A 115343-nucleotide genomic window follows, 5' to 3' on the forward strand; every position below is an offset into this window, starting at 1 on the left:
CGCGCATTTCGCGCGCGGCCTTGTTGGTGAAAGTCACGGACAGAATCTGCGAGGGATAGGCGCGGCCAGTGGCCACCAGATGCGCCAGCCGCGCGGTCAACGCCGCCGTCTTGCCCGTGCCCGCACCCGCCAGCACGAGCACCGGTCCTTCGGTCGTCAGCACGGCTTCGCGTTGGGGCGGGTTCAAACCCCGCAAATAGGGCGGATCATTGGGCGTGGGCGCAGGAAGAGTCATGGAGGACAACTAGGGACAGGGGGCGGCAGGGGCAAGGCATGACCCTTGCGGCGAAGCGCCTTCTATGAGAACAAAAGGCGAATCATGCAAGGGAGGACGCGCGATGTTGTCAGGGGGATGCCATTGCGGTGCAATCCGCTACGAAGCCGAGGGCGAACCGGCGCATAGCGCGCTGTGCCACTGCAAGGATTGCCGCACCAGTGCGGGCGCGCCCATGGTCGGTTGGGCGCTATACCCGCAGGATGCGGTGACGATCAGCGGTAAGCCGGTCGAATATCGTTCGTCGGAACACGCCATCCGCCATTTCTGCGGAACATGTGGTTCGGGGCTGTTCTACACCAATGCTACGATTTTCCCCGGCAAGATCGACATCCAGACCGGGACGCTGGACGATATCAGCGCCCTGCCGCCGCAAGCCCATATCCAGATGGCCGAAGCCGCCGACTGGATGGCCAACGCCCATCTGTTGCCCAAATTCGATCGCTTCCCCGTGGAATAGCGCTATCCTTCCGTTTGGCGTTATTCACGTACGATTGCCGACGAGCTTGCTGTCATGCATCGTCGCAAGCGCCTTACTTAATAAACAGTTAGTGCGAGGGTCTGATGCCAAAGAACAAGAGCGCCAAGTTTCGCGAAGAGATCGAAAGACAGGTGGCCGCTGGCGAATTGAGTCTCACTGAGGCTGAAGAGGCGCTTGATCAGATGGTGCGGCGAGCATCTAGCTCTCAAGGCTGGTAAGATGACCGCTTTCGATGAAGTCCGCGAGCAGATTCACTGGGCAGAGACGTGCATTGAACACGCAAGGGCAAAAATCACCGCCTACATCCAAAACGATGCCTTCGCAGCCGAAATAAAGGTGGACGCTGAGACTGGAGAGTATGTCCACAAGATCAAGTTGATTAGGCCCGTGCCCATTTTCATCAAGGGCAATTTGCGCAATGCTATGGTCGATCTTAAGCACGCATTCGACATGGCTCTTCACGCAGCTGCCCGCACCCTCGGCGCCTCTAGTTTTGACAGTAACTACCCTTGGGCGGATACCCCGCACGGTTTGTGCGCCATCATTGAGAAGCGGCAAAGCAAACCGAATACGAGATTGCCGGAAATACTAGTTCATGAAATCAGGCGGCAAGAGCCATATGGTACTGGAAAAGGATATCCCGGAGGAAATGATCTCATCAGGCAGGTTGCAAAGATGGCTAACGACAAACATTCTATTGGCATCGTCGCAGCCGCCCAAGTCCAAAGCGTCTCCTTTAAGACGATAAGGATCAATAAAGGGGAGATTGACCTCGTTAAGGCTTGGAATCCTGTTAAAAAAGAAATCGAGATTGCCCGTTTCCACGGGGACATAATTTACGATAACCCGAAGATGACGGGTAACGTATTTTTCGAGCGCGTCGGTAGTTTGGGAATTAGACCTGCGATCGAAACGGCGACTAACTTTTGCAACGGCGCGAAGGCATGCCTTGAAGGGTTCGAGGCTGTGTGCGCGAACGATTGAAGTGCCGGCAGCGCCCATTGTCGTAGGTAAGTCGTTTACTATACCGCCTTCCTCTCGCGGCATTCCCGCCTCCTTTCGTCGCCAGTGGCGGAACGGAGGCGATAGGGTGCCGGTTCTCTGCCTCGCCCACGCAGCAGAACGGGGCAGAGACAAGAATAGGAAGGATCACCCCATGAAATCCATCATGCTTGCCGGAGCCGCCCTGATGGGCATCGCCTCGATCAGCAGCGCCGCCCTGGCGCAGCAAATGCCCGCCAGCCAAGCCCCCGGTAACGCCATGACGCCGCCGACCGACCCGTCCATGGCCCCGCCACCGCCGCCCGCCAATGATCCCAATGCCGGCATGCCAACCGGATCGGTGCCAAGCGACCCCGGCATGGTCCCGGCACCGCCCGGCGCGCCCAGCGATCCCGCAGCCCCTATGGGATCATCGTCCAATCCGGTAACGGTCGGCGGCAACATGACGCCACCGCCTGCCGAGGCAAAGGACTATACGGTCTGCTCGAAGACGGTGACGGACAGTTGCATCAATCCGGCTGACGCGCGGAAGATGCGCAAGCGCTGAACCTGTCGGCAGGAGCGGGCAGGGCGGCGATCAGCGCCGCCAGCCCGCTGCGGTCGTGCGCCGCGTCGGCCAGCGTGGCCTCATCCAGCACGGTCAGGAACGCGGCGGTCGCCTGCGACAGCAAAGCGGACAGGCCACAGGCACCGCGAATGACGCAGGCGGGACAGTCCGCCATCCGCATATCCGGTTCGCAATGGCGGACAACCGCGCCGATGCTGATCGCCTCCGCCGGTCTGGCGAGCAGGAACCCACCCCCGCGACCCCGCTGAGTTGCGATGAATCCCCCCTTCGCCAGATGGTGGACCACCTTCATCAGATGGTTGCGCGACAAGAGATGCGCGTCCGCTACTTCGCCGATCGTGGCGCGGCCCGTCGGCGACACCGCCAGATGGATCAAGACGCGCAGCGCGTAATCGGTGTGGCGGGTCAATTGCATGCCCGATGGCGGTAGCGGCGATGCGTGCGCACAGAAACATATATATTATTTACATCTTAAAAGATGCGGATTAGATACACCTTATTCCCTCCTGAAAAAGGCGTTACCTATGTCCGCTTCGCTGTCCGATTCGACGATCGCCATCGTGAAATCCACCGGCCCCGCCTTGCGCCAGCACGGCGTCGCCATCACTACCGCCATGTATGCGCGTCTGTTTCAGGATGCGGAGGTGAAGAGGATGTTCGACCAGGCCGCACAGGTCAGCGGCGAACAGCCAAAGCGGCTGGCCGCCGCGATCCTTGGCTACGCGGAAAATATCGACAAGCTGGGCGCGCTGGACGGGGCTGTCGCCCGCATGGTCGCGCGCCACGTCCAGACCGGCGTGAAGCCGGAACATTATCCCAAGGTCGCCGCCGCCCTGCTCCCCGCCATCCGCGAAGTGCTGGGCGAACAGGTCGCAACCGATGCGGTGCTGGATGCCTGGGCGGAGGCCTATCAGTTCCTGGCCGACATACTGATCGCCAAAGAAGAAATCGCCTATCAGGCGGCCGCCTGAACCTCCGCACGGAGCAGGGTGATCCGGGCCTTGCCCACATCCCGCACCGTGTCGATGGTAAAGCCCTTCACCGCCACATCCTCGCGCTTGTCGGTCTCGATGCTGATCCAGCTCGCCGGACTGGTCCACCCCAGCCGCGACAGCTTGTCGAGCGCGACCTGCCCCGCGCCGGTGCCATAGGGCGGGTCCATGAAGATGAGGTCGAGCGGCTTGGCGGCCTGCCCCAGCGTCAGCACGCTTGCCGCGCGAATGTCGGGACGGATGCCCAGCCGCTCGGCATTGGCGCGGATCGCGTCGAGCGCGGGCTTGTCCTGTTCCACGAACAGGCAGGAGGCCGCACCGCGCGACAGCGCCTCGAACCCCAGCGCACCGGACCCTGCGAAGAAATCCGCCACGGCCAGTCCCTCGAACGATCCGATCCGGCTGGTCAGCATCGAAAACAATGCCTCGCGCGTCCGGTCGCCGGTGGGACGGGTGGCATCGCCCTTAGGCGCGGTCAGCGGGCGGCCGCGCCATTGGCCCGAAATGATCCTCATTTCGCGTCCTTCAATGTCTTGCGGAATATCGCCAGATCCTGTTCGCTGACTTCGGCCACCATGCCGATCGGCAAGTCGGCCAGGACGAACGGACCATAGCTGGTGCGGATCAGGCGGTTGACCTGCAACCCCAGATGTTCCAGCACGCGCCGCACTTCGCGATTCTTGCCTTCGGTCAGGGTCATTTCGATCCACTGGTTGCGCCCGGTGCGCCGTTCCAGATTGGCTTCGATCGGGCCATAGCGAACGCCATCGACTTCCAGCCCGTCGAACAAATCTTCCAACTGCTGCTGGCTGATCTCGCCAAAGGCGCGCGCCCGATAGGTGCGCGGCACGCCGGTCGAGGGCAGTTCCATCTGCCGCTTGAACCCGCCATCGGTGGTGAGCAGCAACAGTCCCTCGGTATTCATGTCGAGCCGCCCGATCGGGATGACGCGGGGCAAGTCGTCGGGCAACCGATCATAGATGGTCGGCCGCCCGACCGGATCGCGCTCGGCCGTCAGGCAGCCGCTCGGCTTGTGGAACAGGAACAGCCGGGTTGGGGCAGGGGCCGCGACCGCCACGCCGTCCACCGCGACGCCCGCAAGCGATGCGAGCAAAGTGGCGGGCGTCTCGACCGTCGCGCCGTCCAGCGTGACGCGGCCTTCCTCGATCATCCGTTCGACTTCCCGGCGCGAGGCGATGCCAGCGCGGGCCAGCAGTTTGGCGATACGCTGCGGCTCACCTTTGCCATCGCTGGCGGCAGCATGGGCAGGGTGCGGATTGGCGGTGGTCTTGGGGCCAGTGCCCGACCGGCGTGGTGGCTTGTTCGCCCAGGGCTTGGCGGCAGCGCCAAAGGCTGCGCCGCGCGGCTTATCGCCGTCATTGCGCCGGGGCGGCCGCGCGGGTGCATCGGCCTTGGCAGTCACAGGCCGGGTGCGGTCGCGTCCAGTGCGGTCCCCACTGGGAGCGGCATCGGGCCGTGGGCCACGACCTGGCTGGACACGCTCGCCCGGCTTGGCAAAGCGCGGCTTGCCGCCCGTCGCTTCGTCGCGACCCGGCGCAAAGCCCGGCCGCTTGCCGGGGCCACCGGGGCGTTTAGGGCCGCCGGGGCCGGACCGGCGTGGCGGTCCTGATTTTTTCGGCGGTTCCACGGATAAGTTCCTTTGCGTAGGCTCTGGCTCTCCCCATATGGGCAATAAGCCAGCAACAGGCTGAAATGTGCCGTCCCGGCGCTTGAGCGAGGGGGTAAAAACCCACCGCTTCGGCAACCCGGCGCGGGGGCGCGGCGTTTGTTCGGTTGCATGGCGGAAACAGGGCGGACTTGGCAAATGTTTTTCGGGCTTTTGAATAGCGGGAGCGTGCGCCTCCCGCGCCGCAAGGCGATTCGCACCGTGTTGGTGGTGGAGGATGAGCCGCTGGTCGCGTTCGACAATGAACATGCGCTGGAACAGGCCGGATACAGCATCGCCGCGACGGTCGATGATTATGACCATGCCGTCGCGGTGATCGACGGCGGGGAATTGGATCTCGTCATTGCCGACGTCGCGCTTCATGGCCCCAAGAGCGGCATCGATGTCGCCCGCCATGCTCATGCCAAGGGATTGCCGGTGCTGTTCGTGACCGGCCATTGCCCGATCGACGCCCGCGAACTGGCGGTCGGATGCCTTGCCAAACCCTATGCCCCCCGCGACCTGGTCGCCGCGATCCGGGTGATCGACGCCCGGCTGCGCGGCGCACGTCCGCCACGCTTGCCGGTAGGCCTCAGCCTGTTCGAGCCGAACTGACCCCACGCAGCGCTTGCCAGCCCGGCGCGAGGCCATATGGTGGCGCGCAACAGGACGAGACCGGGGGAATGAAGTGACTGACGCCATTGCGGGCCGCAAAAGCTGGCTCGACGCCGTGAAACCCTATGTGGAAAAAGCGCCGCTGGCTGCCTTCTTCCTGGGGGTGTCGTCGGGCTTCCCCTTTGCCATGATCGGTGCGACGCTGACGACCCGGCTGGCGCAGGACGGCATAGACAAGAAGGCAGTCACCGCCTTCACGCTCGCTTTCCTCGTTTATAATCTCAAATGGCTTTGGGCCTGGCTGGTCGATGGCGTCCGCTTGCCGCTACTCGGCCGATTGGGCCAGCGCGTCTCCTGGCTGGTCTTTGCCGGACTGCTGGTCATGGCGGCGGTCGTCAATCTGGCGCTGGTTGATCCCTCCGCCAGCCTGATCCAAACCGCCTATGCCGCCATTCTGGTCGGGGTGGCAGGGGCCACGTTCGATATCGTGATCGACGCCTATCGCATCGAAACGTTGAAGCCCGAACAATTGGGCGTCGGGTCGGGCATGTCGCAATATGGCTGGCGCATCGGATCGGTCGCGGCGGGTGCCTTGGCACTGGTGCTGGCGGCGCGGATCGGCTGGCAGGGGGCCTATATGGCCTGCGCCATATTCGCGTTGCCCGCCATGCTGACCGGCCTGCTGCTCGGCGAACCGGAACGGCATCGCGATCCGCTGGCGCGTCGGGGCGCCAGCGAATTGTGGCAATCCATTTCAGGACCGCTGCTCGAATTTTTCCGCCGACGCGGGGCGATGCTCGTGCTGCTGTTCATCCTGCTCCACAAGATCGGCGACACGCTCGCCAATCTGACGTTCCGCCTGCTGTTCGACGATATGGGGTACAGCAATGACGAAATCGCCATCTATGACATCGGCATTGGATTCTGGGCCTATCTGATCGGCATCTTCATCGGCGGCATCCTCTATGCCCGGATCGGCATGAAGCGGTCGGTGCTGCTCAGTCTGATCCTGATGGGCGTGTCCAACCTCAGCTTCGCGGCACTGGCGGCGCTGGGCAAAAGCAATTGGGGTATGGCCGGCGCGATCGGGTTCGAGAATTTCGCGAGCGGGATCGGCGGCGTCACTGTCGTCGCTTATTTCTCGGCCTTGTGCGACCTGCGCTTCACGGCGGCGCAATATGCGCTGATCTCGGCGGCGGCCAGCATCGTCGGACGGTTCCTGACCGGCACGACAGCGGGCGGTCTGATCGAACAGTTCGGCTATGTCGATTTCTACCTGTTCACCACCCTGGCGGCGATGCCGGGGATCGCCCTGTTCTGGCTGATGATGCGCGCCGGGCTGATCGACGCTAGCGTCGGCACGGCCGCCACCGAGCGCACAGCTCAGCCGCCCGAATAGAGTTCGAGCGGCCTTCCCAGATCGGCATGCGCCTGCGCGACTGCTTGCATGCAGGTCAGTGCTCCAAGCGCATGGTCGTTGCCGAGCAGGTCGCTTAATTGCTCATAAGCGGCGTTGGGGTCACGCAGCGCTTCGCCTGTCGCCTGCATCAACATCCCCTCATCCGCGGTCATGCGGGCGCAGCAGCAGGGGGCGACCAATATCTTGCGGCTGGAGGCACGCGCGAGTTCCAGCATCATCGCCCGCATCAGCACCAGCGGGCGACGATAGCTGCGCCCGAACGCGCCGAGCATGGCGTTGGCGGCATGGGCATCATTAACGCCCGCGCTGGCCATGCGGCGCATGACGAACAGGAATAGCCGGTTGCCATAGCCCGTCGGCATGGGCCGGGGCAGATCGATGGGGGAGGTCTCTCCATGAGCCATGATGATACGCCTTCTGCGGTGATTGCTCTCCGCAGACTACGCTATTGCGAGTTAGTCGCAAGTGTAATCAGTCGGGCAATTGCGCGTTTAGTCGCAAAATTTCGCCCGCCAGATAGAGCGAGCCGCCGATCAGCAGCTTAGGCGCTGGGTCGCCCTGCGCGGCTATGGCCGAGATAGCGCCTTGCGCATCGGCATGCGCCGTGCAGCCAATGCCCCATTGTGCCGCGATCGCGGCGAAGCGTTCCGCCGGATGATGATCATGACCCGGTACGGGCAGCGCGTGGATATGGGCGATCCGTCCGGCAAAGGGCGCGAGGAAGGCATCGACATCCTTGTTGGCCAGCATGCCGATGACGAGTTGCAGCTTGTGGCCTTCCAGCCGGTCCGGCGTGAAGAAGGCGCTGATCGCCTCGCCTGCGCCCGCATTATGCCCTCCATCGAGCCAGGCGGTGGCACCGGCGGGCAATAGCGCCAGCAGCGGGCCATGGTCGAGCCGCTGGAGTCGCGCGGGCCAATGTGCCCAGAGCGGCGCGGCCTTGAGTGCGGCATCGGAGAGTGGGACAGCGTTTTGATGGCGCAGCATGGCAAAGGCCAAAGCGGCATTCTGGACCTGATGCGCGCCCGCCAAGCGGGGGAGCGGCGCGTCAATCCGACCCTGATCATCGCGATAATGGAGCCGGTCGCGATAGACCGCCGCGTCCCAGCCATCGCCTTGGGCGATCCAGGTGGTGCGCGCCTTGGCGACGGCGTCGATCATCACCGGGAGGAGCGATTCGGCATAGCGCTGCGTCACCAAAGGCGCGCCGGGCTTGGCGATCCCCGCCTTCTCCGCCGCGATCTGGGCCAGCGTGTCGCCCAAAAAGGCCTGATGATCGATACCAAGCTGGGCAATGCCGCAGACGACCGGATCGGTAATGATGTTGGTTGCGTCGAGACGTCCGCCAAGGCCCACTTCGATGATGCAGGCGTCGGCGGGATGTTCGGCGAAGGCGAGAAACGCGGCTGCTGTGGTGACTTCGAAGAAGCTGGCGCCGATCCCCTCGGCGATGTCCAACACGCGTGCGAGATAGCGGGCGAGCGCTTCGTCGCTGATCAACTGCCCCGACACGCGAATACGTTCGTTGAAGCGCACCAGATGCGGCGAGGTGAAGACATGGACGGTCTTGCCATCCGCTTCCATCGCGGCGCGCAGGAAGGCGCAGGTCGATCCCTTGCCGTTGGTGCCCGCCACATGGAAAACCGGGGGCAGGGCGCGGTGCGGATCGCCGAGCCGCGTCATCAACTGGGTGATGCGCTCCAGCCCCAATATGTCGGCACCGGGCGACAGCAACCAGAGCCGGTCAAGCTGCGCCTGAACCTGCGGGTCGTCCGAAACGGCATGATCGGCCATAAGCGCGTCCCCCCGGCGCGTTGGTTCAGGCGGCGATGCGCGGCGTAAGATAGCCGATCACGCGCGCCAGCGTATCGCGCAGTTCATGACGATGGACCACCATGTCGATCATGCCATGATCGAGCAGATATTCGGCGCGCTGGAACCCTTCGGGCAGCTTCTCGCGGATCGTGCTTTCAATGACGCGCTGGCCCGCAAAGCCGATCAAGGCATTGGGTTCGGCGATCTGCACGTCGCCCAGCATCGCATAGCTCGCCGTCACGCCGCCGGTGGTCGGATCGGTCAGCACGACGATATAGGGCAGGCCCGCCGCGTGCAGCTTCTGGATCGCCACGGTGGAGCGGGGCATCTGCATCAGCGACAAAATGCCCTCCTGCATCCGCGCGCCGCCGGCGGCCGTGAAGATGACATAGGGGCAATGATGGGCGATGGCGTCATTGACGCCCTGGATGAAGGCCGCGCCCACGCCCATGCCCATGGAGCCGCCCATGAAGGCGAAATTCTGCACGCCCAGAACCAGCGGCACATCATCGATCGCGCCGCGCGCGTTGATCAGCGCGTCCTGATCGCCGGTCGCGGCGCGTGCCGCGCGGATGCGATCGGGATAGCGTTTGGTGTCGCGGAATTTGAGCGGGTCTTCCTGTACCTGTGGCGTCGGCAGCAGGATGAAACCGGCGTCGAGGATCTGCTCGAACCGCTCAGCCGGGCCGATGCGGCCATGATGGTCGCAACGCGGACAGACGGAGAGATTATCCTCCCACTCCTTGATGAACAGCATTTCCGAACAGGATGGGCATTTATGCCATAATGTTTCGGCGGTCTGTTCCTTCCGGGCGATGAAGGGGATGGCCTTGCGGACGCGGTTGATCCAGCTCATGCGGCAGTCTCTTGGATTTTGGAGGTGAGCGCGCCGGACAGGGCAGCGACAAATTGCTGAACGAAGGGCGCAGCGGCATCGCCATGGCTGCCGACGATATCGACGATGGCCGAGCCGACCACCACGCCGTCGGCGATCCGGCCGATGGCGGCGGCCTGTTCGGGCGTGCGGACGCCGAAGCCGACCGCAACCGGCAGGTCGGTGGCGGCTTTCAGGCGGCTGACCGCCATGTCGATATTGGCCTGGGCCGCCTGCTGCTTGCCGGTGATCCCGGCGACGGAGACATAATAGAGGAAACCGCTTGCGCCTTGAAGCACCGCAGGCAGGCGCGCGGTATCGGTCGTCGGCGTGGCCAAGCGGATGAGGTGAACGCCCGCGTTACGCAGCGCCGGGCCGATCTCGGCATCTTCCTCCGGCGGCGCATCGACGCAGATGACGCCATCGACGCCAGCGGCCTTGCACTGGTCGGCGAACCAGTCGGACCCGCGCACCAGCATCGGATTGGCATAGCCCATCAGCACGAGCGGCGTGTCGGGGTGACGCGCACGGAAATCGGCGGCTAGCGCGAAGATATGCTTCGTCTTAGTGCCTGATCCCAAGCTCCGCAGATTGGCCAGTTCGATCGCGGGGCCATCGGCCATCGGATCGGTAAAGGGCATGCCCAGTTCGATGATGTCCGCGCCGCCCGCGACCAGCGCGTCGAGAATGGCGGGCGTCGCCGCGACATCGGGATCACCGGCTGTCACGAAAGTGATCAGCGCGGCGCGTCCTTGCGCCTTGCAGGTGGCGAAGCGGGTCGAGAGGCGGTCAGTCATGCTCACATTTCCACTCCCAACGCTTCGGCGACGGTGAAGATGTCCTTGTCGCCCCGGCCGGACAGGTTGATGACGATGATATTGTCCGCATCCATGGTCGGCGCGACCTGTTCGGCAGCGGCGATGGCATGGGCGGATTCGAGCGCCGGGATAATGCCCTCAAGCGCAGACAGCTTCTGGAAGCTCGCAAGCGCCTCATCGTCCGTGATGGGCATATACTTAACCCGGCCGATCTCATGCAACCAGCTATGCTCCGGGCCGATGCCGGGATAATCCAGCCCCGCCGAAATGCTGTGCGCTTCGGTAATCTGGCCGTCTTCGTCCTGCAGTAGATAGGTGCGGTTGCCGTGGAGAATGCCCGACGCGCCGCCCGCAAGCGAGGCTGCGTGCTTGCCCGTCAGGCCTTCGCCCGCCGCTTCCACGCCGATCATGGCAACGTCGGAATCGTCCAGGAAGGGGTGGAACATGCCGATGGCGTTGGAACCGCCGCCGACCGGGGCGATCAGCATGTCGGGCAGGCGACCTTCGGCTTCCATGATCTGGGCACGGGTTTCCTTGCCGATGATCGACTGAAAATCGCGCACCATTTCAGGATAGGGATGCGGACCTGCCGCCGTGCCGATGATGTAGAATGTGTCATGCACATTCGACACCCAATGGCGCAGCGCATCGTTCATCGAATCCTTGAGCGTCGCCGACCCGGAGGTGACCGGAATGACCTCGGCCCCCAGCAGCTTCATGCGGAAAACGTTGGGGCGCTGGCGCTCCACATCCTTGGCACCCATGAAGATCTTGCATTCCATGCCGAACAGCGCAGCGACGGTCGCGGTGGCGACGCCATGCTGACCAGCGCCGGTTTCCGCGATGACCTTCTTCTTGCCCATGCGGCGGGCGAGTAGCGCCTGGCCGATGCAATTGTTGATCTTGTGCGCGCCGGTGTGGTTCAACTCTTCGCGCTTCAGATAGATTTTCGCGCCCTTGCCCGTCGGCGCATTGGCACGCACCGCTTCGGTCAGGCGGCTGGCATAATAAAGCGGATTGGGGCGGCCGACATAATGTTTGAGGAGATGGTCATATTCCTCCTCGAACGCCGGATCTTCTTTCGCCGCCTTATAGACTTTTTCGAGGTCCAGGATCAGCGGCATCAGCGTTTCGGCGACATAGCGGCCACCAAAGGCGCCGAAATGGCCATTGGCATCGGGCTGCGATCGCAGGCTGTTGGGCAAGGTTATCGTGTCGGTCATGATTTCAATCTTTCAGGCATGAAGGGCGGTTCGCTTCGATCAGGGGAGAAGCGATCAGCGCCATCGTATCCCGATGCGCTCGACTGGAGCGGTGAGCGTCAACATGCGGATACCGCTTTGCAGAAGGCCATGATCTTGTCCACACTCTTGATGCCGGGCGCGCTTTCCACGCCCGAAGATACGTCGATCAGGGGGGCGTCGGTGATGCGGACGGCTTCGGCGGCATTGTCAGCCGACAAGCCACCCGACAGGCCCCAGGGCATTGGGATCGAAAGGCCACGCAGCAACGTCCAGTCGAAGCGCAACCCCATGCCACCGGGCAAGGCGGCACCATCGGGCGTCTTGGCGTCGAACAGCAAGAGATCGACCGCGCCGACATAGGCAGTGGCGGCATCGATATCGGCGCGGGTCTTGACCGAAATCGCCTTCCAGACGGGCAGCCCGAAGCGCTGGCGAATGGCGGCGGCGCGTTGCGGGCTTTCCTTGCCATGAAGTTGCAGCGCGGTGAGCGCGCCGCCGCTGGTCAGTTCGACCAGCAGATCGTCGGTAGGATCGACCACGACGCCGACCTTTTCCATATGCGCAGGCGCGATGGCGGCCAGCGCGGCGATCTGGGCCGCATCGACATGGCGCGGGCTTTTGGCGAAGTGGACGAAGCCGATATGGCTCGCCCCTGCACGCACGGCCGCGCCAACGGTGTCGGGCGTGGAAAGGCCGCAGATTTTGATCGCGAGTCGGGACATGCAGGGGCTTTAGCGGGCAAGTGCGCCCAAGTCACATGACCGGTGGGGCAGTGGGCGCATGGCCCGGCTGCGTCAGGTCCATATCGTGCAGCGCCAGCCATTCGTCGGCATGATCTATACAGGCCTGCCCCAGAAAGGCGTCGGCGGCGGCGACTATCTCTTCGTCGCTCATCGTCTGCGGGTCGAGGGGCGGATGCCAGTGCAGCCGGAAGTGGGGTCCGTTCGTCCGCGCGAGATAGAAGGGCAGGAAGCGGGCATTGACCTTGCGCCCCAGGCGCAACGCGACGGACAGATTGCCCGACGGTGGAAGGGTACGCCCCAATTTGGGAAACCAGACCTGAAAATCGCGTCGTTCGTCGAGCAGGATATAGAGGCTGGCGCGCGTATGGCTGGTCAGATGCTTCAATATCCGGCGCGCCGCGCCATCGCCGGTGATCGTTTCACCCATATAGCTTCGCCGCGCCTTTTGCAGTTGCGCGGCCGTCCGTTCGTCGCGCGGCGGCGCATAGACGCCGAGGCCGGGTCGGTCGGTCAGTGCCTTGCCATGCGCGCCCAGCAAATCCCAATTGCCCAGATGCAGCGACAAGGCGAGCAAGGGGCGTGGCCCGTCCAGCACGGCCTGATAGCCCGCGCGATCGACGACCTCGACATGCGCGCCGTTCACCAGCCGATCGACATTGGCGAGTTCAGCCAGCGTCCGCCCGATGTTGCGCCAGCGGCGGGTGAGCATCGCTTCCCGCGCGGCCTCGTCCAGATCAGGGCGGAGCAGCGCGAGATTGGCGCGGGCACGGGCGTCGCGCAGTTTCATGCGCGGGCGCGCTCCATGGACGGACAGCCATCCGCCAAGCCAGGAGGCCGACCGGGCGGGCAGCACGCGCATTAGGGAAAAAAGAAAGGGGTTGGAGAGCATATGCCGCCCGTCATACAGCAGGCGGCGAGACGGTAAAGAGGTGCGCGGCGGTCATGATCTGGGTCTGGATTGTCCTTCAGGGACTGACGCTGCTGGGGGTCATCAACTATTGGCGGCATATGCCGGTCGATCGCCGCGAGGAAAGGCCCGATGGAGTGGTCGTGATCGTGAGCGTGCGGGACGATTGGGATGGCGGTGCGGCGCTAATGGCGCGGCTGGCGGCGCAAAGCGCGCCCTTCCGACTGCTCATCGCGACTTCGGGGGCTTGCCCTGCTGCGGAGATGCTGGTCGGGGATAATGTGCAGGTCGTGCATGCCGGTGTGGCGACGGACGAGGGGCAGAAGGTCCACAAGCTCCGCGCGGCCCTGCGGGCACTACGGCCCGATGACCGGTGGCTGGTCTTCATCGATGCCGATATCGAACCGCCCGCGCGGTTGGTCGGTCGGCTGCTCTTTCCTCTGGTGCGCGACAAGGCGGATATTGTGACGGGCTATCGGCTGTTGCTGCCGGGGCGAGGATTTATGGCCGCAATGGTCGGCGCGGTCGAGATGCAATTGGCAACGCTGCCGCGTGCCGCGAGTGCGACCCTACCCTGGGGCGGCGCGATGGCCCTGTCCCGCACGGTGGCGGAGCGACTGGACCTGGATGCGGTGCTGGCCGGGCGACTGTCCGACGATATGGCGATCGGCCTCGCCGGCTGGCGCGCGAAACTGCGACTGCGGCCGGTGCGCGATCTGCTGGTCGCGAGTCCGCTTGACGGACGTGCGGGCGACCTGCTCGGTTTTGGGGTGCGGCAATATCGCCATATCGGCACCAACAATCTGGGCATGTGGGCGCTGGCGACGGCGGTGGTGGCGGTGCAGTCCTGCGCGTGGCTCTGGGCGTTGGGCTGGGGCGGCTGGGGGGCGATCGCGATCGGCTATGGCGCGGCCTGGGGCAGGGCAATGGTGCGGCGGCGGATCATCGGTGCGGTGCTGGACCCGGACCAGGCGAAACGCGCGACGCGCTCGCTCTGGTGGGATTGCATCGCGCCCTTTGCTGTAAGCTGGGCGCATCTTATCGTTCAGGTGGCGGCAGTGATGTCCAACCATATCCGCTGGGGCGGTTGGGACTATTGGATGCAGCGCGGGAAGGTGGCGCGGATGGCGCGGGTCGTGCGCTAAAAGCCTGCGGGAAAGGAATGCTTCCTATCGTCGCCGATGCGCAGCACGACCTTGCCCGCTACCGCACTGATCGGCAGGTCGGCATAGAGATGCGGGAAGAGCGCACCGCCGCGCGATTCCTCCCAGCGGATCGCCTCGCCAAAGGGAGCGAGGTCGACCATCACCATGACCAGTCGGTCCTGCCCCGCAAAATGTTTGGCGACCGTTTCGGCCGCCTGATCGCGGGTCGACAAGTGGATATAGCCATCGGCCAGGTCGACCGGCGCACCCTTGAAGACGCCATCGGCCTTGAACTGATCATATTGCTCGGCGGTCAATATCTTATAGGCGAAGAGGTCGCTCACGCCTCTTCGGCCTCCGGCGCGTCTTCATTTTCCTCGATCTTGGCGGCGCTGACGACATGCTCGTCCTTGGCGACGTCGAAAAGGCGCACGCCCGCCGAATTGCGGCCGATGACGCGCAGGCTGTCCAATCCCATGCGAATGAGTTTGGCCTGATCGGTGACCAGCATCAACTGGTCACCCTGGGTTGCGGCGAAGCTGGCGACCACGGGGCCGTTGCGGCCGATATTGTCGATATTGGTGATGCCCTGACCCCCGCGCCCGGTGCGGCGATAGTCATAGGCAGACGACAATTTGCCATAGCCATTGGCGCAGACGGTCAGGATGAACTGCTCCCGCTCACGCATCAGCGCAAACATCGCCTGATCGGCCATCTCGCCTTCCTTCTCCGGCTTCCAGGGAGCGAAGCGCAGATATTCTTCACGCTGTTCCTGATCGGCGCCGGAGCGGTGGAGGATGGAGAGGGAGATGACTTCGTCATCGCCCTTGAGTGTCATGCCGCGCACACCGGTCGAGGTGCGGCTCTGGAATTCGCGGACATCGGTCGAGGCGAAGCGGATCGCCTTGCCCTGCCGCGTGGCGAGCAGAACGTCGTCGTCTTCCGACAGAAGCGCCACGCCAATCAGCCGATCATCGCTGCCTTCATCGAAGCGCATGGCGAGTTTGCCGTTGCTCGGCACATTGGCGAAGGCATCCATGCTGTTGCGGCGCACGGTGCCGTTCGCCGTTGCGAACATGACGTGCAGATCCTTCCAGCTTTCCTCATCCTCCGGCAAAGGCAGGACGGTCTGGATGGTTTCCCCGGCGGCCAGTGGCAGCAAATTGACCATCGGCCGCCCGCGCGTCGCCGGACCACCTTCGGGCAGGCGCCAGACCTTCATGCGATAGACCTTGCCCGCGGTCGAGAAGAAGAGGACCGGGGTGTGGGTCGAGGTCACGAACAATTCGGTGATCGCATCCTCATCCTTGGTTGCCATCCCCGAACGGCCCTTGCCGCCGCGCGCCTGCGCCCGGAAACTCTCAAGCGGGGTGCGCTTGATATAGCCTTGCACGGTGACGGTGACGACCATCTCCTCGCGCTCGATCAGATCTTCGTCATCGATGCCGTCGGCAGCCGCCGTCATCTCGGACAGGCGCGGGGTCGCGAATTCGCGTTCGATCGCTTCCAGTTCTTCGCGCATCACGGCGTAGAGCTTCACCCGGTCGCCCAGGATGGCGAGATACTCGGCGATGGCTTCGGCCAGACCAGCCAGTTCCTTGCCGATTTCGTCGCGACCCAGCGCCGTCAGGCGATGCAGGCGCAGGTCGAGGATGGCGCGGACCTGCACTTCCGACAGTTTGTAGACTTCACCCGAAATCTCGGTGTCGATGGCTTCGACCAGGCGGATATAATGGGCGATCTCGCTGATCGGCCATTCGCGCGCCAGCAGCTTTTCGCGGGCCTCGGCGGGGCTGGACGAACCGCGGATGATCTTGACCATCTCATCGAGGTTGGTGACCGCAACGACCAGGCCGAGCAAGATATGCGCCCGTTCGCGCGCCTTGTTCAGCTCGAACTTGGTGCGGCGGGTGATGACCTCTTCGCGGAATTTGATGAAGGCATCGATGATCTCGCGCAGGCCCAGCAATTCGGGGCGGCCGCCGCGAATGGCGAGCATGTTGGCGGGAAAGCTCGACTGGGCAGGCGTGTTGCGCCACAATTGGTTCAACACGACTTCGGGCGTAGCGTCGCGCTTGAGGTCCATCACGATCCGCACGCCTTCGCGGCTGGATTCGTCGCGAATGTCGCTGATGCCTTCGATCCGCTTTTCCTTGGCGGCTTCGGCGATCTTCTCGACCAGGCCGTTCTTGCCGACCTGATAGGGGATTGCGGTGAGGACGATCGACTGGCGATCGCCGCGCCCTTCCTCGATCACATAGCGCGAGCGCATCATGATCGAGCCGCGGCCGGTATGATAGGCCGACTTCGCGCCCGACTGGCCCAGGATCAGCGGAGCGGTGGGAAAATCGGGACCGGGAACAATGGCGATCAGTTCATCGGTGGTGATGCCGGGATTGTCGATATAGGCGAGGCAGGCGCGCAGCACTTCGCCGAGATTATGGGGCGGAATGTTGGTCGCCATGCCAACGGCAATGCCGCCTGCGCCATTGACGAGCAGATTGGGGAAGCGCGCAGGCAGAACCTGCGGCTCATGTTCCGACGCATCATAGTTGGGCGTGAAATCGACCGTATCCTTGTCGAGATCCTCCAGCAAGGCGCCCGCCACCTTGGCCAATCGCGCTTCGGTATAGCGCATGGCGGCTGGCGGATCGGGGTCCATCGATCCGAAATTGCCCTGGCCGTCGATCAGCGGCACGCGCATCGACCAGTCCTGCGTCATCCGCGCCAAGGCGTCGTAGATCGAACTGTCGCCATGCGGGTGATATTTACCCATCACCTCGCCGACGAGGCGGGCGGACTTGCGATAGGGGCGGTTATAGAGAAAGCCCGATTCCTGGGCGGAAAAGAGAATGCGGCGATGGACCGGCTTCAACCCGTCGCGTACGTCCGGCAGGGCGCGCGAAACGATGACGGACATCGCATAGTCGAGATAGCTGGTCTTCATCTCCTCGACGATGGAGACGGGGCTGATGTCCGAAGGGTCGGCGAGGACAGTCTCGTCGGTCAATGCGATTCTCTTTTTTCGATGATGTTGGCTGTGTCCCGCGATCTCTAGCCGAGCGAAACAAATCTGTCACCCCTCGCGCGCAGACACGCGCTCGCGCGGGGGATCAACAAGCCGGGCTGCTATCGCATTGACCTTGCTGGAACGAAGCTGCGGGCATGACAGTTGCAAAATCAGCCGATATAGGCTTGTTCAATGCCCATTCACGCGCCGACCCCTAATCGGCGTTCAACCCCAAAACGCGCCTCTAGCCATCGGCCAGGCGTGCATAGGAGATGAGGATTATGCGTTTTGTTACCCCGTTCGCGCTCGTACTGGCTCTGGCCGTAACCGGTGGTGCCGTTTCGGCCCCTGCTTTCGCTGCCAAGAAGGACAAGAAAGAGGAAAAGGCAACTGGTCCCAAGCTGAACGTCACGCCTGACGTCATCAAGTCGCTGCAGACCGCGCAGAAGGCCGCCGAGGCGCAGGATTTTGCTGGTGCCAAGGCTGCGCTGGCGGAAGCCGACAGCAAGGCCGTGTCGAACGATGACAAATATCAGATCGGTGCTATCAAGCTGAACACGTCGATCGCGTCCAAGGATGCGGCGATGCAGAGCGAAGCGCTGACGCAGATGCTGGACAGTGGTTTGACGCCACCGGAACAGGCCGGGCAGTTCAACTCGATCGCGGCGAACCAGGCACTTGATGCCAAGAATTACGACCTCGCCATCCAGCGCGCTCAGGCGGCGCTGGCAGCTGGCGCGAAGTCGGAAAGCGTCAACCCGACCCTGGCGCAGGCTTATTTCGGTAAGGCAGGCACGACCAACGCCTCGGCAGAACCGGCCCGTGGCTTCAATGTGCAGGGTCTGAACGCGCTCAAGGCGGCCGCAGAGGCGATGAAGGCATCGGGACAGCAGGTGCCAGCACAATGGTATCAGATCGGTGTCAGCCGTGCCGAAGCCGCCAAGCTGCCGGATGTTACCGAATGGGCGAAGATGGCCTATCAGGCTGAACCCAGCGGCACCAATTTGCGGACGCTGGTACGCCTGTTCCAGCGCGCCAACCCGAACATTACCAACCGCGAAAATCTGGACGTATTGCGCCTCTTGGCCGCGTCGGATGGTTTGGTTGTCGCTGGTGACTATCTGGAATTTGCCGAAATGGCATCGAAGACGGGCATCTATGGCGAGGTCAAGTCCTCGATCGACCTTGGCCGTTCCAAGAATGTCTTGAACGCCACGCAGGGCGCTGACCTGTATCAGACCGCGACCGGCCGCATCGCGGGTGACAAGAGCACGCTGGGCGCGGCGGAAGCCGATGCTCGCAAGGCCGCCAATGGCAAGATCGCGGCGGCCACGGCCGACGCGTATCTTGGCTATGGCGACTATGCCAAGGCGGCATCGATGTTCGAACTCGCCAAGGAAAAGGGCGGCGTCGATGCCGACGAAGTCAACACCCGCATGGGCATCGCCAAGATGAAGGCGGGTGACAATGCCGCCGCCAAGGCCGCTTTCGAAGCCGTGCAGGGTGGCGCGCGCAAGCAGATCGCCGGTCTGTGGCTGGCCTATCTGGGCAGCAAGGGCGCCTGACCGACGGGCGCGCCATCTCTTGGGGTGGCGCGCCGATCCGGCTTGATGCATAGACGGGATTGAGGCCGGGGATCATCCCGGCAGTGCATGTGGGGAGGCCTGTAAGGCCATGCGGCGATTGACTATTTTGACCTCCGGCCTGTCGGTGGCCCTGACGGCTACCCTGTTGGCCGCAGCACCTGCCATGGCGAAAAAGAAGCTGGTTGTGGCAGGGCCGCCCATCACCATGTCCGACACGTTTCGCGCCGCGTTGCAATCGGCTGATGCCGCCGTCAAGGCGCGCGATGTGAGCACCGCCAGCGCGCGCATCGGTGCGCTGGTCCCGACCAATGATTTCGAGTCCTATGCGACGGCCAGCTTGCGCTATCAGTTGGCAGTGATGCGGGCGGATGTTCAGGCGCAACGCATCGCGTTGACCGATCTGTTCAAGACCAGCGCCTTGCCTGCAACGGCTGCCCCGCGTTTGCGCTTTGTCGCCGCCTATCTGTCCTATCAGGTCGGCAATTATGACGATGCCACCGCCCAACTCGATTACGCCAATACGCTCGGCTATGCCGGGGTCGATGCCACCATGTTGCGCGCCGACATAGCGCTGCGCCGGAACAAGCCCAAGGATGCGCGTCGTTTCGTGCAGGAGGCTATCGCCCAGCAGCGCGCGTCGGGGCAGCCCGTTCCGATCGCCTGGACGGACCGCGCCTTGTCGATGGCCTATCAAGCGCGCGATTGGGCCGAAGTGGGCCAACTCTATCGCGATCGTCTGGGGCAGGCGGGCGACAAGGAAGAATGGCGCTCGGCGCTGACCAATTATCTGGCGGCCGGTGACGTCGAGCCGCAATTGCAGTTGGACCTCTATCGTCTGCAAGCCGCAAATGGCGCTATGGCGAGCGAGCGGGATTATCAGTCCTATGCGCAATTGGCCGAAAAGGCGGGCTATTATGCCGAAGCCAAGGCAATCATCGAGGCGGGGCGCAAGGGCGGCAAGCTGACGCCGACACAGGCAACCACCAGCAAGTTGCTGACCAGCGTCACGCCCAAGGCGACCAAGGAAATCGCTGGCCTGCCCGTGCTGGCCAAGAAAGCCGCCAGCGCGTCTAGCGGCAAGGATGCAGCCTCACTCGCCGACAGCTATTTCGCGCTGGGCCAATATCCCCAGGCGGTCGAACATTATCGGATCGCGCTCACCAAAGGCGGCGTCGATGCCGGGCGCATCAACGCGCGGCTGGGCGTTGCGCTTGCCCGTTCGGGCGATCTGCCGGGCGCGGAGGCCGCGCTTGGACAGGCGACCGGGGATTGGGCGAGTGTCGCCGGATTCTGGCTGGTATGGGTGGAGCAGCAGAGCCGCAAAGCGGCGTGATCGCGCGCTGCCGGGTCAGACCGGCAGCGGCACCCCCGGCAGATTCTTCGACGTGCGAATGGTCAACGACGTCTTGACGCTCACGACATTGGGCGCGGGCGTCAGTTTCGATGTCAGAAATTGCTGGAAGCTCTGCAAATCCTTGGCAACGACCTTCAGGATGAAGTCGATCTCGCCATTCAGCATATGGCATTCGCGGACTTCGGGCAGCAAGGCGATATGGTCCTGAAACGCCATCAGGTCGGCCTCGGCCTGGCTCTTGAGGCTGACCATGGCGAACACGGTGATGGTGTAGCCCAGCATGCCGGGATCGACCACCGCATGATAGGAGGTGATGGCCCCGGCTTCCTCCAGCGCGCGGACGCGGCGCAGGCATGGCGGGGCAGTCAAGCCCACTTTGCGCGCCAGTTCCACATTGGTCATCCTGCCATCCTCCTGCAGCTCTCCAAGGATCTGCAAGTCGATGTCGTCGATATTCGGCCCGGCCATTATTGTGCTTATTTCCTGTCTTGTTCGATGCACCCATCATAATAATGTTTCAGAGCAATGCAATTGTCCCACTATGCGACGATCCTTTTTGATCACGCCACGCCCCCGTCCTTTCCCTTGCGGCCATGAACGCCTAACGATAGGTCGAATGGACCGCGCGGCGCGGCTGATGAGGATTTTCGGTGCGTTTTAACGATCTCATGCAAACAGTGCTGGCGGCGGATGACCGTGCGGGACTGGGTGCGGTGACATCCTGGCGCCAATGTGTCGACCTGATGGCGCAGCATGATCGTGCCGACCGTGTGCCCATGGCGGCATCGGATCGGGACATGTTGCTCGACCGCCTGGAAGGGCTGCGCCCTGCCATATCCGAAACGCAGCGGATCGCGACGGTCGTGGAACTTGGGCGACGGCTCCGGTCCGCCAGCCTGGTCGTATTCTTTGCCAAGGACCGTCCCGCGATTGCGGCAGCGGCGATGGCGCGGGCGCAATTGCCCGATGCGACCTGGGCGGAACTGCTACCCCGGCTGACACCGACCGCGCGTGGGGTCTTGCGCGGACGCCGGGATGTCGGCCCGCTGGCGCGCAAGGCGCTGGAAGCCTTCGGCTCGGTTGATCTGGTGCTGACCACCGAACGGCAGGATATGGTCGGCGAGGCCGATATGCTGCTGACACAAGAGATGGCGGCGGAACCGGTTGCGCCGCAGCCATCGGCGGTCGTCACGCCGCTGCGTCCACCCGCGCAGGATCAGGACCAGATCCGCAATCTGGTCGATCGGATCGCCCATTTCACCAGCACGCGCCGACCCATCGGCGTCGCCTCCGCACCCGAAGACGCCCATGCCATCGAAGCGCCGCGCCAATTCGCGTTTGAAACCGACGCATCGGGCATTCTGCTATGGGTCGACCAAGGTCCACGCGCCGCGCTGATCGGGCTGTCGCTGGGCGATGTGGCGCTGGATGGCGGAAGTGGGCCGGACGGTCATGTCGCGGGGGCCTTCGCCCGGCGTAGCGGTTTTCAAAATGGCCGCTTCACCATCGTTGGTGGACGGATGGACGGCGAATGGCGTTTGTCCGCTACCCCCTTTTTCGATCCGCGTTCCGGCCGTTTTCAGGGCTATCGCGGACAGGCGCGGCGGCCGTATCTGCATGAAGTCGCGGCCCAGCCCGAACAGGCCGCCATCAGCGGTCTGTCCTCCGATTCCCTGCGGCAGTTGGTCCACGAATTGCGCACGCCCCTGAACGCGATCCTGGGCTTTGCCGAGATTATCGAGCAGGAATTATTCGGCGCGGCCGGGGTCGAATATCGCGATATGGCGGGCAAGATCGCCGTCGATGCGCGGCATTTGCTGGCCGCATTCGACGATTTGGACCTTGCCGCCCGCGTGTCGCGTGGCGATGGTTCGAGCGCGCCTGAACTGATGGACCCCGATCAGCTGGTGACCCAGATCGCGGCCCGGTTCGATGATCAGGCGATAGCGGGTGGGTCGGCCATCGACATCGCTATTGCCCCCGCCTTGCCGCACGTGCGGATAGACCCGGTGCAGGGTGAACGCATGGTGCAGCATCTGTTACGCACGCTGATTTCCGTCGCGCCCGCGGGGGAAACGGTGACAGGTGCCTGCTGGTTTCAGCCGGATGGCGGCCCCGGGCGCGTGGTGCTGGCGATCGATCGCCCGTCGAGCCTGACCGGGCTGGATGAAGGGCAGTTGCTCGATCCCGGCTATGGGGCCGATGGCGATTGGGCCGACGGCCCGCTGCTGGGCCTGGGCTTTTCCCTGCGGTTGATCCGCAGTCTGGCCGCAAGTTGCAACGGCAGCCTGGACATCGAACCGGGTCGGCTGCTGCTGGCGATTCCGGCCGCGACGATGGCCGACGATGCGGCCGACCTCGGCTGAACAATCAGGGCAGGGGGAAACCCTATGGCAACCATTGGCTGGTAAAGCGAAGGGCATGAACGCTCATCCCTTCGACGGTAACCTGCTGGATTCACCGCAACCCCAGGACCGGATTGCACTGGCGCCGGATTTTGGCACGCGCTTCATGCTGTTTGTCGATACCGAAGAGGAATTCGACTGGAACGCGCCGTTCAGCCGGACGGGCCATGGCGTCACGGCATTGGCCGGCATGGCGCGGGGCCAAGGCTATTTTGCGGACGCTGGGGTGAAGCCCGTCTATGTCACCGACTATCCAGTGGTCGATTGCGATGCGGCGGCGGCGATGATGGGCCAATGGGCGAGCGACGGTGCGGCCGACATCGGCGCGCATCTTCATCCCTGGGTCAATCCGCCGCATGTCGAGGAGGTGACGGCCGCCAACAGCTATGCGGGCTCGCTCCCCGAAGCAGTGGAACTGGCCAAGCTGGAAGCGCTCTGCCGCCGAATCGAACAGCGATTCGGACAGCGACCGATCGTTTATCGGGCCGGGCGCTATGGCGTCGGCCCGAACAGTGCGCGCCTGTTGGAAGCGGCGGGGTTTCGGCTCGACAGTTCGGTACGCAGCCGGTTCGATTATAGCGGGCAGCATGGCCCGGACTTTCGTGGGATGCCTTTGACCCCCTATTGGGCGGGGCCGAACCGGACATTGGTGGAATTGCCGCTTTCCACCGCCTTTGTCGGGCTGCTGCGCGGGGCAGGGGAACGGCTGTATCGTGCGGCCCAGACGATGGGGCCATTGGCGGGCGCGATGGCGCGGGCGCGATTGCTGAGCCGCGTGCCGCTGACGCCGGAAGGGGTGTCCGCGCAGGAGGCGATCATGGCCATCGACGCCTTGATGGAAGAAGGCGTGCCATTGCTCAATTTCAGCTTTCACTCGCCCACGCTGGAGCCGGGGCACACCCCCTATGTGCGCGACGAGGCGGATCGGACTGCCTTTTACCGGTGGTGGGACGCCGTGTTGAACCATCTGGCGCATCGCGGGGTTCGCCCGGCGAGCCTGAATCAATTGCTGGCTGCTATTCCGATGCGCGCAGAGGCTTGCCAAGCCGCCTGATGCTGCCTAATCCCGCGTTCAGGTGGGGCCTGTAGCTCAACGGTTAGAGCTGGCCGCTCATAACGGCTAGGTTGCGGGTTCGATTCCTGCCGGGCCCACCAAATCTTCAAACAGATAGGATGCGCTGACAATTTCTTGTAAAGACAAGGGGTTGGCTTTTATTTTGGCTTGGACCGCGTGCGAGGCGCATCAGCGTTTTCGGACGTTAGCGGCAAGCATCATCATGGAATCTCTCCGTCTAGCGGCAGCGTAGCGTTGCCACCGACGCCAACAGCATCACACCGGCGGCGAATGCCATGGTCCAGATGGGTTCGGTCGGAAAGGCGTGGCGCATGATGGTGCCCATGACGGTGGCGACCAGAAGTTGCGGGATGACGACGAAGGCGTTGAACAGACCCATGTAGATGCCAAGCTTCGCCTGCGGCACGCTGGACGCGAGCATGGCATAGGGCATGGCGAGGGTCGATGCCCAGGCGATGCCGATCGCGACTTCCGAGAGCAGCAGCAGTTGCGCGTCGCGCAGGAACAGGAAGGACAAGAAGCCCAGTGCGCCCAGCATCAGCGCGATGGCATGGGTGTTCGCCTGACCGATGCGGCGGGCGAGCGGCTGGAGCAGGAAGGGGGCGGCGAGAGCGGCGACGCCATTATAGGTGGCGAACAATATGCCGACCCAGTTGGCCCCGGCATTATAGGCGGAGCTGGCGGGATCGGCCGATCCGAACATATATTGGGCGACGACCGGCGTGGTATAGATCCACATGATGAACAGCGCGGACCAGGTGAAGAATTGGACGAGCGCCAGTTTCTTCATCAGCGGCGGCATGGCCGCGAAATCGCCGACGACATGGCTGAGCAGATTGTCGTTGCGACCCTGGCCATGGAGCCAGCGGGCGACGAGGCGCGCGACGCCATAAGCGGCCAGCAACGCGCCGAGCAGATAGAGTTCCTTTTCCAGCGACCAGGTCCACACGATCGCCAATATGGCGACGCCTGTCGCGATCCAGCCTGCTCCACCGGCAGGCATGGCGCGGGTTGCCGGTGCGAGGCCTGAGGCGTCGTCATCGGCCCGCGCGAAGCGTGCCATCTGGTCAGGCGCATATTCGCGTGTCGTCAGCACGGTCCATAGCACCGCCAGGAACAGCGCCGCCCCGCCGATATAGAAGCTGATCCGTACCGTGTCGGGCACGCCCAGCCCGACGGCGACATTGGCGACACCCATCTGGTCAAGCATCCAGGGGGTGGCCGACCCGATCACGGCGCCCGCGCCGATGAAGGCGGTTTGCAGGGCATAGCCGGCCATATGCTGATCCTTGTCCAGCATGTCGCCGACAAAGGCACGGAACGGCTCCATCGAGATGTTCAACGAAGCGTCGAGTATCCAGAGCATCATCGCCGCCGCCAGCAGACCGGGGGCATTGGGCATCCCGATCAGCGCCGCCGCCGCGAACAGCGCGCCGACAAAGAAATAGGGGCGGCGACGACCAAACCGGCACCAGGTCCGGTCGCTATAATGGCCGATGATCGGCTGAACCAACAGGCCGGTCAGGGGCGCAGCGATCCACAGCAACGCCAGATCATCCAGGCTTTCGCCCAGCGACTGGAAGATGCGGCTCATATTGGCGTTCTGAAGGGCGAAGCCGATCTGGATGCCGAAGAAGCCGAAGCTGATATTCCACAGTCCCGCAAAACCCTGTCGGGGGCGGGTTACCTGTGTGCTGTCATTTTGCCCGTCCATCCCGCATCCGCCCCTTAACTTCGCATATTTCCCGGCAATTTCGATATTTTATTGCCCGTTTCTGATCCTATCGGAAAGTCGGACGTCGATGTAGGCCGCGGTTGGCAGCATAGAGCGCGCGCGGCCTGTAGGACAGGAAATAGGATGTCAGCGCCGGCGTGGTTTGCCGCCCGCCACGAAACGAATTGCCTGACCGCCACCGGGCGCCAGCGCGATCGTCAGCCGGTCGCCCTTCCTGACCGTCTTCTTCTCGATCACGATCGCGTGGCGCGCGTCGGTGCGATAATCCGCGCCTGGTCCGTCACGGTAGATTTCCGCGACATAGCTGCGCCCGGCATCCAGAAAATCGAGCGTCACCTGGCTCGCGCGGGCTTCTTCGTCGCCAACCGCACCCAGATACCAGTCATCGCCGCCCTTTTCCTTGCGTGCGATCGTGACATAGTCGCCGACTTCGCCGTTCAGGACGCGGGTGTCGGACCAGTCGGTCGGCACATCCTTGATGAATTGGAAGGGGCCGGGATATTTCGCGTAATTTTCCGGCGTATCGGCGGCCATCACGACCGGCGAATACAAGACCACATAGAGGGCGAGTTGCTTGGCGATCGTCGATTGGATCGTGCTGCCTTCCGACCCGGAGAGGCTGAGGACGCCGGGCGTGAAATCCATCGGGCCGCCGAGCATCTGGGTGAAGGCCAGATTGGCTTCATGTTCCGGCGGGTTCTTGCCACCGACCCAGGCATTATATTCCATGCCCCGTCCGCCTTCGCGCGACACCCAATTGGGGTAGGTGCGACGCAGGCCGGTGTCCTTGACCGGTTCGTGGCTGTCGATGCTGACCTTATATTTGGCGGCGGCCTGCACCACGCGCAGATAGTGGTTCACCATCCACTGGCCCTCATGCCATTCGCGATGTCGGGTGCCATCGGCATCGACGCGCTCGATCTGCCCGGCATCGGTGACATAGCCGGTCTTGACCACCTGTTCGCCATGGTCGGCCGCCCATTTGAAGGCGCTGTCGAGTTGCGCGTCATAATGGCTGGCCGATCCGCCGGTTTCATGATGGCCGATCAGCGTGACGCCCTTCGATCTGGCATAGGCCGCCAGCGCATCCGCGTCGAAATCCTCGGTCGGTTGGGAGAAATTCATGGCATTGCCATTGCCGAACCAGTTGCCGTCCCAGCCGACATTCCATCCCTCGACCAGCACGGCGGGGATGCCGCTGGCGGCGGCAAAGTCGATATAGCGGCGGACATTGGCCGTGGTCGCGCCATGTTTGGGACCGCGCGCCCAGCTCCATTCGCCCTTGATCATGTTCCACCACACGCCCACGAACTTGCCCGGCTTGATCCAGCCCGACACGTCGCCCAGCTTGTTGGGCTCGTTCAAGTTCAGGATCATGTGGTTCATGTAGAGGCCCGCCGCATCGTCGGCGATCGCGATGGTGCGCCAGGGCGTCGAGAAACCCGCATCACGCGAGACTTTGGCGGTGCCAGCGCCCGGCGTCAGGGCGGCGCGGAACATGTTGCCCTGCACCCGCGCCAGGTTCATTGCGCTATAGTCGACCAATGCCGCTTCATGCAGCGCGACATGGGTGCCGCTGGCGAGCTTTACCGTCATGACGGTCTGCGCCGTGCCGACCGCATCGAGCGGCGTCTTGTCGTAGAGATATTCTTCGCGGTTCCATTCAAAGGCGGGCTTCCACCAGGCGGTGCCGGGCTGAGCGAAGGCGAACTGGGTCAGTTCCTCGGCGATATTGGCATGGTGCAGATTGGGCTGGTCGGGAAGGGTATAGCGGAAGGCTACGCCATCGTCGAACAGGCGGAAGGTCACATCCATTTCGCGCTGAAGGTCGGTTTTCTCGCGGAAGGCGAGACGGATTTCGCTGTGATTGTCGCGGATGGTCGACCATTCGCCCCAGGGCTGCGTCCAGCTCGTGTCGCGCCGGTCGCGCTTCGTGTCGGCCAGCGTCAGGTTGCGCTCGATCTTGGGCGCGTCGGTGAGCATGAAGCCAAGGCGGCTGTCGGTGATCAGCGGCTGGCCGTCGCGCTGCACGGCGTAGCTGGGGCGGCCCTCGCCATCGAGGCTGACGGTCAGGGTGATGCGACCATCGGGCGAGGCGGCCTTGGCGACGACATCGGCGCGTGCGGCAATCGGGGCCAGCGACAGGGCGAAAAGCGGGATGGCCAAAATGCGGAGGGTGGGCGCAGTCAGTCGCGTCATGCTATATGTCCTTGATAGTGGGCGACGAGGGCAGAGGCGGCGGGGAAGTGCCACGCCATGGCGCCCCCGCATGTCAGCATCGGCTGCCAGCGTTCCGCATCGTGCGGGGTCCAACTGACCGGCTGATCGCCAAGGTTGAAGATGCAGAGCAGCTGTTCGCCGCCATGGCTGCGTTCGAAGGCGAGCAGGTCACCGGGCATCTCCCGAAAATCCACCGTGCCGGCGCGCAGGGCAGGATAGGCTTTGCGCAAGGCCAGCACCTGACGAGTCCAGTGCAGCAGGGAGGCGGCGTCCGCCTCCTGCCGGTCGACGGCGAGCGGGCGATGCGCTTCCCCGATCGGTAGCCAGGGTTTGGCGTCGGAGAAACCGAGATAGGGCGCATCGGCGATCCACGGCATCGGCGTGCGGGCGCCGTCGCGGGACAGGGTGAGTGGCCAATTGGCGATGGCTTCGGGGTCTTGCAGATCCTCGAACGCGATATTGACCTGCGACAGGCCCAATTCCTCGCCATAATAGAGGAAGATATTGCCGCGCAGGCAAGCGAGCAGCAGCATCTTCATCCGGCAATAGGCTTGCGGGTCATGATCCTTGGCCCAGCGCGATACGGCGCGGGGAGCATCGTGATTTTCAAAGGCCCAGCTCGGCCAGCCGATCCCCTGTTCCGCCGGCCATTTTTGCAGCGCGCTTTTCATCAATTCGCTCGTCAGGGCAGGGGCATAGAGGAAGTCGAAGCCATAGGCGGTGTTGAGGCGCTGGTCGCCCTGGGTAAAGGCCTTCATCTCCCGGTCGCTGTCCGCGCCGCCGACTTCGGCGACGGTAAAGCGATCAGGATATGCGTCGAACACGCTGCGCACTTTCTCCAGGAACAGCGGGATGTTCGGGTGGCTCTGATTATAGGTTTTGAGCTGGAAATCGAACGGGCGGGTGCGCAGGCAGCCATCGTCGGGGGCGGGCGGATTATCGCGCAGCTCTGGATCGTGCATCGAATGGTTGATCGCGTCGATGCGAAAGCCATCGACGCCCCGGTCGAGCCAGAAGCGGATGATGTCGAACACGGCTGCCTGCACGTCCGGGTGGTGCAGGTGCAATTGCGGCTGTTCGCGCAGGAAGCTGTGCATATAATATTGGCCGCGCCGCGCGTCCCAGGTCCAGGCGGGGCCGCCGAAGACGGACTGCCAATTATTGGGCGGCGATCCGTCCGGCTTGGCATCGGCCCAGACATACCAGTCGGCCTTGGCATTGTTGCGGCTGGCGCGGCTTTCGACGAACCAGCCATGCTGATCCGACGTATGCGCCCAGACCTGATCGACAATGACGCGCAGGCCCAGCGCATGGGCACGGGCGACCAGCGCATCGAAATCGGCGAGCGTGCCGAAAATCGGATCGACATCGCGATAGTCCGACACGTCATAGCCGAAGTCGCGCATCGGGCTTTTGAAGAAGGGCGACAGCCAGATCGCATCGACCCCCAGTGACGCGACATAAGGCAGGCGGGCGGTAATGCCGTTGAGGTCGCCAATACCGTCGCCATTGGAGTCGGCGAAGCTGCGCGGATAGATTTGGTAGATGGCGGCACCGCGCCACCATGGTTCAGGCATGTCGGTCATTCAGGGGACTTTGCAGATGGCGAAGACGGCGCGCGAACGGCGCACAGGCTGTAGCCGAGCGGGGGGAGGGTGACGGCCAGGCTGCCGGGGGCAGCAGCCCGGCCAGCGCAGGGCGCGCCCGCCAGCGTGGCGAAAGCGTCCGAGCGGACATCGACCTGGACATGGGTCTGGATCGGCGCGGTCGATGTGTTGAAGGCGATCAGATATTCAGCGCCGGTGTCGGGATCGAAGCGGGAGAGGGCGAACAGGCCGGGTTCTTCCGACCGGGCGCGTACCACTTGGCTGCCCCGGCGCAGGGCAGGGTGGGCGGTGCGCAAGCGGGCGAGCGCGGCGATGGTGCGATAGAGGCTGTGCGTGGGATCGAAGCGGGGCGTTGCGGTCGTCGCGTCCGTGCCGACGAGGCGGTTGTCGTTGTAGATGGCGACCTTGCTGCCGAACATATCCTCGCGCGCGTCCTGATCGCCGCCGTCACCGGACAATCCCTGTTCATCGCCATAATAGAGCGTCGGTGCGCCGCGCAGCGTCAGCATCATGGCGTGGCCGAGCGTGACGCGGTCCAGCACTTCCTGTTCGCTGGCGGCGGGAAAGGCGCGGCGGACGAAGGTGGCGAAGCGGCCATTGTCATGATTGCTGATGAAGGTCGGCAGTTGCCGCGCGGTGGCTTCACCCTGGACATAGAGGGCATCGCCCTGGAGCATCTTTTCCCACAGGGCGGTTGCGCCCTTGCCCGCGACGGTCTGGATCGCGACCTGATGGAAGGCGAAGTCGAGGACCGAGGGAAAGCCGCCCTCGCGCGTGTGCCAGGCAAGTGGGCCTGACAGGATATCGCTTTCCGACACTTCGCCGAAGATGTGGAAATTGGGGATGCCCTTGGCTTTTGCGCGGGCCTGCATGGCGGGCACGAAGGCCTGCCAGAAATGCGGGTCGACATGGCGGGCGGTATCGACGCGGAAACCATCGACGCCGAAACGGTCGATCCAGGCGCCGAATATCTCGATCATCCCCGCGATGACGCGCGGATTTTCGGTCATGAGGTCGTCCAGCCCGACAAAGTCGCCCATCGTCGCGCTTTCGCCGCGATAGGTGGTTTCGCCCCTGTTGTGATAGAGGGTGACGTCGTTCAGCCAGGCTGGCGTCTTGGCCTGTTCCTCGCCCTTGGGGATATAGGGCGTATAGGCGTAGGACGGATCGGTCAGCTGGGCGAAATTGTCCGCGCGATGGTCATCATCGCTGGTGAAGCCGGGATTGATCGGCTGGCCATTGACGCCGCCGCGCCGCTGATAGGGATAGTCCGCGCGCGAGCGGTAGGTGCAGGCGGAAACGGCGCATTCGCGATATTGGATGACGTCGGCGGTGTGGTTGGCGATGATGTCCATATAGACTTTCATGCCCCGCCCGTGTGCGGCCTCCACCAGGGCCGCGAAATCGGCGTCGGTGCCGAAATGCGGATCGACATGGGTGAAGTCGGTGATCCAATAGCCGTGATAGCCCGCGCTTTCCTGGCCCTTGGCGCCCTGCACCGGCTTGTTGCGGAAGATGGGGCCGACCCAGATGGCGGTCGCGCCCAGCCCCTGAATATAGTCTAGCCGTCGGGTGACGCCTTTGAGGTCGCCGCCATGGAAAAAGCCCTTGGCCGTGGGGTCATAGCCATGGGTCAGCCGGTCGCCGCCAAAGTCGCCCTTGTCATTGCGCGGATCGACATTGTCGAAGCGGTCGGGCAGGACGAAATAGATGATTTCATCCTCCGGCAGGCGGGCGCGAAAATCTGCGGGAGCGGGGGGCGCGGCGGGTGCTGACAGGGCGGGGGTGGCCAGCGCCATCAGCGCGGCAAACAGCATGGGATTGCGCTTTCGCATTCCTCTTCCTCCTCTGGTCCGCACTGGCCTGATCGCCACGGTCTTATGCCCCCTTCTTAGTCGGCCTTTGTCGGTGCGGCCAAGGATGCGACATACGTATTCAAAGCCCGGCTTTCCAAGCGTGCCGGAGCGGCGTAGGATCAGGCAATGGCCGTCAATGAGAAAATCACGTCGTTCGACATCGCGACATTGGCCGGTGTTTCCCAGCCGACCGTATCGCGCGCGCTGCGCGGCGACCCCACGGTCAGCGAGGGGACGCGCAAGCGGATCGAGGCGATCGCCCGCCAGCTCAACTATGCGGTGGACAAAAATGCATCATCGCTGCGCCGGGGAAAGAGCAATACGCTGGCGCTGCTGTTCTTCGAGGATCTGCTGCCCGACGAAAGCTGGATCAATCCCTTCTTCCTGTCGATGCTGGGGCCGATCCTGCAAACCTGCGCCAAGCGGGGCTATGACCTGCTGACATCCTTTCAGCAATTATCGACCGACTGGCATGTCGATTATGAAGATAGCCGCAAGGCCGACGGCATCATCCTGCTCGGCTATGGCAATTACGAGATTTATCGCGTTCGGCTGGAACAGCTGGTGGCACAGGGGACGCATTTCGTCCGCTGGGGTTCGGTCGATGACCATGCGTTGGGCATGACCATCGGTTGCGACAATCGGCAGGGTGGGCGCGATGCGGGTCGGCACCTGATCGAACGCGGACGCCGCTCGATTGCCTTTCTGGGCGATGCGTCCAACCGCTATCCCGAATTTCGCGATCGCTATGCGGGGCTGACCGAAGCGATGGTGGAGGCCGGCCTGCCGGTCGATCCGGGGCTGCATGTCGATGCCCTGTCGATCGAACATTCCGGCCATGAGGCGGCGCGCCGCCTGATCGCGCGCGGCATTCCGTTCGATGCTATTTTCGCCGGGTCGGACCTGATCGCGATCGGCGCGATGCGCGCGCTGGAGGAGGCGGGGATGACGGTGCCGAACGATGTGGCGATGATCGGTTTCGACGATATTCCCGCGGTCAGCCTGACGCGCCCGCCACTGACCACGGTTGCGCAGGATTATCTGCTTGCGGGCGAAGTGCTGGTCGATGCGCTGATCGCCCAGATCAAGGGCAAGCCGGTGACGCCGACGCTGTTGGCGCCACGGTTGGTCAGCCGGATGACCGCCTGATCGCGTTTCACACGGTCCCGCAGCCCGAACGGTGGAAATCGGCAATGTTTCAAAAAAAGGGACCGCCCTCTCCTGAAAGAAGCGGCGGTCCCGGCACTGCCTGCGTGCAGTCAGGCAGATCAGAGTGTTATCCTCGCCTGCCGGGGAGGATTTGAGAAGCGTTAGAGCATGATGACTTTAAGTCGCATCACTCCGTTCGCCCTGAGTAGGGGCTGAGCTTGTCGAAGGCCCGTATCGAAGGGTCGGCTGCGCTTATATCCTTCGATACGCCATTTCGACTTCGCTCAATGCCTGTCCTGAGCGCCTGCCTTGGCAGGCAGTCGAAGGGGCTACTCAGGACGAACGGTTCTGAGTAAAGTCATCACGCTCTAGAATTTGTAGGTGAGGCCCAGATAATAATCGCGGCCATAGCGTTGATAGTCGATGACCTGGCGCGGATCGTCATTCTGGTAGGTGACGAAGGGCTGGTCGGTCAGGTTCTTGCCCTGGAGCAGGATCGACAGGCCGGTGAGCGGACCCGACTGAAATTCATAGCCGATCTGTGCGTCCAATATGCCTTCCGCCTTGGCCGTGCGGAAGGTGGGGGCTGCCGACAGGCCAGCGACTTCGCCCAGGAAGGATGAGCGGTAGCGATAGCTGACTCGTGCCTGGAAGCCGCTGCGTTCAAAATAGGCGGTGCCGCTGGCGACCCATTTGGACAGGCCTGGCAGGGTCACGGTCGCGCCGGGATTGCTGCCATATTTGACTTCGCTGTGGGTGTAGGAGCCGCTGGCGAAGAGGCCGAAACCATCAAGGGTCTCGGTGAACAGCTTGAAGGGCAGCGATGCGGTGGCTTCCGCGCCGATGATCGTGCCTTTGCCGTTGTTGGCGGGTGCCTTCAACAAGCCGATGGCGCCGCCATTGGCGATGATTTCGTTGCGAATATCCGCAGGCAAGGCGGGCAGAAGCGACGAGAAGTCATAAGCGATATTGTTGTTGGGATCGACGAAATCCGTCAGATTCTTGAAATAGCCCGACAGCGAGACATAGCCGCCATTGCGGAAATAGCGTTCCACCGATAGGTCGATATTGGTCGATTGATAGGGACGCAAATTGGTGTTGCCGCCGTTTGAGCTGAACGGGCTGTTGAACGGGTCGGAACCCAGGCCGATTTTCGAGGGATCGAAGCTGAATTCCTGGTTCACCCGCTCCTGGTCGAGGCGCGGGCGGACCATGGCCTGCGCGGCGCCCAGTTTGATGAAGAAACCGGGTTCCAGCTCGACCGACATCTGCGCGCTCGGCAGGAAGTCGGTATAGCTGGTCTTGCCCGAAGCAGGCACCACCGTAACCACGCCATTGGCGAAGCTGGAAATAGTGCCGACCGAGCGCTGCCTGGAATGGATCACCTGCGCGCCGAACGCGCCCTTGAGCGGCTTGCCGCCCAGTTCGCCGTCCATCGTCATCTTGGCATAGCCCGTGAACACATCTTCCTTCACGAAGTTATCGCGCACGAGCGATTGCGGGCGGTTATCATATACCGCGTCGAGGACATTATTGTAGAGATAGAGCAGATCAAGCGTCAACATCGCCGGAACGCCCAGATAGCCGAGCGAGACGTTGGAGCCGAGCAGCGCTTCGCTGGGAACGGGGGCTGAACCGGGGGTGCCGCCCGCGATGGTGCAATCAGTGCCGCCCGTCGGACACAGGAAATAGCTGGTGAAGGCACTGGTTTTCTTGCGACGGCTGTAATTGCCGCCGACTTCCCAGTTGCTGAAGATGCTGCCTTCAATCTCGCCCGTCAGGTTCGTGCGGAACGAGCGTAGATCGTCGATGAATTTGGGCTGGTTCAGGAAGCCCGCCTGCACCACGGCGGTCGTGCCATTATAACCCCAGCCATTGGGATCGGTCAGGCTGATGATGCTGGTGTCGGTATAGTCGATGGTCGGCACGATCTGAAACAGGCCGTTGGACTGGCGATCGACGCGCACCGTGTCGGGCACGCCCGACCGCAGATAGCCGGTGCCCGAATAGGTTTCGAGCAGGAAGTCGGTGCGCTTGGCGCGCGACCAGCTGGCATCGACGTTCAAGTAAAGCCTGTCGTTCAGGCGAAACTGGTTGTTCCAGCCCAGCGAGATGGTGTCGGCGGTGCGCTTGTTATAATCATTGCGCTGCACGCCATAGACGTTGCTGAAGGTCGCGCCGGTGACGAAGCCATCTTCCACCGTCACATCGCTGACGCCGACATTGGTGCCCCAGACCAGCGGAAATTCGATGCCGCGCAGGCGCTGTTCTTCCTCAAAATGCGAATAGAGGACGTCGAAGGTCGAATGGAAATTGTCGCTCGGCTGCCATTCCAGCGTGGCGACGGCGCCATAGCGCTTCAACAGGTTGGATTGGACATAGGGTTTGGCGCCGCCGATGATCAGGTTGTTGTCGGCATCAGTCGGATAGCCCCAGGCGTTGAAGCGCTCATTTTGCGACGGGGTGTGCGAGGCGGAAAAGCCGATGGCAAGGCCCAGCGTATCGTCGGCATATTGATCGACATAAGTGGCCGACGCGCGATAGCCATAGCGTTCGCCATCCGGGTTCAGCTTGTCGAGGCCGTTCATCTGGCCACGCAGGGCAACGGCGATGATGCGGTCATTCTTGTCGAGCGGGCGGAGCATCCGCAGGTCGACCGTGCCGGAAATGCCGGCCGCGATCAGGGCTGCGTCGGAACTTTTGTAGACATTGACGTTCTGGAAGAATTCGGACGGATATTGATCATATTCCACGCCGCGATTGTCGCCGACGGTCACCTGTTCGCGCCCGTTGAGCAGGGTGGTGGAAAAGTCGGGGCCAAGGCCACGGATCGACAGGCGCTGGTCGCGCCCTTCGAGACGCTGGGCGGTGACACCCGGCAGGCGGGCGAGCGAGTCCGCGATCGACACGTCGGGCAGCTTGCCGACATCTTCGGCCGTGATGGAATCGACGATCAGCACCGAATCGCGCTTCATCTTGGCGGCGGAGGCCAGCGATGCGCGGATGCCGGTGACGACGATGGCATCGACGGGTTGGTCGGCGGCGGCGGCCGTATCGTTCGTTTGCGCGGATGCGATCGACGTTACGGAAAGCGAAACGCCCGCCATCAAAGCCGCGCGCAGAACAGAACCATATATAGTGTGCATTACAGAAACACCCTCCCCAAGACGCCTGTGACGGCGCTTCTTGCCGCTTTCGCGGGTCTGAAAGGATATTAGTCCTGCAATGCCCGACCTGCACAGCATCCCACATACGTATTCAGCGGATTGGGCGGTATTGGACCTGTAGCTTGGCAATTCCTCAGTTTGAATTGGGCGTTGGCTCGCAGGGAAACAGATAGCTCATGTGCTGGGGTGGGCGACTCTCAGCATCGATAGCCACATCCAAATCACCATGCACCGCATCAGAATGATCGCGGCTTGATGGCATTTACTCATACAAAAAGAGGAGATAGGGTCGGCCCAACGACTGGATCAGGAGAGTGATATGGATTGGACGCGCCGCGCTATGTTGGGGGCAGGGGTTGCGCTCGGCACGATGCCGTCCTTTGCCTGGGCGGCGCGTGGCGCATCATCCGGGGCGACGCCCTTTCCCTTGTCGCAAGTGCGCTTGAAGCCGTCGATTTTCCTGACGTCGGTACAGGCGAAGCAGCGCTATCTTCTGTCGCTCGATGCCGACCGGTTGCTGCATAATTTCCATGCCGGGGCAGGACTGCCGACCAAAGGCGATGTTTATGGCGGATGGGAGTCGCGCGGCATCGCCGGGCACTCGCTCGGCCATTATCTGAGCGCGCTGTCGTTGATCTATGCGCAGACGGGCGATGCGCCGTTTCGCGACCGCGCTGCCTATATCGTGCGCGAACTCAAGGCGATCCAGGCGAAGCAGGGCGACGGCTATGCGGGCGGCACTACGGTCGAGCGCGACGGCAAGACGGTCGATGGCAAGATCGTCTATGAGGAACTGCGCAAGAGCGACATCCGATCGACCGGGTTCAGCCTGAACGAAGGATGGGTGCCGCTTTACACCTATCATAAGGTCATCGCCGGTGCGCTGGATGCGCATCACCATGCGGGGATCAAGGATGGCCTGTCCGTGGCGATCGGCCTTGGCGATTATCTCGGTACGATCGTGGAAGGACTAAGCGATGCCCAGGTGCAGGATATTCTCCGCACCGAGCATGGCGGGCTGACCGAATCCTATGCCGAATTGTATAAGCGCACGGGCAATCGCCGCTGGCTGACCCTGTCCGAACGGATGCGGCATCATGCGATTGTCGACCCGCTCCTGGCCGGGCGCGACGAACTGGCGGGCAAGCATGCCAATACGCAGATCCCCAAGATCGTCGGCGAAGCGCGGCTGCATGAGCTGACCGGCAATGCCGACCAGGCGAAGGTTGCGCAGTTCTTCTGGGCCACCGTCACCAACGATCACAGCTATGTCATCGGCGGTAATTCGGATCATGAGCATTTTGGCCTGCCGCGGCAACTGGCCCAGCGGCTTGACCAGCAGACGTGCGAGGCGTGCAACAGCTATAATATGCTGCGCCTGACACGGCATTTGTACGGGTGGAACGGCGACGCGCGCTATTTCGATTTCTACGAGCGGTCGCACCTCAATCACATCATGAGCCAGCAAGACCCCAAGACGGGCATGTTCACCTATTTCACGGGCTTGGCATCGGGGATGGCGCGCGTCCATTCGAACCCGACCGAGGATTTCTGGTGCTGCGTCGGGTCGGGCATGGAAAGCCATTCCAAACATGGCGAGAGCATCTATTGGAAGCGCGACGACGCGATCGCGATCAACCTCTATTATGCTTCGACGTTGAATGCGCCCGACGCGCAACTCGACATGGATACCGCCTTTCCGCTGGACGACAAGGTGCGGATCGCGGTGACGAAAGCACCGAAAAAGCTGGCGCTGCGCGTGCCCGGCTGGTGCGCTACCCCTGTGTTGCAGGTGAATGGCAAGACGGCGGGGGTCCGCGAAGACGGCTATCTGATGCTGACGGGCTTGAAGGCGGGTGACCAGATTATATTGTCGCTGCCCATGTCCGTGCGGGTCGAAGCGATGCCCGACGATGCCAAGCTGATTGCTTTCCTGAGTGGCCCCTTGGTGCTGGCGGGCGACATGGGGCCGCGCGAACGGTCGTGGGAGGGCGTGGACCCTGCCCTCGTCACCGACCAGAGCGTGCCGGCCCTGGTGACGGCGGGCGGCCTGCACCAATATCGTTTGGGCGAACAGGGAAAGCCCGGTGACCTGACGTTACGGCCCTTCTTTGCGCAGCATGACAACCGCACGGCCGTCTATTTCCGCCGCTTCGATACTGCCGAATGGCAGACCGAACGGGTGGCGTGGGAGAGCACAGCCAAGGCGCGGGCGGACCTGGCCGCGCGCACGATCGACGTCATCCGCCTGGGCGAACAACAGCCGGAGGTCGATCACGGCTTTGCCGACAGTGGCGGATCGGAGGCGGTTTCGCACGTCGCCGACCGCAGCCGGATCGTGAACAAGGGCTTTTTCGAGTTCGACCTGGCGGTCGCACCTGGGCCGCTGGCGCTGCAAATCACCTATAGCGGTGGCCAGCGCGACAAGGATTTCCGCATCCTGGTGGATGGCAAGCAGTTGGCGCGCGAACGGCTGACAGGCGCGGTAACGTCCGCCCGCAATGTCCAGACTTATGCGCTGCCCGCCGACACGGCGCGGGGGCAGTCGAAGATCCGGGTCCGCTTTGAGGCCGATGCCTGGCAAGGGGTGGAAGTCTACTCCGCCAGCACGATACGCGCGCAGGTAACGTAAGGACGGACCTCCGGCTCTCGGAGCATTTGGTAATGGTCGACTTTGCGTCGGGATTAAAGCGATGCGCCGATCGACCGGAGCGCGCGGACCAGGGCATCGATGTCGTCGGCGCTGTTGAACAGGGCGGGGGTTATGCGCACGCAGGCACCGCGCGCTGGGCCGTTGCGCTGCACGGAGAAGATGCGATGCTCGTCGAGCAGGCGTTTGGCGATCGCGGCATTGGCGCTGGCGCTCGTGTGGCCGGTGTAGCGGAAAGAGGTTATTCCACCGTGCAGGCGCGGGTCGGCGGGCGTCAAAATTTCCAGCCCGGACGTACCCCGTAGGGTTTCGGCCCAGCGATCGCGCAAATACTGCAACCGGGCGGCGCGAGCGGGACCGCCAATTGCGTCCTGAAAATCGAGGGCGGCAGGCACGGTGAGTTGCGCCGCGAAATCCACGGTGCCGGTGTGGACGCGCGCATAGGCGTTGGCCGCGAAAGGGGGCGCATTGCCGATGTCGGGATCGATCAGGTCGATCTTGGCCTTGCGGATGTAGAGGACGCCAACGCCAAGCGGGGCGCCCCACCATTTATGGAGGTTGAAGCCGATGAAATCGGCATCAAGGTCAGGCAGTGAAAAGTCGATCTGGCCCCAGCTGTGTGCCGCGTCAACGATGGCATCGACGCCCCGCGCGCGGGCCATGGCGACGATCTCCCGCACCGGGATGACGAGGCCAGTGCGATGGCTGAGATGGGTCAGCAGGATGAGCCGAACGCGGGGATTGGCCTTGAGCGCCTGCTCATAGCTGTCGATCAACCCCTGATGCGTCGCCGGTTCGGGCAGGTCGATGCGGAGGACATCGACATTGCGGCTCTGTTTCAAGGATTCGAAACAGGCCTGCATGCTGTCATAATCCAGATCGGCATAAAGTACGGCATCGCCAGGCCGCAGCCGATTATAACCGCCGATCAGGCTTTTGAGCGCTTCGGTCGCATTGCGGGTGAAGGCGATTTCGGCAGGATCGACCTGCATCTTGGCCGCGACGCGATCGCGCACGGCGATCAGGTCGGGCGTCAGGCCGCGCCTGGCATAATAGCTGGTGGCGCGATTGACCTGCCGGACCTTGGCTTCATAGGCTTCCAGCACAGGGCGGGCCATCATGCCCCAATTGCCGTTTTCTAGCTGGATGATGTCAGGCACCACATCATAATGCACTGCGATCTTGGCCCAATGGCTTTCGTCATCGGGCCGGGCGGCCACCGCCGCTGGCAAGGCGGCGTCGATCCGTCCTGCCAGCGGGGCTGCCGCCGTTGCCATCATCATCTGCCTGCGACTGATATCCATCGGGGCATGCTATCCGATCAGAAGGTTACGCCCAAGCGAACATAATATTGGCCGCCATCGGTGTCGAAGGGGGCATTGCGCGAGTAGATGAGGCCGCGCACTGCCTGGTTGGTGGCTTCGTCCGGATAGGTGTCGAAGATATTTTCCGCACCCGCCCGGACGGTGATGTTGTCGGTCAGTTGCGCGCTGGCCGACAGGTCGAACAGCGTCATGGCACCGAAACGCTGGAAGATGTCGCCGGTCGCATTGCCGCTGACGTCGGTCCATTTCCCATAATAGCGGGCGCGCGCCTGCAACCCGAACCGGCCGATCGTATAGCCGAGCGACGCCGTGCCATTATGTTTGGGCAACCGTTCTTCGAAGATGATCCGCTGGGTTTCGTTGGCAATCGCGGCGGAGGTGCCACTCGTCACCTTGGTCTGGTTGTAATTATAGGCGAGGCTGAGGTCTGCCTTGCCCGGTCCCACTTGCTGGGCATAGGCCAGCACGACATCGATGCCGCGGGTGCGGGTGTCGAAGTCGTTGGTGAAATAGGTGACGGCGGTGAACCGCTGCGGATTGGGCAGGGTGGCGGGCACGGTGAAGGAGCGTGACTGGCCGAACCGGTCGCGCAGCTTGATCTGATAGAGATCGATGCTGCCGCTCAGGCCGAACGCGGACTGGAACGTCAGGCCAGCGGTGATGGTGCGCGACTTTTCCGGGGTGAGTGGCTGGGCACCGAGCGCGATGGCGATCGGGTCATTGGGGGACAGGCGGCCCGTGTTGAAAATCTGGAGCGTTCGCGTGTCGAGACCCTGGGTGGTGTTGACGGCGTTGAGCTGCGCCGGGGTCGGCGCGCGGAAGCCGGTGGAATAGGTGCCGCGTACCGCGACGCCCTTGACCGGCTCCAGGCGCGCCGAGAGCTTGTAGTTGAACGTGTCGCCAAAGGCCGAGAAATCCTCATAGCGGCCCGCTGCGCCGAGCGTCAGCGCCTCGACCGGGTGGACTTCCAGGTCCAGATAGCCGGCATAGCTGGTCTGCGACCATTCACCTGAACTTAGCGGATTGAAGCCAGGGAAGCCGTTGCTGTTGGGGGCAAGGCCGGTAGCCGCACCTGGCCCGATGGCGTAGGAGGCTGGGTCACCGGGACGGATGCCGTAGGTTTCCTTGCGGCGTTCCGCGCCGAATGCGATGTTGGCAGGTTCGGCTAGTCCCAAGGGCAGGCGATAGACGAAATCGGCGTTCAGGTTGAATTCGCTTTGGCGCAAACGGCCGAGATAGAAGCTCGTTGGGCTAAGCGGTCCCAACGAAGCGTTCAGCGATTCGGACATGCTATAGTTGATTCTGCTCCGGCCGGACGAGGCGCTCACGTCATAGGTGAACTGATCGCTGATCGCGCCGCGCAGGCCGCCATCGGCCTGGTAATCATCATATTGCGTGGCGAAGCGCGGGGTGAAACCGACGGGATAGACGCTGTTGAAGCTGAAACCGGGGAAGGCCGTGCTGGGATTATAGACGTTGGCGGTGCCGACCGGGTTGCGCCAATTGAAATCGGTCACGCCTTCACCATTACCGACCGTGCCGAAGGCATAGGCGGTGACAGCGTCGGAAAAGTCATAATGGGCGTTGATCGCCCCGCGGACGGAGCGCAGGTCGGGCTGGCCCCAGCGCTGAACCGGGTCGGGCACGGTCAGCGTTGGATTGGCGGCCTGGAACGCAATGGCGTCGGGACGCTGGCGGGTGCGGGAGGTAGCGTCCGATTTCGAAAATTCGCCGGTGAAGACGATGCTGCCGCGATCACCCAAGGCCAGCCCGCCTTGAGCGCCAGTCTGGTAATTGGTGCCATCGCCCTCATAATATTGCGAATATTGGCCGAAGGCTTCCATGCCTGGCTGATCGTCCAGAATGATGTTGACGACACCGGCGATGGCGTCCGACCCATATTGGGCGGATGCGCCGTCGCGCAGCACTTCGATGCGCTTGATCGCCAGATTGGGGATGGTTGCAAGGTCGGCGGACTGCGCGCCGCGGCTGCCCAGCAGAGCGGAACGGTGATAGCGCTTGCCGTTCACCAGCACCAGCGTCTGATCGGCCGAGAGGCCACGGAGTGTCGCGGGGCGGACAAAAGCCTGACCGTCGGCGGCGGGCAAACGCTGGACGTTGAACGATGGCAGGAGTTGCGCCAAAGTATCGGACAGATCGTTGGAAATACTATTATCGATGGACTTTGACGAGAGCACGTCAATGGGCGCCAGCGTATCGAACTTCGTCCGCTTGGCATCACGCGTTCCAGTCACGATGATGGAGTCGCCACTGTCGATATCGGATGCAGCGGGCATATTGTCTTGCGCCACCACGAATGCGCACGCAGAGAATTGCAGCGCGATCATCGCGCTACCGGCCAGAAATTTCATGATGGTCCCCAAAGGCTTGGTCGATATTATGCTATGACCGCGCCTTTAGTATGCGCTGATGACGGTTCTGTGTATCGAACCTGGAATTTCTATCGCGTGGGAGAGGCGGTTGGTACGGGCGGGGGGACTTGAACCCCCATGGGCAAAGCCCGACGGATTTTCTTACCCGCTACGGCTTTCGCCGCCGCCCGGAGGGGCGTTTGTGGTCTGGACTATCCCTTCACCATATCCCGGCAGGCCGGGGTGCAGGTGCTGCCCGTCTAGTCTCTACACCTTCCTGAAAGCGAACTTTCAGGCTTGGCTCGGGATTGCCATGTTAAAGGTTTCCCCGAATTTGAGCAGTTCTACGTCACAGATTTCCCTGTGCGCACTCAATGATCTAAGTCCGTTGCGTCTACCGATTTCGCCACGCCCGCATTACCAAGGCTGGCTATAGTCGGGAGGATCGGCAGAGCCAAGCGCGATTTGATGGTCAGCGCCGGGCGACGTAATCGTCAATCCTCATGATCGGCATTCAGCCGTTCACGCATTTCCTTGCCGGGTTTGAAATAGGGAACGCGCTTCGCGCTGACGGGCACTTGTTCGCCGGTGCGCGGGTTGCGTCCAGTTCGTGCGTCGCGGGCGCGGGTGGTGAAGGCACCAAAGCCGCGCAGTTCGACGCGACCGCCCGAAGCCAGTCGATCGACAATCTCCTTGAAAAAGAGATCGACGATTCGCTCGACTTCCGGGAGCGTCAGGCCCGGATTTTCGTCAGCCAGTTTCTGGATCAATTCCGAACGGATCATCGAATTTCCAGAGCCCCCTGATTTTTCCCTGCCTAATCATAGGGCTTTTACAGGGCGTTGACAATCGCGCAGGTCGGGGATTGTTTCGATACGGAAAGGATATGAAAAGCCCGCCGGGATGATGATCCCGGCGGGCTTCTCTAATTAGTCGACTTTAACGAAAGGACTTAGCCTTCGGTCTTGGCCTTGAGCGCTTCGCCCAGAATGTCGCCCAGCGACGCGCCGCTGTCGGACGAACCATACTGTGCAACAGCCTGCTTCTCTTCGGCGATCTGCATCGCCTTGATCGAGAAGGTCGGCTTCTTGGCACGGTCGAAGCCGGTGATCATGGCGTCGAACTTCTGGCCGATCTGGAAACGTTCCGAACGCTGCTCGTCACGGTCACGGCCAAGGTCGCTGCGCTTGATGAAGCCGGTGGCACCATCGTCGCCAGCCTGGACTTCCAGGCCGCCGTCGCGGACTTCAAGAACGGTCACGGTGACGATCGCATTCTTGTTGAGGCCAGCAGCAGCAGCGGTCGTGCCGCCAGCGGCCGGACCACCACGCTCAAGCTGCTTCATGCCGAGGCTGATGCGCTCCTTCTCGACATCGATGTCGAGAACGACAGCCTGAACAGCCTCGCCCTTGCGGTGCAGTGCCAGCGCGTCTTCGCCCGAAATGCCCCACGCGATGTCGGACATGTGGACCATGCCGTCGACGTCGCCGTCCAGGCCGATGAACAGGCCGAACTCGGTCGCATTCTTGACTTCGCCTTCGACGGTCGAACCGATCGGATGACGTTCGGCAAAGCTGTCCCAAGGATTGCTCTGCGCCTGCTTGAGACCCAGCGAGATGCGGCGCTTTTCGGGATCGACTTCGAGGACCAGAACTTCGACTTCCTGGCTGGTCGAAACGATCTTGCCGGGGTGGACGTTCTTCTTGGTCCAGGACATTTCGGACACATGGACCAAGCCTTCGATGCCGGCTTCCAGCTCGACGAACGCACCATATTCGGTGATGTTCGTGACACGGCCCGACAGCTTGGCGCCGACGGGGTACTTGGCCGATGCGCCTTCCCATGGATCGCTCTCAAGCTGCTTCATGCCGAGCGAGATGCGCTGCGTGTCGCGGTTGATGCGGATGATCTGCACCTTCACGGTGTCGCCGATGTTGATCATCTCATTGGGGTGATTGATGCGCTTGTACGACAGGTCGGTGACGTGCAGCAGGCCATCGATGCCGCCCAGGTCAACGAACGCACCATAGTCGGTGATGTTCTTGACGACGCCTTCGATGATCTGACCTTCGGCCAGCGTCTGGATGAGGCCGCTGCGCTGTTCGGCGCGGGTCTCTTCCAGAATGGCGCGGCGCGACACAACGATGTTGCCGCGACGGCGATCCATCTTGAGGATCTGGAAAGGCTGCGGAATGTCCATCAGCGGGGTGACGTCGCGCACGGGGCGAATGTCGACCTGCGAACCAGGCAGGAAGGCCACGGCGCCGTCGAGATCGACGGTGAAGCCACCCTTGACGCGGCCGAAGATGACGCCTTCCACGCGGGCGCTCTCGGTGAACTCGGCTTCCAGCTTGTCCCAGGCGGCTTCGCGGCGGGCGCGGTCACGCGACAGCATGGCTTCGCCATGAGCGTTTTCGACGCGATCGACATAGACTTCGACTTCGTCGCCGACCTTGATGTCAGCCTTCTGGCCCGGCATCGCGAATTCGCGCAGCGGCACGCGGCCTTCGGACTTCAGACCTACGTCGATGACGGCCAGGTCGTTTTCGATGGCGGTAACGGTGCCCTTGACGACGCGACCTTCGAAGCCGCCGTCCTCGCCACCGAGGGAATCATTGAGAAGCGCGGCGAAATCGTCGCGCGTGGGGAATGCCGTAGAGGCCATGGTTAGTCCTTCACTCATCATTGCTGGCCAACCGGTTGTATCCGATGGTCTTTGGCCAAACTGTCCCGAACGCCGCATGCGGCCGGGACATCCGTTACCGCAAAAGCGTTTGCGGACGCGCAGACGAGAAAAGCGAAAAGGGCGTACGGAATACCGCACGCCTTGACGGGTCAGCTTCTGGAGCGACCTTCAAGCTGGGCGTCCACAAGCGCAATCGCCTGGCGGACGGCCGCGTCTATAGACAAATCGCTGGTGTCTAGCAAGTCCGCACCATCGGCGACTTTGAGCGGCGCATGGTCGCGGCTCATGTCGCGGGTGTCGCGCGCCTGGATGTCGGCGATCAGACTGTCCATGTCAGGATGGCCCCCATGCGACAGGGCATCCTGATAGCGGCGTTGCGCGCGGACATGGACGCTGGCGGTGACGAACAGCTTGGCATGGGCATCGGGCGCGATGACGGTGCCGATGTCGCGCCCGTCGAGGATCGCGCCGCCCGGTTGGGTCGCGAAGTCGCGCTGGCGCTTGACGAGGGCGTCGCGCACCGCCTGATGCACGGAAACGCGCGAGGCGAGGCTTCCGACCGCTTCGCTGCGCAGCGCCGGGTCGGCCAGGGTTTCGTCGCCAAACGAGCAAGCCGCGAGCGCGTCCGATTCGATGTCGGGGTCGCCACCTGCTTTCAGCACGGCAAGGCCGACTGCGCGATAGAGCAGGCCGGTGTCGAGAACGGGCAGACCATAATGGCGACCAAGGGCTTTGGCGATGGTGCCCTTGCCGGATGCGGCGGGGCCGTCGACGGCGATGATCATGCGGATTTTCTTTTCATGGCTTTGACGATGCCCAGCAGGGCGATGAGGGTCCAGACGATTTCCAGCGCCATCGACGCCAGGTTGAAATGCACGGTCAGCGACCAGATGAGCAGCAGCGAACCCATAAGGTTCAACAGATTGAAAAAGACAAAGTTCATCTGCTTGGCGATGTTGCTGTAGGCATAGGCGACGACCATCATGGCGCTGCCCGCCAAGCCGATGATATTGGCCCAGTCGAAGGTCATGCCATGGCACCCAGCGTTTGGAGCAGAGCGGTGAAGGTCGGGAAGCTGGTGGCGACCGGGCGCATGTCGTCGACGGTCACGCCATCGCGCGAGATCAGGCCTGCAACGGCGAAGCTCATGGCGATGCGATGGTCGAGCTTGGTAGCGATCGGACCGCCGCCCTTGAGCGGCGCGCCGCCGCTGCCCTCGATGATGAGGCCATCTTCCAGTTCCTCGACCGTCACGCCGATCGCGCGGAGGCCCGCTGCCATGGTGGCGATGCGGTTCGATTCCTTGACGCGGAGTTCGTCCAATCCGCGAAAGACGCTGCGTCCCTGTGCGAGCGCAGCGGCGACGAAGGCGACGGGATATTCGTCAATCATGCTCGGCGCGCGCGCCGGGTCTGGCTCGACACCTTTGAGGGCTGACGCCGTGACGATCAGGTCGCCCACAGGTTCGCCACCGACTTCGCGGGCGTTGATGACCTCGATGGAGCCGCCCATTTCGCGCAGCAGGTCGATGAGGCCAGCGCGCGTGGCGTTGAGGCCGACATTGGCGATCGTCACGTTCGACCCCGGCACCAGCAGCGCGGCGACCATCGGGAAGGCGGCGGAGGAGGGATCGCCGGGAACGATAATCTGCTGCGGCTGCAATTCCGCTTCGCCGACCAGCGTGATGATGCGAGTGCCGTCGGCTTCCACTTCGACCGTCAGGTCCGCGCCGAAGCCGCGCAGCATCCGTTCGCTATGGTCACGGGTCGGGATCGGCTCGACGACGCGGGTGATGCCCGGCGTGTTGAGGCCAGCGAGCAGGATCGCCGATTTCACCTGCGCCGAAGCGACGGGCAGGCGATAGTCGAGCGGCACGGCGGGGCAGGCGCCGCGCATGGTGAGCGGCAACCGGCCGCCGGGGCTGGTGGTGAAGCTGGCACCCATCTGCGCCAGTGGGTCGGTGACCCGCGCCATGGGGCGTTTGCTGAGCGAGGCATCGCCGATGAAGGTCGCGGTCAGATCATGGCTGGCGAGCAGGCCCATCAGCAGGCGCGTGGACGTGCCGCTATTGCCCATGTCGAGCGCGCCCTCTGGCTGGAGCAGTCCGCCAACGCCGACGCCATGAATATGCCATATGCCATCGGCGTCGCGCTGAATGTCCGCGCCCATCGCCCGCATGGCGGCGGCGGTCGCCAGCACATCCTCGCCCTCCAGCAGACCTTCGACCCGGCTTTCGCCCACGGCCAGCGCCGAAAGCATCAGCGATCGGTGCGAAATGCTCTTGTCCCCCGGCACGGTCACGCTGCCCGACAGGGCGGATGCGGCGGTGAATGTCATCGGGCGGGGCAGTTCGGCGGCAGCGGTCACGGTTCGTCCAGTCTGGTCTGGCGGGAAAAAATGCGCCCGGCTTTTGACAGCGCGCTTGGGCTATGGCAAGGCGCGCGACGTTTCGTGGGCAACAGCCGTTGCGCCGCGTAAAGTCTATTTGAGCATCTAAAAAGGAACAGGCCGGACATGGTGAAGGCTGAATGGGGCACGAAACGGACCTGCCCGAAATGCGCAACCCGCTTCTATGATCTGGGCAAGGACGATCCGGTCGTCTGCATCAACTGCAACGCGGCCTGGGAACCGGAGCCGGTTCTCAAGTCCAAGCAGCCGCTTCCTTACGAAGAAGCGCCCAAGAAGGTCATCGAGACCGCCGACGGCAAGCTGGAAACGGCCGACGATGATCTGGACCTGGATCTGGACGTCGATGATGATGGCGATTCGCCGGATAATGACGTCGATCTGGGCGGTGACGACGACCTGGGTGTCGAAGCCGCTGGCGACGACGATAGCGATGACAATTAACTGATTTTTGTTCTTGCCAACGAGGTTGCTGCGACTTAATGGCAGCGACCTCGCAAGCGCCAACCCAAGGGCGCTTGATGATGGTGACGGGGCCTTAGCTCAGCTGGGAGAGCGCCTGCATGGCATGCAGGAGGTCAGCGGTTCGATCCCGCTAGGCTCCACCATCCTTATATTCGACCGGCGGTCTGGTTCCTCATGGAGCCAGCCGGACAGGGTTCGATCCATGCGGCGGGCCATTGGTGCCATGCCCAAATGGGGCCTTAGCTCAGCTGGGAGAGCGCCTGCATGGCATGCAGGAGGTCAGCGGTTCGATCCCGCTAGGCTCCACCATTTTTCGACATTGATGATGTTCTGGCGGGTGCAGCATAGCTGCATCTTGCTCATGCTGCGCGCACGCTTTCTAGAGCGAGATGACTTTACTCAGAACCGTTCGTCCTGAGTAGCCCCTTCGACTGCCTGCCAAGGCAGGCGCTCAGGACAGGCATTGAGCGAAGTCGAAATGGCGTATCGAAGGATATAAGCGCAGCCGACCCTTCGATACGGGTCTTCGACAAGCTCAGCCCCTACTCAGGGCGAACGGAGTGATGTGACTTAAAGTCATCATACCCTATATTGCCCGCACGACGAAAAACGGCGCCCCTTTCGGAGCGCCGTTTCGTGTTTCAGCCTCAGCGCGGATCAGCGCTTGTCGACGGGCACATAGTCGCGCTGCGTCGGGCCGGTGTAGAGCTGGCGCGGGCGGCCGATCTTCTGCGCTGGGTCGGAGATCATTTCGTTCCACTGCGCCACCCAGCCGACGGTGCGGGCGAGGGCGAAGAGGACGGTGAACATCTCGGTCGGGAAGCCGATCGCCGACAGGATCACGCCCGAATAGAAGTCCACATTGGGATAGAGCTTCTTTTCGATGAAATAGGGATCGTTGAGCGCGATCTGCTCCAGTTCCTTGGCGACGTCGAAGACGGGATCGTTGACGCCCAGCTTCTCCAGCACGTCCTTGGCGGTCTTCTGCATGACCGTCGCGCGGGGATCGTAATTCTTGTAGACGCGATGGCCAAAGCCCATCAGGCGGAACGGATCGTCCTTGTTCTTGGCGCGGGCGATATATTCCGGGATCTTGTCCACGGTGCCGATTTCGCGGAGCATGTTGAGCGCCGCTTCGTTCGCGCCGCCATGGGCCGGGCCCCACAGACAGGCGATGCCGGCTGCGATGCAGGCGAAGGGGTTGGCGCCCGACGAACCAGCGAGACGCACGGTCGAGGTCGAGGCGTTCTGTTCATGGTCGGCATGGAGGATGAAAATCTTGTCCATGGCGTCCACGATCACCGGATCGGGGATATATTCTTCCGCCGGGACCGAGAAGGTCATGCGCAGGAAGTTGGCGGTGTAGGACAGGTCGTTGCGCGGATAGACGAAGGGCTGACCCACCGAATATTTATAGGCCATCGCCGCGATCGTCGGCATCTTGGCGATCAGACGGTGGCTGGCGATCTTGCGCTGCAGCGGATCGTTGATGTCGGTCGAGTCATGGTAGAAGGCCGACAGGGCGCCGACCACGCCGCACATGATCGCCATGGGGTGCGCATCGCGACGGAAGCCGCGATAGAAGGTGGTGAGCTGTTCATGCACCATGGTATGGCGCGTGATGGTGGTGATGAAGTCGTCCAGCTCGGCCTTGGACGGCAGTTCGCCGTTCAGCAGCAGGTAGCAGACTTCCATGAAGCTGGATTCTTCGGCCAGCTGGCCGATCGGATAGCCGCGATGCAGCAAAACGCCTTCGTCGCCATCGATATAGGTCAGGCCGGATTCGCAGCTTGCCGTCGAGGTGAAGCCCGGATCATAGGTGAACATGCCGGTGTTGGCGTACAGCTTGCGAACGTCGATGACCTGGGGACCGACCGAACCGTCCATGACGGCATAGTCTTTCGTCGCTCCTCCGACGGTCAAAGTGGCATTATTATCCGACATATTGTTCTCCTTGAGTGCCATCAACTTAACCGTGCGTGCCCACAGCGGTCAGCCGTTCCAAGCTTTCCTCTTTCCCCAACAGGAAGAGGACATCGAAAATCCCCGGCGAGACGGTGCGCCCGGTGAGCGCGGCCCGCAAAGGCTGCGCAACCTTGCCCAGTGCCAGACCGGCATCCTCTGCCACGCGGCGTATCGCGTCTTCGATCGCTTCGACCGTCCATGAAGGCGTGGTCGAGAGAGCGTCGGCCGTCTTTGCCAGCAGCGCGCGTGCCGAGTCGTCTAGCAGAGCCGACGCCTTTTCGTCAAAATCGAGCGGGCAATTTTTGAACAGAAATTCAGCGCCCTCCGCAATTTCGTTAAGCGTTTTAGCGCGCGGTTTGAGCGAAGCCATCGCCTCGCCTAAAAGTGCTAGACCGGTGTCCGGCAGCGCCTTGCCCAGCCGGGCTTCGACACGGGGGGCCACCAGCGCGGCCAGACGGGCGTCATCGGCTTCGCGCAGATAATGGCCGTTGAGATTCTCCAGCTTCTTGATGTCGAAGCGCGAGGGCGAGCGGCCGACGCCCGCAATATCGAACAGTTCGATGGCGCGGGCGGTGGGGATGAATTCCTCGTCGCCATGGCCCCAGCCCAAGCGCAGCAGATAGTTCAGCACCGCTTCGGGCAGCATCCCCATCTCGTCGCGATAGGCGTCGACGCCGAGCGCGCCATGGCGCTTGGACAATTTCGCGCCGTCCGAACCGTGGATCAGTGGGATATGCGCATAGATCGGCTCTTCCCACTCCATCGCGCGGAGGATGCACAGTTGGCGGAAGGCGTTGTTGAGATGGTCGTCACCGCGAATGACATGGGTGACGCCCATGTCATGATCGTCCACCACCACGGCCAGCATATAAGTTGGCGTGCCGTCCGACCGCAGCAGGATCATGTCGTCCAGTTCGGCATTTTGCACCACGACGCGGCCCTGCACCGCATCCTCGATCACTGTCTCGCCTTCGCGTGGCGCCTTGAGGCGGATGACGAAGGGTGCGCCTTCGGGCGCTTCTTCAGGGGCGCGATCGCGCCAGCGGCCATTATAGCGCATCGGCTTCTTGGCGGCGCGCTGCTCTTCGCGCAGCGCGGCCAATTCTTCCGGCGTGGCATAGCATTTATAGGCATGGCCGGCCGCCAGCATGGCATTGGCGACTTCGGCATGGCGCGGTGTCCGCTCGAACTGGAACACGGGCGGTTCATCGCCGCCCAGGCCGAGCCAGTCCAACCCGTCGAAGATCGCGGCGACCGCTTCCTCGGTCGAACGGGCGCGATCGGTATCCTCGATCCGCAGCAGGAACTTGCCGCCATGATGGCGGGCGAACAGCCAGTTGAACAAGGCGGTGCGGGCACCGCCGATATGGAGGAAGCCTGTTGGCGAGGGGGCGAAACGGGTCACCACCGGCTTGTTCATTCCCGTTGCGTTCACCGCCATATTGCCTGACATTCGCCCTTCTGATCCATGGATGCGATGCCCCCTAGCATGGCTTTCGAGCCACGACAAACCTCCCTTATGGTCGAGGTCGCCACGCGCCTGCGCGCCGGGTTTGCGGGGGTAGAGCGCTGGCTGGAGAAAGAGCGGGAGCAGGTGCCGCTTTGGGCACCGATCGCCTTGGGAGTGGGCATCGCGGCCTGGTTCGCCTTGCCCCATCGGATGGCGTGGCTGGCCTTTTGTTGTGGTGCGCTGGCGCTGGGCTGTGTGGGCGTGTTGTTGCCCGATGGCGCACGGTTGCGGCGGATGATGGTGGCGGGCGGGGTGCTGGCCTGCATGGGGTGCGTTCTCATCTGGGGGAAGGCGCTGATGCTGGGGGAGCCACCGCTGGCGCGGGCGACGTTCGTGCAGGTGACGGGCGATGTCCTGTCGGTGCGCGCGGTTCCGGCGCAGCAGATGGTGCGGGCGATGCTGCGGCCGGTGGCGGCACCGACCTTGCCGAAGGTGATCCGGGTCAATATCGCCGAGAGCGATGTACCCGTCGGGTTGGGCGAGGGTGCGCGGATTCGCTTTCGGGTGCGGTTAATGCCGCCCGCGCCGCCCAGCGTGCCGGGGGGCTATGACTTCGCGGCGCGCGCTTATTTTCAGGGGATAGGTGCGACCGGCAAGGCGTTGAAACCGATCGAGATGGTGAAACCCGCGACGGGTGCGCCGCCGCTGCGGGCACGGCTGTTCGCGCATATTGCCGGGCAAGTGGACGATCCGGCGAAGGGTATCGCCATCGCGCTGGCGACCGGCGATCAGGGGGCGATTGCCGAGGTGGATGCCGAAGCGATGCGCAACAGCGGGTTGGCGCATCTATTGTCGATCAGTGGGTTGCATGTGACGGCGCTGATCGGGGCGGTGATCTTTTTGTTGATGCGGGTGATGGCGTTGAGCCGCCGGGCGGCGCTCGACTGGCCGTTGATGCTGATCGCGGCCACCGGGGGCGCGCTGGCAGGGGTCGGCTATACGCTGCTGACGGGGGCGGAGGTGCCGACGGTGCGGTCCTGCATTGCGGCGTTGCTGGTGCTGGGCGGTCTCGCGATGGGGCGGGATGCGATCACGCTGCGGCTGGTGGCGACGGGCGCGCTGATCGTGCTTATCTTCTGGCCCGAAGCGCTGGTCGGGCCGAGCTTCCAGATGAGTTTTGCCGCCGTCACGGCGCTGGTGGCCTTGGCCGAACATAAGCTATTCCGCGCCTTTGCCGCTGCGCGGGACGAGGCGCGCTGGCGTAAGGTTGGGCGCATGCTGCTGGTGACGTTGGCGACGGGCTTCGTCATCGAACTGGTGCTGATGCCGATCGCGCTGTTTCATTTTCACAAGGCGGGCATGTTGGGCGCCTTTGCCAATATCGTCGCGATCCCGCTGACCACCTTTGTCGTGATGCCGCTGGAGGCGTTGGCGTTGCTGTTCGACCTGGCGGGGCTTGGTGCGCCGTTTTGGTGGCTGACGCAGCAGGCGCTGACGTTGTTGCTGATGATCGCCCATGGGGTGTCGGCCAGTCCCTGGGCGACGATGTTGACGCCATCGGTGCCCGCTTTCGTTTTTGCAGGGATGATGGCGGGGCTGCTCTGGTGCTTGCTGTGGCGCAGCCGGTGGCGCTGGCTGGGATTAGGGCCGGTGGCGGCGGGCGTCATCGCCATATTGCTGCTGTCACAGCCCGACATATTGGTGACCGGCGATGGCCGGCATGTCGCGGTGCGCACGCCTGAGGGTCGCATGGCGATATTGCGCGCGGGGGCGGGCGATTATGTGCGCGATGTCCTGTCGGAGAGCGCGGGCTATGATGGTGCGCTGGAGCCGATCGCGCGGTTGCCGCAGGCGCGCTGTTCGAGCGATTTGTGCGCGGTCGGGCTGATGGCGGGTGGTCGGCCCTGGCAGTTGCTCGTGACCCGCAGCGATATGCTGGTGGACCGCGCGACCTTCGCCCGCGATTGCGCGGCGGCAGATATCGTGATTGCCGATCGCGGTCTGCCGCGTTGGTGCCGCCCGCGTTGGCTCAAGATCGACCGCCGCCTCTTGGCGCGAACCGGCGGCATGGCCATTGATCTCGACCATGCCACCATTCGCACGGTGCGTCAGGCGGGTGACGCCCATCCCTGGATCGCGCCGATCCCCAAGCGATCGCGCCGCTATGGTGCGTCCAAACCGCGCCCGTTCGATGCGCGGCCCAGACCTCAATTATAGCGGCGGAGCAGTCCGGCGAGTTTACCCTGGATCTGGACCTGGCGCGGGTCGTAGATTTGCGGCTCATAGGCGCTGTTGGCCGGGTCCAACCGAACCCTTTGCCCTTCGCGGCGGAAATATTTGAGTGTGGCTTCATTCTCGTCGATCAGGGCGACGACGATCTGGCCCTCACGCGCGACTTCGGTCCGCTGGATCAGCGCGAAGTCACCATCGAGAATACCGGCTTCCATCATCGAATCGCCGGACACTTCCAGCGCATAATGATCGCCCGCGCCAAGCAGCGCGGCAGGAACGGACAACATCGTCTGCCCTTCCATCGCTTCTATCGGAACGCCTGCCGCGATCCGGCCGTGCATCGGGATTTCGATCACGTCGTTGGCGGCAATGAGTTGTGGTGCCGACACCTGCGGTTTGGGCGCGATGACCGGGGCCGGGATGCGGTGCATGGCATCGGGCAGCTTCAAAACTTCGAGCGCGCGCGCACGGTTGGGCAGGCGGCGGATAAAGCCGCGTTCTTCGAGCGCATTGATCAGGCGATGAATGCCCGACTTGGAGCGCAGATCCAGCGCATCCTTCATCTCCTCGAAAGAGGGCGACACGCCGCCTTCCTCCAACCGGGTTTGAATGAAGCTCAGCAATTCCTGCTGTTTGGGCGTCAACATGGCTGCGGTCCTCCGTGGAACGTATAAGGAACGCATAGGAAACAGATGAAGGTTAGTCAAGCGCCGGGTGGATCAGGGCAGGGGCAGAATTTGCACTGTGTCGCCGATGGCCGCCGGGGGGGAAGCGGCGGGGCGGCGGATCAGACAGTCGGCCAGCGCCATGGCGGCGGTGGCGGCGCTGTCTTGCGAGGTGACCGAGACGATGCCGCCATCGCTGCGGAAGGCGCGGAGATAATCGTCGCGGTCGCCGGTGGCGGGGAGGGGGGGGAAGCGAGGCGGGCTTCGTGAAGGGGGGGGAGCGCTTGCCCCGCCATATGGCGGACCAGGGGCAGCAGGAAGAGGGTGCCGGTCACGAAGGCCGAGACGGGGTTGCCGGGCAGGCCCAGGAACAGGGCCTCGCCGAGGCGTCCGGCCATTAGCGGCTTGCCAGGGCGCATGGCGATCTTCCAGAAATCGAGCGTACCGCCCGCTTGCGCGAAGGCGGGGCGAACCATGTCATGATCGCCGACCGATGCGCCGCCGGTCGAGACGATGATGTCGGCCTGGCGCGCGCGATCGAGCGCTGTGACCATGGCGTCGAGATCGTCCGGCACGATGCCGAGGTCGATGACGTCGCAGGGCAAAGCGGCCAGCATCGCGGCGAGCATGGGGGCGTTGGACGAAGGGAGAGCGCCCGGCGGGGTTGGTGCGCCGGGCGGCACCAATTCGTCGCCGGTCGAGAGCAGCGCGACTTTGAGCCGCTGTCCGACGGGCAGGTGGCCATGGCCGCCCAGCACGGCCAGCGCGATCTGGGTCGGGCCTAATCGCGAGCCTGCTTTGAGCAGGGGCGCGCCCAGCGCGAAGTCCGACGCGGCGGGGCGGACGTGGCGGCCGGAGGGAAGCGGGTCGGCGGTGGCGGTGAAACTGTCGCCGTGGCGGGTCGCATTTTCCTGAATCAGGATGGCGTCGGCCCCTTCGGGCAAGGGCGCACCGGTGAAGATGCGGCAGGCGTCGCCCGGCGCGAGCGGGGGCGGGGGTGTGCCGCCTGCGCTGCTGGTCGTGGTCACGCGCCAGGGGCCGGGCGCTTCGGCGGCGCGTACGGCATAGCCGTCCATGGCGCTGAGGTCGGCCCAGGGCTGGGCGCGCTGCGCGAGGATATCGCGGGCGAGCCAGCGTCCGGCGCAGGCCATAACCGGCACGTCTTCTGCGGGCAGCCGGTTGGCCAGCGCGAACAAGCGGGCTTGCGCCTCCGCAACCGGCAGCAGGCTCATGGCCTGTGCCAGTCGCCCGACTTGCCGCCGGTCTTGCTGAGCAAGCGGACGCCGTCGATGACCATCGCCTTGTCGATCGCCTTTGCCATATCGTAGATGGTGAGCAGGGCGACGGAGGCGGCGGTGAGCGCTTCCATCTCGACGCCGGTCTGGCCTGCGGTGCGGGCGGTGGCGGTGACGCGGACGCCGGTGTCGTCCAGGTCGAAATCGATCGTCACGGCGCTGAGTGCGATCGGGTGGCAGAGCGGGATGAGATCGGCGGTGCGCTTGGCCGCCATGATGCCCGCGACCCGCGCGACGGCGAGGACGTCGCCCTTCTTGACCAGGCCCGCGAGGATGGCGGCGGCGGCTTCCTCGCTCATGTCGATCCGGCCGTCGGCTACGGCTTCGCGCGCGGTCACGGCTTTCGCCGACACATCGACCATGCGGGCTGCACCGTCGGGATCGAGATGGGTGAGGTCGCTCATGCGCCGGTCAACAGGTGGCGGGTGGCGGCTTCGACATCGGCTTGCCGCATCAATGTTTCGCCGACGAGGAAGCAACGAACGCCATGGTCGGCCATGGCGGTGAGATCGGCATGGCCGGTGAGGCCGCTTTCGGCGACGAAGGTGCAGCCTTCGGGGGCCTTGCCCACCAGTTCATAGGTGCGGGCGAAATCGACAGTGAAATCGCGCAGGTCGCGATTATTGACGCCGATCAGCCGTGATCGGAGTTTAAGCGCGCGGTCGAGTTCGGCTTCGTCATGCACTTCGATGAGCGCGTCCATGCCGAGGCCGAGCGCGGTATCCTCTATGTCCTTCATTTGCGCATCGTCCAGGGCAGCAACGATGATAAGGATGGCGTCGGCGCCGAGCGCGCGGCTTTCGAGAATCTGCCAGGGATCTACGATAAAATCCTTGCGCAAGACCGGCAGCGCGCAGGCAGACCGGGCAGCCATCAGATAATCGTCATGGCCCTGAAAATAGGGTTCGTCGGTCAGCACCGACAGGCAGGCTGCGCCGCCCGCCGCATAGGCCTGGGCATGGGCGGGGGGATCGAAATCTGCGCGGATCAGGCCCTTGGACGGGCTGGCCTTCTTGACCTCCGCGATCAGGCCGAAGCCGGAGCGGGCTGCGTCGTCGAGCGCCTTGCGGAAACCGCGCGGGGGCGTTTGTTCGCTGGCGCGGGCGTGGAGCGCAGCGATGCTGGTTGCGGCTTTGCGGCGAGCGACATCTTCGCGCTTGAAATCGCAAATCTCGATCAGCTTGTTGGTCATGTATAGGCAATCCAGCAATTGAGCAGGGCGTTGGCGAGGCCACGGTCGATCGTCTCGGCGGCTTCCTCCACGCCTTCGCGAAGGTCAGCAACGGCGTCCGCGACGACAAGGGCGGCGGCGGCGTTGAGCAGCACGGCGTCGCGATAGGGGCCGGTTTCGCCCTGGAGCAGCGCGCGCAGGGCGGCGGCGTTATGGGCTGCATCGCCGCCGCGTATGGCTTCGACCGGGTGGGTGGACAGGCCAAGTTCTGCGGCGGTGATGCGGGTCATCGCGATCAGGCTATGACCCGTGACTTCGGCCATGTCGTTGCCGCCCGCCAGCGAGAGTTCGTCCAGTCCCTCATCGCCCGATACGATCATAGCCCGATCGACGCCGAGTTCGGCAAGCGCCTCCGCATAGATGGGCACATAGGCCGGGCGGGCGATGCCGACGAGCTGGCGGCGGACCCCGGCCGGGTTGGCCAGCGGTCCCATCAGGTTGAAGATGGTGCGCTCGCCAATCGCCTTGCGAATGGGGCCGAGGCGCTTGAGCGCCGGGTGGTAATTTTGCGCGAAGAGAAAGCCGATGCCGAGGTCTGCAAGCGTCGCTTCGGCGGTGGTGGCGGCGTGGTCGAGGTTCAGGCCCAGGGCCTCGAGCGTGTCGGCGGCCCCGGCCTTGGAGGAGGCCGCGCGGTTGCCATGTTTGGCGACCGGCACGCCAGCGGCGGCGACCACCAGCGAGACGGCGGTCGAGACATTGAGCGTATGATGGCCATCGCCGCCGGTGCCGCAGACGTCGATGGCTCCGGCGGGCGCGGTGACCGGGATCATGCGGGCGCGCATGGCGCGGGCGGCTGCGGCGATTTCGATCGCGCTTTCGCCGCGCCGGGCCATGGTGACGAGGAAGGTCGCGATCTCCGCTTCCGGCAGGTCCGCGTCGAACAGCAGGTCGAAGGCGATGGCAGCAGCCTGCGCGTCGAGCGGCGAGGAGGGGTCGGGCAGGCGGGTCATGACGCTTCGCCTTAGTCGCGACAGGGCCGGTAAGTCGAGAGGCCGTTAGGGCTTAACTTCGTACTTTTCCCGTACAATTTGAAATATGATTTCCTATTGCCGACAGATTAGGAAAGTGACCGGCGCAGCATAGCAAAGCCCATCCCAGTAGGACAGGCGTCAGGCGGCTTCGCGCGTCTTCACCTTCATGCCAGCGATCCGCATGAAATTGGCCAGCATGTCGTGACCATGTTCGGTCGCGATGCTTTCAGGGTGGAACTGGACCGAGTGGATCGGCAGGGTCGCGTGGCGGAAGCCCATGACCGAGCCGTCTTCGCTTGTCGCATTGACCACCAGTTCGGCGGGAATATCCTCGACGATCAGCGAGTGGTAGCGGGTGGCGGTGAAGGGCGAGGGGATGCCCTCGAACAAGCCGGTGCCGTCATGGGTGACGGGTGAGGTCTTGCCGTGCATCAGGCCGCCGCGCACGACCTTGCCGCCGAAATGCTGGCCGATCGCCTGATGGCCAAGGCACACGCCGAGCAAAGGTGCGCCCGCATCGGCGCAGGCGGCGACGAGGTCGAGGCTGACGCCCGCTTCATTTGGCGTACAGGGGCCGGGCGAGAGCAGGAAGGCCTCGGCGCCGCTGGAGAGCGCCTGGCCCGCCGAAATGGCGTCGTTGCGGACGACTTCGACCCGCGCGCCCAGTTCCATCAGATAATGGACCAGGTTCCAGGTGAAGCTGTCATAATTGTCGATGACGAGGATCATGGGAACAAGGCTATAGGGCGGTCGGCGGGCGAGGGGAAGCGGGCGCGTGTGAAGAAATATCGCAGCCGAAACAGCGCGACAGAAGGGCGCTGCGCCTGCTATGGGCAGCCATCGACGCGAACCCTGCCTGCAAGCATTCGCGTGACCGAGAGACGATCGCGCTCCCGCTTGCCAGCAAGGAGCGACCATCTTGGGCGATCTCAACCATTATTTAGGCTGTCGCACTGGTTCGAAGGACCAGGGCATATGAGCCGCGCGATCAATATCAAGGCGGAACTGGCCGACGTCAAAGCCATGTGCGAACGCCACACCCTGGCGATTTCGACCATCGAGGCGCTGCCCGCCGGGGGCACGCGGGTCGTGATGCTGAACCCTGACGGGGCCGAGCGCTTGCGGACGCTGATGAAGGGCAAGCTAATCGATACGCCGGTTGTGCGGTCGTCCCTGTTCCTGGCGCGGCAGCCGCGGTCGGCGGGCTGATAGAGTCCGTCGGCGCGCAACGCTGACGGAACATCTTGAAAAGCCGTGCAGGCACGCGCATATAGAGCGTGCCGGGTTCGCCCGGCTATGGTGATAAATTGTGTCGTATAATAGACGCAGCGGACCCGGGGGCAGTACCCGGCGGTTCCACCACATATCCCGATGGGCGCCATGCCTGGCGGGATGTCTGACGGGGCCGAACTAGGATCGACGTGTGTTCAAAGGCGATGTTTTTACCCGGCCCGTGTAAGCCGTTAAACTGTGCAAAACTCACAAGTGCCAACGATAACGAAGCACTCGCCATTGCAGCGTAACTGAGGGCCTCACGGCCTGACGTTACCCTAAAATAGCGCGGTTGAACCCACCGGGCAACAGAAGGGAATTCAGCGGCCTCCGGGAGGGCCGGGCAACAGAACCTCCCGGACCTTATTCCCTGACATCGTTGTTCTTGGCTTCTCGTGCGATCTTCGCCGGAGCCTTACCCGCGACTCGCGTCTCGAATCGATGGACATGGACCTGTCCTTTCGATTACGATTTTATGACAATGCGATGAAATATTCATAAGCTGCTGTTTTTACGTGAAACAAATTTGTTTCATCGAAAATGCGCGCTCTTGCGTCGATGTCATCTAAATGAAATACTCCTGGCTATAGTAAGGAGTTTTTTTCAGGAGAATTAGGATGAAGACGGTAGCGGTAATGATGGGTTTTGCGCTGGCTTGTGTCGCGCCGGGCATGGCTCAGGCCGCACCGGATGAGGTCGTCGTGGTGGGCGTTCCCGATGGCCGCCTGGCCGCAGGATCGCTGATGCGCGGCGATTTCGACAAGGCTGCGCGCCGGCTGAACGCGGTTCGCCCCGATGCGGCGAGCGATCCGGCCCGACTGATCAACCTGGGCCATGCCTATCTTGGCATGGGCCGCGTCGCCGACGCGCATGATGCCTATAAGAGCGCCCGCTTTGCGCCTGAATCCGTGCTCGTGCTGGCCAATGGCGAAGAAGCGTCTTCGCGCGACATTGCGCGCCGCGCGATGGGGCGGCTGCAAACCAGCTACGCCATGCGCTGAATATTCAGCGCTTGCATTCAGGTTCGGACAGTTAGTTAAGGGTGTCGCTCATATGGGCGGCACCCTTAACCTTGTCGCTTTGACGACTGTCACCTTAATGACATGAAAGTCATAAAAGCGTCATGTAAATGACGCTCCAATGTCACGGAATACCAACAAGCCTGTCACCTCCCGCGCCTATTTGCCCTGCTTGAGGGTGACAGGGGGCGTTATCCGATTCGAAATTCCCCTGCGCTCCGCATCCTGAACATATCCCGGCAGCAGCCGGAGCGGAGACGACATGGCCAAGATTAACCGTATCCAAACGATCCTGATGGCGAGCTGCGCTTGCGTCGGTCTGAGCGCTTGCGGCGCAGACGACATCTCCTCGCCCGGCGAAGGCACTATCGTCATTCCCGCGCCAACGCCAACGCCGACGCCAACCCCCACGCCAACGCCGACCCCCACGCCGACCGGCGTGACCCCGGCGGCGGAATGCCCCAACATCTCCGGTTCGGCTGACCTGACCGCGCGCGGCACCATTTCGGACAAGAACGGCAACACCTGGCTGAACTGTGGTTTCCCGACCCGCTTTACGGAAAGCACCACCTTGCCGAAGGTTGCCGGTGTTCTTTACTCGCTCCCCGGCCGTGTCGATGTCGGCACCGACCAGGGTGCCGCCAGCACCAACACCGAAGTCACGCTGAACATCGAGCCCGGCGTTGTCGTGTTTGCGACCACGGGTGCGGCCTATCTGGCCGTCAACCGCGGCAACAAGATCAATGCTGTTGGCACGCCATCGCAGCCGATCATCTTCACCAGCGAATCGAACGTCCTGGGCAACGCCGACGATCAGACGTCGCAGCAGTGGGGCGGCGTCGTGCTGCTTGGCCGTGCGCGGATCACCGATTGCATCGCGCCTGCAGCAGCGGCCGGCACGGTCGCGTGCGAACGTGACACAGAAGGCAGCAGCGGCGCTCTGTATGGCGGCGCCAACGATGCCGACAATTCGGGTCGCATGTCCTATGTGCAGATCCGCTATTCGGGCTTCGCGCTCGCCGGTGGCAGCGAATTGCAGGGTCTGACCCCTTCGGGCGTCGGCAGCGGCACGCAGCTTGACCACATCCAGGTTCACAACAGCTCGGACGATGGCATCGAAGCCTTCGGCGGCAACGTCCACTTCAAGCATCTGGTGTTGACCGGCAACGAAGACGATAACTTCGACTCCGACGTCGGCTATCGCGGCACCGTGCAATATGTCATCAGCGCCCAGCGCGCTGGCAACGACATTGGTGACGGCTTCCTCGAAACCGACTCCAACGGTGGTTCGGCCGCGAACAATGGCGAAGATGCGCTGCCGCGTCAGTATCTGAAGATGGCGAACTTCACCTACATCCACCGTTCGACCACGGGCAGCAACGGTTCGGCCATGCTGCTGCGCGGCGGTGCGGACCTGACGCTGGCCAACGGCATCATCGTCGCGCCGACCAACAGCTGCCTGCGTATCGACAGCACGACCACGACCCGCGACGCCGACACGGCGCTGCAGGACGCGGGCAAGCCGCGCTACATCTCGGTTGTGATGCAGTGCAACAGCACGCCGTTCAAGGGCAGCCGTGGCGTCGATGCCGCCGCCGTTCAGTCGATCTTCGAAGCCGGTGCGAACAGCACGATCAGCTACACGCCGTCGCTGACCAGCCTGTTCATCAACGGTGCGACCGAAACGGCTCGCACCGCGATCGATCCCAAGACGCTCGACGCAGCGTTCGACACCACCAACTATATCGGTGCGGTCAAGGACAGCAGCGACACCTGGTATGCCGGTTGGACCTGCAACTCGGTGACCGCCAGCTTCGGCAGCACCAGCGGTAACTGCACCGCCATTCCGACGACCTGATCGGACCCACGACCTCAACAGGGGCGGGGGAGCGTGCATCTGCGCTTCCCCGCCTTCTTTTGCACTGCATATCCCAAAGGGGGACATTTAGCATGTCGAAGCCGCTCAGCCTGGCGCGCCTGCTCCTGATTTCATCCGCTCTGGTCGCGCCTGCGGCCATGGCGCAAATCGACGCCGGTGGTGCCGTGTCGCCCGCCGCTGCCCAAGAAGACGCGCAGCAGGACGGGGTCGATGTGTCGATCCCTGGTGCCGACATCGTCGTCACCGGCCGTCGTACCAGCAATGTGTCGCAGGCCGCGCCGCAGGTGGTGAACGTACTGTCCGCCGCCGACATCCGCCGCACGGGCGAAGGCGATATCGCCGGTTCGCTCCAGCGCGTGACCGGCCTGTCGGTCGTGTCGGGCGGCTATGTCTATGTCCGTGGTCTTGGCGATCGCTATTCGCTCGCCCTACTCAACGGCTCGCCGCTGCCAAGCCCCGAACCCTTGAAGCGCGTCGTTCCGCTCGACATTTTCCCGACCAGCGTGATCGCTTCGACGCTGGTGCAGAAGACCTATTCGGTCAACTTCCCCGGCGAATTCGGCGGCGGCGTCATCAACCTGACGACCAAGGCCATTCCGAGCGAAAGCTATCTGGAAATCGGCGTTGGCAGCTCGGCCAATACCGAAACGTCGGGTCAGATGGGCTATACCCATTATGGGGCCAAGTCCGACTGGACCGGTTTCGACGACAGCTCGCGCGATGTACCGCCGCTGCTTCAGCAGGCGATCAATAGCGGCGTGCCATTCCCGAATCTCAGCCGGGCCGACCAGCAGGCCATTTCGATGCAGTTCCTGAACTCCGCCACATCGGTCGTTCAGCGGACCAACAGCGCGCCCTTCAACTTTTCGGGCTCGATCAATGGCGGCACCGCCGTCGATATCGGCAGCGATGGGCGGTTGGGTGTGATCGCAACCGCTTCCTACAGCAACAAGTGGCGCACCCGCGAAAACCTGCAGCAGGCGTCGCTCGACGTCGCAGCCGGTGCGGGCCGCAGCTATAATCAGGTCAGCACTGACAATGAAGTCACGGTCAACGGCCTCGTCGGCTTCGGACTGGAACTGGGTGACCAGAAGTTGCGCTGGACCAACCTCTATATTCGCGACACGTTGAAGCGCAGCGCGCTGGCGATCGGTCAGAATGATGGCACCATCCAGGAAGCCGACTTCCTGCAGCAGAATACCGCCTGGTATGAGCGGCAGTTGATCGACACGCAGTTGGTCGGCGAGTTCAAGCTGTCCGATGCGCTCAGCCTCGACATGCGCGGCGGCTTTGCCAATTCGCAGCGGGAAGCGCCCTATGAGCGCGAGTTCGTCTATGTTCGCACCAATCGCGATCTGGCGATCGATCCGGTCGGTGACCGTTTCGTCAATGCGCTCAACCGTCAACGCGGTGATGCGTCGGTCACGTTCAGCGACCTGAACGAAGATCTGTGGTTCGCGGGCGTCGATCTGAGCTACAAGATCGCACCGGGCTTCTCGCTGACGGCAGGCTATGCCTTCAACGATACCAAGCGTCGGTCGTCGCGTTACGAACTGCACTTCGATGCGGTGAACCTGCCGATCCCCGTGCAGCAATTGCGTCCCGACTTCCTGCTGTCGGATGCGTCGATCCAGCTCTATGATATCGGCTTGCTGGAATTTTCGGGCAACTACCCCGTTTATGACGCAGCGCTGCGGACCCATGCCGGCTATGGCCAGGTGCAGGCGGAACTGTTCCCCGGCCTGTCGATCAACGCCGGTGTTCGTTACGAAAAGGGCGACATGTCGGTAACCGGCGTGGACGTCTACAGTACGGGCCTGACGCCGTTCAACGATATCCGCAACGATTATTGGCTGCCAGCCATGACGGTTACGGTTGAAGCGGCCAGGGGTCTGCAGTTGCGCGCCAGTGCGTCCAAGACGATTGCCCGGCCGCAATTCCGCGAATTGATTGCCCAGCCTTATCTCGACACCGAATCCAACCGTTTCTTCCGCGGCAACCCCTTCTTGCAGGACAGCGAGTTGTGGAACGCCGACGTTCGGGCGGAATGGTATATGGGACGTGACGAGCGGATTACGGTTGCGGCTTTCTACAAGAAGATCGACAATCCGATCGAAACCTACACCACGATCACCGACACCTATAATGTCACCACCAGCTTTGCCAATGCGCCCGAAGCGACGCTCTATGGCGCCGAGTTGGAAGTGCAGAAATATATCCCGCTCGACGGCTGGTCGGATTCGTCCTTCTTCCAGAGCCGCCGCATTGTACTGATCGGCAACTACACCTACACCCAGTCGGAACTGAAGGTGCAGGATGGCGATACGACTATCCCCTACACCTACACCGTGGGTGATCCGCCAGCCGCGTCCGACTTCTTCCTCGACGGCGTGCCGTTGACGGGTCAGTCGGACCATCTGGTCAACCTGCAGATCGGCCTTGAAGACACCGACAAGCTGTCGCAGCAGACGCTGTTGCTGACCTATGCCAGCGACCGCGTGACCAGCCGCGGTCCCAACCTGCAGCCGGACATCAAGGAACGGCCGGGCGTCCAACTCGACTTCGTGGCACGGCAGGGCGTCAAGCTGCCGGGCGGCATCAACAGCGAGTTCAAGTTCGAAGCCCGCAACATATTGGGCCGCAAGTTCCAGGAGTTCCAGGAACAGGACGGTAACCGCGTCTATTATAACCGTTACAAGATCGGCACCACGATTGCCGCGTCGATGACGGTGGCATTCTGATATAAGCCAAGGGGCCGCCTGCACGCGGCCCTGCGGTTTGCCAAGCGACCGGCTCGTTTCGTGCGAGCCGGTCGTTTTGCGTCTGGACGCTTATGGCGGTCCTCGCATCCGTTCAGCCCCAGGGCTTTTCGCGATACCATTTGGTGATGACATGCTTGACGCCGCTGCGCACCTTCATGCCGTGATGGATGCTGGCGGGGTTCGGCTGACCGGGTGCCAGACGGTTGTTCCAGGCGAGCAGCTTGCCGGTCTGGGGCTGGACCGTCTTGCCGATTTTGGTGAAGCGGGTCGCGCCGCCGGCGGTCGGTTCGTTGAGATAGACCATCAACGTCCAGGTGCGGTTGCCCGCGACCGAGCAATAGGTCGCATAGTCCGCGCCCTTGGGGTCGAAATAATCGGTGTGCGCCTTGAATTCCTGCCCGACATCATAGCGCTGGCCCTGGATCGGTTCGCCATAGGCGGTCGCGATCCCGGTAAAGGCGTCGAGCCGGGCGTTGATGGCCGCGACGAACGGGTCGCCATGATCGAGATCGCAAGTTTCGCTGGTGCGGAAATAGCCGTCACCATTGGCGTCGGCGATGGTGGAGGGGCGACGCTGGGCGTCGATTCGCTCGATCAGCGCGGCGCAATCCTGCGCGGAGAGAAAATCGCGCAGGATGAACAGGGTCAGTTCCTTGTTCGGCACGCGCTGCACGCGGGCGTGCGCGCCGATCCAGGCTGGATCGCCGTCGGCGGCGGCGGTGATGGTCTGGTCCGTCATGGTCGGTCCTGCAATGGCGGTCGGATGCGGTAAAGACGCCGCCGTTGCTATCGTTCAGCCGCCAAAATGCAAGTGATGTGCGTGCCTACCATCATGTCATATTACAGTCATACAAACGTCATCTTGCCGTAAGAAGAAATGCCTAGCAGGCTCCCACATCAAAGGGGGCTTCATCAGATCATGCGAGTGCCGTTCGGCCAGACTGTGCGCGGGTGGAGCGAGCGTAGACCGCGGGGCTTGCCGCCGTTCGACGGGTGGCGCCTGTTGGAGCGCGGCCTGTTGATGCTGCTGGCGTTGCAATTGGTGCGGCTCGTCTGGGCAGTCGTGGTGCCGGTCGGCAGCTTCGGACCATGGGAGGGCCGTCAAGCGCAAATCCTGTCGCCCAGCGCGCGGCAGGCGTTGTTCGCGTCCTTCGACCCCTTCTTCCGCAGCGATGCGCCGACACCGTCGGGCAATGGCGTGGTCACGTCGCTGGCGCTCACCCTTTACGGCGTGCGCGTCAATGAAGGGTCGGGGCTGGGTTCTGCGATCATCGCATCGCCCGACGGCGTGCAGAACAGCTTTGCCGTGGGTGATGAAATCATGCCCGGCGTGGTGTTGAAGGCTGTTGCGTTCGACCATGTGACGATCGACCGAGGCGGGGCGGAAGAGCAGATTTTCATCGATCAATCGACCCCGGCACCCGCCGCCGCGCCCGAAGGTGGCGCGCCTTCTGTCGACGCATCACCATCACCGGGCGAAGGGTCGGTTGCGCCGATCGGGTCCGGGCCTACGGCGGACAGTTTGAAGCGCGACATCGGTTTTGCGCCCCGGATGCAAAATGGCCGGGTCACAGGCCTGGCGGTGAGCGCCAAGGGACCGGGCTTTGCCAGCGCCGGTTTCCGCCCCGGCGACATCGTCACCCAGATCAACGGTCAGCCGATCGGCGACCTGCAATCCATCCAGAACCAGATCGCGCCCGGTGCGCGCCTGTCCCTGACCGTGGAGCGCGGCGCTGCCGTCGCCTCCGTCAACTTGATCGTGCAAGGCCAATGACCCGCAAACTCCTCCATACCGCCGCTCTTGCCCTCGCGCTGGCGACGCCGATCGCCGCACCGCTGATGGCGCAGCAGACGCTCAACGTCCGCGATGCCGATATTCGCGCCTTCATTCAGGACGCGGCGCGGGTGACGGGGCGTACCTTCATCATCGACAATCGGGTGCAGGGGAAGGTGTCGGTCGTGACCGACCGGCCGCTCTCGCGTTCCGAATATTTCGAGATCGTGCTGTCCACGCTGCGCGCCAATGGCCTGGTGGCGGTGCCAGCGCCGGGCGGTGCCTATCGCATCCAGCCCGCCGATGGCGCGTCGGGCCAGCCGAGCAGCGTCGGCCGTGGTGCCAGCCGCAACAGCTTCGTGACCGAGGTGTTCCGCCTGCGCTCGATCGATGCGGCGAGTGCGTTGGAAACGCTACGCCCGCTGGTCAGCAAGGAAGGGTCAGTGACCGCCAACCGCGCGGGCAACAGCGTGGTGGTGGCCGATTATGCCGATAATATCGCCCGCATCCGCCAGGTGATCGCGCGCGTCGATCGCGACACGTCGGCGACGCAGATGGTGATGCTGAAAAATGCCGGTGCGCGCGAGATTGCGACGTCACTGCAGGCGTTGGTGGCGAGCAGCGGTGGCGGGGAGAATGCGGTGGCTTCGGCCGCTACCGTGGTGCCGATCGATAGCAGCAACGCGATTGCCATCCGGGGCGATGCCAATACCGTCGCCCGCCTCTCTGCCATGGCGCGTCAGCTCGACCAGCAGGCCGCGAGCGGCACCGAAATCCGCGTCTATTGGCTGGAACATGCCGATGCCGAAAAGCTGTTGCCGGTGTTGCAACAGTTGGTGGGGCAGTCGACCAATCAGCCCGTGACGGCGTCTACGCCAGCGGCCGGTGCGGGTGCGCCCGCGTCGCAGGCCGCGGCCCCGGTTGCGGCTGCGTCTTCGGGTTCCTCCAGTGGGAGTGGCATTTCGACCCGTGGTCCGGCGATCGTCACCCGTTACGAAGGCGCGAACGCAATCATCGTTGCGGCCAATAGCGATGTGCAGCGAATGCTGGGCGAGACGATCCGCCAGATCGACACGCGCCGCGAACAGGTACTGGTGGAGGCGATCATCGTCGAGATCAGCGATGCGGCGGCCAAGAAGCTTGGCGTACAATTCCTGCTCGGCAGCACTTCGACCGGCTTTGCTGCCTCCAACTATTCCAACGCATCGCCCAATTTGCTGACACTGGCGGGAGCCTATGGCGCGACTCAGCTGGGCACGACGACAACGACTGTGGTCGCGCCCGACGGCACGCGGACCACGACCGAGGTGCAGAATAGCGGCGACCTGGCCAGCACCTTGCAGCAGGCGGCGATCAACAGCCTGACCAGTGCGACCGGGGCGATCGCGGGCCTTGGTGGGAGCATCGGCAAGAATGGCATTTTCGGCGCGATCATCAATGCGGTGAAGTCCGATACGGAGAGCAACCTGCTGTCCACGCCATCGGTTATGACGCTGGACAATCAGAAGGCGTCGATTTTGGTCGGGCAGCAGGTGCCGGTGACGACCGGCGAGGCGCTGAGCCAGAATTTTGATAACCAGTTCCGTACCGTGCAGCGTCAGGATGTCGGCATCAAGCTGGAGGTGAAGCCGCAGATCAATACGGGCGGCGCGATCAAGCTGTTCCTGCGGCAGGAAGTGTCGAGCGTCGCCGGGCCGGTGAGCAATTCGAGCAGCGACCTGATCATCAACAAGCGCGAGATCGAAACCACGGTCACGGTCGATGATGGCGAGATATTGGCGCTGGGCGGCTTGCTCGATGATAATGAGCGCAAGACGATCGAGCGGATTCCGTTGCTGTCGGACATTCCGGGTCTGGGCGAATTGTTCAAGTCGCGCAGCCGCAGCCGGACCAAGACGAACCTGATGGTATTCATCCGGCCGACGATCCTGCGATCGAAGGAGGATGCGCAGAAGCTGACGCAGCAGCGCTATGGCTATGTTCGGGGGATGCAGTTGCAGCGTAATCCCGACATGGAGCCGACCATCGATGAGCTGGTCCGCGACTATATGGGGGCGACACCGCCATTGCCGCCGCAGCCGACCGATGCGGTGGTGGCGCCTGCGCAGCCGGACGTGATCGAGCCGATCGTGCGGCAGTCGAGCGGCGTGGTGCGGCCGGTGTATCTGCCCCCAAGCGGAGGTCAGCAGTGAGCGACACGGGTTCAGCCATGCCAGCGGACGCTGCTTCCGGCATCGGGACTTTTCCCCCCGCGCCGCCGCGGCCCATCGACATTCCCTACACCTTCGCGCGCAAGAATGGCGTCGTCATGCTGCTGATCGAGGGCGAGCGGTTGACGATCGGCGTGCGGGAGGGGAGCGATCCGCGCGTGCTGCTGGAGGTGCGGCGTCATCTGGCGCGCAGTTTCGATGTCGTTTTCACGACGCCCGCCGAGTTCGACCGGCATCTGTCCAACCATTATGCGATGGAGGGCAGCGCAGCCGCGATGGCGGGATCGCTGGATGTCGGCGCGGACGAATTGGATATTCTTGCCGCTGACATTCCAACGGCCGACGATCTGCTGGACAGTGCGGACGATGCGCCCGCAATCCGCCTGATCAACGGCATCATCGCCGAAGCCGCGCGGCAGGGCGTGTCGGATATTCATATCGAACCCTATGAAACGGGCCTGATCGTTCGCATGCGCGTGGATGGCGTTCTGCGCGAAACGCTGCGCATGCCGCCGCATGTCGCGCCGGTTGTGGTCAGCCGCATCAAGGTGATGGCGCGGCTCGACATTGCCGAGCGGCGGGTGCCGCAGGATGGGCGCATCGGCCTGACGCTGGGCGGCAAGCTGCTCGACGTGCGTGTGTCCACCCTGCCAAGCCGGGCGGGCGAGCGGGTGGTGCTGCGTATTCTCGACAAGGAGAATGCGGGGATTACGCTCGACCTGCTCGGCATGAACGGCACGCCGGATCGGATTTTCCGCGAAGGATTGAGCGAACCCAATGGCATCATCCTGGTCACCGGGCCGACCGGGTCGGGCAAGACGACCACGCTCTATGCCGGTTTGCGCCAGTTGAACGACGGATCACGCAACATTCTGACCGTCGAAGACCCGGTCGAATATGCGATGGAGGGCGTTGGCCAGACTCAGGTGAATGCCAAGGTCGGGCTGACCTTCGCGGCTGGGCTCCGCGCGATTTTGCGGCAAGATCCCGACGTGGTGATGGTCGGCGAAATCCGCGATCGCGAGACGGCGGAGATTGCAGTGCAGGCATCGCTCACCGGGCATCTGGTGTTGTCCACCGTCCATACCAATGACGCGGTCGGGGCGATCACGCGGATGCGCGACATGCGGGTCGAACCGTTCCTGCTGGCGTCCACGCTGCGCGCGGTGATCGCCCAGCGGCTGGTGCGGCGCTTGTGCCAGAGCTGCCGCGAGCCGGTGCAGGCGGACAAGTCGGCCAGCGCGTTGCTGGGTTTCGATCCCGGCACGATCATCTATCGCGCGCGCGGCTGCGACGAGTGTAACGGCACGGGTTACAAGGGCCGGATCGGCGTGTTCGAGGCGATCCGCGTCGATGATACGATCCGCCGCCTGATCAATGATGGTGGCGACGAATCGCTGATTGCGCGCCATGCCTTCCTCAATGCGCCCAATCTGGGGTCGGCCGCGCGCGCTTTGGTGCGCGACGGACAGACCACGGCGGAAGAGGCGATCCGCGTGTCGCGGCGCGATTCGGTCGAGGCGGAAACGATCGTCGATGGCTGAGTTTGACTATGTCGCGATCGACCCTGCGGGCAAGGACCGCAAGGGATCGATCAAGGCCGATAGCATCGAGGAGGCGCGCGCCAAGCTGGACGCGCGCAAGCTGTTCATCGTCGCGCTGGAGCCGGGCGCGGTCGAAAGCGCGCGCAGCCGCGCGAACCTGTCGCTGCGCAGCCCGCGCCTGAGCGCCAAGGAGCTGACTTTGTTCACGCGACAATTGGCGACGCTGACGCAGGTCAGCCCGCTGGAGGAGTCGCTGCGCACGATCGGGCGGCAGAGCGAGCAGGATCATGTCCGCGCCGTCGTGGGTAAAGTCCATTCGGGCGTGATGGAGGGGCGGCGGCTGGCCGATGCGCTGGGCGCGGAGCCGAAAAGTTTCCCGCCGCTCTATCGCGCCATGATCTCGGCGGGCGAAAGCTCCGGCAGCCTGCCCACGATCATGGAGCGATTGTCCGACCTGATGGAACGGCAGGCGCTGATGCGGTCCAAGGTGTTGACCGCGATCGCTTATCCATCGGTATTGGCGACCTTTGCGGTGTTCGTGGTGGCGGCGTTGATGATCTTCGTCGTACCCAAGGTGGTCGAGCAGTTCGACACGGTGGGGCAGGAATTGCCCTTGCTGACGCGGATGGTGATGGGCTTGTCGGCGTTTCTGGCGGCCTATTGGTGGCTGTTGCTGATCGCGATGATCCTGGGCGGTGTCGCCTTCTGGCGCGCGCTCAAGAATGAGCGGTTCCGCTATCGGTTCGACGCGACCCTGCTGGGCCTGCCGGTGCTGGGCAAGCTGATCCGCGATCTGCATGCCGCGCGGATGGCGCGCACGCTGTCGACCATGGTGGCGAGCCGCCTGCCGTTGATGGAAGGGCTGACGCTGACGGCCAACACCGTGCATAATCGGGTGCTGCGCCGGGCGTCTGACGAGATCGTCGAAGCCATCCGGGGCGGGGGCAGCCTGTCCGCCGCCCTGCGCCGCGCCGGTGTGTTTCCGCCGCTGCTGGTCTATCTCGCCGCGAGCGGCGAGAGCGCCGGGCGGCTGGACACCATGTTGGAGCGCGCGGCGGATTATCTGGAGCGCGAGTTCGACTCGTTCACCTCGACCGCGCTCGCCATGCTGGAGCCGATCATCATCATATTGATGGGCGGCATCGTCGCCGTCATCATCCTGTCCATCCTGCTGCCGATTTTGCAGTTGCAAAGCCTGACCGGGGCTTAGGAGTTGAATATGTTTAAGCTAAAATCCGTTCGGGCTGAGCGTGTCGAAGCCCCTTCTTTCTTTTCAGCAAAAGGAGTGCCCTTCGACAGGCTCAGGGCGAACGGAGATAGTAGGCGGGGAGAGGATGGCTTCACCTTGGTCGAACTGATGGTGGTGATCGTCATCATCGGCCTGCTGGCGACGATCGTGGCGATCAACGTCATTCCCGCGACCGACACCGCGCGGGTCGAGAAGGCGAAGGCCGATATTTCCACGATCGAACAGGCGCTGGAGCAATATCGGCTCGACAATCTGACCTATCCCGCCGGGTCCGACGGGTTGCAGGCGTTGCTCAACCCGCCCGCGTCGCTGGCCCAGCCGCAGCGCTACCGCCGTGGCGGCTATATCAAGAAGCTGCCCGACGATCCGTGGGGCCGCGCCTATGTCTACACCGTGCCGGGGCGCAAGGGCGCGTTCGACATCAGTTCGCTGGGCGCGGATGGACAGCCGGGTGGCGAGAGTGAAAATGCGGATATTTATTCTAGCGAGATGTAACTCATCTGCCGTTCGCTTCGAGCGTGTCGAGAAGCGTTTAGCTTCGCTGAACTCGGCTCTGCCTCGTTTCTCGACTTCGCTCGAAACGAACGGATGTGGGTTCAACTTTGTGCGGCGTTCCGCCCAACAGGGCTTCACGCTTGTGGAACTGATGGTCGTGCTGACGATTATCGGTTTCATTTCGGCTGCCGTCGTCATGGCCATCCCCGATCCGCGCGGGCGCGTGATCGAGGATGCCGACCGCTTTGCCGCGCGCGTTGCTGCCGCGCGCGACGAAGCGGTCGTGACGGCCGCGCCCATGGGATTGTGGGTGTCGGCGTCAGGCTATGGTTTCCAGCGCCGCGAGGATGGGCGTTGGGTGCCGCTGGAGGACAAGCCGTTCGTCACCGCCAATTGGAAGGGTGGCACGCGCGCTTTGGTGGGCAAGGACGGGCGGCAACAGATCGGCTTTGACGGCACGGGGCTGCCGACCGATCCGCTGACCGTCACGCTGGCGCGCGAAGGTGAGCGGGTGTTGGTGACGGTCGATATGGCCGGGAAGGTCATGGTCGGTGGGTAAGCTGCCATCCCCTCCGCTGTCATGCCGGGCTGGACCCCGCGTCCGAGGCGAGACAGGGCAGTGCTTTGCGCCCTGGACCCCGGATCAAGTCCGGGGTGACGGCAAATGTGAACGTGGCTTCACGCTGCTCGAAATGCTCGTTGCGTTGGCGGTTTTCAGTCTGGCGGCATTGGCGCTGGTGCGGTTGCAGGGGGTGACGCTGCGGACCGCCGCCGATCTCGACAGCAAGGCTTTGGGCCAGATCGTCGCGCGCAACCTGATGGTCGAGGTGCAGAGCGATCCTTTGCCGCCTTCAGTGGGCGAAGAGAAGGGCGCGGTCGCCAATGGCGGGCGGAACTGGCGTTGGCGCCGGATCGTCAAGCCGACCGATGACCAGCGGCTGTTGCAGGTGGACTTGACGGTGGACGGGCAGCCAGGCGCGTCGCCGGTGGTGCTGAGTTTCGTGCGGGTGGTGGAGTGATGCATCGCTCGCGCCTCCATCCGTTCAGGTCGAGCAACGGCTTCTCGACTTCGCTCGAAGCGAGCGGAGAGAATGGTCCGGACGCTGGCTTCACGCTGATCGAGTTGCTCGTCGCGCTGATGATCTTTGCGATGTTGGCCAGTGCGGGCGTGTTGTTGCTCGGCAATAGCGTGTCGGCGCAGGCGCAGATCAAGGCGCGGCTTGACGATATGGCCGCAGTCCAGCGCGCGGGCGGGGCGCTGGCGGGCGATCTGGGGCAGGCGGTGCCGCGCATCACCCGCACGGAGAGCGGCACGCTCGCGCCAGCCTTTTGGGCGAACGGTGAGGGCGAAGGCCAGCCGGTGATGCAGTTCGTGCGCGGCGGTTGGGACAATCTGGGCGATTTGCCGCGGCCTTCGCTGCAAAAGATCGAATATTGGGTGCGGCAGGGGCGGCTGGAGCGGCGCAGCTATGCGCAACTGGACGGCGCGGCGGGCGATGAACCAGCGGCGCTGCTGGACAATGTCGAAGCGGTTGTCCTGAAATTTCGCGATGCGCAGGGCAAATGGCGCGACGATTGGACCCCGACCCAGCCCGACCTTCTGCCCCGCGCGGTGGAGATGGTGTTGACGCGGACAGGCGAACCACCCGTCACCTTGCGATTCCTGGTCGCGCCCGGCCCGATCGAGCAACCGATTGTCGAAGGCGCGTCCGGTGCCTGATCCGCGCAAGCCCAATGAACGCGGCGCGGCGCTGCTAACGGTCTTGCTGCTGGTCGCGGTCATGTCCGTCGTCGCCGCGACCGCGCTCGAACGGGTCGCGCTGGCCACGCGCATGACGGGCAATGGCGGCGCGATCGATCAGGCGCGGGCCTATGCCGATGCCGGGACGCAGATTGCGCGGATGCGGATCGGCGATCTGGTCGCGGCCAATCCGGCCAGGATCACGCTGGCGGGCGGATGGATGGGGACGCCGCAGAGCATTCCCGTCCCCGGCGGCATAGCGACCGCGCGGGTGACCGATGGCGGCAATTGCTTCAATCTGAACAGTGTTGTGACGGGCGAGAGCGAGGCCAGCCTGAAGGTCCGGCCCATCGGCGTATCGCAATTTCAGGCCTTGCTTCAGGCGCTGGGGGTCGATGCGCGACAGGCGCAGGGTGCTGCGGCCGGGCTGGCCGACTGGATCGATAGCGACAGCGTTGCGCAGCCGGGCGGCGCGGAGGATGAAACTTACGCTCAGGCCCCGCGCCCCTATCGCGCGGCAAACCGATTGATGGTCGATGCCAGCGAATTGCGCGCGGTCAACGGCATCACGCCTGCCATTTACGATCTGGCGCGGCCATGGGTTTGCGCTTTGCCCGTCACGGATTTGTCGCCGATCAACATCAATACGCTGCTACCGACGCAGGCACCGCTATTTGCGATGCTGTTACCGGGGCAATTGTCGGTCGCGCAGGCGCGGCAATTGCTGGCGCAGCGGCCACCGGACGGCTACGGCAGCACGGTGCAATTCTGGGCTATGCCTTCGCTTAGCGGCCTGTCGCCGATGACCGAGGTGGCGGAGCAGGTCAAATTGACGACGGGGTTTTTCGAAGTGGACGTGTCGGTGAATGTCGGGGGAACGCAATTGGTGGAGCGCGCGCTGATCGACGCGCGGGAGAACCCGGCGACGATCGTGCGGCGCAGCTGGGGCGCGGGCGCATGAGCGCACGCGATGCCCTGATCGTCTTTCTGCCCGAAGCCGAAGAGGCGGAACCGCACTGGATGCGGGTGATCGACGGCGCGTTGGTGCAGTCGGGCGTGGGCGCCAATTGGCTCGCCGCCTGCGGCATTGCCGCTTTGCCCGATCAGGCGCGGGTGATGCTGGTGCCGCCGGCCGCTTTGGTGGCCTTGCATTGGACGGCCCATCCCGACCTGCCGGTGCGGCAGGGGCGGGCGGCGGCGCGGTTGGCGGCGCTGGCGGGTGGCATCGCGCCAGCGGACCAGCTGTTCGCCGCCCCTTGCGCCAATGAAGATCCCGCCCGGCCGCATATCATCGCGCTCGCCAGCCGCGCCGACATGCAGCATTGGTTGCTATGGGCGCAGCATCATGGGCTGGACCCCGATCTGATCGTGCCGGCCGCTTTGCTGCTGCCTGAGCCGGAAAGCGGTTTTGCGCGGGGTGAGATTGGCGGCGCAACCGTGTTGCGCGGTGTCGACATGGCGCTGACCGGCGATATGGCGTCGGACGCACTGGTCGGCGATGCACCGATTGCCGAAGTGTCGCCCGGCCTGATCGAGGGGCGCGCCATCGCCGCGCTCGACAATCCACCGCTCGACCTGCGCCAGGGCGATTTTGCCAAGCGCGTGCGGCGGTCGATCGACCAGCGGGTGATTGGGCGGATTGCCCTGTGGAGTGGCTTTATCCTGCTCGCCAGCCTGTTGATTGCGCTCATCGGCATTGCGAAAAATTATGGCGAGGCCAGCCGCCTCGACGGGGACAGTCTGACTCAGGCGCAGCAAGTGCTGCCGGGTGCCAGTGATCCGGCGCAGGCACTGGCCGAGATGGAGGGGCAGCTTGCCGCGCGCGGCGCGGGTGGGCGTGCCTTTACCGCACCGGTTGCCGGATTGCTGAGCGCGATGCAGGATGCGCCGGGTGTGGCGCTGACCAGCCTGTCGCGCGACCCGGACGGGATGGTGCGCGCGACGCTGGCCTCGGCCAAGGCCGACGACATCAACATCGTGCTGCTCGCGCTGCAGGCGGCGGGCTTTACGATCACGGCCACCCCTTCGCAGGATCCGGGCGGGCGAACGCTGGCGGATATTACGGTGCGGTCATGATGGAACGGATGAAGAGCCTTTGGGCTGAACGCTCGGCGCGCGAACAGGTGATGCTGGGCGTGATGTTCGGTTTGCTGGCGGGCGTGATCCTGTGGTTCGGGGTGGCGATGCCGCTCGACCGCGCGCAGATCGCGGCGCGCGACGACTCGCGTGCCGCGACTGATCGCAACGCGGCGGTTCGCGCGGCGGTCAAGCAGTTGAAGGCACTGCCCCGCAATGCGCAGGCGGCAGGACCGAGCGCGCCGATCGACCAGTTGGTTGGCCAGAGCGCGGGTGAGGCGGGATTGACGCTGGAACGGGCGCAAGCGCAAGGGGCGGACCGGATGGACATCGCGATCGCCTCGGTTCGCCCGGTGGCGCTGTTCAGCTGGCTCGCCACGCTGGAAGCGCAAGGCGTGCGCGTCGATACGATGAGCGCGCGGCCTGCGCCTACGGCGGGCAGCGTGTCGGTGCAGGCCGTGCTTGCACGGGGGAACGGACAATGATGGGCCTGACCCTCTCACGCCGGATGCGGATCATCCTGCTCGTCACGCTGGCGCTTGGCTTGCTGATCTTCCTGCCCATGCGCGTGGCGCTTGGCCTGGCCGGGTTGGAGCGGCTGGGCGTTGCCGCGCGCGAGGTGCGCGGGACGGTGTGGAGCGGGCGGATCGACCAGTTGATGCTGGGCGAGATGCCGATGGGGAGCGTGCGCGCTGGCCTGTCGCCCATTGCCTTGCTGACCGGCCGGGCGCGATTCGACATAGAGCGGCGCAACGGCCTGGCCGACGATATTGGCGGCGCTTTGACGGTCGGTTTCGGCCGGATAGGTATCGACGATGTGACGGGTGCAATGCCGCTGGGTCGCACCTTTGCGCCACTGCCGGTGGGCAGCCTGATGCTGGAGGATGTCAGCGCCTATTTCGCCGGCGAACGCTGCGGCCATGCCGAGGGGCGGGTGCGGGCGCGGATGGCGGGGCAATTTCCGGGCCTCAACCTGACGCAGGGACTTTCGGGCGTCGTAAGCTGCGATGGCGATGCCTTGCTGCTGCCGCTGATCAGCCAGTCGGGGATGGAAAAGCTGACCCTGCGCATCTGGCGGTCGGGACGCTACACCGCGGAAATGCGGGTGGAGACGGCGGATCCGACGCTGGCCGGGGCGCTGGGGCTGGCGGGCTTTGCGGCTGTCGGCAACGGGCAGTTGCTCAAGGTCGACGGCACGCTGTGATCGAGCCGGTCGCGGCGCTGATCGGCGGGCTGGCAGGTGCGATCCTGGGCAGTTTTCTCGCTACGTTGATTCTGCGCTGGCCACAGGGCCGCAGCGTGATGCGCGGGAGGTCGGCCTGCGACGGGTGCGGGCGGACGGTTGGCGCGCGGGATTTGATACCGTTGATCAGCGCGATGATACAGCGCGGGCGATGCCGCAGTTGTGGGGCAGCGATCGACCCTTTGCATGGCCGGGTCGAAGCGGGATGCGCCGTGATTGGCGTGCTGGCGCTGGGCATGATGCCCAATCTGGGCGGCATCGGCTGGGCTATGTTCGGCTGGTTGCTGCTGACGCTGGCGGTGCTGGATTGGCGGCATTTCTGGCTCCCTGATGCGCTGACGCTGCCGCTGGCCTTTCTGGGCTTCACCATCGGCCTGTGGGCGACCGACGTGACGCTGATCGATCGCGCCATTGGTGCAGCGGCGGGCTATGGCGCGCTATTGGCCATTGCGCTGGGCTATCGGGCGGTGCGGGGGCGGGACGGGCTGGGCCTGGGCGATGCCAAGCTGCTGGGCGCGCTCGGCGCATGGATGGGCTGGCAGGCCTTGCCCTTCATCCTGCTGATCGCGTCGGCGACGGGTCTGTTGGTGATGCTGGTGACGGGCCGGGCCAAGGCGGCCGGTGCGCGCGTCCCGCTGGGGACGTTCCTGGCGCTGGCGACAGTGCCGGCCTGGATCATCGTGCAGCGCATCATGTGAGGTAAGTGGTCGGGGAGACAGGATTCGAACCTGCGACATCCTGCTCCCAAAGCAGGCGCGCTACCAGACTGCGCTACTCCCCGACGTCGATGCGCCTTAGCGGCCCAATGTGCGTGCCGTCAATCGACTTACAAACAAAAAGGGCGGACCTGACGGCCCGCCCTTCGGAAATCTCGCTGACGCGAAGATTACATCGCGTTCGCAGCGTTGTTTGCCATCATCGCAGCGTTGTCGGCAGCGTTGGCGGCATTCATGGCATTGTCCGAGGCGTTCATGGCGTTCTCGACGACATTCTCAACCACGGCGTTCGAAGCGTTCGCGGTTTCGTTGGCCGGGGTCTCACCGCAAGCGGCGAGAGCCATCAGGCTGGCCGAAGCGAAAACTACAGCGATCTTCTTCATTGTGTACGGCTCCCATAGCATTTTGCCGCGTCAGCCACTTTATGATGTGACCCTACGCGAGCGACCCGCATTAACGTGTGCGCTGCACAAATCAATGCTTTTCTGCGTCGGTGAAGCGACAGAATCACGCGACGGGGTGTTGTCTACAATAAAAGTTCAGTTAACGCCCATGGATTCTGATGCATTGGCGATAAGGTTCAATGTGACGGCCCAGGCGGCGACGTTTTGGCGCAGTTGCGCGGGGTCCACCTTGTCCAGCGTATCGTCGGGCGTGTGGTGCAGATCGAAATAGCGCGTGCCATCCTGCTGAAGGTCGATGACCGGTACGCCCGCCCGGACCAAGGGTGCGATGTCTGCGCCGCCGCCAGCCTCCTGCTTGCTTGCGCCGATGCCGAGCGGGGCCAGTGCCGCCGCTACGCGCGTCGCCAGCGCTTCATGTCCTTGCGGCAGCTTGAAATCGACGCGCCACACCCGGTCGGCACCAAAGTCCGACTCGATCGCCAGCGCATGTTTTTCCGCGCCATGGGCCTTGAAATAAGCGCGCGCGCCATCGCCGCCGACTTCTTCCGCGCCTGCCATCAGCACGCGGATGGTGCGGCGGGGCTGGCCTGCTTTCGCGACATGCAGGGCGGATGCCGCCGCAATGGCGCAGCCGCTGGCGTCGTCGATGGCGCCCGTGCCCTGATCCCAGCTGTCGAGGTGACAGGCCGCGACGACGACGCCTGCCGCCGGATCGCTACCGGGAATTTCGGCGATGACATTGCCTGATGGCTGATCCTTGAGCATTTTCGATGTCAGGGTGAGGTGCAGCTTCACCGGCTGTCCGCGCGCAATGACGCGGGCGAGTTGTTCGGCATCGGGTACGGAGAGGGCCGCGGCCGGTACCGGCGTGACGCCATCGGCCCACATCTGAACGCCGGTATGGGGCATGCGGTGATGATCAGTGCCGATCGAGCGGATGAGGATGCCGATCGCGCCCTTCTTCGCCGCGATGCTTGGCCCCTGACGACGTGCTGCGCCAAAATAGCCGTAGGAGGAGCCGTCCTGCGTTGCTTCCATACCATGGCTGACGAAGGCGATCTTGCCCTTCAGGCTCGCGTCGGGGGCCGCTTCCAGATCGGCGAGGGTCGGGAAATAGACGACTTCGCCGGTAATCCCCTTGTCCGTGGTCGATCCGCTATTGCCCAGCGCCGCCAGCACTAGATTTTGCGGGAAAGGCGAGAGGATCTTCGCTTCGTCATGGCCGCGCACCCATACCGGCATGGTATAGGGTTCGGCCCGCACATTGCTGAACCCCAGCGCCTTGAGCTTAGCCACTGCCCAGTCGCGCGCGCGCGCCTCCTGAGGCGTGCCGGCCGGGCGCGGCCCGACTTCGGTGGTCAGCCCTTCGGTAAAGTCCCAGGCGACGTCGTCCTGGAGCGCCGCTTCGCGAATCGCGGCACTGTCTGCCGGGGCAGCGAAGGAGAGGGTGGGGGTGAAAGCGCTGCCAAGGAGGAGGGCGGCCAGCGTGCCCGATCGGATTTTCTGCATGGATGAGAGCGTAGCGAGCCATCACCCATTTGCCAATGCGTCCCGCCTCCGCTAACTCCGCGCCAAATCCTTTCTCTGTCTTTATTCGGAGCTGCAGAACCCATGTCCGCCTCCTCGCAATATGCCTATGTCATGAAGAGCATGACAAAGACCTTCCCCGGCGCGCCCAAGCCGGTGTTGAGCAACATCAACCTGCAATTTTATCGCGGGTCCAAGATCGGCATCGTCGGGCCGAACGGCGCGGGTAAATCGACCCTGATCAAGATCATGGCCGGGATCGACACTGATTTTTCGGGCGAAGCCTGGCCGGGCGAGAATATAACCGTCGGCTATCTGGCGCAGGAGCCGCAGCTCGATCCCAACAAGAATGTCCTGGAAAACGTCAAGGACGGTGCCCGCGAGATTGCGGACAAGATGGATCGCTTCAACGAGATCAGCAACATCATGGCCGATCCGCCCGAAGACGTCGATTTCGACGCGCTGATGGAGGAAATGGGCACGTTGCAGGAGCAGATCGACGCGGTCGATGGCTGGACGCTCGACAATCAGCTCGAAATCGCGATGGAAGCGCTGCGCTGTCCGCCGTCCGACCTGTCGGTCGAAAATTTGTCGGGTGGTGAAAAGCGCCGGATCGCGCTGACCCGGCTGCTAATCCAGAAGCCAGACATCCTGCTGCTCGATGAACCTACCAACCATCTCGACGCCGAAAGCGTCACCTGGCTAGAAAATCACCTGAAGGAATATGCGGGCGCGGTGCTGATGATCACCCATGACCGCTATTTCCTCGACAATGTCGTGGGCTGGATCCTCGAACTCGATCGCGGGAAATATTTCCCCTACGAAGGCAACTACTCCACCTATCTGGAGAAGAAGGCCAAGCGTCTCGAGCAGGAGGACCGCGAGGCCACCGGCCGCCAGAAGGCGATCAACGACGAGCTGGAATGGATCCGGGCCGGCACCAAGGGGCGTCAGACCAAGTCCAAGGCGCGTATCAAAAAGTTCGAGGAACTGGTCGCAGGGCAGAATAATCGCAGCCCCGGCAAGGCACAGATCGTCATCCAGGTGCCGGAGCGGCTGGGCGGCAAGGTCATCGAATTCAAGGGCATCAGCAAGGCCTATGGCGACAAGTTGCTGTTCGAAGACCTGTCTTTCCTGCTGCCGCCGGGCGGCATCGTCGGCGTGATCGGGCCGAACGGTGCGGGTAAATCCACGCTGTTCAAGATCATCACCGGCCAGGAAACGCCCGATAGCGGCGAAGTCGATATCGGTACGACCGTGCGGCTGGGCTATGTCGACCAGAGCCGTGATCATCTCGACCCAAGCAAGAATGTCTGGGAGGAAATTTCCGACGGCCTCGATTATGTGAAGGTCAATGGCCATGACATGTCGACGCGCGCCTATGTCGGTGCCTTCAACTTCAAGGGGCAGGACCAGCAGAAGAATGTCGGCAAGCTGTCGGGTGGTGAGCGCAACCGCGTACACATCGCCAAGATGCTGAAAAAGGGCGGCAACGTGCTGCTGCTCGACGAACCGACCAACGATCTCGACGTCGAAACGCTGGGTGCGCTGGAAGAGGCGATCGAAAATTTCGCGGGCTGCGCCGTGGTCATCAGCCATGACCGCTTCTTCCTCGATCGGCTTGCCACCCACATATTGGCGTTCGAAGGCGACAGCCATGTCGAATGGTTCGAAGGCAATTTCGAAGCCTATGACGAGGATAAGCGCCGCCGTCTGGGCGACGCGGCCGATCGGCCCACGCGCCTCGCCTACAAGAAGCTGACCCGATAATCGCGCATCACGGATTTTTGACGATGACCAACTCTACCCCTCCGTTTCGGGCCGATCATGTCGGCTCGTTGTTGCGGCCCGCTGCCGTTACCGCTGCCCGAAAGGCGTTTTTTGAAGAGGGGAGCATGTCCCGCGCGGAATTGACCGCGATCGAAGACGCCGGGATCGTCGAAGCGGTAAAGATGCAGGAATCCGTTGGCCTCAAGGTCGTGACTGACGGGGAAATTCGCCGGTCCTTTTGGCATTATGATTTCATGGGCGGGCTGACTGGCTTCGACCTGGAACAGCGTGACCCGGAAGAAGGCGCGCAGTTCCATGGCGTCAAATTGCGGCCGACCTTTCCGGTCATCACGGGCAAGCTGGATTTCCCTGCGGACCATCCGATGCTCGACCATTTCCGGTTCCTGGCGAAAACAACCAGCGTAACGCCGAAGATTTCGATTCCTGGCCCAAGCTGCTGCCATTTTCGGACCGCTAAGGAGGATATTCGCGTCCCCGAATATGCCGATCTCGATGCCTTGTTTGCGGACCTGTCCGCCACCTATGCCAAGGCGGTTCAGGCCTTTTATGATGCGGGTTGCCGCTATCTGCAGATGGACGATATTTTCTTCGCCTATCTGTGCGACCCCAAGCATCGGGCGCAGAAGGTGGCCGAAGGCATCGATCCTGACTGGCTGATCACTGCCTATGCCCGCATGATGCAGGACGCGATCAAGGATCGCCCGGCCGACATGCTGATCGGGATGCATATGTGCCGCGGCAATTTCCGCTCCACCTGGGCGGCCGAAGGGGCTTATGATCTGGCGGCCGATGCCATCTTCAATCAGACCGGCGTCGATCTGTTCTTCATGGAATATGACAGCGAGCGGGCCGGAGGTCTGGAGCCGCTGCGCTTCCTGGCCAAGGGCAAGCAGCGGGTCTATCCCGGCTTCATTACGACGAAGGTGCCCGATCTGGAGCCGATCGACGGCTTGAAGCGGCAGATCGAGGAAGCGGCGAAATATGCCGACATCGATCAGCTCGGCATTGCGCCCCAATGCGGCTTTGCTTCCACCGAAGAGGGCAATGCGATCACGCCGGATGAGCAGCGGGCGAAGCTCGAACTCGTGGTGCAGACGGCGCAAGCCATCTGGGGCGAAGCGTAATTCTATTGCGGTTGCAACATTTGCAACCGCAAGCCATCGCTTTGCACTTGTTATGATACCGCTATCAATGCAGGAAGACGGTGCCTTTCAGGCATCCTCTCCTAAAACTTTACGGGCCGGTCTTTGCGAAGACCGGCCCTTTTTTTGTGATCGTCGGTAGCGTCGCGGCTTTCCGTCGCGCGGATCAATTGACCCGCTTGATCCAGACCTGTCCGCCTTCGCGCGTTTCCGAGATGAAATTGGGAATGTCCTGCACCAGGTCGGACAAGCGCTTATAGCCATAATTGCGCACGTCGAAGCTGGAGCGGTTCCCGGCCAATTGGCCTACCGATCCCAATCGCACGAATCCGCGTTCGTCGCGGGTGACCGATCCATAGGCGTCGATCAGCAATTTGATGACTTCCTCGTCCACGGCTTTCTTCGCCACCGGGGCGGGTGGCGCGGCTTTGGCCGGACTGGCTTTCGCAGGCGTGCTTTTTTCTGTCGCTGGCGGCGACTTGGCGGCGGTTGCTGTCACTTTCTTCGCGACTGGCTTGGTCAACGGCACTTCGGCTGCGGCCAGCGCTGCGACGTCGATGAAGCGGGTGCAGGCACGGCGGAAGCCTTCGGGCGTCTGAACCGAGCCAAAGCCATAGACCGGGATGCCCTGCTGCCGGATGCGGGTGACGAGCGGGGTGAAGTCGCTGTCGCTCGACATGAGGCCAAAGCCATCGACCCGGCCCGATGCCATCAGGTCCATGGCGTCGATCGTCATCTTCATGTCGGTGGCGTTCTTGCCTTTGGTCAGGTCGAACTGCTGTTGCGGCTCGATCGCCTGCGCGACCGAGAGCGCGGCCCAGGTCTTGAGCGTGGTCTTGCTCCAATTGCCATAGGCGCGGCGGATGTTGACCGTGCCGAGTTCGGCCAAGACGGTCATCACCGGATCGAAATGCGCAGCGGACGCATTGTCGGCATCTATCAGCAGGGCGATATTGCCGCTGCCATCGCGTGTCGACGCCATATCAGTCCTTTCAGGCGGGCGAGAAAATGCCGCTTTGCTCGTCCATGACGTGCAACTGGCCATCGGCAATGGCGAAGAAGGCACCGACGAGTTTCAATTCGCCCTTGCGCTCCTTGGAGCGGACGCAGGGGAAGGTGCGCAGGTTGGCGAGGCTGACCTTGACCGCTTCCTGCTCCATCGCCCGTTCGACTGCGTCGCTACGTTCGTCGCCATGGGCAGCAATCACCGTCTCGCGTGCATCGTCGAGCAGTTCGATCCAGGCATGGATAAATCCGCCGTCGCCCGGTTCCGCATCTTTCAGATCATGGCTGAGCGCAGCCTTGCAGCCGCCGCATTTGCCATGGCCCATGACCACGATCTCGCCCACTTTGAGCACCTGCACCGCAAATTCCAGCGCTGCCGACACGCCATGATGGCCGGGCGTTGTTTCGAACGGGGGCACGAGGGCCGCGACGTTGCGGACGACGAAGATTTCGCCGGGGCTGCTGTCGAAAATCTGGGTCGGGTCGACGCGGCTGTCGGAACAGGCGATGACCATGACGCGGGGGCTTTGCCCTTCGTTCAATTCATCCCATCGGCCGCGCTGTTGCGCCCATCCGGTTTCACGGAAGCGGCGATAGCCTGCGAGCATGTCGGTAAAGTCGGTCATGCGACGGGGTGTGCCCGACAATATCAGCACTGGCAAGACCAGCCCTGCATCGCTATCTGGGGCCAATGAACGACATTGCCCCCATCCCCGTGCCCGGTCAGCCGGAGCGCATGCGCAAGCCCGACTGGATCCGCGTCAAGGCACCGACCAGCCCCGCCTATCATGAGACGCGCAAGTTGATGCGGGACAAGGGGCTAGCCACGGTATGCGAGGAAGCGGCTTGTCCCAATATCGGTGAATGCTGGTCGAAGAAACATGCGACCGTCATGATCTTGGGCGATGTCTGCACCCGCGCCTGCGCTTTCTGCAACGTCAAGACGGGCATGCCGCGGAAGGTGGACGTTAATGAGCCGCAGAATCTGGCCGATGCGTCGGCGGAGATGGGGCTGGAGCATATCGTCATCACCTCGGTCGATCGCGACGATCTGCCCGATGGCGGTGCGTCGCAATTCGTCAAGGTGATCGAGGCGCTGCGCCGGACGACGCCCAACACGACGATCGAAATTTTGACCCCGGACTTCCGCAACAAGCATGAGCGGGCGGTCGACATGATCGTCGCGGCGCGGCCGGACGTTTATAATCATAATCTGGAGACAGTGCCGCGTCTCTATCCGACTATCCGGCCCGGTGCGCGCTATTATGCGTCTCTGCGATTGCTGGAGTCGGTCAAGCGGCTCGATCCGTCGATCTTCACCAAATCGGGCATCATGCTGGGCCTGGGCGAAGAGAGGCTGGAAGTGCATCAGGTGATGGACGATATGCGGTCGGCCGATATCGATTTCCTGACGATGGGCCAATATCTCCAGCCCACGCCCAAACATACCAAGGTGATGGAGTTCGTCACCCCGGCGGCGTTCAACAGCTATGCGGCGATCGCGCGGGCCAAGGGCTTCCTGCAGGTCGCGTCCAGCCCGCTGACCCGGTCCAGCTATCATGCCGGCGAGGATTTCGCGCAGATGCGCGCGGCGCGGGAAGCGAAGCTCGCCAAAGCGGCGGTGAAGGCCTGAATCCTCGATGCCTAAGCATAGCGAAACCCGCCATCTGCCCTACACGCCGACCCAGATGTTCGACCTGGTGTCCAATGTCGCGGCTTATCCTGAATTTCTGCCCTGGGTCAGTGCGATCCGTGTCCGATCGGACAGCGAAGCGGACATGGTTGCCGACATGATCGTGGGCTTCAAGGGGATCAAGGAAAGCTTCACCTCGCGCGTTCACAAGCATCGCCCCGACCATGTCCGGGTCGATTATATGGACGGGCCGCTCAAGCATCTGCACAATGAATGGCGCTTTCGCGACGACGGGCAGGGCGGGGTGCTGGTGGATTTCGAGGTCGAGTTCGAATTCAAGAACCGGTTGTTCGAAATGCTGGCGGGCCAGGTGTTCGACCGGGCGTTGCGCAAGATGATCGGCGCGTTCGAAACCCGCGCTGCCGCGCTTTATGACGCAGAGGGTTCGGGTAGCAGCAGTTCGAGCGCGCATAGCGCCGCCTGAAGCCGGACGCCGCCGCGGCCGGTATCGCCGAAATGCCGCATGTCGGCGACGACCTTGTCCGCCGACGCGCCGCGTTCGGCGCGGGCGAAGACGACCGTGCCGACCGGTTTTTGTTCGGTCCCGCCCCCTGGCCCTGCGATCCCGGTGATGGCGACGGCGACATGGGCGTGACTTTGCTTGAGCGCGCCTTGGGCCATGGCCCAGGCGGTGGCGATCGAGACGGCGCCGAAGGTTTCCAACACATCCTGCGACACCTTGAGAAGTTCGACCTTCATGTCATTGGAATAGGTAATGAAACCGGCTTCAAATACGTCGGATGATCCGGCAATCTCCGTCAGCGCGGCTGATACGAGGCCGCCAGTGCAGCTTTCCGCCACGGCGACCGTGCGGCCTGCGCGCCGGTTGGCGATGATGACGCGCTCGGCGAGGTCGACGAGTTCGGCGGGAAGGATGTTGTCGGGCATGGTGTCAGGATAGCGCGGGAAGGGAGAGGGTGGCAACCGCCTGCGCCGCAATACCTTCGCGCCGTCCGGCAAAGCCGAGCCGCTCGGTCGTGGTCGCCTTGACGCTCACCCGGTTGATCGGGACCGCGAGAATGGTGGCGATGCGGGTTCGCATGGCGTCGCGATGCGGGCCGATCTTGGGTGCTTCGCAGATGATGGTGAGATCGATATGATCGATCCGCCCGCCGCGCGCCGTCACCCGATCGCCTGCATAGGCGAGGAAACGATCGGACGACGCGCCGCGCCACTGCGCGTCGGAGGGCGGGAAATGGCTGCCGATGTCGCCTTCCGCCAGCGCGCCGAGTAGCGCATCGACGATGGCGTGGAGCGCGACGTCGGCGTCGCTATGTCCGGCGAGGCCACGATCATGCGGGACCAGCACGCCGCCCAGCCATAATAATTCGTCCGCCGCCAGACGATGCACATCATAGCCCATGCCGACGCGCACGGTCATGGCGGGTGCGAGCCGGGCTTCTGCGCGGGCAAAATCCTGGGGATAGGTCAATTTTTCCAGTCCTTCATCGCCATCGACCAGGATGACGTCATGGCCCGCTGCGCGGAGAATCTGCGCGTCATCGGTGGCTTCGCGCGTGATGTCCCAGGCCTGGTGAGCCGCGAGTATCGTGTCGAAGCGGAAGGCTTGGGGCGTCTGCGCCCGGAACAGTGAGTCGCGGGGCACGCCATCGGCCATGCGCCCATCCATGCCGCGCACCAGCGTATCGGCGACGGGCAGCACGGGGATCGCGCCTTCCGCATCATCCAGCGCGCCGAGTAGTCGGTCGATCACGGCACCAGGCAGGAAAGGCCGAGCCGCGTCATGGATCAAGACCCGTGCTGCGCCATCCGTCGCTGCGATCGACTCCAGCCCGGCGCGCACGGAGCCGAGGCGGCTATCAGCGCCTTCGATGAAGGAGGCCACGCGATCGCCCAGCAGCTTGCGGGCCGTGTTTTCCTGCCCTGCGCCCAGCACGATATGGATCGCATCAATCCCGCCATGCGCCGCGAGCGCGTCATAGGCATGGGCCAGCACGGCCTTGCCCGCCACGAGGCGAAATTGCTTGGGCGTGTCGCCACCGGCCCGATTGCCCTGGCCCGCCGCGACGATCAGGGCGACAGTCTTGCTGTTGTCTATCATGGCGTCAGCGCATAGCCGAGTGCCGGGAGGGCCGCCAGACCCCATCCCTTGCCGACCCCTCCCATTTCGGCTATGGTCTGCCTGTTTTTTAGGCAGTAGCATCAGAGTTTATGTCCAGGCTTTCCCCCATCTCCATCGGTCCGGTCACCATCGCGACGCCGGTCGTTCTTGCGCCGATGACGGGCGTGACCGACATGCCGTTTCGCACGCTGGTTCGTCGCTATGGCTGCGGCCTCAATGTGACCGAGATGATCGCGACTGCCGCGATGATCCGTGAGACGCGCCAGTCGCTGCAAAAGGCGGCCTGGCACCCGTTGGAAGAGCCGGTGTCGATGCAATTGGCGGGCTGCTCGCCGACCGAAATGGCCGAAGCCGCCAAGCTGAACGCTGACCGCGGCGCGGCGATCATCGACATCAATATGGGTTGCCCGGTCAAGAAGGTCGTCAATGGCGATGCGGGCAGCGCGCTGATGCGTGACCTGCCGCTCGCCGCTGCGCTGATCAAGGCGACGGTCGAGGCGGTGGATGTGCCGGTGACGGTGAAGATGCGGATGGGCTGGGACCATAGCAGCCTCAACGCGCCCGAACTGGCTCATATCGCCGAGGATCTGGGCGCGAAGCTGATCACCGTCCACGGCCGGACCCGGTGCCAGATGTACAAGGGCAGCGCCGATTGGGGCTTCATTCGCTCGGTCAAGGAGGCGGTGAAACTGCCCGTGATCGCCAACGGCGATATCTGCTCGATCGAGGATGCCGACATGGCGTTGGAGCAGAGCGGCGCGGATGGCGTGATGATTGGGCGCGGTGCCTATGGTCGGCCTTGGCTGATAGGGCAGGTGATGGCCTGGCTGGAACGGGGCGAGCGTATCCCCGATCCCACGCTGGAAGAACAATATCATGCGATCATAGGCCATTATAAGGCAATGCTCGATCATTATGATAATCATACCGGCGTCAATATGGCGCGCAAGCATATCGGTTGGTACACCAAGGGACTGACCGGATCGGCCGAGTTCCGCCATGCGGTGAACCAGGAACCCGACGCGGCGAAGGTGCTCGACATGCTTGCTGGTTTCTACGAGCCACTCATCGCCAGTGGTGTAGATGCCACCGCCATGCGTCAGGCAGCATGACCGTTGCCATGACGGTCGTCCCGCCGCTTCGCATGCAGCAGGACGGACCATCGCTCAGCGACCAGATGACCGCATTGCCGGTCGCGACCCTGTTGGTGCGGCCGGACAACAGCATTGCCGAAGCCAATGTCAGTGCCGAGACGTTGCTCAACATGGCGCGGTCGGCGATCATCGGTAGCGATGTGGCGCGGACCATCCGTATCGCGGAGGCCGGGGCGCGCTTCGATATCTGGCATAGCAACAAGCCGATCGCCGCCTATGACATCAAGGTCCATGCCGGGCGCACCGCCGAGATGGAGGTCGATCTGATGATCTCCCCCATCATCGATCATGAGGGATGGCGGGTGGTGTCGCTCCACGCGCAGAGTCAGGCGCGTAAGATCGGCCATCGCGGCACATCGGGCGGCGCGCGGTCGGCCATGGGCGCGGCGGCGATCCTGGCGCATGAGATCAAGAACCCGCTATCGGGTATTAGAGGTGCGGCCCAACTGCTTGAATCGGGGCAGGATGGCCGTGACAGTGCCTTGACCCAGCTTATCTGCAACGAGGTCGACCGCATCGCGGCGCTGATCGACCGGATGCAGGATTTCACGACCGACCGGACGCTGGAATGCCGCCCTGGCAATATCTATCCACTGATCGACCGCGCGGCGGGGATTGCGTCGGCGGGATTTGCCAGAAACGTAAAGATCATAAAACATTATGATCCGTCCTTGCCATTCGCCAACATCAATGAAGATGCGTTGGTGCAGGTGATGATCAACCTGCTCAAAAATTCGGCCGAGGCGCTGGAGCAGGTCGAAAATCCCAGCATCCGCGTCGAGACGGCCTTTCGCCATGGCGTGTCCGTGGTGATGGGCGGGGGCAAGGGGAGTGCGGTCCTGCCGATCGAGATAGTCGTCGTGGACAATGGGCCGGGCGTTCCCGAACATATTTTGGACCATCTCTTCAACCCCTTCATCACCGGCAAGCGGGACGGGCAGGGACTTGGGCTGGCGCTGGTCGATAAGCTGGTCCGCGACATGAGCGGCTTCGTCCAATATTCGCGCGATGCTGATGCCGGCGAATCAACGTTCCGTATCCTCCTGCCGATGGGCATGGGCTGATGGCGGCGACGGGAACCGTTCTGGTCGTTGATGACGATCCCGCCATCTGCGTGGTGGTGGGCGAGGCGCTGCGGCGGCAGGGGCATAAGGTGAAGACCGCCGCGTCGATCCGCGAGCGGGCGGCGCTGATGGAGAGTTTTCGGCCCGATATCCTCATCACGGACGTCATGCTGCCCGATGGCGATGGGCTGGAGGGCGTGGCGGACATCATCGCCAGTCGCCCGGACTTGAATGTCATCATCCTGTCGGCGCAGAACACGCTCAACACCGCAATCCGCGCGACCGAAAAGGGCGCGTTCGAATATCTGCCCAAGCCGTTCGATCTCAACGAACTGACTCGTGCCGTCGCCGATGCGCTGGGCACGCGGGAGAGCGCGACGGAGGAGGAGGGCGATGGCGGCCTGCCGCATGACGGCCTGCCGCTGGTCGGTCGATCGCCCGCGATGCAGGAAGTCTATCGGACGATTGCGCGGGTGCTTTCCAACGACCTGTCGATCCTGGTGCTGGGCGAGTCGGGCACGGGCAAGGAGTTGGTGGCCGAGGCGATCCACAGCCTGGGCCAACGACGCACGCGCCCTTTCATCGCGATCAATATGGCGGCTATTCCCCGCGAACTGATCGAGGCGGAATTGTTCGGTTATGAGAAGGGGGCTTTCACCGGCGCCCATGCCCGCACCGCCGGCAAGTTCGAGCAGGCGCAGGGCGGCACATTGTTCCTCGACGAGATTGGCGACATGCCGATGGAGGCGCAGACGCGGTTGCTGCGCGTCCTGCAATCGGGCGAGGTGACGACGGTGGGCGGGTCCAAGCCGGTGCGGGTCAATGTCCGCATCATTGCCGCGACCAACAAGGATCTGCCGCCGCTGATCGAGGAAAATCGCTTTCGGCAGGACCTCTATTACCGGCTGAACGTCGTGCCAATCGCCTTGCCGGCGTTGCGGGAGCGGCGCGATGACGTGATCCTGCTGGCGCGCCATTTTCTGGAGCGGGCGGCGCAGGAAGGCCTGCCGCGCAAGACGCTGGCGGACGATGCGGCGCAATTGCTGATGGCCTATCATTGGCCGGGCAATGTGCGCGAATTGCAGAATATGATGCAGCGCCTGTCGGTGTTGAGCCGGGAAAATGTCATCACCGCCGACATCCTGCGCAACATGCTGCCGATGGATGCGGTGCCCGCCGATTATGCCGCGCCCGCCGATCATCTGGCCCACGCGGTGCGCGATTGGGCGAAGCGGCAGCTGGGTATCGGGCTGGGGCAGGCCAATCGCAGCCTGCATGATGATCTGCTGGCGGTGATCGAGCCGATCCTGTTGCAGGAGGTGCTGTCGAGCGTCGATGGCAATCAGATTCGCGCCGCCGGATTGCTGGGCATCAATCGCAATACGCTGCGTAAGAAACTGACGGATTATGGCCTGGACCCGCTCCAGCTCCGCCTTGCCGACTAATCTGCATCAGCGGGATTTTCGGGACGAACCGACGGGCGATATCGACCAGCGACAGGTTTTGGCCCAAATACTGTGTTTGATCGGGCACGGGGTTGTTGTAACAAAGCCACTATGAGCGGCGCGACCACATTTTCCCGGCGGGCATCGACATGGCGCCGACGATTGCCGCCTTTTCTGCGGCATGGGCGGTTGGCGGCGCTGGTGGAGGGCGTAACGCTCGCGCTGTTCCTGGGCGTCGCGGTGCTGACCTATCAATTGTTGGCGGGGGGGAGTGCGCCGTCGGGCGACCTGCTGACTCCGCCGATCATCGCGCTGTTGCTGGTAGCCAATCTGGTGCCAGCGATCGCGCTGCTGATGCTGTTGGGGCGGCGCGTGGCCAAGCGGCGTGCGGCGCAATCGGCGATCGGCAGCGATGGGCAGTTGCACGTGCGGCTGGTCGCCATCTTCTCGATCGCGGCCAGCGTGCCGATGCTGCTGGTCGTGATCTTCGCATCCCTGCTGTTCCAATATGGCGTGCAATTCTGGGCGTCGGACAGCGCGCGTGGGATGCTGCAAAATGCGAGCGACCTGGCGCGCGGCTATTATGAGCAGAATCTGCGCGAGGTGAGCGACGAAACCGTCACCATGGCGGACGATCTGCGCGACTATCTGACCCAGTCCGATGTCTCCAGCCCGCGCTTTGCCGAAGGGTTCATCTTCCAGGTGGTGACGCGCAAACTGAACCGTGCGTCGATCATCGAGGTCGGCAAGGACGGCGTGGCGCGGACGGCTGCGACGGTCGAACCGGACAACAGGCCAGCGTCAGAGATATTGACGCCGGAAGTCACCAAGCGGTTGGCGGCGGGCGAAAATGTCGTGGTGCAGGCGCGGCAGAACCAGATCGAGGCTGTGACGCTGCTCTATCCGGGGTCGAAAATCTATCTTTACGTGACGCGCAATGCGGGCAGTTCGTCCTTCTCCAATGCGGAGCGGGCGAAGACGGTGATCGCGGACTATGACCTGTTCGCGGCCCAGTCGCGCGCGTTGCAGTTGCGGTTCAACATCGCCTTGTTCGTGGGGTCGCTGCTGCTGGTCGGCATTGCCGTCTATATCGCGCTGGCCGTGGCCGACTGGATGGTGCGGCCGGTCAATGAGCTGGTGACGGCGGCGCGGCGGATCACGGCGGGCGACTTGTCGGCGCGCGTTACCAGCCTGCAGAGCCGCGATGAGATCGGCACGCTTGCGGCCGCGTTTAACCGGATGACACAGCGGCTGGAAGCGCAGACGGGCGCGCTGGTAGGCGCGAACAGTCAGTTGGACGAGCGGCGCGCCTTTATCGAGGCGATCCTGTCCGGCGTCAGCGCGGGCGTGCTGTCGGTGGATCGTGACGGCGAGATCCAGTTGCTCAACCGGTCGGCTGCCGCGATTTTGGTGGAGGAGGGCGATGATCCGGTTGGTCGCACGCTGGCCGAGATTGCGCCGGAATTGGCTGAGTTCATCGCGTCGGGTGACGGCGCTGGCATCGTGCAGGTGCGCGCGCATGGCGACCTGCGCACGCTCGCGGTCAAGCGGTCCGAGGATGCGTCGCGCCATATCTTGACGTTCGACGATATCACACAGCAACTGTCCGATCAGCGCCGCGCCGCCTGGTCCGATGTCGCGCGCCGGATCGCGCATGAGATCAAGAATCCACTGACACCGATCCAACTGGCGGCCGAGCGGCTCCAGCGACGCTATGCCGAGGAAATCACTAGCGACCGGCCGACCTTCACCCGGCTGACCAGCACGATCGTCCGGCAAGTGGGCGATCTGCGCCGGATCGTGGATGAATTTTCGTCCTTCGCGCGGATGCCCAAGCCCGTCTTCCGGCGCGAGGCCGTGGCCGATATTGCGCGCCATTCCCTGTTCTTGCACGAAGTCGCGCACCCCGCGATCCGCTTCGAATTCCATAACGACCAGCCCGACCTGGAACTGGTTTGCGACCGGCGGCAGTTGGGGCAGGCACTGACGAACATTGTCAAGAATGCGGTGGAAGCCATTGAACCCAAGCCGGTTCCCGACGATGGCAGTCCGCGCGGTCATGTCCGCATGACGCTGGCGGGCGAGTGCGACGCGCTGATTATCACGGTCAGCGATGACGGCATCGGGCTGCCGCCTGAACGGGATCGTATCCTGGAACCCTATATGACGACGCGGACCAAGGGGACGGGTCTGGGCCTGGCCATCGTCAAGAAGATTGTGGAGGAGCATCTGGGGGAAATCCGCTTCGACGATGCGCAAGGTGGCGGTGCGCGCGTGACGTTGCGGTTTGCCGCAGGGGCGCTGGAACGACTGGAAGAGGGGCAGGTAATCGCCATGCCCCAGGGTAATTTGACGGGAAAAGTGACGGCCAATGGCGCTTGATATTCTGATAGTCGACGATGAAGAGGATATTCGCGATCTGGTCGCGGGTGTTCTGGAGGATGAGGGTTTTACCGCTCGCACCGCCGGCAATGCCGACGCCGCGATCGAGGCGCTGGACGCCCGCCGCCCTTCGCTCGTCCTGCTCGACGTCTGGTTGCAGGGGTCGCGGATGGACGGCCTGGAACTGCTGGACGAGATCAAGCGGCGCGACCCCACCATCCCGGTGCTGATGATTTCGGGCCATGGCAATATCGACACTGCTGTCGCGGCGATCCGCAAGGGCGCAGCCGACTTCATCGAAAAGCCGTTCGAGGCCGACCGGCTGCTGCACCTCGTCAGCCGCGCCACCGAGACCGAACGGTTGCGGCGCGAGAATCAGGTGCTGCGCGCGCGGTTCGGGCAGGATGATGAGTTGACCGGCAGTTCCGCGTCGATCAACGGCGTGCGTGCCACGATCAAGAAGGTCGCGGGCACCGGCAGCCGTGTGCTGATTTCGGGGCCAGCGGGCGTCGGCAAGGAAATTGCCGCACGCATGCTGCATAGCTGGAGCGGGCGGGCCGACTCGCCCTTCATCATCGTCGCCGCCGCGCGCATGGACCCCGACCGGGTCGAGGAGGAATTGTTCGGGCTGGAGGACCAGAGCAGCCTTGTTCGTCCAGGCTTTTTGGAGCAGGCCCATGGCGGCACGCTCTATATCGATGAAATTGCCGACATGCCGATCACCACGCAGGGCAAGATCTTGCGCGTGCTGACCGATCAGAGTTTCACGCGCGTTGGCGGCCAACGCCATGTGAAGGTGGATGTGCGGGTTATTTCGTCCACGGCACGCGATCTGGCAGGCGAGATCGAGGAACGGCGGTTCCGTGAAGATCTTTTCTATCGCCTCAACGTCGTGCCGCTCGCCATTCCGCCGCTGTCCGAACGGCGCGACGACATCCCGCCACTGGTCGAACATTATCTTGCCCGCTTCGCCGCAGAACGGCGCGTGCCGCCGCCGGAGATGGCGAGCGATGCGATGGCTGCGCTGCAGGCCAATGAATGGCCGGGCAATGTCCGCCAGTTGCGCAACGTCATCGAACGCACGATGATCCTGGCGCCGGGGGACCGGATCGGCCGGATCGAACTCGACATGCTGCCGCCTGAATTGACCAGCGGTGGCGGCGGGGAGGGGATGGGCCAGTCCGCGATCATGGGCGCACCGCTGCGCGAAGCACGCGAGAGCTTCGAGCGCGAGTATTTGCGCATTCAGATCCGCCGTTTTTCGGGCAATATCTCGCGCACCGCGGCCTTCATCGGCATGGAACGCTCGGCACTGCACCGGAAATTGAAGCTGTTGGGGATAACCGACGACAAGGAATAAGGCCTTGCCATTCCCCATGGACGACTGTTCGCAATTGCGATACGAACGTTGCGCCTCCGACAAGCGGGGGCAAGCAAGACACCCTGCTTAAGGGCGCACGAGCGGGTAACGTCCCGCCAAGAATAAAGGACTGGCGACGACCATGGCCGACAAAATGAACAATTTGCAGGATATTTTCCTCAACAGCCTGCGCAAGAGCAAGACCCCGGTGACCATGTTCCTGGTCAAGGGCGTCAAGCTGCAGGGCATCATCACCTGGTTCGACAATTTTTCCGTGCTGCTGCGCCGCGATGGCCAGTCGCAGCTTGTCTACAAGCATGCCATTTCGACCGTCATGCCAGCGCAGCCGATGGACTTGTCCGACCTGCGCAAGGCGAGCGAGGGCAATGGCAAGGCGAAGCTGCTGCAGGAAATCTTCCTGTCGGCCGTCCGCAAGTCGGGCAGCCCGGTAACGATGTTCCTGGTCAATGGCGTCATGCTGCAGGGCGAAATCGCTGCGTTCGACCTGTTCTGCATGTTGCTGGAACGCGATGGCATGGTCCAGCTCGTCTACAAGCACGCCATTTCGACGGTCCAGCCGCTCCATGCGCTCGACCTGACCGGCGAGAATGAACAGGACGATTGACCGACCCTGCGCGGATCGCACGCGCCGTCCGCATTTTACCGAATATTAGTTTATGCGCTCCCGCGCAGGCCGTTGCCCCGTTCCTTCGTTGGACCGGGTAATTGTCTGTTCGGGAGCGTCCTGTGTTTTGAGGCGTTACACTTCCATGGCCATATTCAATCGCGATTCTGAAGATGAAGTGGCGCGCGGCGCGCGCGCTGTCGTCGTTCATGCCGAAACCCATGGCGGTGATCGGCGCGACAGCGACGCCCGGTTGGAGGAAGCGCGCGGGCTGGCCTTGGCGATCGGCATCGATGTGCGCGCGGCGCAGGCATTCCGGGTGCGCGATCGCAAGCCCGCCACCTTGTTCGGCAGCGGTCAGGTCGATCAGATCGCTACACTGGCGCGACAGGAAGAGGCCGACCTCATCATCGTCGATAATAGCCTGTCTCCCGTGCAGCAGAGCAACCTCGAAAAGGCGTGCGAGGCCAAGGTCATCGACCGAACCGGGCTGATCCTGGAAATCTTTGGCGAACGCGCCGCGACCAATGAAGGGCGGCTGCAGGTCGAGCTGGCGCATCTCGATTATCAGGCCGGGCGCCTGGTGCGCAGCTGGACCCATTTGGAGCGGCAGCGCGGCGGCTTCGGCTTTCTGGGCGGTCCGGGCGAAACCCAGATCGAGGCGGATCGGCGCATGATCCGCGATCGCATGGCGAAGATCCGCAAGGAACTCGATCAAGTCACGCGCACGCGCGGGCTGCATCGCGCCCGGCGGCAGCGCGCACCCTGGCCGGTGATTGCGCTGGTTGGCTATACCAATGCGGGCAAATCGACGCTGTTCAACCGGATGACCGGCGCGGATGTCATGGCGCAGGATTTGCTGTTCGCCACGCTTGATCCCACGATGCGCCAGATTGCGCTGCCCGGCCTCGACAAGGCGATCCTGTCCGACACGGTGGGTTTCGTCTCCGATCTGCCGACCCAGTTGATCGCGGCGTTCCGCGCCACGTTGGAAGAAGTGCTGTCGGCCGACCTGATCGTGCATGTTCGCGATATTGCCCATCCCGACAGCGATGCGCAGCGCGACGATGTGCTGGATGTGCTTGGCGAACTGGGCGTTGCGGGCGAAGCCGCGCTGGAGCGGGCTGAGGGTGAACCGCCCGCGCCATTGATTATCGAGGCTTGGAACAAGCTTGATTTGCTGGACGCCGACGCCGCTGTGTTGGCGCGCGAAACAGCAGCGCGGCGCGATGATGTGGCCATCTTGTCGGCGCTGACCGGGGAGGGGGTAGAGCAGCTTCAACGCATGATCAGCGACCATATGACCACGGGCGCGAAGGTCTATGGCCTGCGCATCCCGGTGTCGGATGGCGCGGCGATGGCCTGGCTGCATGAACATGGCGAAGTGCTGTCCACGGACGTCGAAGAGGAGGAGAGCCGCGTCGAGGTGCGGCTGTCCGATGCAGCCTTTGCGCGGTTCGGGAAGCGCGGGGAAGCCTAAGCGCTTAGGGCCTTTTCTCCTGCCGCTTGGCCTGCTGCCATAGCTCTTCCTTCGCTTCCAGCGAGAGGGCGGCGAAGTCGGCGCCAGCCTGCTGCTCCATCGCGCGGAAGCGGCGATCGAATTTTGCATTGCCTGCGCGCAGAGCGGCTTCCGGGTCGACCTTCAGATGGCGTGCGAGGTTGACGACGGCGAACAACAGGTCGCCGACTTCCTCGGTGCGCTCAGCCTGCGTGGTCGCAGCGCGGACTTCGTCCAGTTCCTCCACGATCTTGTCGATGGCGCCGGCCGTATCGGGCCAGTCGAAGCCGGTACGGGCGGCGCGCTTCTGCAGCTTTTCAGCGCGAAGCAGCGCGGGCAGGGCGTTCGCCACACCGGCAAGCGCGCTGGGGTCCGGTTCCTTTTCGGCCCGTTCGGCGGCTTTGATCGCCTCCCATTGGGCATGGCCGTCTTCGCGCCGTGCGTTTTGTCCGAAGACATGGGGATGCCGCCGGGTCATCTTTTGGGTGATGCCGTCGATCACATCCTGCAGATTGAAGTGACCGGCCTGTTCGGCCATGCGGCTGTGAAAGGCCACCTGGAGCAGAAGGTCGCCAAGTTCATCGCAAAGCGCCGCCATATCGTTGCGCTCGATGGCGTCGGCGACTTCATAGGCTTCCTCGATCGTATAGGGCGCGATCGAGCCGAAATCCTGCGCGATGTCCCATGGGCAGCCCGTGTCGGGATCGCGTAGCCGCGCCATGACGGTGGCAAGCGGCATGATGTCGGCGGGACTGGCTTTGGACATGGGCGGTTCCGGCTGTTGGAGAGGCTGATCCAGCCGATAGGGCGTGTGCCGGGCTATGGCCAGCATCGATCATTGTTCCTGCTAATTAGAGAAGTCACTATCTGAGCCATATAGAAATGTCACAGGCTTGAGGACAGCAGGGGCTGCGTGGAGCCCTCGGGATAGCGCAGCGCAGACCCTGCTGATGCGCTGACCACGGGCTGGTGGACCATGGACCCGCTGCGTGAGCAGTGGGCGCGGTCATGTCCTCTGCACGAACCTGAGCGTGCCGCGTTCGCGCAACTCTGCGTCGCTCAGCCTGGGACCGCGCTTGAGCTTTGACCCACCCAGTTTGCGGCGATCGATCTTCGCGGGCGGTTCTGGCTCGGGGAACATATGCATGGGCTGGTCGCGGCGGGCAGGGGCGTCATTATTGCGTTTACGGTGATGCGGCATGATCGCTTGCATCTGTCTGGCCAACATCAGCGCCGCGTCGAGATGCTTGTTCTCGACAATGGCAGGTTGGTTCACCTGCCGCATCTTGTCGAACTGACGATAGGGCAGGACATGGCCCTCATGCTCGATCTCCAGCCTGCCGTCGGGATATTCACAGACCGTCACCCGCTTGCGCGCCAGTTTTTTGCTGACATCGTTCGGTTCCAGAATGAACATCGCCTTGTTGTAATGCAGCGTCAGTGCAGCCGTCACGGTCCGCTGCTCCCGCCAGACCATGATCGAGCACAGATCGTCATGTGGGGCGAGGGGGCGGTGCAGATCGCGGGCATGGAAGGCGGGTCGGGCGAACCGCTCGTTGTGCCTGGTCCTATAGCTGTCGAGGAAGGTGTTGGCGTCCTCGATCGATGAGATGCCTTCCAGGCGCATCGCTTTGACCAGGCGATCCTGCAAGGTGGCATTGGCCCGTTCGACCCGGCCCTTGGCCTGCGGCGAGTTGGCGCAGATGATCTCGATGTTCAGAGCATCCAGCGCGCGACCAAAATGCGTCATGCCATCCCCGCGCGCTGCGCTGGCTTTGGCATTGCGGAAAACACTGTGCTTGTCGGAATAGAACGCCACCGGCTTGCCATGTCGCTCTATATATTGGCGCGTCGCCTCCATATAGGCGAAGGTGCTCTCGCTCTCGACCATCTGGAGGTGCATCAGCTCGCTGGTAGCGTCGTCAATATAGACCAGCAGAGTACATTGTGGGCCGCGGTCTTCGAACCACCAATGTTTTGAGCCGTCGATCTGGATCAGCTCACCCCGGCAGTCCCGCCGATAACGCGGTTGATACGGGCGAGGGCGACGGGCGTCACGGTCCTTCCAGAATCCGGCCTGAATCATCCACTTGCGTAAAGTCTCGTGCGAAATCGTGATCTGGTGCCGCTCGGCGAGATATTCGGTCGCCAGCGTCGGACCGAAATCATGATAGTGCTGGCGCACCAGGTCGAGAACGCGTGTGCGAAGGTCCTCCTTGAAGGCGCGGTTGCTAGGGCGGCCGCGCTTCCAAGACACAAGTGCTTCAGGGCCGTCTGTATGTAATCGGTCGAGCAACCGGTACACCTGGCGGCGACATACCCCAAGCAGCATCGCTGCATCCTCGACCCTCAGTTCACCACGGTCGAAACGAAGCAGTGTATCGTACCGTGAAAGCTCGCCATGGCTCATTGCCACCACCGTCATAAGCGTGTCCTCCCGCATGCAGGAGAACATGCCACCGGAACCGCAAGACGTCCCGGTTGTGACATCTCTAAATTGCGGGGAGTGACATCTCTAAATTGCGCTTACAATCATAAAGTCCGATAATAAGGATTATGTTAAATATTGTGCGACGTTGTCTCAGTCTTCCTGGATCTGGCTATGCGCCTGGGTGTCGCGCATCCGTATATAGACCACCAGCGAAATGGCGATCATCACCGTGACATAGATGTAAAAGGCTTGCTCCATGCCCGCCTGTTTGAACCACAAGGCGACGAACTCCGCCGTCCCACCGAACAGCGTATTGGCCAAGGCATAAGGCAGCGCCACGCCCAGCGCCCTGATGTGCGCGGGAAACAGTTCGGCCTTCACCACAGCGTTGATCGACGTATAGCCGGTGACGATGATCAGCCCCGCCATCACCAACAGACCGGCGATCAGCGGGTCTTTGGTCACGGCCAGCGTCGCGAAGATCGGATAGGTGCACAGGACTCCCATGACGCCAAAGCCGATCATCAGCGGCTTGCGGCCGATCCGGTCGGACAGCGCGCCCGCGACCGGCTGGAGCAGCATGAAGGCGAACAGGGTTACCGCATTGATCTGCGAGGCAGTCTCCCGGCTAAGGCCGCTGGTGTTGACCAGGAATTTCTGCATGTAGATCGAATAAGCGTAGAAAGCGATCGTGCCGCCAGCGGTCAGCAGCATCACCGTCAGCGTTTCGCGCGGATGGTTGGTGATGAGTTCGACGAAGCCGGACTTGGGTGCGCCAGCCGCCTTGGCCACAGCAAAGCTCTGCGTTTCGGCAAGGCCACGCCGCAGCCAGAAAACGATGACCGCAAGCCCGCCGCCGATGAAAAAGGGTATGCGCCAGCCCCAGGCATCCAGTTGCGCTTCGGTCAGCGTCGCCTGCAACAGCAGCAACACGCAGATTGCGACCAACTGTCCGGCGATCAGCGTGACATATTGGAAACTGGAAAAGAAGCCGCGCCGGTTCTTGCCCGCCATTTCCGACAAATAGGTCGCGCTCGCGCCATATTCGCCGCCGATCGACAGGCCCTGCATCAGCCGCGCGAGGACCAGCAGCAGCGGCGCGGCGACGCCTATCGTCTCATAGCCGGGTGTCACCGCGATCAGGAGCGACCCGGCGCACATCAGCGCGACCGACAGCGTGAGGCCACTCTTGCGACCATGGCGGTCGGCATAGACGCCCATCAGCCATGCGCCGATCGGCCGCATCAGGAAGCCTACCGCGAAAATCCCGGCGGCGCTCAGCAGTTGGGCCGTGCGATCCTGGCTGGGGAAAAAATGCGGCGCGAAATAGAGAGTGAAGGCCGCATAGGCATACCAGTCATACCATTCGACCAGATTGCCGGTCGAGCCGCCGATAATGGCTTTGAGCCGCTGGCGCTGGGTTGGTGGCGTGAGCGATGGCGTCATGGCGTCATGGCGTCAGCACCATCTCGCCATTCTGCACACCCCAGCTTTTGAGGCGGGAGAGCATGTTCATGCCGATGACGTTGATCTCGCCGAATGCGGGCGAGACGACGACGGGCAGGTCGCTGGCCGTCACCGGGCCGATGGCCAGCGTGGCGATGCTCGACCGGCGCGCTTCGACCTTACCGTTTGCGGTGGTCATGACGACACCGGGCTCGCCGATGTCGTAATTGAGGCCTGCCGCACGGGCGGTCGGTTCCGACAGCGCGGTGACGGTCGCGCCGCTGTCGATCAGGAACCGTGCGGGCGTGCCGTTGATACTGGCTTCGACCCAATAATGGCCATCACGGGCCACGGGAATGCGGATGGCTTGTCCTTCGGCGCGGACGGGAGGTAGCGTTGGTGGTGCGTTGCCGACCGGCCCGCCCTCCTCCGCCCAGCGGCCGGTGAGATAGCCCTGCTGCTGCGCCAGTGTAAAAAGACCGAACAGCCCTGCGAAGATCGCGACCCACAGTAAAGCCAAGCGCAACAGTGATCCCCAAGCCAATCTGCGCCCGATCAGCGCCGATCCGACCAGCACGAGCGCGAGGACATACCAGAGGGTCGATGCTGCCTGATCGCCGTCCATCAATACCCCTGCTCTGCCGTCGCCAGTTCCACGGTCATGCCGTCATAGCCGGGTTCGACGCCGCTGGGGAGTGTCCGCCGCAGCGTCGCATAATCCATGCTCTGGTCCATATGCGTCAATATGGCCTGGCCGGGCTTGGTTTGTGCGATGCTGTCCAAAGTAAGGGCAAGGTGCGGATGGGTCGGGTGCGGCTTTTCGCGCAGGGCATCGACTACCCAGACATCGAGTCGGTCATAGAGCGCGAGCATTTCCGGCGTCAGCTCATGGAAATCGGTGGCATAGCCGATCGACCGGCCGCCATGGGTGAAGCGGAACCCGGTGGACCAGATGTCGCCATGAGGCTGATCGACGCAGGCGATGTCGATGTCGCCGATCCGCAGGCTGTCGGGCAGGATATGCGGGGCGATGGTCGGATGATAGCCGTTACGCCCTTCAAAGGCATAGGCGAAGCGCTGCGCCAGCAGGCGAAGCGTCTGTTCGCGCGCATAGCCGGGCACGGGCGAGCGGCGATGGTGGAAGAGTTGGCGGACATCGTCGATGCCATGGCTGTGATCGGCATGGTCATGCGTCCACAATATAGCGTCGATCTGGACCACGTCGGCGGCGAGTAGTTGCGCGCGCATGTCGGGCGAGGTGTCGATCAGGATACGGGTGGTCGGGCTTTCGACCAGGATGGACACGCGGCTGCGGCGGTTTTTGGGCTCGGTCGGATCGCACGTGCCCCAATCATTGCCGATGCGCGGAACGCCGGACGAGGTGCCACTGCCAAGGATCGTGAGTTTGAAGCTCATGCCGCCTTCTTGAACAAGGTGCGGAAATTGGCGGAGGTGGCGGCGGCCAGTTGCTCGATGCTTTCACCGCGCAGGGTCGCAAGGAAGCGGGCGGTGTCCGCTACGAAGGCCGGTTCGCACGGGCGGCCACGATGCGGCACCGGGGCGAGGAAGGGCGAGTCCGTTTCCACCAGTAGCCGATCGAGCGGCAGACGCGCAGCCGTTTCCTGCAAATCCTTCGCGCTCTTGAAGGTCACGATGCCCGAAATGCTGATATAGAAGCCCAATTCCATCGCCGCATCGGCAAAGGCGCCGCTGGCGGTGAAACAGTGGATGACGCCGGGATAGGCCCCCTTCCCCATTTCGTCGCGCATGATCGCCAGCGTGTCTTCTTCCGCATCGCGGGTATGGACGATCAGCGGTAGGCCGGTCTCGCGCGAGGCGGCGATATGCGCGCGAAAACTCGTCTGCTGCCGGTCGCGGTCGCTATGGTCGTAATAATAATCGAGGCCGGTTTCGCCGATGCCGACGACGCGCGGATGCGCGGCGCGCTCGACCAGCTTGGCGGTATCGACATGGGGATGCTCGTCGGCTTCATGCGGGTGGATGCCGACAGTCGCCCATACGTCGGGCGCACGGATCGCGGTGTCGAGGACGGCATCCCATTCGCTTTCACGGGTCGCGATGTTGAGCATCAGGTCGATGCCGGCCGCGCGGGCGCGTTCCAGCACATTCTCCTGATCCTCGATCAAGCCCTTGTAATTCAAGTGGCAATGGCTGTCGATCAGCATGACGATCAGGCGTCCGCTTCGGTCAGTTCGAGACGAGGAAAGAGCGGCTTGGGGGCGGCGAGCGTAAAGCCGCTCGCGCGAAGGGCGGCATACCAGTCGCTGCCGATGATCGCGTAACCGCGCTGTTCGGCCGACAAGCCCATCTGGTCCAGCAGGTTCGTAGCGCTGCTGGGGATGATGGGCTGGACCATGATGGCAAGGCTGGCGATGGCGTCGTACAAGGTCGCCAGTACGGCCTCCATCCGCGCCGGGTCGGTCTTGCGCAGCGCCCAGGGTGCCTGTGCGTCAATATAGGCGTTGCAGGCGAATACGGCGCGCATCCAGGCCTCGATCGCGACCGATGGCGCGAGGTCGGCCATGGCGGTCTGGAATGTTGCTGCGGCTTCGGCGATGGTCGCAAGCAGGTCGCTATCCACATCCTGCGGCGCGGGCTGGGGCAAGCGCCCTTCCAGATTCTTCGCGATGAAGCTCAGCGTTCGCTGCGCCAGATTGCCGAAACTGTTGGCCAAGTCGCTATTGGCGCGGGCGACGATCGCTTCGGCGCTGTAGCTGCCGTCATTGCCGAACGTGACTTCGGATAGCAGGAAATAGCGCAATTGATCGACGCCGAACCGCTCGGCTAGTGCGATCGGATCGGCGACATTGCCGACCGACTTGGACATTTTCTCGCCGCGGTTGAGCAGGAAGCCGTGGCCGAAAATCTGGCTGGGCAAGGGCAGCTTCGCGCTCATCAGGAAGGCTGGCCAGTAAACGGTATGAAAACGCACGATATCCTTGCCGATGATGTGGGTGATATCACCCCCCTCGGCCCAATAGCGCGCCATCCGGGCGGCATCGTCGGGATAGCCGCATCCGGTCAGATAATTGGTCAGCGCATCGACCCAGACATACATGACATGGCCATCGCTGCCCGGCACCTTCACGCCCCAATCGAAGCTGGTGCGCGAGATGCTGAGGTCGCTCAGGCCGCCTTCGACGAAGCGCAGGATTTCGTTGCGGCGGCTGTCGGGCTGGATGAAGCCGGGCTGGCTTTCATACAGGGCCAACAACCGATCCTGATAGGCGGACAGGCGGAAGAACCAGCTTTCCTCGACCGTCCATTCGACCGGCGTGCCCTGGGGCGAGAGCTTGACGCCCCCTTCCCCCTCTACGATTTCCTTCTCGTCGTAAAAGGCTTCGTCGCGGACGGAATACCAGCCCTCATAGCGGCCAAGATAGAGGTCGCCATTGGCCTCCATCGCCTGCCAGATCGCTTGGCTGGCGCGGTGATGATCGGGTTCGCTGGTACGGATGAAACGATCATGGCTGATGTTAAGAACCGTTGCCATGTGCTGGAAATGCGCGGCCATTTCATCGGCAAGCGCGCGCGGCTCGATGCCGCGTGTGCGCGCCGCCTGGTCCATTTTCAGGCCATGTTCGTCGGTGCCGGTCTGGAAAAACACATCGCGGCCCATCATCCGCTGGAAACGGGCGATCGCGTCGGTGGCGATCACCTCATAGGCGTGGCCGATATGCGGACGGCCATTGGGATAGCTGATGGCGGTGGTGATGGTATAGGGTTTGGACATGGCGCCTTCCCTAGCGGCTGTTCGCCTGCGCGCAAAGTCGCTTTTCAGGCGGCGCGCGGTGCCAGCGCCGCGACATGGCCCGCCAGTTCGAACACGACCGCCGCCGGATCGAGCGACAGGATGATCGCCCCGCCCGCCAGCCGCCGCGCTTCCTCCCAATGGTCGAGCGCCACGCCAAGGGCGGGACCATTGCGATGCCGTGCCGCTTCGGCGAGGAAAGCGGGCGCGCGTTCCAAGAAGGCCTCATAGCGGGGACGGGCTGGCTTGGTCGCCAGTGTCTTGGCGAGCAGGAGCCGCTGCCGGTTGCCGGGATCGCCATCGGTCGCGATCAACGTCAAAGCGGCTTCGATTTCCGCCAGATTAAGCCCGGCATAGCGCAATGCCTTGCCCGGCGATCCTTCCCCTGCCCGCACCAGCGCGTCCATTTCCGCAGGCGACAATTCCCCCTCTCCCGCGCGCAATACCGATCGCATCGCCGTATCGTCCAGCGGATCGAAGCGCAGCGTGCGGCAGCGCGAGCGGATGGTCGGCAACAGGCGGCCCGGTGCATGGCTGACCAGCAGGAACAGCATGTCGGCGGGCGGCTCCTCTAGCGTCTTGAGCAGCGCGTTGGCAGCGCCGCGTTCCAGATCGTCGGCGCTGTCGATCACCACGATGCGGCGCGTCGACAAGGACGGGGCCGATTGAAGCAGCCGCCCCAGTCCGCGCACCTGATCGACGCTGATATTGCGCGCGGTGACGCCATCCTTTTCGAGCGGCGCAAGTTCGGCATAGTCGGGATGGGCACCGGCGTCGATCAGATGGCGCACGCGATGGTCGTCGGGCACGGCGAGCCCGTCCCCCTCGACCTTCGGCCCGGCGGCGTCGGCAAGCAGGCGCAGCGCCAGCGCACGCGCGAAGCTGCCCTTGCCGATGCCGCGTGGCCCGCTCAATATCCAGCCATGATGCATCCGCCCGCTAGCCGCTGCGCCGATCAGCAAACGGGCCTGGGCGTCATGACCGATCAAGGATGTCATGGCAGTAGGTCGGCCAGCGCTTCGAGCAAGCGGGCGGTGACGGCATCAGCTGCGCCCGACGCATCGACAGGCCGGAAACGGCCCGGTTCTTCGACGGCGAAGCGAGCGAAAGCGTCCGCGACGGCGCGATGAAAGGAACGGTCGCGCCCGCCGATGCGGTCGGACATATTGCCATCACGGGCGCGGGCGCGCGTTTCGGCCTCCGTTTCGGGCAAGGTCAGGAACAAGGTCCGGTCGGGGAGGAAGTCAGCGCTACCAACCCGATGCAATGCCAATATGTCGGCATCGGTCAGATCGCCCTGCCCCTGATAGGCACGGCTCGAATCGAGATAGCGGTCGGACAGCACCCAGGCGCCCCGCGCCAGTGCGGGACGGATCGTCTTTTCGCCATGGTCGGCGCGCGCGGCGGCGAAGAGCAAGGCTTCGGCGCGCGGGCTCCAGCGATCATCGCCGCCGGTGAGCAGCAGCGCGCGGATGGCTTCCGCGCCTTCGCTACCGCCCGGCTCGCGCGTTTCAACGACCTCCAACCCGCGCGCGCGCAGGGCAGCGGCGAGCGCGCGAAGCTGGGTCGATTTCCCCGCGCCCTCTCCGCCTTCCAGCGTGATGAAGCGGCCCAGACTCACCCGAAAAGCGACTTCATGCCATTCCAGATGCGGCCGAACATCCCGGCTTCCGCCACATCCTCGCCCGCCACCAACGGCATGACCTGCGGCGGCGTGTCGGGCGTCTGCACGATGAGCTGGGCGATCTGCTGGCCCTTGGCGATCGGCGCCTTGATCGGGCCGGTATAGACGACCTTGACCTTGACGTTGGAAGAGGCGGTGCGGGGCAGCGTCACCGCCATATTATGCGGCGCGACCAAAGGCACAGTCGTCGCGCTGCCCAACTGAACCTCTGCGGTTTCCACCACCGCGCCCTTCTTGAACAAAGGCTGCGCCTTCCAGGCCTTGAAGCCCCAGTCCATGAAGCGCACCGATTCGCCAATGCGGCCATTGAAGCTGGTCAGCCCGGCGACGACCATGACCAGGCGGCGGCCGTCCTGTTCGGCCGACCCGGTAAAGCCATAGCCCGCCTCCTGCGTATGCCCGGTCTTGAGGCCGTCGGCACCGGCGATCTTGCCCAAAATCGGGTTGCGATTGCCCTGACTGATGTCGGCCCCACCCATCGTCTTGCCCCAGGTGAAGGAGCGCGCGGCGTAGAAGCGTTTGTAGAGGTCGGGCGTTTCCTCGATCGTCGCCTGCGCGAGGCTGGCGAGATCCTCGGCCGTGACATAGGTCACGCCTTCGTCGGGCCAGCCGTTGCTGGTGCCGAAATGGCTGTTCTTGAGGCCCAGTCGCTTGGCCTCTTCATTCATCTGCGCGACGAACCCCTGTTCGGTGCCCGCAATCCCTTCGGCCAGCACGACGCAGGCGTCATTACCCGACAGGGTGACGATGCCATGCAGCAGATTTTCCACCGAGACTTGCTCGCCCGCTGACAGGAACATGGTCGATCCGGCCTGCGGCCCGTGCCACTGCTTCCAGGTTTCCGGGCGCACGGTGAACATCGTGTCGAGCTTCAATTCGCCGCGCTGGATCAGGCGGAAGGCGACATGCGCCGTCATCATTTTCGCCATGGAGGCAGGCGGCATCCGTGTCTGGCCACCCTTGTTAAAGAGAACCGCGCCCGACGAAAGATCCTTCATATAAGCGATCGGCGCTTCGCTGCTATAGGGCGGCGCGGCGGCAGTCAGGGGCTGGGTCAACAGCCCGGCGAAGAGGAGGACTGCAACGGACTTGTTCATGACACTGCCTTCAATGGAATGGAATCGTGCGGCGCTGCGCCGGGTCTATCGGGCGTCATTAGCGATGATGGGCGCATTCTCAAAGCCCCCTGCTGCGGCGGCCCGGACGCCCGCCTGCGCCGCGGTTCGGGTGGGATAAGGGCCAAAGCGCACGCGCCACAGGCTGCCGCCCTCGATGGCGGTTGCGCCGATGCGTTTGGCGAGCGTTTCTGCGCGGTTGCGGGAGGAGAAGGCCCCGACCTGGACGACATAGCCGCCCTTGGTCGTGACGGGTGGCGCGGGGGACGTCGCGGGCGGTTTGGGGGATATGGGTGCGCTGGCGACTGACTGGCGCGGCGGCAATTTGGCCCGCAAAGGCGCCAGCAGCGCGGCGGGCGTTTCCAGTCGTTCGGCGGCGCGTTGGTGGGCGCGCAGCAGAGCGCGATCCTGCTCCGGCGGATTGACGCGGCGCACCCGTACGGGCGCTGCACCGGCTCCGATGATCCCCAATTGCTCCGCCGCGCCGCGCGACAGGTCGATCAGCCGATCATTGGCGAATGGCCCGCGATCATTGATGCGCACCAAAATGGTCTTGCCGCTATCGAGCGCGGTCACCTCGACATAGCTGGGCAAAGGCAAGGTCTTGTGTGCGGCGGTGATCGCCATAGGCATGAAGGCTTCGCCGTTGGCGGTCTTGTTGCCCTGCAATTCTTCCCCATACCAACCGGCATAGCCGACCGCGTCATAATTGGGCGCGTCTTCGGGTGTGTAGGTGACGCCCGCCACGGTGTAAGGTGCCCCGATCGTGACCAGCTCGTCGGCGACCATCGGCATCTGTGGCACCGGGCGCGGCGTGGTCGTCGGTGGTGCCAGTGGTGGCTCTGCGCCACAGGAGGCCAGCACCAGCAGCATGCCGGCTGCCGCTGACGGCGCACCTGCCCTATTGTTTGACCGCATCGGCCAGCAACCCCACGGACAGGGCGTAGAAATTGGAGCAATTATAGTCGAGGATCGCGCGGTAATTGCCGGTCAGCAGATAGGCGGTCTTGCCCGGCCCATCCGGCTCCAGCAGCGTCGCCATCACGCTGTCGGCCGGCCAACTGTCCCGCGCCAGCGACATGCCCATCTTGCGCCATTCGGCGATGGTCAGCCAACGGCTATGCCGGTTGAACACGCGCGGGCAGCGTGCTGGCTGCGTCCGGGCCGTAACGGCCGCGCGGTTGAAACCGCTCGGCACATTGACCGCCACGCCCCAGGGTTGCCCGGCGCGCCAGCCCGACTGCACGAAATAATTGGCGATCGACGCCAGGGCGTCGGCCTCGCTGGTCCAGATGTCGGCCTTGCCATCGCCATCGCCATCGCGCGCCAGGCGCAGATAGACGCTGGGCAGGAATTGCGGATAGCCCGTTGCGCCTGCCCAACTGCCGACCAGGCGGCTGCGCGGCACGCCATTGTCCAACATCTTGAGCGTCGCCAGCAATTCCGGTTCGAACAGCGTCCGCCGACGCCCTTCCCACGAAAGGGTCGCGAGCGAACGGATCAGATCGAAGTCGCCAGTATAGGAGCCATAATTGGTCTCATGGCCATAGATCGCGACCATGATTTCTTCGGGCACGCCGGTTTCCGCCTCGATCCGGGCGAGACGCGCGCGATTGTTACGATAGGCAATCCGGCCGCGATTGATCCGCGCGGAATCGACATGTTTCACGCGATAAGGCTCGAAATTCGGGATCGGCGAATAAGCGCCGCCACCCGGCTGGCTCTGGTCCAGTTCGATGACGCGCAGATTGGGGGTCAGCGTTGCGAACACGCTATCAAGCGTTGCATCCCTGATCCCCATCGCCCGCGCCTTGGGCCGGATGCTGTCCAAATAGGCGCGGAACGCCGCGCTGTCCTGCGCCACGGCCGGGGTCGGCGCGACGCTACAGGCGGCAGCGACGCCGGTCAGGCCAAGCAGCAGCGAAAATATGGATGTACGCAAAGAATCTCCCATCGCCCCGTTGTTGCACAGGCAGGAGGCGAGGTGAATCCCTTAATGGCGTGGAGGCCCCAAGAAAGGGATGAACCGATCGATCGACGATTTTTGCGCTTGGCAACGCCGTCCGGCGCGCTAGGAAGCGGGACAACGGAAGTGTGGCCGAGTGGTTTAAGGCAGCGGTCTTGAAAACCGCCGTGGGTGTAAGCTCACCGTGGGTTCGAATCCCACCGCTTCCGCCAGAAACCGCTAAATGCGACATATCCCACTCAAATACGTGACGAAATTTGGCGCGACTTAAATCTCGTTGCCGTGCCGTCCAAAGACGGCCAAGCCCGCGATAGCAAACAAAGACGCACTATCGCGGGCAGGACATAGCGTTCATCCTAATTCGTTCATCAAGACGCCATTCGGTTCACGTCCCAATGTAGACGCTTTTCCTGCACCAGCCCCTGAATCATGCCTTCCATCGTTCCCGCCACACGGCTCCAGTCGTGGGCATGAAGCCAGTCGTGCATCGCCGCCTGGACAGTCCTTCTTTCTTCCGGGCTACGCAGTAAACGCCCGATGACCTCGGCCAGCACTTCTGGATCATTATTGTCCGCCCATGCGGCTGCATCACCCAGTTCCGCGAAAATCTTCACCCGCGTTGCTACAAGCGGGACCATGCTCGCGAGGGAGACGCGGACGGCTCCGCTGGCCGAATCCGTGCTTTCGCTATAGGGTAATGCGATGATGTCGCACGCAGACAACAGGCCGTTGACTTCCTCGATCGGCATGAAGGCTTGATGCCATTCGATGGCGTCATACACGCCCAAGGATTTCGCCAACGCCTTGCATTCGGAAATATAGGCTTGATGGCCTTCGCCTGGAAACTGGGCATTGACTAGGCGAAGTTTAAGATTGGGCCAGTCCTGACGGAGGATCGCGGCCGCGCGAATAAGCTTGTCTATGCCCTTATGCTGGAAAAAGAAGCCGTGGCATCCGATGATGGGCGCGTCATGCTGGGTAAAACGCTTCGGCCATGGTGCCTGATCCGGCGCGAATGCGCCGTGGGGCAACAGGCCGATATTATGCTTTAACCCCATCGACAAAAGGAAATTCATATCCGCAATATTGTGGACAAGAACCCTGCTGAATTTGCCGAGTCCTTCCAGCAATGTCATCAGTTCATGCGAACTGGCGCGTGCCATGTTACCGGCGTTATGGAGAACAACGACCGTCACCTTGCCAACCAAACGATCATCTAGCGCCAAACGGCCGAGTTGATCCCAGGATAGTAGTCCATCCTGATGCTGAATGACCAGAGCTTCGGCGTCGATGTCTTCGACGGCATTCAAGATATCGTCGATCTTGGGCACATTATCGACGGCCCATGTCGGAATGTGGCGCGGGACCGACGACACGCGCCGGGGCGTGCGATGATCACATAGAATGGTCAGCTCGCGCTGGGCCGCCGACGAAAAGTGATCGACGATATATTGCGAATATTGGGCGATGCCACACTGGACGGCCCAGGTGCTGACCCAGGCCACCCGCGCTTTTTCCCGATTCGACGTGTCGAGCAGATTTTCGACCATCGCCGTATAACGATGGAGCCATGCCATCTTATCGCTTTCCCGCGCGGCCGCCATAAGAGCGCGTTGCCGACGTTCTTCTATCACCATGTCCTGGTCCGGGTCGGCTTGCTCTCGCAACGCTGCCGCCAGATCTTCAACGTCCGGCTCCACCCACAAGGAATGGTGCCCGCTCACATGGCTCTCCGAACGTGCGAAGCGGTAGTCGATCAGACGCGCTTCCCGCTCGCTGCAAAAATCACGCTGCCCACCATGACCGGTAACGATCAACGGCAAGCCGGATGCCATCGCTTCGAGCGCAGGCAGATTATACCCTTCCCCACGCGATGGCAAAACCATGACGTCGGCATCGGCGTAAAATTGTAACAGTTCATCACGCTCGACATCCCGGTTTATGATCTCAACCGTTGCGAGGTCGGGATAGCGCGAGACGAGTTCTGCCAGTTGCTGCTCGACATCATTGTGCGGGTTAGGAAAAGTCTTAATGATCAGACGCACACGATCGGCAGAGGTAAATGCCTTAGCCCAAGCCGCCAGCAGGATGTCGACACCCTTGCGCTTGAAGCAGGACGATACATGAAGGAAACGCACTTCCCTACCACGCGCGCTTCGTCCGCCAGCTAGCGCTTGATAAGGTTCGATATCGACCGGTTGGCCGATGGTCGCAATCGGAATCGACAAGCCAGAATCGAGAAGCGCGTTCGTTACAGTTCGTGCAGGCGAAATTATAGCGTCGAAATTCTTACCCAAACGTTGGATTGTATGTTCAGGGACAGCGCTTTCTTCCCAGAAGAACAGCGCCATCATCAGACGATAGGACCCATCGGGCACTATGACCGGATAATGATGGCTGATAACAACTTCATTGCCATTGTCCGGTGCAGCTCGCCCTGCCAACTCGATCATGAGGGGCTTGTCGTCTGCAGGCACACCTTCTGTATGGTCGATGGGATCTGTTTCGACTGCAAGAAAGCGCGCCTGCCCAGGGAAGCTCGCTTCCAGCGATCTTGCAAGCATGCGATTGATGATCGCGAGGCTGTAGCTTCCCAAGACATGTCCCGCGACCACATGGCCAAGATCAGCAGCATGGGTGCCACGACGGGCCATCGTCAGCGGCTTGTGTCTCTCCGCAAGCCATATGTTGATCGCATTCGACATCGCCGCCGAGAAATGCCTCTTGGCATCCGCCACAACACGATTATCACCCAGAATATTAGGGCAATTGAGAACCGCTACCGGAATATCGGCATCGTCTAGAGCCTGCACACAGGCATTGTGCGAGGCCGGTCGGGATGATGTCGCATCGGACAAGTCCTGCCGCAGCCCCGTCATGGAAATGCCATTGGAGAGGACAGTCTCCTCAATCCAGGTCATGAGCATGCCGGCAAAAGATGGTCTTAACCCATCACGCTGAAACGCCAGGCTATCCACGACGATATAGTCCAACGCGACGCCATCATTACGCGCTGCCCGAAGCAGGTCGAAGTTATTTTTGGCGAACGAATGAAACAGGTCGGACCCGACGATGCGGTCACCGATTTGAGGCGTGAGAAGATGGTCCTGCAGACAGCTATTGGCAATCTTGCAGACATGGGCGGAAAATTGATTGCCGACGACAAAATGCCCCCCGTCGGCATAGATGGCACGTACCCTATTCCCGCCTTGCCGGAAGATCTCTTCAAGCCAATCACTGGTGATGCGATCAAGTCGGTGGCTCGGATCAGGTTTTGCAAAGGCGGTCAAATCGAAGTAGATTTGGGGCGCTTTCTGGCAGGCTTCATTGCGAGCCAGCGCGATAGCAACCTTTGCCAAATCATTTTCGTCCGGCCGACTTCCGCGAACGTCTTCCGGCAGTCTCGCAATAAGGCGTTTGAGGACTTCGGCGTCGGCGCGCTTTGCTGGCGGCTTACCGCTCATCTGGCGCGCTACCTGGACGGCACCCGGCATGGCCGCGCCCGTTATATTCTCATCCCGCACGACGGCCTGCGCCGAATCAAAAAATTCGACCAGCTTCGAGTTCTTTGCTCCAACCAGATTGCGAGCCGGGTAAAGGCGCGGTGGCGGGCAGTCGATGGACATCCTTTTACGGATCGCATCCGGCAAGCCGTCATCGACAATCAGGACATCGGCCGTTGACAGCAGTCCACAATACACGGCGTCCAGATCACAGCTAATCCGAACAACGCCAGACACCAATTTGCTGATATTGACGTCGCCCGGCTGCCGGTCATGCAGGTCGCAAAAAACCACGAGAGACGGCGCGTCTGTTACAGCGACAAAAGCCGTACGGTAATGCCGAATGATGCGGGAAGCGGCATCGTCGTCCGCAGCAACTGCCACGATAACGGTGGACGCTGCGTTTACACCGACCTTTTCGCACAGCGCCTTGCGGGCCTGGTCGGAAAGCGCGATGGGCATGATCTCGGTCCGGCAGGCCACTTGTCCGACTGCTGAGTCACCCTCGACGTAGAGATGGGCGGCACGGCTTGCCAAATCCTCAACCAGCAGGTCGATCATCTCATTTGCAGAAACCTCGTTCGCCGCTGCGCGTGACAGCCCCCCAAAGCCGGCGGCCTCGAACATAGCCAGTTCCGCGCCATCGAAAAGGCGCCGGCCGGTCAATTTATCATTAGCAGGAGGAGCCAGGCGCTCCACCAGTATCAGGTCGCCCTTTTGGCGGCGCATCAGTCGGCGGAAAGCGGCATCGGCCATATAGTCGGCACTATAGAGGATATGATGAAAGTGATCCGCGTGGGTTTCGAACCACTCGACGTTCCTGATGGCGCAATTGGCCTGCAACCATTCGCTTACCGGCGTTCGGCTCGTGCTGATGATCGTAAGGTCAAACCTGTCCGCGAGCGCGGCCGCCAAGGCATTGTTGAGGCCAGAGAGTCGATGTTCGGGTGGAACGTCCATCATCAACAGCGCCATTTCCATCCGCCTCGATGGCATGAACCCTTCATCCTGTACGATAGCAGAGGTAGACGGGCGGCTTTCGCGCAGCAATTTTTCAAGCGCGTCGAGCGCGACGGTTGCAGACTTTTCCCATGTAAACAACGCAGCGCGGCGCGGCCCGAATTCGCGCAACTCCTTCTCAACCGAAGGATTGGCCAGGATGCGTTCGATCGCTCGCCCGATTTCGACGATGTTGGCAGGATCGGGCGCGAGATCGGATCGACCAACGACTTCGGGAATGCTGGTTTTCGACGAACCTACGACGGGGGCTCCGCAGGCCATCGCCTCCAATAGCGGAAGGCCAAAACCCTCGCTAAAGGATGGAAAGGCGAATGTGCTGCTGTAATGGTAGAGCGCAGGCAGATCAGCATCGGAAACGAAACCAGGCAACACAATGGTTTCCGGGTCCATCCCCTCCGCCCTCGCCAAGTCGTGGATATAACGCTGCGCAAAGCTGTCCATCTTGCCGGCAAAAACAAGTTGATGTCCATCACGGACGCTCTTGGACATGCTGCCATAACCCGCAATCAGTCCTTCGATGTTCTTACGCGGCTCCAAAGGACTGGCCATCATCACATAGGGGCGGGAAATCCCATATTTTTCCAGGATATCCGCTCTTTGCGCGGAACTCCATTTCGGCGCGCGAAACTGTTCATCCACACCGCCATAGGCAACGACCACCTTGTGATCGGCAATGCCAAGCTTGGCGATAGCGTCATCTCCCGCGTAGCGCGAAACTGCGAGCAACAGATCGGCGTGGCGGGCGTCGTTCAAACGGCGAAAATAGGCAGCACGATCATGTTCCCCGCCCAAATGACGCGCGGGATCTTCCAAAGGTATCAGGTCGTGTAAGGTGATGACGTTGAGATAGGGCGCGTCGCGCTCCACAGAGACAACCGTATCATCCCAAAAGCCCTCGAACAGGCTAGGAACGAACACGACGTCGGGCGCCAGGCTTTCGAGAAAATGCGCGCGCACAAGTTCAGCCGCGCGATTGCGCCATGCATTTGACGGATCCGCCGCCGTAGCCATGGGAGGCACCGAATAGGTAACGACAGAGCTAGGCGGAAGCAGCCCCTCAAACGAACGACGGATATCATCCACGGATTCGGAGAAGGATCGATTAAGCGCAATGATGAATTCGTGGTTTCTACCAGCCTTTACCATCGCGCGGGCCATGGACATGGCGTATCGGCCGATTCCACGATGTCGGCTGCCATTCTGACATGCCTGCAGATCTATAACGATGCGCATCTATCAATGTTTTCCTTGGACATGCGTGGCCAGAAGGTTCCATATGGCTTTTTCACGTTCGCCCAGTTCAGGCGGGCACACCATGACTCTTGACTTGCCTTCGGGGGGGACGGGACTGGCCTGCGTATGCGCGATTTCGGCACCCGCCAATATGGGGTGGTCAGCGAGGCGATTAGGAGCAAGCCGAAGCACGGTGCCGAACGCTGTACGGGCCGAATTATGCCGGTTTTGCGCCGTTAACACATAGCCAAGATGTAACCATGGATCCACATATAGCGGATCGATTGCGATCGCGCGACGATAGGCGAGTTCTGCTTCAGGTTGCTGGTTTTGGTGGTTGAAAGCATGACCGAGCTGAAGAAGAAGATCGGGATTGCTTGGTTCAAGCCGCACTGCAGCCGCATAAAATTTCTCGGCTTCTTTCCAATCCCGTTTCCGCGCAGCTCTTCTTGCCTGGGACCGCAACCACACCGCCTTCCACCCCATCGGCCGATCAGGACGGCATTCATCAGCGTGCGCAAAAGCAGCATTGACCAGATATTCCTGCGTCTTTTCCTCGCCTTTGTCTGCCAGCAATAT

General features: G+C 63.0%; 96 protein-coding genes, 5 tRNA genes, 1 other RNA gene and 2 pseudogenes (2 of these 104 only partly in view). 48 read left to right on the top strand and 56 right to left on the bottom strand.

Annotated features, from left to right (window positions below):
* Positions 1-235, bottom strand: the 5' portion of a protein-coding gene (locus OVY48_RS19735; protein ID WP_313924142.1) for a UvrD-helicase domain-containing protein. The gene continues 2042 nt to the left of window position 1, outside the view; the window shows 235 of its 2277 coding nt (coding positions 1-235); its start codon is at positions 233-235; the stop codon falls past the left edge of the window.
* A 103-nt stretch (positions 236-338) separates the two neighbouring features.
* Between OVY48_RS19735 and OVY48_RS19740 the strand changes: the two genes are divergently transcribed.
* The 3 genes from OVY48_RS19740 (at position 339) to OVY48_RS19750 (ending at position 2304) form a co-directional block, all read left to right on the top strand.
* Entirely contained in the window at positions 339-734 is a 396-nt protein-coding gene (locus OVY48_RS19740; protein WP_313924143.1) for a GFA family protein, read from the top strand.
* Positions 735-974: 240 nt separating this feature from the next.
* Positions 975-1739 (top strand): hypothetical protein, encoded by a 765-nt coding sequence (locus OVY48_RS19745; RefSeq protein WP_313924144.1) that lies wholly within the window; start codon positions 975-977, stop codon positions 1737-1739.
* Between the two features lie 172 nt (positions 1740-1911).
* Positions 1912-2304 carry a Fe-S oxidoreductase gene (locus OVY48_RS19750; RefSeq protein WP_313924145.1) on the top strand — a complete coding sequence of 131 codons (393 nt, stop codon included), beginning with the start codon at positions 1912-1914 and terminating at the stop codon, positions 2302-2304.
* Here the strand turns inward: OVY48_RS19750 and OVY48_RS19755 are convergent.
* A complete protein-coding gene (locus tag OVY48_RS19755) occupies positions 2267-2740 on the bottom strand; it encodes an Rrf2 family transcriptional regulator (protein ID WP_313924146.1) in 474 nt (157 codons plus the stop codon). The genes OVY48_RS19750 and OVY48_RS19755 overlap by 38 nt on opposite strands.
* A gap of 109 nt (positions 2741-2849) precedes the next feature.
* Between OVY48_RS19755 and OVY48_RS19760 the strand changes: the two genes are divergently transcribed.
* The gene (locus OVY48_RS19760) at positions 2850-3296 is read left to right on the top strand and encodes a globin domain-containing protein (protein WP_313924147.1); all 447 of its coding nucleotides are present in this window, start codon (positions 2850-2852) and stop codon (positions 3294-3296) included.
* On the opposite strand, the gene rsmD is transcribed toward OVY48_RS19760, so the two are convergent.
* On the bottom strand, positions 3281-3832 hold the full coding sequence (gene rsmD / locus OVY48_RS19765) for a 16S rRNA (guanine(966)-N(2))-methyltransferase RsmD (RefSeq protein WP_069064715.1): 552 nt from the start codon (positions 3830-3832) through the stop codon (positions 3281-3283). The two genes, OVY48_RS19760 and rsmD, sit on opposite strands and share 16 nt — an antisense overlap.
* A complete protein-coding gene (locus OVY48_RS19770; protein ID WP_313924148.1) occupies positions 3829-4965 on the bottom strand; it encodes a pseudouridine synthase in 1137 nt (378 codons plus the stop codon). The genes rsmD and OVY48_RS19770 overlap by 4 nt, the downstream gene beginning before the upstream one ends.
* Positions 4966-5142: 177 nt before the next feature.
* Here OVY48_RS19770 and OVY48_RS19775 point away from each other — a divergent pair, with 177 nt between their 5' ends.
* Both OVY48_RS19775 and OVY48_RS19780 read left to right on the top strand, forming a co-directional pair.
* The gene (locus OVY48_RS19775; protein ID WP_313924149.1) at positions 5143-5598 is read left to right on the top strand and encodes a response regulator; all 456 of its coding nucleotides are present in this window, start codon (positions 5143-5145) and stop codon (positions 5596-5598) included.
* A gap of 73 nt (positions 5599-5671) precedes the next feature.
* On the top strand, positions 5672-6997 hold the full coding sequence (locus tag OVY48_RS19780) for an AmpG family muropeptide MFS transporter (RefSeq protein WP_313924150.1): 1326 nt from the start codon (positions 5672-5674) through the stop codon (positions 6995-6997).
* On the opposite strand, the gene OVY48_RS19785 is transcribed toward OVY48_RS19780, so the two are convergent.
* The 7 genes from OVY48_RS19785 to OVY48_RS19815 all read right to left on the bottom strand — a co-directional run bounded on the left by OVY48_RS19785 (position 6982) and on the right by OVY48_RS19815 (position 13401).
* A complete protein-coding gene (locus OVY48_RS19785; RefSeq protein WP_069064712.1) occupies positions 6982-7422 on the bottom strand; it encodes a DUF6628 family protein in 441 nt (146 codons plus the stop codon). The two genes, OVY48_RS19780 and OVY48_RS19785, sit on opposite strands and share 16 nt — an antisense overlap.
* Positions 7423-7489: 67 nt before the next feature.
* Positions 7490-8812 carry a folylpolyglutamate synthase/dihydrofolate synthase family protein gene (locus OVY48_RS19790; RefSeq protein ID WP_313924151.1) on the bottom strand — a complete coding sequence of 441 codons (1323 nt, stop codon included), beginning with the start codon at positions 8810-8812 and terminating at the stop codon, positions 7490-7492.
* 25 nt (positions 8813-8837) lie between these two features.
* Positions 8838-9689 (bottom strand): acetyl-CoA carboxylase, carboxyltransferase subunit beta, encoded by an 852-nt coding sequence (gene accD / locus OVY48_RS19795; RefSeq protein ID WP_037473822.1) that lies wholly within the window; start codon positions 9687-9689, stop codon positions 8838-8840.
* Positions 9686-10504, bottom strand: coding sequence for a tryptophan synthase subunit alpha (trpA, locus tag OVY48_RS19800; RefSeq protein WP_313924152.1), 819 nt, complete (start codon positions 10502-10504; stop codon positions 9686-9688). Before trpA ends, accD begins: the two co-directional genes overlap by 4 nt.
* A gap of 2 nt (positions 10505-10506) precedes the next feature.
* Positions 10507-11748 carry a tryptophan synthase subunit beta gene (gene trpB, locus OVY48_RS19805; protein WP_313924153.1) on the bottom strand — a complete coding sequence of 414 codons (1242 nt, stop codon included), beginning with the start codon at positions 11746-11748 and terminating at the stop codon, positions 10507-10509.
* Positions 11749-11846: 98 nt separating this feature from the next.
* Positions 11847-12491: a phosphoribosylanthranilate isomerase gene (locus tag OVY48_RS19810; protein WP_313924154.1), complete on the bottom strand. Its 645-nt coding sequence runs from the start codon at positions 12489-12491 to the stop codon at positions 11847-11849.
* A 31-nt stretch (positions 12492-12522) separates the two neighbouring features.
* Positions 12523-13401 (bottom strand): lauroyl acyltransferase, encoded by an 879-nt coding sequence (locus OVY48_RS19815; RefSeq protein WP_313924155.1) that lies wholly within the window; start codon positions 13399-13401, stop codon positions 12523-12525.
* A 53-nt stretch (positions 13402-13454) separates the two neighbouring features.
* Here OVY48_RS19815 and OVY48_RS19820 point away from each other — a divergent pair, with 53 nt between their 5' ends.
* On the top strand, positions 13455-14564 hold the full coding sequence (locus tag OVY48_RS19820) for a glycosyltransferase (RefSeq protein WP_313924156.1): 1110 nt from the start codon (positions 13455-13457) through the stop codon (positions 14562-14564).
* Here the strand turns inward: OVY48_RS19820 and OVY48_RS19825 are convergent.
* Complete coding sequence (locus OVY48_RS19825; protein ID WP_313924157.1) at positions 14561-14908, bottom strand: DUF952 domain-containing protein; 348 nt, start codon at positions 14906-14908, stop codon at positions 14561-14563. The genes OVY48_RS19820 and OVY48_RS19825 overlap by 4 nt on opposite strands.
* Entirely contained in the window at positions 14905-17574 is a 2670-nt protein-coding gene (gene gyrA, locus OVY48_RS19830) for a DNA gyrase subunit A (protein WP_313924158.1), read from the bottom strand. Before gyrA ends, OVY48_RS19825 begins: the two co-directional genes overlap by 4 nt.
* A 281-nt stretch (positions 17575-17855) precedes the next feature.
* Here gyrA and OVY48_RS19835 point away from each other — a divergent pair, with 281 nt between their 5' ends.
* Entirely contained in the window at positions 17856-19139 is a 1284-nt protein-coding gene (locus OVY48_RS19835) for a hypothetical protein (protein WP_313924159.1), read from the top strand.
* A 109-nt stretch (positions 19140-19248) separates the two neighbouring features.
* Positions 19249-20493, top strand: a complete 1245-nt coding sequence (locus OVY48_RS19840; RefSeq protein ID WP_313924161.1) for a tetratricopeptide repeat protein — start codon at positions 19249-19251, stop codon at positions 20491-20493.
* 15 nt (positions 20494-20508) lie between these two features.
* Here the strand turns inward: OVY48_RS19840 and OVY48_RS19845 are convergent, their stop codons facing one another.
* Positions 20509-20982: an Lrp/AsnC family transcriptional regulator gene (locus tag OVY48_RS19845; RefSeq protein WP_037473801.1), complete on the bottom strand. Its 474-nt coding sequence runs from the start codon at positions 20980-20982 to the stop codon at positions 20509-20511.
* Positions 20983-21164: 182 nt separating this feature from the next.
* On the opposite strand from OVY48_RS19845, the gene OVY48_RS19850 reads away from it, so the two are divergent.
* The 3 genes from OVY48_RS19850 to OVY48_RS19860 all read left to right on the top strand — a co-directional run bounded on the left by OVY48_RS19850 (position 21165) and on the right by OVY48_RS19860 (position 24074).
* The gene (locus OVY48_RS19850; protein ID WP_313924162.1) at positions 21165-22880 is read left to right on the top strand and encodes a HAMP domain-containing sensor histidine kinase; all 1716 of its coding nucleotides are present in this window, start codon (positions 21165-21167) and stop codon (positions 22878-22880) included.
* Positions 22881-22935: 55 nt separating this feature from the next.
* A complete protein-coding gene (locus OVY48_RS19855; RefSeq protein WP_313924163.1) occupies positions 22936-23973 on the top strand; it encodes a polysaccharide deacetylase family protein in 1038 nt (345 codons plus the stop codon).
* A 25-nt stretch (positions 23974-23998) separates the two neighbouring features.
* A tRNA-Ile gene (locus OVY48_RS19860) sits at positions 23999-24074 on the top strand.
* A 137-nt stretch (positions 24075-24211) separates the two neighbouring features.
* Here the strand turns inward: OVY48_RS19860 and OVY48_RS19865 are convergent.
* The 4 genes from OVY48_RS19865 to OVY48_RS19880 form a co-directional block, all read right to left on the bottom strand.
* Positions 24212-25708: an MFS transporter gene (locus OVY48_RS19865; RefSeq protein WP_313924165.1), complete on the bottom strand. Its 1497-nt coding sequence runs from the start codon at positions 25706-25708 to the stop codon at positions 24212-24214.
* A 147-nt stretch (positions 25709-25855) separates the two neighbouring features.
* Positions 25856-27928, bottom strand: coding sequence for a glycoside hydrolase family 97 protein (locus tag OVY48_RS19870; protein WP_313924166.1), 2073 nt, complete (start codon positions 27926-27928; stop codon positions 25856-25858).
* The gene (locus OVY48_RS19875) at positions 27925-29535 is read right to left on the bottom strand and encodes an alpha-amylase family glycosyl hydrolase (protein WP_313924167.1); all 1611 of its coding nucleotides are present in this window, start codon (positions 29533-29535) and stop codon (positions 27925-27927) included. Before OVY48_RS19875 ends, OVY48_RS19870 begins: the two co-directional genes overlap by 4 nt.
* Positions 29532-31391, bottom strand: coding sequence for an alpha-amylase family glycosyl hydrolase (locus OVY48_RS19880; RefSeq protein WP_313924168.1), 1860 nt, complete (start codon positions 31389-31391; stop codon positions 29532-29534). Before OVY48_RS19880 ends, OVY48_RS19875 begins: the two co-directional genes overlap by 4 nt.
* Positions 31392-31538: 147 nt before the next feature.
* Here OVY48_RS19880 and OVY48_RS19885 point away from each other — a divergent pair, with 147 nt between their 5' ends.
* Entirely contained in the window at positions 31539-32561 is a 1023-nt protein-coding gene (locus OVY48_RS19885; RefSeq protein ID WP_069066739.1) for a LacI family DNA-binding transcriptional regulator, read from the top strand.
* Between the two features lie 368 nt (positions 32562-32929).
* On the opposite strand, the gene OVY48_RS19890 is transcribed toward OVY48_RS19885, so the two are convergent.
* Positions 32930-35707 (bottom strand): TonB-dependent receptor, encoded by a 2778-nt coding sequence (locus tag OVY48_RS19890; protein WP_313924169.1) that lies wholly within the window; start codon positions 35705-35707, stop codon positions 32930-32932.
* Positions 35708-36047: 340 nt separating this feature from the next.
* Between OVY48_RS19890 and OVY48_RS19895 the strand changes: the two genes are divergently transcribed.
* Positions 36048-38360, top strand: a complete 2313-nt coding sequence (locus OVY48_RS19895; protein WP_313924170.1) for a glycoside hydrolase family 127 protein — start codon at positions 36048-36050, stop codon at positions 38358-38360.
* A 53-nt stretch (positions 38361-38413) separates the two neighbouring features.
* On the opposite strand, the gene OVY48_RS19900 is transcribed toward OVY48_RS19895, so the two are convergent.
* The 7 genes from OVY48_RS19900 to aroA form a co-directional block, all read right to left on the bottom strand.
* Positions 38414-39682, bottom strand: coding sequence for an aminotransferase class V-fold PLP-dependent enzyme (locus OVY48_RS19900; RefSeq protein ID WP_313924171.1), 1269 nt, complete (start codon positions 39680-39682; stop codon positions 38414-38416).
* A 17-nt stretch (positions 39683-39699) separates the two neighbouring features.
* Positions 39700-42075, bottom strand: coding sequence for a TonB-dependent receptor (locus OVY48_RS19905; RefSeq protein ID WP_313924172.1), 2376 nt, complete (start codon positions 42073-42075; stop codon positions 39700-39702).
* 494 nt (positions 42076-42569) lie between these two features.
* Positions 42570-42860 carry an integration host factor subunit beta gene (locus OVY48_RS19910; protein WP_037480067.1) on the bottom strand — a complete coding sequence of 97 codons (291 nt, stop codon included), beginning with the start codon at positions 42858-42860 and terminating at the stop codon, positions 42570-42572.
* Positions 42861-43027: 167 nt separating this feature from the next.
* Positions 43028-44740 carry a 30S ribosomal protein S1 gene (gene rpsA, locus OVY48_RS19915; protein WP_037480069.1) on the bottom strand — a complete coding sequence of 571 codons (1713 nt, stop codon included), beginning with the start codon at positions 44738-44740 and terminating at the stop codon, positions 43028-43030.
* Positions 44741-44910: 170 nt separating this feature from the next.
* Positions 44911-45546, bottom strand: coding sequence for a (d)CMP kinase (cmk, locus tag OVY48_RS19920; protein WP_313924173.1), 636 nt, complete (start codon positions 45544-45546; stop codon positions 44911-44913).
* A complete protein-coding gene (locus tag OVY48_RS19925; RefSeq protein ID WP_313924174.1) occupies positions 45543-45791 on the bottom strand; it encodes a CBU_0592 family membrane protein in 249 nt (82 codons plus the stop codon). The genes cmk and OVY48_RS19925 overlap by 4 nt, the downstream gene beginning before the upstream one ends.
* The gene (gene aroA / locus OVY48_RS19930) at positions 45788-47098 is read right to left on the bottom strand and encodes a 3-phosphoshikimate 1-carboxyvinyltransferase (protein WP_409593719.1); all 1311 of its coding nucleotides are present in this window, start codon (positions 47096-47098) and stop codon (positions 45788-45790) included. Before aroA ends, OVY48_RS19925 begins: the two co-directional genes overlap by 4 nt.
* A gap of 177 nt (positions 47099-47275) precedes the next feature.
* Between aroA and OVY48_RS19935 the strand changes: the two genes are divergently transcribed.
* From OVY48_RS19935 to OVY48_RS19945, 3 genes are all read left to right on the top strand, one after another.
* On the top strand, positions 47276-47611 hold the full coding sequence (locus OVY48_RS19935) for an FYDLN acid domain-containing protein (protein WP_037480080.1): 336 nt from the start codon (positions 47276-47278) through the stop codon (positions 47609-47611).
* An 88-nt stretch (positions 47612-47699) separates the two neighbouring features.
* Positions 47700-47775, top strand: a tRNA-Ala gene (locus OVY48_RS19940).
* Between the two features lie 90 nt (positions 47776-47865).
* Positions 47866-47941 (top strand) — tRNA-Ala (locus OVY48_RS19945).
* A gap of 348 nt (positions 47942-48289) precedes the next feature.
* On the opposite strand, the gene OVY48_RS19950 is transcribed toward OVY48_RS19945, so the two are convergent.
* Both OVY48_RS19950 and gltX read right to left on the bottom strand, forming a co-directional pair.
* On the bottom strand, positions 48290-49576 hold the full coding sequence (locus OVY48_RS19950) for a citrate synthase (RefSeq protein ID WP_313924176.1): 1287 nt from the start codon (positions 49574-49576) through the stop codon (positions 48290-48292).
* Positions 49577-49601: 25 nt separating this feature from the next.
* Positions 49602-51050: a glutamate--tRNA ligase gene (gene gltX / locus OVY48_RS19955; RefSeq protein ID WP_313924177.1), complete on the bottom strand. Its 1449-nt coding sequence runs from the start codon at positions 51048-51050 to the stop codon at positions 49602-49604.
* Positions 51051-51116: 66 nt separating this feature from the next.
* Here gltX and OVY48_RS19960 point away from each other — a divergent pair, with 66 nt between their 5' ends.
* On the top strand, positions 51117-53264 hold the full coding sequence (locus OVY48_RS19960) for a ComEC/Rec2 family competence protein (protein ID WP_313924178.1): 2148 nt from the start codon (positions 51117-51119) through the stop codon (positions 53262-53264).
* On the opposite strand, the gene lexA is transcribed toward OVY48_RS19960, so the two are convergent.
* From lexA to OVY48_RS19990, 6 genes and pseudogenes are all read right to left on the bottom strand, one after another.
* Positions 53255-53926 (bottom strand): transcriptional repressor LexA, encoded by a 672-nt coding sequence (lexA, locus tag OVY48_RS19965; protein ID WP_037477569.1) that lies wholly within the window; start codon positions 53924-53926, stop codon positions 53255-53257. The two genes, OVY48_RS19960 and lexA, sit on opposite strands and share 10 nt — an antisense overlap.
* Before the next feature lie 72 nt (positions 53927-53998).
* Positions 53999-55176 (bottom strand): annotated as a pseudogene (gene glp, locus OVY48_RS19970) (gephyrin-like molybdotransferase Glp).
* Complete coding sequence (gene moaC, locus OVY48_RS19975; RefSeq protein WP_043151277.1) at positions 55173-55643, bottom strand: cyclic pyranopterin monophosphate synthase MoaC; 471 nt, start codon at positions 55641-55643, stop codon at positions 55173-55175. The pseudogene glp and the gene moaC overlap by 4 nt, the downstream one beginning before the upstream one ends.
* Positions 55640-56431: an indole-3-glycerol phosphate synthase TrpC gene (trpC, locus tag OVY48_RS19980; protein WP_313924179.1), complete on the bottom strand. Its 792-nt coding sequence runs from the start codon at positions 56429-56431 to the stop codon at positions 55640-55642. The genes moaC and trpC overlap by 4 nt, the downstream gene beginning before the upstream one ends.
* Positions 56428-57420: an anthranilate phosphoribosyltransferase gene (gene trpD / locus OVY48_RS19985; RefSeq protein WP_313924180.1), complete on the bottom strand. Its 993-nt coding sequence runs from the start codon at positions 57418-57420 to the stop codon at positions 56428-56430. Before trpD ends, trpC begins: the two co-directional genes overlap by 4 nt.
* A 159-nt stretch (positions 57421-57579) precedes the next feature.
* Positions 57580-58170: an aminodeoxychorismate/anthranilate synthase component II gene (locus tag OVY48_RS19990; protein ID WP_313924181.1), complete on the bottom strand. Its 591-nt coding sequence runs from the start codon at positions 58168-58170 to the stop codon at positions 57580-57582.
* Between the two features lie 246 nt (positions 58171-58416).
* Here OVY48_RS19990 and OVY48_RS19995 point away from each other — a divergent pair, with 246 nt between their 5' ends.
* The 5 genes from OVY48_RS19995 to OVY48_RS20015 all read left to right on the top strand — a co-directional run bounded on the left by OVY48_RS19995 (position 58417) and on the right by OVY48_RS20015 (position 64352).
* The gene (locus OVY48_RS19995; RefSeq protein ID WP_037477557.1) at positions 58417-58650 is read left to right on the top strand and encodes a hypothetical protein; all 234 of its coding nucleotides are present in this window, start codon (positions 58417-58419) and stop codon (positions 58648-58650) included.
* 31 nt (positions 58651-58681) lie between these two features.
* Positions 58682-59036: a transfer-messenger RNA gene (ssrA, locus tag OVY48_RS20000) on the top strand.
* Positions 59037-59330: 294 nt separating this feature from the next.
* Positions 59331-59714, top strand: a complete 384-nt coding sequence (locus OVY48_RS20005) for a hypothetical protein (RefSeq protein WP_069066725.1) — start codon at positions 59331-59333, stop codon at positions 59712-59714.
* A gap of 280 nt (positions 59715-59994) precedes the next feature.
* Positions 59995-61590, top strand: coding sequence for a hypothetical protein (locus OVY48_RS20010; protein ID WP_313924182.1), 1596 nt, complete (start codon positions 59995-59997; stop codon positions 61588-61590).
* A gap of 92 nt (positions 61591-61682) precedes the next feature.
* The gene (locus OVY48_RS20015; protein ID WP_313924183.1) at positions 61683-64352 is read left to right on the top strand and encodes a TonB-dependent receptor domain-containing protein; all 2670 of its coding nucleotides are present in this window, start codon (positions 61683-61685) and stop codon (positions 64350-64352) included.
* Between the two features lie 112 nt (positions 64353-64464).
* Here the strand turns inward: OVY48_RS20015 and OVY48_RS20020 are convergent, their stop codons facing one another.
* The gene (locus OVY48_RS20020) at positions 64465-65112 is read right to left on the bottom strand and encodes a 2OG-Fe(II) oxygenase (RefSeq protein ID WP_313924184.1); all 648 of its coding nucleotides are present in this window, start codon (positions 65110-65112) and stop codon (positions 64465-64467) included.
* 180 nt (positions 65113-65292) lie between these two features.
* Between OVY48_RS20020 and OVY48_RS20025 the strand changes: the two genes are divergently transcribed.
* The 13 genes and pseudogenes from OVY48_RS20025 (at position 65293) to OVY48_RS20085 (ending at position 77403) form a co-directional block, all read left to right on the top strand.
* Positions 65293-66147: a type II secretion system protein N gene (locus tag OVY48_RS20025; protein ID WP_313924185.1), complete on the top strand. Its 855-nt coding sequence runs from the start codon at positions 65293-65295 to the stop codon at positions 66145-66147.
* Positions 66144-68339 (top strand): type II secretion system secretin GspD, encoded by a 2196-nt coding sequence (gene gspD, locus OVY48_RS20030; protein WP_313924186.1) that lies wholly within the window; start codon positions 66144-66146, stop codon positions 68337-68339. Before OVY48_RS20025 ends, gspD begins: the two co-directional genes overlap by 4 nt.
* 17 nt (positions 68340-68356) lie before the next feature.
* Positions 68357-69901 carry a type II secretion system ATPase GspE gene (gspE, locus tag OVY48_RS20035; protein ID WP_313924855.1) on the top strand — a complete coding sequence of 515 codons (1545 nt, stop codon included), beginning with the start codon at positions 68357-68359 and terminating at the stop codon, positions 69899-69901.
* Positions 69894-71111: a type II secretion system inner membrane protein GspF gene (gspF, locus tag OVY48_RS20040; protein WP_096060596.1), complete on the top strand. Its 1218-nt coding sequence runs from the start codon at positions 69894-69896 to the stop codon at positions 71109-71111. The genes gspE and gspF overlap by 8 nt, the downstream gene beginning before the upstream one ends.
* Before the next feature lie 9 nt (positions 71112-71120).
* Positions 71121-71645 carry a type II secretion system major pseudopilin GspG gene (gene gspG, locus OVY48_RS20045; protein WP_037472883.1) on the top strand — a complete coding sequence of 175 codons (525 nt, stop codon included), beginning with the start codon at positions 71121-71123 and terminating at the stop codon, positions 71643-71645.
* Between the two features lie 109 nt (positions 71646-71754).
* Positions 71755-72204 carry a GspH/FimT family pseudopilin gene (locus OVY48_RS20050; protein WP_313924187.1) on the top strand — a complete coding sequence of 150 codons (450 nt, stop codon included), beginning with the start codon at positions 71755-71757 and terminating at the stop codon, positions 72202-72204.
* Between the two features lie 109 nt (positions 72205-72313).
* A pseudogene (gene gspI / locus OVY48_RS20055) lies at positions 72314-72664 on the top strand (type II secretion system minor pseudopilin GspI); the annotation flags it as partial.
* A complete protein-coding gene (gspJ, locus tag OVY48_RS20060) occupies positions 72664-73365 on the top strand; it encodes a type II secretion system minor pseudopilin GspJ (protein WP_313924188.1) in 702 nt (233 codons plus the stop codon). The pseudogene gspI and the gene gspJ, both read left to right, overlap by 1 nt.
* Positions 73358-74347, top strand: a complete 990-nt coding sequence (gspK, locus tag OVY48_RS20065) for a type II secretion system minor pseudopilin GspK (RefSeq protein WP_313924189.1) — start codon at positions 73358-73360, stop codon at positions 74345-74347. The genes gspJ and gspK overlap by 8 nt, the downstream gene beginning before the upstream one ends.
* Positions 74344-75462: a type II secretion system protein GspL gene (gene gspL / locus OVY48_RS20070; RefSeq protein ID WP_313924190.1), complete on the top strand. Its 1119-nt coding sequence runs from the start codon at positions 74344-74346 to the stop codon at positions 75460-75462. Before gspK ends, gspL begins: the two co-directional genes overlap by 4 nt.
* A complete protein-coding gene (locus OVY48_RS20075) occupies positions 75459-75947 on the top strand; it encodes a type II secretion system protein M (protein ID WP_313924191.1) in 489 nt (162 codons plus the stop codon). Before gspL ends, OVY48_RS20075 begins: the two co-directional genes overlap by 4 nt.
* Positions 75944-76666 (top strand): type II secretion system protein N, encoded by a 723-nt coding sequence (locus OVY48_RS20080; RefSeq protein ID WP_313924192.1) that lies wholly within the window; start codon positions 75944-75946, stop codon positions 76664-76666. Before OVY48_RS20075 ends, OVY48_RS20080 begins: the two co-directional genes overlap by 4 nt.
* Positions 76663-77403 carry an A24 family peptidase gene (locus OVY48_RS20085; RefSeq protein WP_313924193.1) on the top strand — a complete coding sequence of 247 codons (741 nt, stop codon included), beginning with the start codon at positions 76663-76665 and terminating at the stop codon, positions 77401-77403. The genes OVY48_RS20080 and OVY48_RS20085 overlap by 4 nt, the downstream gene beginning before the upstream one ends.
* A 6-nt stretch (positions 77404-77409) precedes the next feature.
* On the opposite strand, the gene OVY48_RS20090 is transcribed toward OVY48_RS20085, so the two are convergent.
* From OVY48_RS20090 to OVY48_RS20100, 3 genes are all read right to left on the bottom strand, one after another.
* Positions 77410-77486: transfer RNA gene (locus OVY48_RS20090), tRNA-Pro, on the bottom strand.
* Between the two features lie 105 nt (positions 77487-77591).
* On the bottom strand, positions 77592-77804 hold the full coding sequence (locus OVY48_RS20095) for a hypothetical protein (protein WP_037472731.1): 213 nt from the start codon (positions 77802-77804) through the stop codon (positions 77592-77594).
* Between the two features lie 156 nt (positions 77805-77960).
* Positions 77961-79334 carry a M20/M25/M40 family metallo-hydrolase gene (locus OVY48_RS20100; RefSeq protein WP_313924194.1) on the bottom strand — a complete coding sequence of 458 codons (1374 nt, stop codon included), beginning with the start codon at positions 79332-79334 and terminating at the stop codon, positions 77961-77963.
* A 102-nt stretch (positions 79335-79436) separates the two neighbouring features.
* Between OVY48_RS20100 and ettA the strand changes: the two genes are divergently transcribed.
* Both ettA and OVY48_RS20110 read left to right on the top strand, forming a co-directional pair.
* Positions 79437-81122, top strand: a complete 1686-nt coding sequence (gene ettA / locus OVY48_RS20105) for an energy-dependent translational throttle protein EttA (protein WP_313924195.1) — start codon at positions 79437-79439, stop codon at positions 81120-81122.
* 23 nt (positions 81123-81145) lie between these two features.
* Positions 81146-82267 carry a 5-methyltetrahydropteroyltriglutamate--homocysteine S-methyltransferase gene (locus OVY48_RS20110; protein ID WP_313924196.1) on the top strand — a complete coding sequence of 374 codons (1122 nt, stop codon included), beginning with the start codon at positions 81146-81148 and terminating at the stop codon, positions 82265-82267.
* Positions 82268-82451: 184 nt separating this feature from the next.
* On the opposite strand, the gene OVY48_RS20115 is transcribed toward OVY48_RS20110, so the two are convergent.
* A complete protein-coding gene (locus tag OVY48_RS20115; RefSeq protein WP_313924197.1) occupies positions 82452-83267 on the bottom strand; it encodes an NYN domain-containing protein in 816 nt (271 codons plus the stop codon).
* A gap of 10 nt (positions 83268-83277) precedes the next feature.
* Positions 83278-83916, bottom strand: a complete 639-nt coding sequence (locus OVY48_RS20120) for a carbonic anhydrase (RefSeq protein WP_313924856.1) — start codon at positions 83914-83916, stop codon at positions 83278-83280.
* Positions 83917-83981: 65 nt separating this feature from the next.
* Here OVY48_RS20120 and lipA point away from each other — a divergent pair, with 65 nt between their 5' ends.
* On the top strand, positions 83982-84923 hold the full coding sequence (gene lipA, locus OVY48_RS20125; protein WP_313924198.1) for a lipoyl synthase: 942 nt from the start codon (positions 83982-83984) through the stop codon (positions 84921-84923).
* A gap of 7 nt (positions 84924-84930) precedes the next feature.
* A complete protein-coding gene (locus OVY48_RS20130; protein ID WP_313924199.1) occupies positions 84931-85407 on the top strand; it encodes a type II toxin-antitoxin system RatA family toxin in 477 nt (158 codons plus the stop codon).
* Here OVY48_RS20130 and OVY48_RS20135 read toward each other — a convergent pair.
* Complete coding sequence (locus tag OVY48_RS20135) at positions 85353-85871, bottom strand: CinA family protein (RefSeq protein ID WP_313924200.1); 519 nt, start codon at positions 85869-85871, stop codon at positions 85353-85355. The two genes, OVY48_RS20130 and OVY48_RS20135, sit on opposite strands and share 55 nt — an antisense overlap.
* A 4-nt stretch (positions 85872-85875) precedes the next feature.
* Positions 85876-87045: a bifunctional 2-C-methyl-D-erythritol 4-phosphate cytidylyltransferase/2-C-methyl-D-erythritol 2,4-cyclodiphosphate synthase gene (locus OVY48_RS20140; protein ID WP_313924201.1), complete on the bottom strand. Its 1170-nt coding sequence runs from the start codon at positions 87043-87045 to the stop codon at positions 85876-85878.
* Positions 87046-87155: 110 nt separating this feature from the next.
* Between OVY48_RS20140 and dusB the strand changes: the two genes are divergently transcribed.
* From dusB to hflX, 7 genes are all read left to right on the top strand, one after another.
* Entirely contained in the window at positions 87156-88178 is a 1023-nt protein-coding gene (gene dusB, locus OVY48_RS20145; RefSeq protein ID WP_313924202.1) for a tRNA dihydrouridine synthase DusB, read from the top strand.
* On the top strand, positions 88175-89284 hold the full coding sequence (locus OVY48_RS20150) for an ATP-binding protein (RefSeq protein ID WP_313924203.1): 1110 nt from the start codon (positions 88175-88177) through the stop codon (positions 89282-89284). The genes dusB and OVY48_RS20150 overlap by 4 nt, the downstream gene beginning before the upstream one ends.
* A complete protein-coding gene (ntrC, locus tag OVY48_RS20155; protein WP_096060615.1) occupies positions 89284-90729 on the top strand; it encodes a nitrogen regulation protein NR(I) in 1446 nt (481 codons plus the stop codon). The genes OVY48_RS20150 and ntrC overlap by 1 nt, the downstream gene beginning before the upstream one ends.
* Positions 90730-90840: 111 nt before the next feature.
* The gene (locus tag OVY48_RS20160) at positions 90841-93111 is read left to right on the top strand and encodes an ATP-binding protein (RefSeq protein WP_313924204.1); all 2271 of its coding nucleotides are present in this window, start codon (positions 90841-90843) and stop codon (positions 93109-93111) included.
* Positions 93101-94471: a sigma-54 dependent transcriptional regulator gene (locus OVY48_RS20165; protein WP_313924205.1), complete on the top strand. Its 1371-nt coding sequence runs from the start codon at positions 93101-93103 to the stop codon at positions 94469-94471. Before OVY48_RS20160 ends, OVY48_RS20165 begins: the two co-directional genes overlap by 11 nt.
* A 130-nt stretch (positions 94472-94601) precedes the next feature.
* Positions 94602-95096: an RNA chaperone Hfq gene (gene hfq / locus OVY48_RS20170; RefSeq protein WP_310222215.1), complete on the top strand. Its 495-nt coding sequence runs from the start codon at positions 94602-94604 to the stop codon at positions 95094-95096.
* A 145-nt stretch (positions 95097-95241) separates the two neighbouring features.
* Positions 95242-96576: a GTPase HflX gene (gene hflX / locus OVY48_RS20175; RefSeq protein WP_069066700.1), complete on the top strand. Its 1335-nt coding sequence runs from the start codon at positions 95242-95244 to the stop codon at positions 96574-96576.
* Positions 96577-96580: 4 nt separating this feature from the next.
* Here hflX and mazG read toward each other — a convergent pair whose 3' ends face one another.
* From mazG to OVY48_RS20235, 12 genes are all read right to left on the bottom strand, one after another.
* Positions 96581-97360, bottom strand: coding sequence for a nucleoside triphosphate pyrophosphohydrolase (gene mazG / locus OVY48_RS20180; protein WP_313924857.1), 780 nt, complete (start codon positions 97358-97360; stop codon positions 96581-96583).
* A 240-nt stretch (positions 97361-97600) separates the two neighbouring features.
* Positions 97601-99019 (bottom strand): ISNCY family transposase, encoded by a 1419-nt coding sequence (locus OVY48_RS20185; RefSeq protein ID WP_313921885.1) that lies wholly within the window; start codon positions 99017-99019, stop codon positions 97601-97603.
* Between the two features lie 156 nt (positions 99020-99175).
* On the bottom strand, positions 99176-100471 hold the full coding sequence (locus OVY48_RS20190; RefSeq protein WP_313924206.1) for an MFS transporter: 1296 nt from the start codon (positions 100469-100471) through the stop codon (positions 99176-99178).
* Between the two features lie 4 nt (positions 100472-100475).
* Positions 100476-101096 carry a TIGR02281 family clan AA aspartic protease gene (locus OVY48_RS20195; protein WP_313924207.1) on the bottom strand — a complete coding sequence of 207 codons (621 nt, stop codon included), beginning with the start codon at positions 101094-101096 and terminating at the stop codon, positions 100476-100478.
* Positions 101096-101887 carry an MBL fold metallo-hydrolase gene (locus tag OVY48_RS20200; RefSeq protein ID WP_313924208.1) on the bottom strand — a complete coding sequence of 264 codons (792 nt, stop codon included), beginning with the start codon at positions 101885-101887 and terminating at the stop codon, positions 101096-101098. The genes OVY48_RS20195 and OVY48_RS20200 overlap by 1 nt, the downstream gene beginning before the upstream one ends.
* Positions 101884-102657: a TatD family hydrolase gene (locus OVY48_RS20205; protein WP_313924209.1), complete on the bottom strand. Its 774-nt coding sequence runs from the start codon at positions 102655-102657 to the stop codon at positions 101884-101886. Before OVY48_RS20205 ends, OVY48_RS20200 begins: the two co-directional genes overlap by 4 nt.
* 5 nt (positions 102658-102662) lie before the next feature.
* On the bottom strand, positions 102663-104225 hold the full coding sequence (gene metG, locus OVY48_RS20210; RefSeq protein ID WP_313924210.1) for a methionine--tRNA ligase: 1563 nt from the start codon (positions 104223-104225) through the stop codon (positions 102663-102665).
* Between the two features lie 44 nt (positions 104226-104269).
* Positions 104270-105241 carry an AAA family ATPase gene (locus OVY48_RS20215; RefSeq protein WP_313924211.1) on the bottom strand — a complete coding sequence of 324 codons (972 nt, stop codon included), beginning with the start codon at positions 105239-105241 and terminating at the stop codon, positions 104270-104272.
* Complete coding sequence (gene tmk, locus OVY48_RS20220; protein ID WP_313924212.1) at positions 105238-105864, bottom strand: dTMP kinase; 627 nt, start codon at positions 105862-105864, stop codon at positions 105238-105240. Before tmk ends, OVY48_RS20215 begins: the two co-directional genes overlap by 4 nt.
* Positions 105861-107024, bottom strand: a complete 1164-nt coding sequence (locus tag OVY48_RS20225) for a D-alanyl-D-alanine carboxypeptidase family protein (protein ID WP_313924213.1) — start codon at positions 107022-107024, stop codon at positions 105861-105863. The genes tmk and OVY48_RS20225 overlap by 4 nt, the downstream gene beginning before the upstream one ends.
* 45 nt (positions 107025-107069) lie before the next feature.
* The gene (locus OVY48_RS20230; protein ID WP_409593506.1) at positions 107070-107960 is read right to left on the bottom strand and encodes a septal ring lytic transglycosylase RlpA family protein; all 891 of its coding nucleotides are present in this window, start codon (positions 107958-107960) and stop codon (positions 107070-107072) included.
* On the bottom strand, positions 107944-108996 hold the full coding sequence (locus OVY48_RS20235) for a lytic murein transglycosylase (protein ID WP_313924215.1): 1053 nt from the start codon (positions 108994-108996) through the stop codon (positions 107944-107946). The genes OVY48_RS20230 and OVY48_RS20235 overlap by 17 nt, the downstream gene beginning before the upstream one ends.
* Positions 108997-109130: 134 nt before the next feature.
* On the opposite strand from OVY48_RS20235, the gene OVY48_RS20240 reads away from it, so the two are divergent.
* Positions 109131-109220, top strand: a tRNA-Ser gene (locus tag OVY48_RS20240).
* A 156-nt stretch (positions 109221-109376) separates the two neighbouring features.
* Here OVY48_RS20240 and OVY48_RS20245 read toward each other — a convergent pair.
* Both OVY48_RS20245 and OVY48_RS20250 read right to left on the bottom strand, forming a co-directional pair.
* Entirely contained in the window at positions 109377-114764 is a 5388-nt protein-coding gene (locus OVY48_RS20245; RefSeq protein WP_313924216.1) for a glycosyltransferase, read from the bottom strand.
* A gap of 3 nt (positions 114765-114767) precedes the next feature.
* Positions 114768-115343 carry the 3' portion of a tetratricopeptide repeat protein gene (locus tag OVY48_RS20250; protein WP_313924217.1) on the bottom strand. Its footprint extends 402 nt past the window's final position, so 576 of the gene's 978 nt are visible here — the last part of the coding sequence; its start codon lies off the right edge, out of view — the gene reads right to left on this strand; it ends in the stop codon at positions 114768-114770.

The organism is Sphingobium sp. SA2, from assembly GCF_032227065.1.
Classification (GTDB): Bacteria; Pseudomonadota; Alphaproteobacteria; order Sphingomonadales; family Sphingomonadaceae; genus Sphingobium.

Excerpts from the sequence above, each read along its gene's own strand:
- OVY48_RS19740 (WP_313924143.1), top strand. The coding sequence starts at position 339 with ATGTTGTCAGGGGGATGCCATTGCGGTGCAATCCGCTACGAAGCCGAG.
- OVY48_RS19745 (WP_313924144.1), top strand. The coding sequence starts at position 975 with ATGACCGCTTTCGATGAAGTCCGCGAGCAGATTCACTGGGCAGAGACG.
- OVY48_RS19750 (WP_313924145.1), top strand. The coding sequence starts at position 1,912 with ATGAAATCCATCATGCTTGCCGGAGCCGCCCTGATGGGCATCGCCTCG.
- OVY48_RS19755 (WP_313924146.1), bottom strand. The coding sequence starts at position 2,740 with ATGCAATTGACCCGCCACACCGATTACGCGCTGCGCGTCTTGATCCAT.
- OVY48_RS19760 (WP_313924147.1), top strand. The coding sequence starts at position 2,850 with ATGTCCGCTTCGCTGTCCGATTCGACGATCGCCATCGTGAAATCCACC.
- rsmD (WP_069064715.1), bottom strand. The coding sequence starts at position 3,832 with ATGAGGATCATTTCGGGCCAATGGCGCGGCCGCCCGCTGACCGCGCCT.
- OVY48_RS19775 (WP_313924149.1), top strand. The coding sequence starts at position 5,143 with ATGTTTTTCGGGCTTTTGAATAGCGGGAGCGTGCGCCTCCCGCGCCGC.
- OVY48_RS19785 (WP_069064712.1), bottom strand. The coding sequence starts at position 7,422 with ATGGCTCATGGAGAGACCTCCCCCATCGATCTGCCCCGGCCCATGCCG.
- OVY48_RS19790 (WP_313924151.1), bottom strand. The coding sequence starts at position 8,812 with ATGGCCGATCATGCCGTTTCGGACGACCCGCAGGTTCAGGCGCAGCTT.
- accD (WP_037473822.1), bottom strand. The coding sequence starts at position 9,689 with ATGAGCTGGATCAACCGCGTCCGCAAGGCCATCCCCTTCATCGCCCGG.
- trpA (WP_313924152.1), bottom strand. The coding sequence starts at position 10,504 with ATGACTGACCGCCTCTCGACCCGCTTCGCCACCTGCAAGGCGCAAGGA.
- trpB (WP_313924153.1), bottom strand. The coding sequence starts at position 11,748 with ATGACCGACACGATAACCTTGCCCAACAGCCTGCGATCGCAGCCCGAT.
- OVY48_RS19810 (WP_313924154.1), bottom strand. The coding sequence starts at position 12,491 with ATGTCCCGACTCGCGATCAAAATCTGCGGCCTTTCCACGCCCGACACC.
- OVY48_RS19815 (WP_313924155.1), bottom strand. The coding sequence starts at position 13,401 with ATGCTCTCCAACCCCTTTCTTTTTTCCCTAATGCGCGTGCTGCCCGCC.
- OVY48_RS19820 (WP_313924156.1), top strand. The coding sequence starts at position 13,455 with ATGATCTGGGTCTGGATTGTCCTTCAGGGACTGACGCTGCTGGGGGTC.
- OVY48_RS19835 (WP_313924159.1), top strand. The coding sequence starts at position 17,856 with ATGCGTTTTGTTACCCCGTTCGCGCTCGTACTGGCTCTGGCCGTAACC.
- OVY48_RS19840 (WP_313924161.1), top strand. The coding sequence starts at position 19,249 with ATGCGGCGATTGACTATTTTGACCTCCGGCCTGTCGGTGGCCCTGACG.
- OVY48_RS19845 (WP_037473801.1), bottom strand. The coding sequence starts at position 20,982 with ATGGCCGGGCCGAATATCGACGACATCGACTTGCAGATCCTTGGAGAG.
- OVY48_RS19855 (WP_313924163.1), top strand. The coding sequence starts at position 22,936 with ATGAACGCTCATCCCTTCGACGGTAACCTGCTGGATTCACCGCAACCC.
- OVY48_RS19865 (WP_313924165.1), bottom strand. The coding sequence starts at position 25,708 with ATGGACGGGCAAAATGACAGCACACAGGTAACCCGCCCCCGACAGGGT.
- OVY48_RS19870 (WP_313924166.1), bottom strand. The coding sequence starts at position 27,928 with ATGACGCGACTGACTGCGCCCACCCTCCGCATTTTGGCCATCCCGCTT.
- OVY48_RS19875 (WP_313924167.1), bottom strand. The coding sequence starts at position 29,535 with ATGACCGACATGCCTGAACCATGGTGGCGCGGTGCCGCCATCTACCAA.
- OVY48_RS19880 (WP_313924168.1), bottom strand. The coding sequence starts at position 31,391 with ATGCGAAAGCGCAATCCCATGCTGTTTGCCGCGCTGATGGCGCTGGCC.
- OVY48_RS19885 (WP_069066739.1), top strand. The coding sequence starts at position 31,539 with ATGGCCGTCAATGAGAAAATCACGTCGTTCGACATCGCGACATTGGCC.
- OVY48_RS19890 (WP_313924169.1), bottom strand. The coding sequence starts at position 35,707 with ATGCACACTATATATGGTTCTGTTCTGCGCGCGGCTTTGATGGCGGGC.
- OVY48_RS19895 (WP_313924170.1), top strand. The coding sequence starts at position 36,048 with ATGGATTGGACGCGCCGCGCTATGTTGGGGGCAGGGGTTGCGCTCGGC.
- OVY48_RS19900 (WP_313924171.1), bottom strand. The coding sequence starts at position 39,682 with ATGGATATCAGTCGCAGGCAGATGATGATGGCAACGGCGGCAGCCCCG.
- OVY48_RS19905 (WP_313924172.1), bottom strand. The coding sequence starts at position 42,075 with ATGAAATTTCTGGCCGGTAGCGCGATGATCGCGCTGCAATTCTCTGCG.
- OVY48_RS19910 (WP_037480067.1), bottom strand. The coding sequence starts at position 42,860 with ATGATCCGTTCGGAATTGATCCAGAAACTGGCTGACGAAAATCCGGGC.
- rpsA (WP_037480069.1), bottom strand. The coding sequence starts at position 44,740 with ATGGCCTCTACGGCATTCCCCACGCGCGACGATTTCGCCGCGCTTCTC.
- cmk (WP_313924173.1), bottom strand. The coding sequence starts at position 45,546 with ATGATCATCGCCGTCGACGGCCCCGCCGCATCCGGCAAGGGCACCATC.
- OVY48_RS19925 (WP_313924174.1), bottom strand. The coding sequence starts at position 45,791 with ATGACCTTCGACTGGGCCAATATCATCGGCTTGGCGGGCAGCGCCATG.
- aroA (WP_409593719.1), bottom strand. The coding sequence starts at position 47,098 with ATGACATTCACCGCCGCATCCGCCCTGTCGGGCAGCGTGACCGTGCCG.
- OVY48_RS19935 (WP_037480080.1), top strand. The coding sequence starts at position 47,276 with ATGGTGAAGGCTGAATGGGGCACGAAACGGACCTGCCCGAAATGCGCA.
- OVY48_RS19950 (WP_313924176.1), bottom strand. The coding sequence starts at position 49,576 with ATGTCGGATAATAATGCCACTTTGACCGTCGGAGGAGCGACGAAAGAC.
- gltX (WP_313924177.1), bottom strand. The coding sequence starts at position 51,050 with ATGTCAGGCAATATGGCGGTGAACGCAACGGGAATGAACAAGCCGGTG.
- OVY48_RS19960 (WP_313924178.1), top strand. The coding sequence starts at position 51,117 with ATGGTCGAGGTCGCCACGCGCCTGCGCGCCGGGTTTGCGGGGGTAGAG.
- lexA (WP_037477569.1), bottom strand. The coding sequence starts at position 53,926 with ATGTTGACGCCCAAACAGCAGGAATTGCTGAGCTTCATTCAAACCCGG.
- moaC (WP_043151277.1), bottom strand. The coding sequence starts at position 55,643 with ATGAGCGACCTCACCCATCTCGATCCCGACGGTGCAGCCCGCATGGTC.
- trpC (WP_313924179.1), bottom strand. The coding sequence starts at position 56,431 with ATGACCAACAAGCTGATCGAGATTTGCGATTTCAAGCGCGAAGATGTC.
- trpD (WP_313924180.1), bottom strand. The coding sequence starts at position 57,420 with ATGACCCGCCTGCCCGACCCCTCCTCGCCGCTCGACGCGCAGGCTGCT.
- OVY48_RS19990 (WP_313924181.1), bottom strand. The coding sequence starts at position 58,170 with ATGATCCTCGTCATCGACAATTATGACAGCTTCACCTGGAACCTGGTC.
- OVY48_RS19995 (WP_037477557.1), top strand. The coding sequence starts at position 58,417 with ATGAGCCGCGCGATCAATATCAAGGCGGAACTGGCCGACGTCAAAGCC.
- OVY48_RS20005 (WP_069066725.1), top strand. The coding sequence starts at position 59,331 with ATGAAGACGGTAGCGGTAATGATGGGTTTTGCGCTGGCTTGTGTCGCG.
- OVY48_RS20010 (WP_313924182.1), top strand. The coding sequence starts at position 59,995 with ATGGCCAAGATTAACCGTATCCAAACGATCCTGATGGCGAGCTGCGCT.
- OVY48_RS20015 (WP_313924183.1), top strand. The coding sequence starts at position 61,683 with ATGTCGAAGCCGCTCAGCCTGGCGCGCCTGCTCCTGATTTCATCCGCT.
- OVY48_RS20020 (WP_313924184.1), bottom strand. The coding sequence starts at position 65,112 with ATGACGGACCAGACCATCACCGCCGCCGCCGACGGCGATCCAGCCTGG.
- OVY48_RS20025 (WP_313924185.1), top strand. The coding sequence starts at position 65,293 with ATGCGAGTGCCGTTCGGCCAGACTGTGCGCGGGTGGAGCGAGCGTAGA.
- gspD (WP_313924186.1), top strand. The coding sequence starts at position 66,144 with ATGACCCGCAAACTCCTCCATACCGCCGCTCTTGCCCTCGCGCTGGCG.
- gspE (WP_313924855.1), top strand. The coding sequence starts at position 68,357 with ATGCCAGCGGACGCTGCTTCCGGCATCGGGACTTTTCCCCCCGCGCCG.
- gspF (WP_096060596.1), top strand. The coding sequence starts at position 69,894 with ATGGCTGAGTTTGACTATGTCGCGATCGACCCTGCGGGCAAGGACCGC.
- gspG (WP_037472883.1), top strand. The coding sequence starts at position 71,121 with ATGTTTAAGCTAAAATCCGTTCGGGCTGAGCGTGTCGAAGCCCCTTCT.
- gspJ (WP_313924188.1), top strand. The coding sequence starts at position 72,664 with ATGCATCGCTCGCGCCTCCATCCGTTCAGGTCGAGCAACGGCTTCTCG.
- gspL (WP_313924190.1), top strand. The coding sequence starts at position 74,344 with ATGAGCGCACGCGATGCCCTGATCGTCTTTCTGCCCGAAGCCGAAGAG.
- OVY48_RS20075 (WP_313924191.1), top strand. The coding sequence starts at position 75,459 with ATGATGGAACGGATGAAGAGCCTTTGGGCTGAACGCTCGGCGCGCGAA.
- OVY48_RS20080 (WP_313924192.1), top strand. The coding sequence starts at position 75,944 with ATGATGGGCCTGACCCTCTCACGCCGGATGCGGATCATCCTGCTCGTC.
- OVY48_RS20095 (WP_037472731.1), bottom strand. The coding sequence starts at position 77,804 with ATGAAGAAGATCGCTGTAGTTTTCGCTTCGGCCAGCCTGATGGCTCTC.
- OVY48_RS20100 (WP_313924194.1), bottom strand. The coding sequence starts at position 79,334 with ATGCAGAAAATCCGATCGGGCACGCTGGCCGCCCTCCTCCTTGGCAGC.
- ettA (WP_313924195.1), top strand. The coding sequence starts at position 79,437 with ATGTCCGCCTCCTCGCAATATGCCTATGTCATGAAGAGCATGACAAAG.
- OVY48_RS20110 (WP_313924196.1), top strand. The coding sequence starts at position 81,146 with ATGACCAACTCTACCCCTCCGTTTCGGGCCGATCATGTCGGCTCGTTG.
- OVY48_RS20115 (WP_313924197.1), bottom strand. The coding sequence starts at position 83,267 with ATGGCGTCGACACGCGATGGCAGCGGCAATATCGCCCTGCTGATAGAT.
- OVY48_RS20120 (WP_313924856.1), bottom strand. The coding sequence starts at position 83,916 with ATGACCGACTTTACCGACATGCTCGCAGGCTATCGCCGCTTCCGTGAA.
- lipA (WP_313924198.1), top strand. The coding sequence starts at position 83,982 with ATGAACGACATTGCCCCCATCCCCGTGCCCGGTCAGCCGGAGCGCATG.
- OVY48_RS20130 (WP_313924199.1), top strand. The coding sequence starts at position 84,931 with ATGCCTAAGCATAGCGAAACCCGCCATCTGCCCTACACGCCGACCCAG.
- OVY48_RS20135 (WP_313924200.1), bottom strand. The coding sequence starts at position 85,871 with ATGCCCGACAACATCCTTCCCGCCGAACTCGTCGACCTCGCCGAGCGC.
- OVY48_RS20140 (WP_313924201.1), bottom strand. The coding sequence starts at position 87,045 with ATGATAGACAACAGCAAGACTGTCGCCCTGATCGTCGCGGCGGGCCAG.
- dusB (WP_313924202.1), top strand. The coding sequence starts at position 87,156 with ATGTCCAGGCTTTCCCCCATCTCCATCGGTCCGGTCACCATCGCGACG.
- OVY48_RS20150 (WP_313924203.1), top strand. The coding sequence starts at position 88,175 with ATGACCGTTGCCATGACGGTCGTCCCGCCGCTTCGCATGCAGCAGGAC.
- ntrC (WP_096060615.1), top strand. The coding sequence starts at position 89,284 with ATGGCGGCGACGGGAACCGTTCTGGTCGTTGATGACGATCCCGCCATC.
- OVY48_RS20160 (WP_313924204.1), top strand. The coding sequence starts at position 90,841 with ATGAGCGGCGCGACCACATTTTCCCGGCGGGCATCGACATGGCGCCGA.
- OVY48_RS20165 (WP_313924205.1), top strand. The coding sequence starts at position 93,101 with ATGGCGCTTGATATTCTGATAGTCGACGATGAAGAGGATATTCGCGAT.
- hflX (WP_069066700.1), top strand. The coding sequence starts at position 95,242 with ATGGCCATATTCAATCGCGATTCTGAAGATGAAGTGGCGCGCGGCGCG.
- mazG (WP_313924857.1), bottom strand. The coding sequence starts at position 97,360 with ATGTCCAAAGCCAGTCCCGCCGACATCATGCCGCTTGCCACCGTCATG.
- OVY48_RS20185 (WP_313921885.1), bottom strand. The coding sequence starts at position 99,019 with ATGACGGTGGTGGCAATGAGCCATGGCGAGCTTTCACGGTACGATACA.
- OVY48_RS20190 (WP_313924206.1), bottom strand. The coding sequence starts at position 100,471 with ATGACGCCATCGCTCACGCCACCAACCCAGCGCCAGCGGCTCAAAGCC.
- OVY48_RS20195 (WP_313924207.1), bottom strand. The coding sequence starts at position 101,096 with ATGGACGGCGATCAGGCAGCATCGACCCTCTGGTATGTCCTCGCGCTC.
- OVY48_RS20200 (WP_313924208.1), bottom strand. The coding sequence starts at position 101,887 with ATGAGCTTCAAACTCACGATCCTTGGCAGTGGCACCTCGTCCGGCGTT.
- OVY48_RS20205 (WP_313924209.1), bottom strand. The coding sequence starts at position 102,657 with ATGCTGATCGACAGCCATTGCCACTTGAATTACAAGGGCTTGATCGAG.
- metG (WP_313924210.1), bottom strand. The coding sequence starts at position 104,225 with ATGTCCAAACCCTATACCATCACCACCGCCATCAGCTATCCCAATGGC.
- OVY48_RS20215 (WP_313924211.1), bottom strand. The coding sequence starts at position 105,241 with ATGACATCCTTGATCGGTCATGACGCCCAGGCCCGTTTGCTGATCGGC.
- OVY48_RS20225 (WP_313924213.1), bottom strand. The coding sequence starts at position 107,024 with ATGAACAAGTCCGTTGCAGTCCTCCTCTTCGCCGGGCTGTTGACCCAG.
- OVY48_RS20230 (WP_409593506.1), bottom strand. The coding sequence starts at position 107,960 with ATGCGGTCAAACAATAGGGCAGGTGCGCCGTCAGCGGCAGCCGGCATG.
- OVY48_RS20235 (WP_313924215.1), bottom strand. The coding sequence starts at position 108,996 with ATGGGAGATTCTTTGCGTACATCCATATTTTCGCTGCTGCTTGGCCTG.
- OVY48_RS20245 (WP_313924216.1), bottom strand. The coding sequence starts at position 114,764 with ATGCGCATCGTTATAGATCTGCAGGCATGTCAGAATGGCAGCCGACAT.